Consider the following 115,343-nt stretch of genomic DNA (forward strand, 5'->3'; position numbering starts at 1 on the left):
AAATGGCTCGTTTGGATCTATCCCGGCGGTTGGGGAAGCGGTAATATTCCTCACCGTATTCCCGCAGGCTTCCCTGAGCGTCACATCATCTTTTTCCAACTGCGCCCAAAGTTCCGGCGTTCTGTCCAGGCTCACATAGTGAATTTGAATATCCTGGCGCGTGGTGATGTGCAGCCTTCCGGTAGAATATTCGTCGGAAACGCTGGCAATTCTATGCAGCTGTTCTGAAGTTACCTTACCAAACGGCAGTTTTATACGAACCATTTGCACGCCCGCCTGTCTCTGGCCGTAAACGCCACGGGCAAGACGCAGACTCCTGAATTTCTCCTCATCGGCTTTCCCTTCACGGAACAACCTGATCTTCTTTTCCAAATCTATGATGTCTTTCTCAACAACAGGATTCTCGATTTCGGTTCTAAAACTTTGCATGATTCTTATTTTTTAATTCTTAAACTGAAATTTTTTCCTTTAAAACCTTATGGGTTTTAGGCTTCAGATAATGTTTCTTTTGCTATGCTCTTCCTGAAATTAAACGGATTGGCATTAATAAAAAAGGCCCTTTTAATGACCACACTTAAAGAACCTTTTATTGTTTTTATTACAAAAAATTCTTTAAGTAATGGTTATTAGCCACATACCCCTGCACATTATGGAACTAATTTTCATTAATGCTTTCCTTTTTTAGTATTCTAAGATTACTGGATAAAACCTACTCCAGCAGTGGTATTGGTTTGAGTATCTACCAGAATAAATCTTCCATTTGCTTTATTTTCTTCAAAATTATCGGCAAAAATGGGTTTGCTTAATTTAATGGAAACCTGTCCTATTTCATTTAATTCCAGCGAAGAGGCCCGGCTTACTCCCCCAAAATTTGTAGAGACCTGCCCCTGAATTTCATCTATTTTAACCAAAATCCCATTAGTATTATGCTGAAGTACATACTTTGTACCCGGCACCAGTGCTTTCCCGTCCATCCAACATACCGTGGCATCCAGTTTTTTTACCTGCCTTGGCACCTCATGAGATCTCACAAGGGTATTCCCGCGGGCAACATTAATATCATCCTCCAGGGTAATAGTAACCGAACTTCCCGCAGGAGCTTCTTCATATTTTTTATCAAAGAAATAAATCTCCTTAATTCTTGAGGTGGTAAGCGATGGCAGCACGGTAATTTCTTCTCCCACTTTTAAACTATTTCCGGTTACTTTACCCGCATACCCCCTAAAATCGTGATGTTCATCGGTCTTTGGACGAATTACCGTTTGCACGGCAAACCTTGCCTGCGCTTCTTCCTGAAAATCTTCAGCTTTAATATTTTCCAGATGTTCCAGCACGGTGTCCCCCTTGTACCAGGACATTGCCGTAGACTTTTCAGCTATATTCTCTCCCCATAAGGCACTAACGGGAATAAAGGTAAGTTTCTGCTCTTTATAATCACTTTTTTCCTGAAGCTCCCTGAAATCGGCAACAATCTCATTAAAAACCTCTTCAGAATAATTCACCAGGTCCATTTTATTTACAGCCACCACCACTTCTTTTACACGAAGCAGGTTATTGATAAAAAAGTGGCGGTAAGTTTGCTCAATTACCCCTTTTCTGGCGTCAATTAAAATAATGGAAGCCTGGGAAGTGGAAGCTCCGGTCACCATATTGCGGGTGTACTCCACATGCCCAGGAGTATCGGCAATAATGTAGCTTTTCTTTTTGGTGGAAAAATAGATATGTGCAACATCTATGGTGATTCCCTGTTCCCGTTCTGCCACCAAACCATCTGTAGCCAATGAAAAGTCAAGATAGTCAAGACCTTTTTTGCGGCTACTCTTTTCTATCGCTTCAATTTTATCTGAAGTAAGGGACTGGGTATCGTAAAGCAACCTTCCAATAAGGGTACTTTTACCGTCGTCTACACTTCCTGCGGTTGCTATTTTTAATACTTCCATAACCTCTCCCGCTGCTCTCTCCGAAATAGAGCGAGCCTTTTGGTTTTTATGATTAGTTGATAATTTCATTTTAAAATGTCTATCGTTTATACAAGGTAGAGAAACTTCTCTTTGGGGATTTTAGAAGTAACCCTGTTGCTTTCTGGTTTCCATTGCCGCTTCAGAACGTTTATCGTCTATTCTTGCACCACGTTCAGAGATGGAAGATTCTCTAATCTCTGCAATAATTTTTGGAATAGTGTCTGCTTTAGATTCCACTGCCGCGGTACAGGTAATATCTCCCACCGTTCTAAAACGTACGCTGCGGGTTTCAGTAACTTCATGATCTTCTTTATAAACAAATTCTGAAGCCGTCCAAATTAAGCCGTCACGTTCAAAAATTTCACGTTCATGTGAAAAATAGATGGAAGGTATCTCGATGTTCTCCTTATCTATATAATTCCACACGTCCAGCTCTGTCCAGTTAGAGATTGGGAACACCCTTACGTTTTGCCCAATATCAATCCTTCCGTTTAGCATATCAAAAACTTCAGGGCGCTGATTTTTTTCATCCCACTCCCCAAAATCATTCCTTACTGAAAAAATGCGCTCTTTAGCCCTTGCTTTTTCTTCATCTCTCCTGGCGCCACCAATACAGGCGTCAAACTTAAATTCTTCGATGGCGTCCAGAAGCGTATTGGTCTGTAGGGAATTCCTACTGGAATATTTACCGGTTTCCTCAATGGCTTTCCCATTATCTATATCATCCTGAACATGGCGCACAATTAATTGAAGTCCCAGCTCTTTTACCAGCCTGTCCCTAAATTCAATGGTCTCAGGGAAATTATGGCCGGTATCTATATGAAGCAGCGGAAAAGGAATTTTTGCAGGATAAAATGCCTTTTGAGCCAGCCTCACCAGCGTTATAGAATCTTTTCCTCCGGAAAAGAGCAACACCGGGTTTTCAAACTGGGCTGCCACCTCTCTAAAAATATAAACAGCTTCGCTTTCTAAAGTATTTTGATTTAAAATTGAACTCATTATTTTTCTTTTTAAGCGTGCAATCCACACTCTCTGTTGGCTAAAACTTTTGTAGGATCAAAATATTTAAATTCATTTGGCAAACCATTTTCTTCCAGGTACACGTCCAGCTTTTCATCACTCCAATGGTAAAAAGGACTCACTTTTAAAATTCCGTCCTTACTGTAACTAAGAATATCTATGCTGTCCCTGAAGGAGGTTTGTCCTTTTCTGAGATTAGTAAACCATACATCGGGTTTTTGTTGTTTCATTGCCCTTTGGAAAGGTTCCAGCTTCACCTGCCTTGTAAATTCTTCGTGCTGTGGGCTATCCACTTGTGGTATTCCTCCAAAAAGAGCATCGCGGTAAGCTGCGGTTTGTTTAGGAGTATAAAGCTTTACATTAAGCTCCAGAATATCTATCACTTGTTTCGCATGCCTGTAAGTTTGCGGAGTATTATAGCCGGTATCACACCAAATCACTTTTATAGCCGGATCTATTTTAACGCAGGCATGCAGGATAGCTGCTTCATAAGGCCTGAAATTGGTAGTCACCACAGGCTTTTCAGCATTGGAAATTATCCATTGTACAATCTCAGCAGGAGTAATTCCCTTTAACTGATGATTTAAAATCTGTAATTCTTTTTCGCTATACCTTTTCATAATTATTCCTTTCCAAAGTTTATCATATTCCAAAGCCGTTCGTGCCCAAAATAAAGTATCATTTTTGTCACCAGTTCTACTGAACCTATTGCCAGCGCCGTTTCTATTTGCCCGGTAAGGATCCAGGAAATAGCCACCGTATCCATTGTTCCCACTATTCTCCAGCTTATAGTTTTCGCGATACTTCTAAGCGGTTTTTCTGAAGTCTTATCTACTTTGTACGTCTTCTTCTCTTTAGACTTATTCAGGAACATAATTATTTTTATTCTTATTCTATATTAACCTATAGAACTACTAGGTTATAAGACAAATGTAATCTTCATTTTTATTTACTCCAATTATTAGGAGCCTAATTTGCTGCTTTTAACATTATTTTTCCTGCTGCGCCTATTTTACAGCAATATCTGCCAGGGTATTTTCTCCTAATACTTTTAAAGTACTGTCTCTTACCTGGATCATAAGGGCGTGTACAGAGCAGGTTTCCTCACTCACACAATCCCTGCACTTCTCATAATAATTTAAACTCACGCAGGGAACCATAGCTATGGGGCCTTCTAAAATGCGAATTACAGCCGTCATTTTTATTTCTTCCGGCTCTTTAATAAGATAATAACCACCACCCTTGCCTTTTTTTGAGCCCAGAAACCCAGATTTCCTTAACTCCAGCAGAATACTTTCAAGGAACTTCTGAGAAATATTTTGGGTCCTGGAAATCTCTGCGGTTTGTACCGGCTTACCTTCCGGTTGTTTTGCGATAAAGGAGAGCGCTTTTATCCCGTATTTTGTCTTTTTTGAAAGCATAACGCGAAGATAACTAAAATTAAAAAGTTGGTGGTTTGGAGTTCGGAGTTCAGATTTTTTTTAACCTCCTCTTAGCTCATTAACTTTTTTACCTCCAGTATAGCTTCATCTTCACATTCTAAATTCGTACTTCTAAATTCTTCCTGCAAAACCCGCAGATTTATGCAGCATTTATTTCCTCTTTAGCTCATTAACTTTTTTACTTTTAAACTTTCACTTCAAAAAACTACCCCGGCCTACGGCAACCTCCTTAAAAAATGAGAGCATTTATTCCTCAAGAAATCTTTACCACTCCTAACTACGAACTACGAACTACGAACTACAGACTATCGACTACAAATTATAAAGCGCCTGCTTCAGATCCTTAATAACATCATCTACATGTTCCAGGCCTACTGAAATTCTTACCAAACCTTCTGAAATTCCCGCTGCTTCTAATTCTTCCGGAGATAATTTGCTATGCGTGGTAGACGCCGGATGGGTAACAATAGTCCGGGTATCGCCCAGATTTGCTGATCTAGTACACAACTTAAGATTGTCAATAAACTTTCTTCCGGCATCCAGCCCGCCTTTGATCTGGAAAGCAACTATATTTCCGCCTAACTTCATCTGTTTTTTAGCGACTTCATATTGGGGGTGAGATTTTAGAAACGGGTATTTTACAACTGCTGCCTGCGGAACATCTTGCAGGAATTCAGCCACTTTTAATGCATTTTCTGAATGTTTTTCTAACCTTACCGGGAGGGTTTCCAGGCTTTTGGAAAGCACCCAGGCATTAAAAGGCGAGAGTGCCGGGCCGGTATTCCTGCTAAAAAGGTAAATTTCGCGCACCAGATCTTCCTTTCCAACCGTAACTCCGCCAAGTACCCTGCCCTGCCCGTCAATTAATTTGGTAGCCGAATGAATTACCAGATCGGCTCCATATTTTATGGGATTCTGAATATAAGGTGTGGCAAAGCAATTATCGATAATCAGGATCAGGTCATGCTTTTTGGCAATTTCACCTAAATATTCCAAATCCAGAATATCCACTCCGGGATTTGTGGGCGACTCGGCAAATAATATTTTAGTTTCCGGTTTAATTAAACTTTCAATTGTTTCGGGCTCATTTACATTGAAGTAGCTATGCGAAATATTCCATTTTGGGAAATATTTTGTGAATAAGCCGTGGGTAGAACCAAAAACAGATCTTGCAGAAACAATATGATCTCCACTATTCAGCAATGTGGCGAGTGTTGAAAATACCGCGGCCATGCCGGTTGCAAAAGCATAACCAGCCTCTGCTCCTTCCATTTTCGTGATTTTCTCTACAAATTCTGAAGTATTGGGATTGGTAAAACGGCTGTAAATATTGCGTTCCTTTTCTTCCGCAAAACTGGCCCTCATATCTTCAGAATCTTCAAAAACATAACTTGAAGTGAGATATAAAGGCGTGGAGTGCTCCTGAAATTGGGTTCTTTCCGTTTGAGTTCTTACGGCTATTGTTTCAAAGTTTTCCATTAAGCTATTTTTTCTGATAATTTTAAAATATCCCCAAATACACCTCTTGCGGTTACGGCAGCACCGGCACCGGCACCCTGGATTATAATGGGCCGGTCGCCATATGATTCAGTATAAATCTCAAAAATCGAATCGGCTCCCTTTACCTGACCAAGACTGCTATCTGCAGGAACAGAGACCAAACTTACTTCCAGTTCGCCTTTGTCCTGTTGCAAATCTCCGGAAAGGTCTCCAATAAATCGCAAAACATGATTGGGTTCTTGTTGATTTTTTATTTTTTGGTAGGTTTCATCCAGCTTTTCCAGATTGGCAATAAAATCATTTGCATCTCCACCCCTTAAATCTTCCGGCACAAGATTTTTAATTTTTACATCTTCAAATTCATTCTGCAAATCCAGCTCTCGCGCCAAAATTAGCAGTTTTCGGCCAACATCATTACCATTTAAATCTTCCCGGGGATCAGGTTCTGTAAAACCCTTATCAATAGCATCTTTTACCACACTGCTGAACGGCCGGTCTTCCGAAGAAAATGTATTGAAAAGATAACTTAAAGTACCCGAAAAAACGCCCCGTATTCGTGTGATATTTTCTCCTGAAAGATGTAAAATTCTAATGGTGTCTATTAGCGGAAGGCCCGCACCTACATTAGTTTCATACAAATAACGTTTTTGGTTTTTTTCCAGATCTTCCCGCAAATTATTATAAAACTGAATGTCCAGTGTATTCGCAATTTTATTGGAAGAAATCAAATCGAAGCCACTTTTAACCAGTTTTGGATATTGCTGAACAAAATCTTCGCTGGCCGTATTATCAATGGCAATCAGGTTTTCTAAATGATGCAACCTTGCAAAGTCTATAATTTCTGAAACCGAAGATTCCTTTTCTGAAACCAGAAGTTTTTCTTTCCAGTCTTCAGAAATTCCTTCGGAATCCAGCAAGAGCTTCCTGGAATTGGCCACCGCAAAAACGTTCAGTTTAATTTTCTTGCGTTCTTCAATGGAAGCAGCCGAATGCAGAATTTGGTTAATTAAGGTTCCGCCTACATTACCGTGGCCAAAAATGGCGATATTTATCTTTTTATAAACCTCGAAAATTTCCCCGTGAATTACATTTAAAGCCTTATGCAGATGGTGTTTTTTAACCACCAGGCTTACATTTTTTCCGGTTACGGTATTGTTGAAAAGCAAGGGGACGATCTGGTTCCTGATGAGCGCGTTATAAGGTTTATGAAAGGTACTTAGGTCCTGGCCCACAATCGAAATTACCGAAACGTCATCTACCACCGAAATTTTATTGACATCTTTCGAGTAAAAATCGCTTTCAAACTCCCTTTCAAGCGCCCGGACCGCACGGTGTGCATTTTGCGCATCTACTACCAAACCGATACCTCTTTCTGAAGAACCCTGAGAAATAATGCTTACGCTTATACTATTATCTCCAAGAGCGCGAAAAATTCGTGCGTCAATACCCGATTTCCCTAAAAGTCCGCGGCCTTCCAGATTCAATAGCGACGTATGTTCGAGAACCGACAAAGATTTGATTCCTTCTTTTGTAGGTTTCGCAGTAATCAAAGTTCCCTGGTTATCGTTATTGAAGGTGTTTAAAATCCGTAGCGGAATGTTTTTTTCAATAAGCGGAATAATGGTTTTGGCATGCAAAATTGTTGCACCAAAATTGGCCAGCTCGTTCGCTTCGTTATAGGAAAGTTCCTCAATACGCTGTGCGTTTTTAACCAGATCTGGATTAGCGGTAAAAATCCCATCTACGTGGGTATAATTCTGCAATTCTTCGGCATCCAGATAATTGGCAATAAGCGCTGCGGAATAATTACTTCCATTTCTACCCAGCGTCGTAGTTTCTCCATTTTCGGTTGAACCGATATAACCGGTAATAATATTGACGGTTTGACCGTTGTGGAGTTCAAAATGTTTCAGAAAATATTCTTTTGAAATCGCTTCCAGCGGCTGCGCATTTCCAAACTTATCATCGGTCTTTAAAAGCTCACGGGAATCGGTAAAATTCGCCAGGTGCCCTCGTTGCTTCAATACTTCAGTTATAAACTTTGCCGATAAAATTTCTCCCTGCGCAAGCAGCTGGTCCTTGACCTTTAAGCTGTAATCGCCCAGCAACCGCACTCCTTCCAGGATGTTTTCAATATTTTTAAATTCTTCTGAAAAATCCAAAGCTTTATATCCGCCTGCCTGATATTTCCTGAACTTTTCAAAAGCTTCGGAATAATCCTGATTGGAAGCGGCCATCTCCAGCAGGTCTTCCAGCTGATCTGTAGTTTTTCCCCTTGCGGAAACCACTACTCCAATGCGCTCCTTTTTTTCAATTTTATCCTCTATAATATCAAGAACAGCGTTGATCCCGTTCCCGTTGGACAAAGATTTGCCGCCAAATTTTACAATTTTAAGCTTGCTTCCCTGCTGAAATATCCCCGAAATGATCTGCTCCACCTGCTTTGCTTCAATTAAGAAAGCATCATGGCCATGAACCGAATGAATTTCGCTGTAAGTAACTTTATTGCTACTTTGCGCCAGCTGGCGATGGGTTTCCCGGTTTTCTTCCGCAGTAAAAAAAAGATCGGAATCTACACCAATAATGCAGATATTCGCATGAATTTGTTCCAGGATTTTATCCAGCTCCGGCCTGCCGCGCGAAACATCAATGGTTTTTAACAGCTGATTCATCAGTTTATATGCTCCAATCTGGAAACGTTCCTGAAGTTTATTCCCATGATGCAACAACCAGCTTTCTACATTAAAAACCTGCAATTCTTCGTTGGTGCTTCGCTTGAACCGTGATTTAAAGGACTCCGGCGTGCGGTAACACAACATCGCGTGCATCCTGGCATCGTGTACCGGATTTTTAGAATTATTAAGGAACAGTTCCTGCACCTGGCAATTGGCAATCAGCCAGTCGGTAGACTTCCAGTCGGTCGCAATAGGAATTAAATTCTCGGTAATTGCAGGATTAATTGCAGCCATTTCCCAGGCGATACCACCTCCAAGGGAACCTCCAATAAGCGCGAACAATTTTTCGATTTTTAATTCTTGCAGGCCAATTAGAAAAATACCCGCGACATCCCGGGCAACAAAATCTTTATAATTTTCTATAATAAAGCCATCATAGCCATTCCCGGGAATATTGAAAGCCAGGATGGTGTACTTGTTCGTATCGATGCATTTTTCTTCTCCCACGATTTCCTTCCACCAACCGTCATCTCCCGCAACATTCGAATTTCCGGTGAGGGCATGGTTAATCATCACCACCGGCGCCGAAAGCAATGGCCTACCAAAAACTTCATAGGAAAGTTGAATGTCCTGAACCTTACCTGCTGAGGTTTTGAAGTTATTTATGCGAATTTCTTCAAGCATATTTTTCGTTTTTGAGGAAGGTAAACGGGAAAAGATTTGACCTTGGTTTCTTTTCCCAAACCTTCCAACCAACAAATTAAACCAAATTCTTCTTTTCTATTTTAGCAAAAGCCTCTTTTAGATCGGCTTTTAAATCTTCAATATCTTCCAGGCCTACGGAGAGCCTGATCAAATCCTGGGTTACCCCTGCAGAAGCCTGCTGCTGTTCATCCAGCTGCTGGTGGGTGGTACTTGCGGGATGGATAATAAGAGATTTGGTATCGCCAATATTGGCAAGCAAAGAGAAAATTTTTGTTTCATCTGCCACCACACGGGCGGCTTCATAACCTCCCTCTACTCCAAAAGTAACAATCCCGCTCTGGCCTTCAGGAAGATATTTTTTAGCCAGCTTATTGTATTTATTATCTACAAGCCCAGGGTAGTTTACCCAGGTTACTCTCTGCTGTTCCTTTAACCACTTTGCCAGCTCCAGCGCATTCTCGCTATGCTGCTTTATTCTTACTTTTAATGTTTCCAGGCCCTGTAGGATTTGAAATGCATTAAACGGACTAAGTGCTGCCCCATGGTCCCTAAGACCTTCTACTCTTAGTTTTGCAATAAAAGCGGCTTCTTTTAGGGCTTCGTGATAGACTAAGCCGTGATAGCCGGGCGAAGGTTCAGTAAATTCCGGAAATTTCCCATTAGCCCAGTTAAATTTTCCGGCGTCTATTACCACTCCTCCAAGGGATGTCCCGTTGCCATTAATGTACTTGGTAAGGGAATGAATTACGATGTCTGCCCCATATTTTATCGGGTTCAATAAATAAGGCGTGGCTACTGTGTTATCAACTATAAAAGGAACTTTATGCGCTTTAGCTTCCGCAGATATGGCTTCAAGATCCAATACATCCAGTTTTGGATTCCCCAGGGACTCTACAAAAAATGCCCGGGTATTTTCCTTTGCAGCTTTTTTAAAGTTTACAGGCTTACCGGGGTCTACAAAAGTGGTGGTGATGCCCAGTCTTGGCAAGGTTACACTTAAAAGGTTGTACGTCCCTCCATACAAGCTGTTGGAAGCCACAATATGGTCTCCTGTTTTGAGCAAGGTTAACAGGGTAGTATTAATAGCTGCAGTTCCTGAAGCCGTTACCACTGCTGCGATACCTCCTTCCAAAGCTGCTAAACGCTTTTCCAGGATATCGTTAGTAGGGTTATTGAGGCGGGTATAGATAAAGCCTGGTTCTGCCAGTGAAAACAAATCGGCAGCATGTTGGGAATCTTTAAACACGTAAGAAGTGGTTTGGTAAATTGGAATTGCTCTTGTTCCTCCATTGGCGGCTACATCGTGCCCCGCATGTAAAGCGTTAGTTGAAAATTTTGGTGTGCTCATGATATAAATTTTTAATGTTTTCGTTTTTATTGCTTCTGTATTCTCGTTGCGGAAAAGGATAGGTTTCCCACATAAAAAAGTCCCCGTGGTTAGCTATTACCAGGGGGACTCTTGAATTGAACTATATAAACTAATTTATATCCTCGAGTTTTGGCAATAGCTTTTCATGCGACGCATACACATCTCCATCATCATGCTGCACATTATCTTATTTATTGCCTTATCCATTATTTACTGTTATTTATTAAAATATGCTATTTATGCTCTATACTTCCAGGGGCGATTCTATTTAATTTCTTGCTGTTTACAAAAGAAAAAGTTCTTAACAAAAAAGCCGCTGCGGTTGGCAGCGGCTTTTACATTTTTATATGGTGAATTATGCAAAAGGATGCGCTGCGGAAGTTCCCCTCATCATGCACATCATCATATTGCAAATAAATTGTTCCATTTTTTGTGTTGTCTACGGCAAAGATAAACACAGAAAAACTTAATATGCAAATTAAATTTGCTTTTTTTAATTCCTTTAAATTTGGATTAAGTTTTTTGTTCCCTTAGTAAAATATCCGGTGTTGCATTTTAATCAACCTAGTCCTGGACCAACTTCTATTTTTAAAATGGTAATTTAATTCCTCATTTATTTCAGAATTATTTATAGCAGGAATAAAAATTAGCTTTTATAGATTTTTAAGGAGGATTGCAACTGGAACATATTAATTAGCCAGGTAGTAATTAAAAAAACTGCTAACTTCCTTTTGTAGAAATCTAAGTAAATCTGAAATAACTCGTCTTTTTGAGACTGGTTTGCGAAACAGATAATTTGCTCAGGTTTTATAAGCCAGGTTCTTACCTTTTCATTCCCCCCGCACCACAATTCCCATAGGCCTGTGAGCTCTGGAATTTACTGCGGTTAGGCATTTAAGACAAGTACTAAAATACTGCTAATATATTATTAAAAAAAAACAGGACACTTTTATCGTCTCTATCTTTGCGGTGCAATCATATTTTAAATTCAAAATATATTATTATGAAAAAATTATTATCACTGGTTTTCCTATTAAGCTTTGGTTTTGCCCAGGCGCAGTTACAGGAAGGTAATTTTATGTTGGGTGCAGATTCCGGGAGTGGTTTAGCCACCACCACCAGCCAGGGCTTGTTTGGCCTTAACTTTGGATTGAATGATGGAGCCGGCTTTAATGTAGGGCTTAGTCCTAAACTGGGATACTTCATTAGTGATGGATTTGCTATTGGAGGTTTAGTGAACCTTGGATATACCAAATCTGCTGAAAACAATGGGGTTTCCACAAAAACTACCGTATATGGAGTACAGGCATTTTCCAGATATTATATCACCTCTGAAGAAATTGGAGTAAACCTGCTTAATGAAGGTAGGTTCTTTCTGGAGGCAAATGCGGGTATCGCAGGCGTAAATGTTAAGGATGGCCCAACCACCAATGGTTTTGCTTTTGGAGTTGGACCCGGTTATTCTTATTTTCTGAACAACCATATTGCTCTTGAAACATCCTTGAAGTACAACGGACTAGTAGGTGGCGGAAATACTACTTACCAGAATCAGCTTGGGCTAAATTTTGGTATCCAGGTATTCCTGCCTTCCTCTGAGGCAAAGAACAGGGTTGAAAATATAGAAGATCAAATGTAAAGTTTACTTTGAAAAATTTTAAACAGGTTTTAGAATTTTCAAGAGTTAGGGGCTTTTTCGGTTTATTTCCGGGAAAGCCTTTTTTTTGCGCTAAGGATTGAGCGGTTGTTTGAGCTCTTTTAAACTTTTTGGCTTTAAAAAGCGAGCCGCGAAAGCCTGGCCCATGCCGGCCTGCCCTTGCAGGCAGGCTTTTAGGCGATGGGCAGCGCCCAATAAATTAAAATCCCGTTAAAGCGATTTTGAATCTAAACAATTTTTATACATTTGTATGCGATATAATTTCAGGGAAAGATTTGACTGATTGCAACCCTAATACCGGCTTAAATTTCCGGTTGAAAATGCTAAAGCAGTAATGCACTCCTGTAGCCTTTGCACGTCACTTCCGCCCCTGTTTATTCTAAACTAAAAAAGAAAACATGGCGTATTTATTTACTTCAGAAAGTGTTTCTGAAGGTCATCCGGACAAAATTGCAGACCAAATTAGTGATACTCTTTTAGACAATTTTCTTGCTTTTGATGAAAACTCCAAGGTTGCCTGTGAAACTCTGGTAACTACAGGACAGGTGGTTCTGGCAGGAGAAGTGCGCAGCGATACGTACCTTGATGTTCAAAATATTGCCAGGGAAGTGATTAATGACATTGGCTATACCAAGGGCGCTTATAAATTTAGCGGTGATTCCTGTGGGGTTATTTCTTTAATACACGAACAGTCTCAGGACATCTACCAGGGGGTGGACCGTGGGAAAAAAGAGGAACAGGGTGCCGGAGACCAGGGAATGATGTTTGGTTACGCCACCAATGAAACCGAAAATTATATGCCCCTGGCGCTGGATATTTCTCACCGCATCTTAATTGAACTTGCCAAATTGCGAAGAGAAGGAAAAGATATTAAATACCTGCGGCCCGATTCCAAGAGCCAGGTAACTATTGAATACAGCGACGATAATGTGCCGCAAAAAATTGTGGCTATCGTGGTTTCTACCCAGCATGACGATTTTGATGAGAACGATGAAGAAATGCTGAAGAAGATAAAAAAAGATATTATTGAGATCCTTATCCCCAGGGTAAAGGAACAGTTACCGGAATATGTTCAGAAATTGTTTACTGAAAATATCAAATACCACATTAATCCCACCGGGAAATTTGTAATTGGCGGGCCTCATGGAGACGCAGGCCTAACCGGAAGAAAAATTATTGTGGATACATACGGTGGGAAGGGCGCCCACGGCGGGGGAGCATTTTCAGGTAAAGATCCAAGCAAGGTAGACCGTTCTGCAGCTTATGCTTCCAGGCATATTGCGAAAAACCTTGTAGCCGCCGGGCTGGCCGATGAAATCCTGGTGCAGGTTTCTTATGCGATTGGAGTGGTGGAACCTACTTCAATTTTTGTAGACACCTATGGAAAATCCAATGTAGATATGACCAATGGAGAAATTGCGAAAAAAGTAGGAGAAATTTTTGACATGCGCCCTTCAGCAATAGAAGAACGTTTGAACCTTAGAAATCCTATTTACAGGGAAACCGCTGCTTATGGCCATATGGGGAAAGAACCACGTAAAATTACCAAGGTTTTCAGAAGCCCGTATTCCGGGGAAGTGAAAAAAGAAGTAGAACTTTTTACCTGGGAAAAACTGGATTATGTAAATAAAGTAAAAGAAGCTTTTGGGTTATAATCGAGCTTTTATAATAAAGCTATAGAAGGCCTTTCTGTTAGTCACAGAAAGGCTTTTTTTTGTGATATAAAAAGAGAGCTGCAAAAATAGTACTCTCGTATAGTAAGAAAAAGATAATTTTTATTTTTTAGAATTTTAACGTTTATTTGGTTCTACTTTAACATCTTCTATGTCACTTAAAAAACTCCTGCTAAGTATTATTCTTAGCTTGTATGCGAGCGTTATTGCTGCACAAACTCCAAAAATCTTTCAGGATGATAAACCGGAATGGGTTATTCCAATAAGCCCAAAAAAGGAGTATAAAGAAAACCGGGCAGCTGCTGGCAGTTCCGTTTATCTTCTGCTGGACAGGCAGGACAATCTTTCTTCAGAAGAAACCTTTGTACACCGCGCCTATAAAATCCTGAAGAGCCAGGGGATACAGGAAATGAGTGATTTTTCTGTTGACTTTGACCCGGAATACCAGCGACTTACCTTTCATGACCTCACTATTTACCGCAATGGAAAAAAGCTTTCCAAACTTACCCTGGACAACATTCAGGTTGTACAGCGGGAGACAAATATGGAACGGCACCTTTATGACGGGAGCCTGACGGCAATTGTTAATTTAAGTGATATAAGGCTGAACGATGTGGTAGAACTCTCCTATACTATCACGGGTTTTAATCCTGTGCATAAAGGTAAATATCAAGGGGAATTTTATCTGGAACAACCAGTACCGGTAGTTGAAATATACAACAGCGTTAGACTTGTGCGGGAGCAGTTCATCAATTACCAGGTGAATAATACCAAAATAGAACCAGAAATAATTGAGGAGGAAAAATTTAAAACCTATGCCTTTCATATTAAAGAGCCGGAAACCACGATTATTGAAAACAACACTCCTGCATGGTATGACTCTGCTGCCTTTGTGGAATTTAGCCAGTTTAAAGATTGGGAAGAAGTGGCTAACGAATATCAAAAATATTACCGTACCACTCCGGCAGAACAGGCAGAGCTTAAAAAACTAACAAAACTAATAAGCGCAAAAGGTGACGATACCACTTCTATTATTAGGTTTGTACAGGATGAAATTCGTTACCTGGGGTTTGAAAATGGGATGAATTCTCATAAACCCAGTGCTCCCACCCAGGTTTTTGAACGTAGGTATGGCGATTGCAAAGACAAATCTTTTCTTCTAAGTGAGCTTTTACAGAGCAATGGGATAAAGGCATATCCTGTATTAGTCAATTCTTATAAGGGTAAAAATTTAAATCAAACCCTCGCTTCTCCAGGAGCATTTGACCATTGTATCGTACAGCTAAAAACCGAAGAGGGCATAAGATATATAGACCCCACCATTAGTGGACAGGGTGGAGACGCTTCCTCAACTTTTTTTCCTGCTTACGGATATGGCCTTGTTCTTAAAGAAGGAGAAAAAAAACTTACTAAATTGCCATCGCCAAAGGTTTCACCTGTAAATATTACGGAAACTTTTATTTTGGATGATGTGGGAGAAGGTGCCTTTCTTGAAGTTGAAACCGAGTATTTGGGGAGCCAGGCAGATTTAAGAAGGCAGGAGTTTGAAGAAAGCACTCTTGCTCAAATCCAGCAAAATTATTCTAACTACTACAGCCTGGTTTATCCAGATATTGTGGCGGATAAAGAAATAAGGTATGAAGATTTCCGCAACCGTGAAAACAAATTTCTGGTAAAGGAGCGCTACAGGATAGATAGTTTATGGAATCCTTCCCCTGAAGATCCTACTACCATTTATGCCGAATTTTATTCCCTTGCCCTGGAGCCATATCTTTTCCCGGCTCAGGCCGCACAGCGAAAAACGCCTTATTATATCGATCCGCAATCTGATATTACTCACCACATGATCGTTTTTGTTCCTGAAAAATGGATGGTGCCACAAGATCATGTAAATGTAAAAAACAATGCCTTTGAATACGATTATAAGGTTTCTTATAGCAACGCGAGACTGGATATTATACATCATTACAAAAACCTGAAAGATCATGTTTTGGCGGAAGAATTCCCGAGTTATCTTGCAGATCATAAAACTGCGCAGCAGAATATAAGCTATTATCTTACCTACAACAAGAATCTGGCAGGGGCTGCAGCAGAGACTTCAAATTTCAGATGGATTTCTCTTATTATTGCTCTACTAGTAATGGGGATCTCTGCCCTGATCTGTTTTAAAATTCATCAAAATTATGATCCCCCAACCTCGATACAACCAAAATTCCAGAGAAATTCAATTGGAGGCTGGCTGGTTTTAATTGCCATTGGCTTAACCGTAACTCCACTAATCCTCCTAATACAGATCTTTTTCACAGAAGATTTTATGAGTCCTCAATTATGGGATCTTTTGTTCTCCGGCGGTAAATATTTTCAAATTGGCGTCTTAATGCTTTTTGAACTGGTTTATAATTGCGCGTTACTGGTATTTTCCATTCTTGTGGCCGTAGTATTTTATCAAAAAAGAACCATTGCTCCCAGGCTTATTATCATTTACTATGCAGTAACTTTAGTAATAACCGCTCTAGATACCTTTGGGGCATATTCCCTCACACAGGTCTATACTGAATATGAAAAGAATAAATTATACAAAGAGTTACTAAGAACGGTTTTTAGATGTATCGTTTGGATTCCCTATTTTATCTATTCCAAACGTGTGGAAGAGACATTTGTAAACACAAAAAATCCCTCTCCAGAAGAAGAAGGATTAGCTGATGATGGCTCCCTGAATTTCGGGTAGAAAACAAAAGCCTAACACCTTTACCAAAGAAATAATTTATCTTAATTTTTGAGCTTCCTGATTATATCGTGGGCCTTCCTCCTGTTATCTGTATAGTAGAGCCCGTCATATAACTGGAATCTTCTGAAGCCAGCAAAACATAACTTGCAGCAAGCTCTGCCGGCTGCCCCGCCCTTTTCATAGGAGTATCTTTTCCAAAACTCTTTACTTCTTCCATAGGCATGGTGGAAGGAATAAGCGGTGTCCAGATTGGCCCGGGCGCCACGCAATTTACCCGAATTCCTTTATCTGCCAGCAATTGCCCTAAGTTTGCAGTTAAATTTTGAATGGCTCCCTTTGTAGCCGCATACGCCAATAAAGTTGGTTTGGGCTTATAGGCATTAATAGAGGTGGTATTGACAATGTTGCTGCCAGGCTTCATATACGGTTCAGCTGCCTTGCAAAGGTAGAACATAGAATATATATTTGTTTTAAAGGTATAATCCCACTCTTCTGCTGAAACGTCCTGCAGCGATTCCCTCGCCATCTGGAAAGCGGCATTATTTACCAGGATATCTATTTGCCCGAATTCTTTTACGGCGCGTTCCACTATTTTTTTGCAGTGCGCTTCCTCTCCAACATCCCCGGCCATGAGCACAGCTTTTTTACCGGCTTCTTCCACATATTTTGCGGTTTCCTTTGCATCTTCGGTCTCTTCAAGATAAGAGATTAGAACATTGGCGCCTTCCCTGGCATACGCAATGGCCACCGCGCGCCCTATTCCACTGTCCGCTCCCGTAATAATTGCGTTTTTGCCTTCCAGCTTTCCGGAACCTTTATAAGTTTTTTCTCCGTGATCTACCTTTGGATGCATCTCACCTTCTTTTCCCGGCACCTCCTGCTTTTCCTTTGGGTATGGTGGCTTGGGGTATTTTTCCTGTGGATCTTTCATAGTAATAAATGTTTTGTTATTAAGGCTGTGGTCCTGGGGAAAGTGAACACCTTCACCTACTAGTGATTTTATAACAAATTTAGCCATCTGCCAGGATGACCTTAAAATCTCTCCGCTAAAAATTTATTAAAATTACTGTTTCAACTAATTTAAAATAAAGGAATACACCAACATAAAAATTAAATCTTTACTTACTTTTCATAAAAAAAAGTATTTTAGGCCACTGATACCGCACTTCATCTTTTAGTGCAATACCTATTTTTAAATTATGAAATCATCCTATTTATGTGTCGTTGCTGTAATTTTCAGCCTTTTCTTAAATTCATGTTCAAAAGAAGATGAAGTAGGAGATCCGGAAGTTCTCATGCCCGGTGTATGGAAACCTATTGAAAAACAGTATCTTGATGATGCCGGAAAAATTATACGTAGTGTAACCGATGATGAAAGTGAATGCCTTCGCAGAAGCAAATGGGAATTTGCGTATGATCTTTTCCAACTGGAAATTTATGAAGAAACTGAAGAAGGCCACTGCTATCGCAACATCCACAAACAAGGCGGGCAATGGCACAAAGGGGAAGACAGTTATTACTTATTTTATTCCGGTGGATTAATGTTTGTGGAAGCTTTCGAGATCCTGCATTTGAGGAAGAACAAGATGACGCTGAAGCTTATGGGCGGCATTTCAAGAAACGACCATCCTGTAATCATATCCTTTGAAAAAATAAGTGACGAAGCAGAAGTATTTATTAATTATTAAAGCACTTCTCCTAGCAGGATTGCTAATACTTTAATTTCCAATAATTAATTTTGCACTAAAAGTTTCGAGCAGACCTTCTGGTTGCTACAGCCGGGGCAAAACAGCCTTTCTCGTTTCGATTACAATCTGGATTTTAGCATTTATGAATCTTCTATAGATTAAGCCTAAAAATTTAAGTATCCCTTAAAAAGCCGCTGCGAGTAATCTGCCTAAAACTCCTATTATTTCCTTTGAACTTTTTCCCGGGTTAAAAGCTTTTTTACCTAAGCAAAACATGCAATTCTTTTTTGACTTTTTCTTCGGAAAGCTTTAACAACTCGCAAGGCTTTAAATGGGTATTTTTAAAAATAACCAATAATTATAGTATGTCATTCTTCGGAAAGGTGCGAGACACCATTAACCTCTTAAAATCGGTCGATCTGGACCAGTTAGCAAAAGTAAATGAACAAATAGACCTTTCTGAAGCAATGAAAACCCTGGGCACTTTAGATGAGCGCCAACTGCAGGGATTGATGAAAATGTTAAAAACAAAGCGCACAAAAAAGCAGCATGAACTCCCTCCTGTAGACGGCGATTTTTACAATCTGGACCAACGTTTAACTCCTGAACAAAAAGAACTGCAGCTTAAAGTGCGGGATTTCATGGAAAAGGAAGTGCGCCCCATTGCCAATGATTACTGGAACCGGGCGAAATTCCCCATGGAAATTATAGAAAAATTTCGGGAGCTCAATATCACCGGGGTACCTTATGAAGGTTATGGCTGCCCAAATTTGCCTTTTTTAATGGAAGGGATTATTGCGCAGGAAATCGCGCGGGTAGATGTTTCCATTTCTACCTTTTTTGGGGTCCACAGCGGCCTTGCCATGGGATCTATTTATTTATGTGGAAGCGAGGAGCAAAAGCAGGAATGGCTCCCAAAAATGCAAAAACTGGAGAAAATAGGGGCGTTTGGCTTAACTGAACCTAATGTGGGCTCGGGAGTTGCCGGCGGTTTAGAAACCACCTGCACATTTGATGGTGAGAACTGGATTTTAAACGGACAGAAAAAATGGATTGGAAATGCCACATTTGCAGATGTGATTATCATTTGGGCGCGGGATCTGGAAAGCAATCAGGTAAAAGGCTTTCTGGTAAAAAAGGAAAACCCCGGCTTTAAAGCGGAAAAAATGGAAGATAAAATGGCACTGCGAATTGTACAAAATGCCCTTATCACCCTAACCGATTGTAAAGTTCCTGAAAGCGACAGGCTGCAAAATGCCAATTCTTTTAAAGACACGGCAAATGTTTTAAGGATGACCCGTGCCGGAGTGGCCTGGCAAGCTGTAGGCTGCGCCCGCGGAGCTTATGAAAGTGCTTTAAAATATACCAAAGAAAGGGAGCAGTTTGGAAGGCCAATTGCTTCTTATCAACTGGTGCAAAATCACCTGGTAGAAATGCTTTCCAACCTTACGGCTATGCAAACCCTGGTTTTTAGGCTTTCAGAAATGCAGGACCAGGATATGTTAACCGATGAGCATGCCTCTCTTGCCAAAGTGTATTGCAGTATGCGTACCAGGGATGTGGTAAGCCGCGCAAGGGAAGTAATGGGCGGCAACGGCATCCTGCTGGAGCATGATGTGGCACGCTTTGTGGCCGATGCCGAAGCTATTTACAGCTATGAAGGAACTAAAGAAATAAACTCATTAATTGTAGGCAGGGCTATTACCGGCTTTAGCGCATTTGTGAGCTAATAGTAATTTTAAAAAAAAAGAAAATGTCATTATTAATTGTTTGTCCCGGCAAAGAACCGCAACCATGGGTAGAAGCTTTAAAAGAAAAAAAGCCAGGACTAAATATTTTTGTTTATCCTGAAGACCATAATAAAGAAGAAGTGGAATTTGCGCTGGTTTGGAACCACCCCCGCGGTTTGTTCAAAAATTACCCAAACCTTAAGGTTGTGGCCTCTATGGGTGCAGGGGTAGACCATATCACCAGCGATAAAGAACTGCCGGAACATATCACAATCACTAAAGTAGTAGATGACCAGCTTACTAAAGATATGGGGGATTTTGTGCTTAGCCTGGTGATGAACCACACCAGAAAGCTTACAGTTTACCAGGCCCAGAAAAAGGATAAAAGCTGGGATCGCACACCATACCAAAGGCCGCATAATGTTACCGTGGGGATTATGGGCGTGGGAGTACTAGGATCGGCCGTGGGAGAAAAACTTTCCGGCAACGGATTTAATGTGCTGGGTTGGGCCAAAAGCGAAAAAGATAAAAAAGACATGAACACCTATTGTGGTGAAGATGGACTGGAAGAGTTTCTTTCGAAATCTAATATTTTGATTTGCCTGCTCCCTTTAACTCCAAAAACCGAAAATATCCTGAATGGCGATTTGTTTGAAAAGCTGCCCAAAGGCGCCTACGTTATTAATGTTGCGCGTGGGGAACATCTTGTGGAGCACGATTTACTGGAAATGATTGGCAGCAGGCATTTATCCGGGGCGGCCCTGGATGTCTTTAGGGAAGAACCCCTTCCGGAGAGACATCCGTTTTGGGAAAATCCAGAAATACTCATCACTCCACACACTGCGAGTGTGACCAGTGCAATTTCTGTAGTTCCTCAAATTATTGAAAATTATGAGCATATGAAAGAGGAGCGATTATTGAAGAACGTGGTGCAAAGGGAAAAAGGTTATTAGTGAATTAAAACTTCAGCAAATGCTTGGGATTAAAAACATAATGGTGGCGGTGGACTTTAATGAAAGCGTGGGAGAACTGCTAAGCTATGCTGAAAGCCTTGCTGAAAAATATCAAGCCAAAATCTGGCTTATCCATGTCGCAGAGCCCGACCCGGATTTTGTTGGCTATGAACCAGGTCCTCAATATATAAGGGATTTTAAAGCGGAAGAATTCAAGGACGAGCACCGCAGCCTGCAGGCGTTGCGGGATGCTTTCCTTAACAAGGAAATAGCATCTGAAGCCCTGCTCATCCAGGGTTCTACCGTAGAATCGGTTTTAAAGGAAGCTGAAAAATTGAATTCTGATCTTATGATTGTGGGTACCCATAAGCATAGCTTTTTACATAATCTTCTATCTGAAAGCATTTCTCTAAAACTGCTGAAAAATGCCAAAATTCCCATTCTTGCTATTCCTATAGAGGAAGAAGATCAAGCTTAATAAATTTAAGGCCTTCTAGATTTATTACCCTTTGGAAGGCCTCTTTTCTTATTTTCTAAATTCTCATTTTTCGCTTCCTCTAATTATACTCGTGAAAAACTTCCTCGCTGAAAAAGTCTTTCTCATTGCACCGAAAAGCCTAATTTTAGAACAAATTTTAACTATGCATTCAAAACAGGAGCTCGAAGAAGTCCACAAAAGGATACTTCCCTACATTCATATCACACCGGTTCTTCAATCTGGGTTGCTAAACAAAATTTCCGGCGCAGATCTTTATTTTAAATGTGAAAACTTTCAACGGATGGGCGCTTTTAAAATGCGGGGCGCTACCAACGCAATTCTTCAGCTTTCAAAGGAACAACAGCAAAAAGGAGTGGTTACCCATTCTTCCGGTAATTTTGCCCAGGCTCTGTCTTTGGCGGCAAAAAGCCTTGGGGTCCCGGCATATATCGTCATGCCATCTACTGCCCCACAGGTAAAGAAAGATGCCGTAAAAACTTATGGCGGTAAAATAACGGAATGTGCGCCCAATCTTAAAGATCGGGAAGAAACTGCCGAAAAAATCATGAGGGAAACCGGTGCGGCATTTCTGCATCCTTCAAATAATACGAATGTGATTTTGGGGCAGGGCACTGCTGCTATGGAATTGCTTAAAGAGCATCAAGACCTGGATTTTATGGTGACTCCTGTTGGAGGTGGCGGCCTGGTTGCCGGTACTGCCCTTGCGGCCCATTTCTTCGGAAATAATTGCCAAACCATAGGAGCAGAACCTTTTGAAGTTGATGATGCCTATCGTTCTTTAAAAAGCGGAAAAATTGAAACCAATAAAACCACCGATACCATTGGCGATGGCTTAAAAACCCAGCTGGGCGATAAGAACTTTCCCATTATTCAAAAATATGTTTCCGAAATTATAAGGGTGGAAGAAGCAGAAATTATTGAAGCTCTAAAATTGATATGGGAAAGGATGAAAATTGTTATAGAACCCTCCAGCGCCACCGCCCTTGCTGCCGTGCTGCGGGAAAATGAAAAATTCAGGAATAAGAAAATTGGAATAATAATTTCAGGCGGGAATGTGGATTTAAGCAACTTGCCTTTTTAGCTTATTTTCAGTACACTTATGGTTACCAGCATTTGGCCAACATGCCGCTGACTATGTTCTGCGGCATGAAAATAAAGTCCTATTACGGAAGAAGGCAACTTTTTTCTGCCCACCGTTCTTTTCTCTGTTAAAATTGTTTCCGAAGTATTTTTAAAAATTTCTAAAGCTTCAGCTACTTTTTGCTGAAAAGCGGCCACAAGTTTTTCTATACCAATTTTTTCTGAAGCTGAACCTTCCTGCCTTAAATATTCAAACTGAAGATCACTTAAGCCTTTTCCTTCAGCATAAGTGAGCATCCTGTCTAACACTCCGGTTATATGCTGAAGATGGAAACCCACCGAAGCTCTTCCCGCAGGTTTTGCCCACAGCAACTCTTCCGGAAAATCTTCAGTGTACCTGCTAACCTCTTCCGCAGATTGTAGCAAAGCATGGGCGGCAGGCTGTAGTAAATCAGGCACTTCCGGGATTTTTCCTCTTAGCCATACTTCAGGTTTGTTGGAGATGCTCATTAAAATTCCAGTTTGAAAGTAATTTTTATTTAATTGCAATTATATGCGGGCAGAAGCCTAAAGCTTTACAATTTTCATTGTTGATTCTGCAGGATGGTGGAATGGAGCATTTGCAGCTTCCAGCCATCTGGAGTACGTATGGCGGTTGCGCTTTCCAGCCAGTTCATTTCGTTCCTGGTTTCATTATCTATTTTAAAAACAGCATTATTATGATAGGCTGCCCAGGCCATCTTACCCACGATTTTAATTTCAATAAAATCGAAGGAATTTATCCTCTCTGGCAGCGGCCCCTGTTTCCTGGCATTGCTAATGTAATCCTTAATATCGTCTATATCCCAAATTTCCCCGTTTTCCAGAAGTAGAAAATCGTTAGTGTAATATTTTGCCAGTTTTTCGCTATTCATTTTAGATAAAATATCATCAAAAGAATTGACAATTAGATTCTTTATCTGCTTTTTATCTTCTTCTACGGAATTTTGTGCTGCTGCCGGGATAATTAAGAACAGTAGCATTGAAATTTGTAAAATTATCTTCATCTGTAGCTTTTATTGGAAGGTATAAAAAGAATGTAAATTCAGGCTGCTCCAGAGCCTACTTTTTTTAACTTTAAGATTGAAAAACTGAACAATTTCGATCCTAAAAATTAAATTATGCACATTAACCTTTCTCATAAAAAAGCCCTTGTAGGCGGAAGCAGTGCCGGTATTGGCAAAGCCATTGCCCGGCAACTTGCCGAAAGCGGCGCCAGTGTAACACTTATGTCCCACAGCGAAGAGAAATTAAAGTCCATCGTTGATGAGCTTCCCAAAGACCAGGAGCAGAACCACCAGATTCTGGTGGTCAATTTTAATGATTTTGAGGATTATAAGCAGCGAATTAAACCGTATTTTGAGACAAATACCGTAGATATCCTGGTTAATAATACCCAGGGACCTCCTGCGGGAACTGCTCTGGAGAAAGGCATAGAGGATTATCAGCAGGCATTTGATCTGCTATTTAAAGTAAATGTTTATACTACTGAACTGGCTTTAAAGCACATGCGGAAACAGCGCTGGGGGCGCGTAATAAATGTTGCCTCCGTCTCGGTTAAAGAGCCAAAGCCAGAGCTGGTGCTGTCCAACACCCTGCGGGCAGCTTTGGTAACCTGGGCCAAAAGCCTTTCCAGAGAAGTAGGCCCAGACCAGATAACCGTAAACAGTATTCTCACCGGGTACTTTGATACACAGCGACTTGTGAACCTGAACAGTAAAAAAGCCAAAGAACGCCATGTTGACCAGGCTGAAGTTCTTAAAGAAATGGAAGCTACAATACCTGTGCGCCGCATAGGAGATCCCAAAGAATATGGTTATCTGGTAAGTTTTTTAGCTTCAGATAAGGCTGCATACATCAGCGGGACACAAATTCCGATAGATGGCGGGGATTTAAGAGGGATGTAAACTTATATGTGGCAAAATAAAAGTGGGCAAAAAAACACTAACCTCAACCCAAGTTTTGAACCGACTCTTTAAAAATTCCGGATAGCCAGGCCGGCTTGCTTTCCTCAAAAGCTGTCATTTTATTTAGAAGAAGTCAATGTAGCTGTGGTCCTGCCCAGATCCTGTTGGTTCTTTGAATAGGAGAAAACTGTAAATAACAAACCGCTTTAAATTCCGAATAAAAACCTGCCTTTATTTTATATATCTTTAGTTTCCTTAAAAAAAGTTTTATGGAAATAATTATAGTAATCGGCTTGTTGATTGCCGCCATAATTCTTTTTGCGACAGAAAAGTTTTCTGTTGATGTGGTTACCATTGGCCTTCTGGTAATTTTAAGCCTTACGGGCATCCTCACCCCGGCTGAAGCTTTTGAAGGCTTCAGCAGCGATTTTATGATTATCCTGGCTTCGGTATTTGTAATTTCCGGGGCATTATCTGAAACCGGATTACTGGATAAACTTGGCGCCACCCTGGTAAAACGCACCAAAAGCAACACCCTTTTTATCGCTTATACCATGTTTATTACCGGCTCCTTTTCAGCTTTTATGAATAACACCACGGTTACCGCGCTGGTTACCGGCCCTGTGGTGGGTATTTGCAGGAAACTAAATATAAGCCCCTCAAAAGTGCTTATTCCGGTAGCTTATTCTTCCATACTTGGCGGCACCTGTACGCTTATTGGCACGTCTACCAATGTTGCAGTTAGCGGCTATATTGCCAGCGTGGGGATGGAAGCCCTTCATTTTTTTGAAATCTTCGGAATAGGTCTCATCCTTTGCATTACCGGGATTGTTTTTATCCTGCTTTTCTGGAAAAAAATCCTCCCGGATCATAAAGAAGGAAGCTTTGCTGAAGAATATAAGATCAAGGAGTATCTTTCAGAAATCGTAATAAGGGAAAATTCAGACCTTATTGGGGAACTTGCATTCCAGTCTGAACTGGCAAAATGGGAGGTAAGAATAATAAAGATCATTAGGGGCAAAGATGAATTGATCCCGAACCGCTTTACACGGCTGGAATTAAATGATATTTTGCTTGTGGAATGTAAAATGGAAGATCTTATAAAAGTAAAGGAAGCCGTGGGGCTTGAGGTACTGGCCGATACCATTGCCAGTACCGAAATCCAGAGCGATAAGGTAAGGCTTATGGAGGTACTGGTGACGCCGGGCTCGATCCTGGCCGATAGATCACTGAAAGAAATAAGGTTCAGGCAAAATTACGACCTGGTTGTTCTTGGGATTCATCGTTTTGGAAGCACTATTTCTCAAAAGATTGGCAGCTTAAAATTCAGGATTGGAGATGTGCTGCTGGTACAGGGAACTGAAGAATCTATAGAAGCCATGAAGCACTCCGTGGAATTTTCTGTAATGGGAGATTTTAAGGTAAATATGTTTAAGGAGCGAAAAGGCATATTTTCTGCCCTGGCTTTTATAATTGCCATAATTGTCGCGTCCTTTCAGCTGGTGCCATTATCTATTGCTTTTCTAACGGCGGCACTGCTCACTGTTGTTGTTGGCGCTATAAGTGTGGAGCGCGCTTATGAAATTATGAACTGGAAATTACTTATCCTCATTGGCGGGATGAGCGCCTTTGGGACTGCCATGCATAATTCTGGGGCTTCAGAATTTCTTGCCGTAAACATTATAGCCCTGCTGGGAGATTTTGGGGTGCGGTACGTACTGGCGGGATTTGTAATCCTGGTCATCCTGCTTACCCAACCTATGTCTAACGCCGCTGCTGCCCTGGTGGTGCTGCCGGTTGCCATAGAAGCCGCCCAGATCCTGAATGCCGAACCCCGAACTTTCGCAATTGCCATTATGCTGGGCGCATCGGTCTCTTTAATCACTCCCTTTGAGCCTTCCTGCATCCTCGTGTATGGTCCCGGCAGGTATAAATTTATAGATTTTATAAAAGCCGGAGTTCCCCTTACCATTATTTTACTTATTATCATCCTTATACTGGTGCCCGTGTTCTGGCCCTTGTAATATTATCTCCTGAAGAAATAAGATCATTGAAAGAACTTGGGCTCCTTCTGGTAAACTTATTTTTTCTAATTATCTTTCTTTCAGGTTCAAATCAGGACGAATAACAAAGCTTCTGTTCATTTTCAACTGATGAAAATTCTATTTATCATTGCAGTATGAGAAAAGTAAGGCTACACAACCCCTTTAAAACCAGAATAATTGATGAAAAACTGCTGAGGGAACACCTCGCGCTGGAACGCACTAAGCTGGCAAATGAACGTACTGCTTTATCTTATATAAGGGCTTCGCTTTATTTGCTGATTGGAGGCCTGGCGCTTTTGCAAATTAAGGAATACGAGCATGTAAAATGGCTGGGGTACCTCTCGCTATTTATTTGTGTAATTTTTATTACGGTGGGAATTGCCCGTTACATTGCGCTGGAAAGAAAACTTAATAAACTCCTGAAACCTCAAAAGAGAGAAAAAGAGGAACCAACAAATGGGCATCCCGACAAATAAATGTTCCAGGCTTTCACTCATTATTTTCTTCATTTTATCGCTGTAGGAGCCATTGCCTGGTTTTATGACAGACAAAACTGGAAGCGAAACTGGCTCATTTTGATATCGACAATGCTGGTAGACCTGGACCATATTTTTGCCAGTCCCGTTTTTGACCCTCATCGCTGCGGAATAGGTTATCACCCATTACACTCGGTACCCGCGATCATTATTTATTTTTTTGGCTCAATTTTTACAAAAAACCACCTGCTAAAATTGATTTTTATAGGGTTGCTGTTTCACATGCTTACAGATTTTATAGACTGCCTCTGGACCTTCTCCAAATGCGGGGAATGTTCTTATTCTTCTGAAGTTTTTAAATGGAAGCCATTCTTTTTTTAATATCACTTTCATTTTTACCACCTCACTTTCGGTGTCAATGATCTTCTGAAGATTTATAATTTTGACATTCACCAGAAACAGGGATGTTCATACAGCATAAGGGCATTAACCAATCTCGTTTTAAGGCCCCGCTTCAACAAGCTGGTTCAGGATAGCGGTTATTTGCTGAATTTCTTCAGAGTCGGAAGGCAGCTCATGGCGCTCTGCTAAAAAGGAAGGATCATTATAAGAGGCCTGTACCACACCGCCTGAATCCTCCCAAACCAGTATTTTTTGAGGTAAATCCAGAGCCAAAGTTTGGGAATTCCGCATAAGAGGCGTACTTAGCTGCGGCATTCCAAAAATTATGAGTCGTGTTGGCCTTAAAAATGCCTTGGAATTCTCTTCCGGCGAATACTCCTGAAAATCTATTTCAGCTAAAATAGTGAGATTGTCCCGGGCGCTGATTCTACTTTTTATACCGTTATAGGTTTCTTCAATAGAAAGTGTACTTTCTTTGGTAATAATTCCCTCTCCCGGTGCTACCAGAAGGTCTGCCGCAGTCCTAACCTCGGCCATCGTAGAAGCATTGGCGAGGTTCCTGAGTAATACGGCCGAGTTCTGAAGGTGGTTTGCCTGTTCCAGGTTGTACCTTGAGGAAATATAGGCTATAGAATTATATACCGAGAAAACTTCAGAATTCTCATTCTGATAAAACATCATTTTTTGAGGCAAATCGAGCCCCGCCAGCTGATTTTCCATTAAAAGAGGAACCATCATCCCCGGACTTCCGAAGAATACGGTCCTGGTGGGATTGAGCACTCGTCCCAGGGCGATAGCATTGGCAGAGTGGTTCACTTCAAGAAAAACCTGCAGGCTGTCTTCCTCGTTTACGGCAGCCATAAATCCCGAGAGCGTATTGTCAAAATCTACATTACTCGCAGAATATCTGGCACTGGTAACTTTTACAATTTCCGAAGAAAAGAGCACATCGCCGGGATCATCGCTGCTACAGGAAACGGTGAAAAGCAGGAGTAAGAGAATAAATAACTTCTTCATTAAAAGACAATTTAACGGGTAATTTACTTTTTATCCGGCAAGCCATAAAATCTTTAAGAAACTTTTACGCAGCCGGTATTTGTAAAAATTTCAGCAAAACATTTAAGAGATTGTGTGCAGCAGGAAAACCACTATTTTATTTGAAACTATTATCTTTGCCCAGCTGCTCTAGCAGCGGCATCAACAAACCACCCTAAATTTTTACTTTATGCACGTAGCCATCGCCGGGAATATTGGAGCTGGAAAAACCACCCTTACTAAATTACTAGCCAAACATTATAAATGGGAACCACAATTTGAAGATGTTCTGGAAAACCCGTACCTGGAGGATTTTTATAATAAAATGGAACGATGGTCTTTTAATCTTCAAATTTACTTTTTAAACAGCAGGTTCAGGCAGATTCTTCAAATAAGGGAAAGTGGCAAAGACATTATCCAGGACCGCACTATTTACGAAGACGCCTATATTTTTGCCCCCAATCTGCATGCTATGGGATTAATGCCCAACCGGGATTTTGAAAATTACAAATCCCTTTTTGACCTTATGGAAAGCGTGGTGCAGGGGCCGGACCTTCTTATTTACCTGAGAAGCAGTATTCCTAACCTGGTTGCACAAATCCAGAAGCGTGGCAGGGATTATGAAAATTCTATTTCCATAGATTACCTGAGCAGGTTGAATGAAAGATATGAGGCCTGGGTGCATGATTATAATAAGAGCAATTTGTTGATAATTGACGTTGATAATATTAACTTCGTAGAAAATCCTGAAGATCTGGGAGATATTATCAATAGGATTGATGGAGAATTACACGGATTATTCTAAAAATTTGCTGTTATGGAATCTACAAAATTAAAAAGGCCAAAACATAAAGGCTCGCCAAAATTGTTTGATAACCCCATTCTTGAAAAATTAACGCATACCCATATTTCGCTTCCGCTTATCATTTTTTCGGTAATTGCTGCCGCGCTTATCTACTACGGAATTATTGAAAAGGGTTTTGAAGCTCCAATGATGGTGCTTCTCTTTGTCGCAGGATTGTTCTTTTTCACTTTTGTGGAATACATTATGCACCGGTATTTGTACCACATCCCGGCTACCAGCGAGCGAAAAAAGAAAATTTCTTACACGATGCATGGCGTGCATCACGATTATCCCAAAGATAAATCCCGGCTGGCAATGCCACCGCTGTTAAGCCTTATTATTGCCACTGTACTTTTTATTATCTACCGGGCAGTCCTGGGAGATTATGTATTCGGGTTCCTGGCGGGATTTCTAATTGGCTACGCTGCCTATCTCGCGGTCCACTATTCGGTGCATGCCTTTAAAGTGCCTAACAATTTCCTGAAGACTTTATGGCATCATCACAGCATTCATCATTATCGCGAACCAGACCGCGCTTTTGGAGTTTCTTCAGCCCTGTGGGATCATATTTTCAGAACAATGCCAAGAAAATCACCAATGGCTAAAAGAGCATCTGTGGGAACAAGTATAGATGATTAGCAAGAAGGACTATAAAAAAATTGAAAATTCAGCCCTGAAGTACTGCTTCAGGGCTGTTTTTATTCTGAAAGCTGCTCATTTACAGCTATGACCTTTTCAAGGTATTGTTGTACTTCTTCAGAGAGGCCTTCTTCAGGTTCATCAAATAACCAGTTATAAGATTTGCCATTTTTCTCTACGTGAAGGAAATAATCAAAATCGGCTACAATTTGTTTGCCCATCTCCTCATCAGTCATCATAATCAGCTCTTGTGGAACGTCTAAAAGACCTTGGGCCAGCCCATATTTTTCTGAAGCCATTCCCACCATGGTAAACGCTGTTTCTTCCCAATTTCCATATTATGTATCGCTATCGGCATCTTTGTAAAGGCCTTCGTCATTAAGAAGGAAAAGGTTCCTGCAATCCCCGCCGCACATACCGTAAACTTCCCCAAAAATTACAGCATCAGTGCTTTCGCTTTTAATATTATCATCATCCTTATTGCATGAAATAAATACGGGAAAGACCAAAATTAGAACGAGTTTCTTCATAATACGAGATTTACACCTTTCTTTAAAGATGTTCCAAGGCGCAAAAGGTTGCGTTTAAAATCCGGCTTATTGAATAAATCCGTTTTCCCGCGCATGCTGTATAGCTTCTTCTGAAGAATCTGCAAGCAAAACAGGAGTCGAATCAAAATTATCGATTACACTCCTCACTCTTTCCATACTGCCTTTATGCGTAACGCTGCGCAAATAAATTGCCAGGATCCTGTCTGAATACTGCGCGGCAATATCTGTATAAATAGAAGCATCATGCTCGCCACTGTCACCTATCAGGATAAATTTAAGGTCCGGATAAGCCTTAAGGATATTGATGATTTCTTTTTGTTTATGAGGCTTTTCAGGTTTAGTAGCGGCATCAAAAGGGGTGCGGAAATCCCTGAGCAATATGGCCCCTTTTGGAAAATTATTATGATCGAGAAAAAGCTTAAGATATTCATATAGATTCCATGGACTATTGCTTAGATAAAACATGGGGTTCCTGTTCTTCCCGCTTATACCGGCCTGCAGCTTTTTGTAAAAATTAGGTGCACCTTTTAACGGAATTCTCTTGTAGGCATTGGTGAGCAATGAATTTTTCAGGAGCCGCCATTTTAAAAAAGAAGTCACGCCGGTATGTAAAATAGTATCATCAATATCGCTTATCACCCCAAATTCGGCATCTACGGGAGGAACAAGAAATTCTCCCTGAAAATGGCTTTCCAAAAGCGCTGTTCCCGGATCCAGTTTTTCTTTAAAATGCAATTTGTAGGGAATCCATCCTTCGTTGGAAGCATGCTCGGCTATATTGTTTTCAAGGGTTTTATCAAATAAAAAATAACCTTCTGAATTGGTTTTTGCCGTTAAATTTACTTTTCCCGGTAAAACCAATTCCACTTCAACATCGGGAATTTCAAAACTGTCAAATTGTTTCCAGGTATTTTTTATTGTCCTGAAGATAGATTGGTCCTGTACAATATTTAGCGGTTCATTGTCCAGCGCTCTTCCTTTTACATATAATCTTGAATAGGTGCCGTAACTGCGGTAAGGAACCAGCAAAATCTGGTCATAATTACTGTACCTACCCACCAGTTTTTTTAAACGTTTCAGCATTAAATTTTCTTCTTTTTTAACTATTAAGCCGCTCCAGCACCTCTCCCATATCTATTCCCTTACCCAGGACCCCTTTAAACAAATCTCCCTCTTTTTCTATCCTTTCCGGCATATTTTTAATATTAAAATCAGAGAGTTTTAATCCTTTTTTCACCTCTTCCCACTTAAGGGGCGCAGAGACCGTAGCTCCTTTTTTTGGCCGCACGCAATAAGGCGCAGCTAAAGTTTGTCCTCTCCGGTTCTGAAGAAAATCCAGGTAAATTTTGCCTTTCCTGCTTTTTACGGCGCGCTCCATACTGGTTAATTTGCCAGTTTTCTCCTGAACAAAATAACAAAGTAATTTGGTAAAATCCCTGGCTTCCTCATAAGTATATTCTGCACCCAGGGGAATATAAACATGTATTCCACTGGAGCCGGAAGTTTTACAGAAACCTTCAATTTTTGCTTTATCCAGGACCTCCTTAACTGCCTGGGCAACTTCAATCACTTCTTCAAAAGTGTTTTTATCTGTAGGGTCAATATCAATTACCGTATAATCGGGATTTTCCAGACAGCCAATTCTGGAATTCCACGGGTTGATTTCTATACATCCCAGATTTGCCATGTACAGCAAGGTAGCTTCATTCTGGCACAGCATGTATTCTATATCGCGATTATTATGTTTGGAGAAGATTTTCACCGTTTCCACCCAGTCTTCCAGCAGGCCTTCATTGTCTTTTTGATAAAATCCGGTCTGGTTTATCCCGTTGGGGTGCCGGTGCAAATTTTGCGGCCGGTCTTTTAAATATGGCATCATATATTCTGAAACCTGCAAATAGTAATCTATAAGATCATATTTTCTATAGCCACTCTCCGGCCAGTAAACTTTTTCAAGGTTGGTAAAACTTACCGGAATCCCTCCAATTTCCAGCTGGTTGGATCCTATTTCGGTTTCAGGGGCTTCTTCGGGATTTGTAGTTTTTTTCTCTTTATGTATTTCTGTTATATTTTTGTCCTGCCGCAATCCTTTAAAGGATGGATGCCTCATATTGCCGCTCTTGGTCCATTCAGAAAATTTTATTTCGCATATAAGTTCCGGCCTTACCCAAACCGGTTTCCTGCCTTTGAGATTTATCTTTTTTTCAAACGGGTTTTCTTCAGTTTCCAGGGCTTTCAGCTGCTCCAGCAACTCTTTTTGTTCCGCGTGGGAAAAACCGGTGCCGCAATTCCCTATATATTTTAATTTATTATTTTCCAGCAGGCCCAGGATCAACGACCTGAAAACCGAACTGTCTTTATCAGATTCGGTATAACCGCAAATAATGGCTTCCTGACTTTCCATTGCCTTTATTTTCAGCCAGTGTTCCGTACGGTAGCCCGGGGTGTAAGTGGAGTCTGCTTTTTTCGCAATTACGCCTTCCATACCCGCGTCTATGGCTTTTTTATAAAAGGCACTTCCCATCCCCTCCACATGGTCGCAGTACAGGCTTATATTTGTTTCTTCCAGCACATCGGGAATAAGGCTTTTCCGTTCTAAAAGCGGCAGCTCTAACATGCTGTGGCCATTAAGATACAGCATATCGAAAACATAAAAACGCAAAGCACCTTTTGTAGTGGAATCGTAATTTTGCAACTCCTGAAATACCGGCATCCCGTTTTTATCCAATACCACCACCTCTCCATCCAAAATTACATCCTGCTGAACTTGCTCCAGGTCTTTCACGAGGTTGGGAAATTTTGAATTATAGGAAATCCCGTTACGGGAATGGATTTTCACATTGCCATTATCAATATTGGCAATTAAACGGTAACCGTCCCATTTAAGCTCGTAAATCCATTCGGGATCATTAAAAATTTCTTTTGTTGATGTGGCCAGCATTGGCCTTACGGGATCTTCAGGATTAAGTTTTCTTACTTTTGGCTTCTTTTTTTCTTCGGAAGGGGCATAAGCCTCTGCATCATAATTAAGATCTGTAGAAAATTCATCTTTCTTTTTAATGAGCAGCCATTGATTGTCTTTTCCCCCACGGGTATGCACCAGCGCAAATTCCCCTTTTATACGCTTTCCTGAAAAACTTATTTTAAGGTTGCCTTTCTTAAGCTGCTCCACCAGGTCTTTGTCCCCGGAAGCCTCTGCAGAATGGTATTCGCCTTCATCCCAGATGGTCATTTCGCCAGCGCCGTAATTGCCTTTGGGAATGGTTCCGTGGAAATTGAGATATTTAATAGGGTGGTCTTCTGTTTGAATGGCCAGGCGTTTATCTGAAGGATTCATGGAAGGGCCTTTGGGAACCGCCCAGCTTTTAAGCACTCCTTCCATTTCCAGCCGTAAATCGTAATGCAGCCGCGTGGCTTTATGTCTCTGGATTACAAAGCGGCCCTGGTTCTCATTGCTTATATCACCTCCCGGCTCGGGGGTTTTGGAAAAGTCCCTTTTTTTTATGTAATCTTCAAGACTCATAGTTTATGATGCCTTGCCTTTTTTCTTTTTTTCTAAACTTGCTTTTAACTGGGACATCAAATCCTTGGCAGGAGTTGGTTTGCTTTCAAAGTCTTCAGGCTGCACCGTTTTCCCCGCAGATTTAGATTCAATAATCTTTATAAGCTGGTCATTATAGACATCCTTGAATTTTTCGAAACTGAATTCGCTTGTGTATTGTTCTATAAGCGAAATAGCCATATCTACTTCTTTTTTCTTCACCTTGGTATCTGGCAATTTTAAATCTGAAGGATCCCGAATTTCATCTGCAAACCGAATAACGTGTAAAACCAGCGCATCTTTGTAAACGCCAACCAGGCTAAGATGTTCCTTCTGCCGCATCACAAAAGTTGCCACTCCAAGTTTTTCAGTTTTCTTTAGCGCATCCCGAAGAAGGTTATAAGATTTCCCGCCTTCCTTTTGTGGTTCAAGAAAATAAGGTTTCTTAAAAAGAACATCGGCTACTTCTTCCTCATCAATAAATTCTTCAATATCTATAGTCCTGCTCTTCTTGAGATTGGCACTTTCAAAATCCTCTTTTTCCAGCACTACATAACCTTCATCTTTCTTAAAGCCTTTTACAATGTCCTTCCACTGCACTTCCTTTCCTGTAGATTCATTTACCCGTTTATACCTTATGCGGGAATGGTCATGCCTGTCCAGCATGTCCAGGTCCAGTTTACGTTCCTCTGAACCGGAATATAATTTTACCGGAATAGAAACCAGTCCAAAGCTAATAGAGCCGTTCCAAATAGATCTCATCTGCCCCTAGTGATTACGCAATGCGTTAATAAGTTCCTTTTTACTCATTTCGCTCCTGCCTTCTATTCCCACCTTTTTGGCTTCTTCGTAAAGGTCTTCTTTGGTCCTTTCTTCATATTTATCTGCCTTCCCTCCTTTTTTGCCGGAATTGGGATCGTTAGCAATACGGGCGGCTTTACTTTTACTCATGCCCTTGTCACGCAATTCCTCGTATTGCTTATCATTTTTGATTTGTGGTCCATGATCTTTAGCCATAACAGAAAAATTTAATAATTGGATTCTCTCTTAAAGCTACAATAATTGAAGAATTTTTATAAGTTATCGCTGTTGATTAACGCTGATTTAACTTTAACATCAGCACTTTCCCATCCCAGCGCCCGCCACCTATTAAAAATGCTCAAATAAAGAAGCCTTTCCCATTCCATCGAAAATTTGAAACAGCAAAGGCTTTAGTGAGCTTAGGCTTTAAATTTTACTTTTCTTCGGTAGCGCCTTCCCTGGAATGTTTTACATCCAGATTTACCTTTTTATCGCGCATTTCATCAGGCACCTGTTTCCCCATCGCCCCTTTGGAAATGGTAATTCCACCATCTACCGAGTAAATAGAACCGGTAACAAAAGAAGCTTCATCTGAGGCAAGGAAGCAATATACATTTGCGATTTCCTCCACCGTGCCGCGGCGGCCCATTGGAGTGGCATTCACCATCATTTCTTCCATCTGCTCATCCATTGGCCCCTGTTCTTTATGCGTCCAGGCCGTATCTACAGCCCCGGGCGCAACCACATTGGCCCTTACGCCATTTTTAGCCTGTTCCCCGGCAATTCCTTTTATAAAAGAATGTATAAAACCTTTTGTACCGCCATAAACAGCCACCTGTGGAATCCCCAGCAAACCGGCTTCAGAACCTGCGGCCACTATACAACCTTTAGTTTTCTGCAGTTCCGGCAAGGCGTGCTTGGTGAACAGGAAAGTGGTACGAATATTATTCTTTATAAGGTTATCAAAAGCATCCACAGAGAACTCATCTGCCGTATTGGTTTCAGGGAAAACTCCCGCATTATCGATAAGAATATCAAGTTTCTGCCATTTATTAATAGCTGTTTTAATAGCTTCTTTTATGTTTTCTTCCGAAGAGATATCTTTTGAAAAGCCAATGGCTTCACCTTTTCCTGAATTGATCTCTTCTACAACTTTATCTACAGGATTATCAGGCAACCCAATTAGCATGACCTTTGCGCCTTCAATGCTGAATTTTTTTGCAATTGCTTCCCCAATTCCTGTTGCACCGCCGGTAATAATGGCGGTTTTTCCTTCTAATCTTCCCATAACTTTTTTTTGTTTATCACTATTTTGAAGTATTAATGTACAATTTACCAATGGGAATTCAGGCAGGCATTACCGGGATTATAATAAGTTTAGCAAGTTATTAGTCAGGATTTAACCTTTTAAATTTTCCGAAGAAGAGGGATTAAAAATGCCAGTTTTCGGGCCACAGGAAAATGGTAATCATGCCTATTGCTATGGAAAGTCCAAAAGTAAGAGCCAGCCACTTTACAATTTTACCCGTTCCTATTACCATAGCCATTATTCCCTTAAATAAAAGATTGGCCAGAGAAGCCAGCAAGATAAGTTTCCAGCCAAGACTGGTGGAAACCCCTCCTCCTTTTATCATATTAGACATAGAAAGTGTTATGGCATCAACATCTGTAAGCCCGCTAATAATTGCCACAATGTAAAGGCCCTCGTTGCCAAACTGTTCTTTTGCAAATGCCACCAGCAACAAAATAACTCCGTATAAAAGGCCAAAAATAAGGGCTGCCTTAAACTGGGCAGGGTTTTCGGGTTCAGGAAGTTCGCCGGCATCCTTATCCTTTTTTACGGTATAAAAAGCCAGGCACAAATAAGACACATCACCACAAAATTAAAAGCTATAGGCATGGCCAGCATGGGCAATTGAGCCGGCGCCACTACAGAAATTTCTATTAAAACCCTGGCCAGGGCAATTGCCGAAGCAGTGGTGATGACAAAAACCGCAATTCTGGCAATATCAGGCGCCTGTTTTTGTTTCCGTGCGAAACTAACCGTTGTAGCGGTACTGCTAATGAGCCCGCCAAGAATTCCGTTAGAAATCACCCCGGAATCCTTTCCTACAAATTTATAGATGAAGTATCCCACCACACTAAGGCCCACGATAAAAACAACCATAAGCCAGATGTTATGAGGATTCAGCACATCATACGGGCCGTAGGTCTGGTCTGGCAGAATGGGCAAAATAATAAGGAAAATTCCTGCTAAAGTCATAATCGCAGAAACATCAGAATCTTTTAATTTTTCAATAAAATCATGAAGATGGGATTTGGCGTACAGCAGCATGGTTAGCAGACCTCCCGCCACCACTCCAATTATCCGGTTTCCCAGGACAAGGTAGGCCCCAATGGCAAACATGAGCAGAATAGCAACTTCGGTAGTTTTTCCCGGATCTCTTTTATCTTCTTTGCTTCTCCCGCCGGTGTACACCAAAGCCGCGAGATAAAGGCCCAGGGCCGGAAGAATGAATTCATTTTGCATGTCCCGGGTCAAAAAGCCGGCCACAGCACCAAGAATAGAAATTATTGTAAAGGTACGTACCCCTGCGATTGCCTGATTTGAATGTTCCCGCTGTAAACCTACCAACATCCCCAAACCCAGGGCTATTCCCAAAGTAGTTAAATCTTCATAATTCATATAACCTCTTAAAAAAAGCAATCATTAAAAGTTAGAAAATTGTTTTAAAAGGAAATTAATATTTACCACAAGTAATTTTCAGTAGAAAATTCTGAAATTCTAAAGGGCTTTTATACTATTGCTTGATATAATTTTTTAATTATCAATTGTCCATTTCCAGTTGATTATTACGGCTGCTGTTTTCCACCTGATGCACACCAACCTGTTCCTCATGAACCTCTTCAGCATCTGTGGTATGGCCTCCAAGAATTGGCGCCAGCACCAGGCCAATAAGGCAGGTTAGCTTTATAAGAATATTCATGGAAGGGCCGGAAGTGTCTTTAAAAGGATCTCCCACGGTATCGCCGGTAACTGCTGCTTTATGGGCATCAGAACCTTTGTAGGTCATCTCCCCGTTAATCATCACTCCCGCTTCAAAAGATTTCTTGGCATTATCCCACGCGCCACCGGCATTATTCTGAAAAATAGCCCACAAAACACCGCTCACGGTAACTCCTGCCATATAGCCTCCAAGCATTTCAGCAATCAGCTGGTTATCGTAGCCAAAAAGCATGGGCAAAAGGGCGATTACAATAGGAAAACCAATGGTTAGAACTCCGGGTAAAAGCATTTCCCTTAGAGCGGCGTTGGTAGAGATTTCCACGCACTTATCATACTGTGGTTTAGCTGTTCCTTCAAGGATACCAGGAATTTCTTTAAACTGCCTGCGCACCTCGTTTACCATTTGCATTGCGGCCTTTCCAACAGAATTGATGGCAAGGGCTGAAAATACTACGGGAACCATGCCACCAACAAACAGCATCGCCAGGACAGGAGCCTTAAAAATATTAATCCCGTCTATACCGGTAAAAGTAACATAGGCGGCAAAAAGCGCCAGGGAGGTAAGTGCAGCTGAAGCAATTGCAAAACCTTTCCCGGTAGCCGCCGTGGTATTTCCCACGGAATCCAGGATATCTGTACGCTCCCTTACCTCTGCAGGCAGCTCGCTCATTTCGGCAATTCCCCCGGCATTATCTGAAATTGGACCAAAGGCATCAATGGCCAGTTGCATGGCAGTGGTAGCCATCATTGCTGAAGCCGCTAAAGCCACCCCGTAAAAACCTGCAAAAGCATAGGATGCCCAGATGGCGATCGCAAAAAGCAAAACTGAAGAAAATGTTGAAATCATACCGGTAGATAGCCCGGCAATAATATTAGTTGCCGCTCCTGTACTGGAATTCTGAACAATAGAAAGCACAGGTTTTTTGCCAAGTCCCGTATAATATTCGGTTACGGCAGAGATAATTCCGCCCACTCCAATTCCTACGAGGGTAGCATAGAATACTCGAATAGAAGAAATATTTACATACTCAAACCCATCCCGGCCTCCTATAAAAAAGCCCATTTTCATGGTATTTTCCGGTAACATCCAGCGCACCAGGAAGAAACAGGTTATAGCAACCAAAGCTATAGAAACCCAATTACCAATATTTAAGGCTTTTTGCACTTCATTCTCCCTGGCATTATTATCTTTTATCTTAACCAGCAACGTCCCGATGATGGAAATAATAATTCCGGCACCAGCGATGGCCACAGGTAAAAGAATAGGGCCTATTCCGCCGAAACCTTCCGCAACAATATTCCCGCCCATATCTTCTATAATATAATTGCCAAGGACCATAGCGGCCAACACAGTAGCAACATAGCTTCCGAATAAATCGGCGCCCATTCCTGCCACATCTCCTACATTATCGCCCACGTTATCTGCAATAGTAGCAGGGTTACGCGGATCATCTTCAGGAATCCCGGCTTCAACCTTCCCTACCAGGTCTGCTCCCACATCGGCAGCCTTGGTATAAATTCCGCCCCCAACCCGGGCAAAAAGCGCTATGGACTCTGCTCCAAGAGAAAAGCCGGCGAGGGTTTCCAACACTACGGTCATATCTAATGTATTGGTCCACTCCCCATCCATAAAATAATAGAAGAAAAATATAAAAAACAGGCTCAGGCCCAATACTGCAAGGCCAGCTACACCCAGCCCCATTACCGTGCCGCCTCCAAAGGATATGTTTAAGGCTTTTGGTAAGCTACTCCTTGCCGCCTGGGTAGTGCGTACGTTGGTTTGTGTGGCGATCCTCATTCCCATATTCCCGGCCAAAGCCGAAAAAAAAGCTCCAAAAATAAAAGAAACAATAATAAGCCAGTGGGTGGTAGGGACTATAAAAGCTATTAAAGCTAAAGCCAGGCTGGCCCCAATTACAAAGAAGCCAAGCAGTTTATATTCAGCTTTTAGAAAGGCGAGTGCTCCTTCATAGATATGGGAGGAAATATCTTTCATCTTCCCGTCCCCGGAGTCCTGTTTCATTACCCAGGACCTTTTGAACCACATATAAAGCAGTCCAAGCACCGCCATCACAGCGGGCATGTAAATCATTATTGATTCCATAGATTGTTAGTTGCAAATTAATTACAGCTAATGTAGTAAATCAATAATAATTAAAAAAGCAATAACTTTTTAAGGTTATTGCTTTTAAATTGTTAATAATGAATGGTGATTTTTGCGATTATATCCCAAACCTGCTTTTATCACCATCATAATTCTCAAAACGTTCCACACATTGCCTGATGATCTCACGTGCTTCTGTAGCGTCCCCAAAATCACCGGTATCTACTTTTTTCTTTTCAAGATCCTTATAAACTTTAAAGAAATGTTCTATTTCTTTCAACATATGGCCATTCAGCTCCTTCAGGTCATTTAATCGGTTCCAGATAGGATCGGACACCGGCACGCAAATAATCTTTTCATCAGGCCCTTTTTCATCTGCCATGTGAAAAACCCCTATAGGCTTTACCTCCATAACGATTCCCGGGAAAGTAGGCTCAGAAACCAGCACCAGCACATCTAGCGGATCACTGTCCTGTGCAAGGGTATTTGGTATAAATCCGTAATCTGCGGGGTACATCATGGAAGAAAAGATCATACGGTCATAGCGTACCTTCTTCAGGTTAAAATCATATTCATATTTGTTCCGACTCCCCTTAGGGATTTCTATTAGTACGTCAAAAGTTTCAGACATTTTAAATTGTTTTTCTATTTTTAAGGGCAACAAATATAAGTAATTCCGTTTTTAAATACTGTTATTAAATGTGTAAACCCATAGAAGCTGCAAGAGCAAAACAGCTGGCCTCCAGATTCTGAAAACTTTATTCCCACGAAAGCGGCTCTTCAGAAAAATTAAGGAATGATGGAATTTAGCAAATATGAGAGTCTATATGTTAGTTTTAACCCGCACCCGGGCAAAAAAAAACTTCACCGACTAAGATGAAGTTTTTAAATTAAAAAGTTATGTGCTTATTTATATAACACCTTTTTTACTGCTTTAATCACATCTTCACTACCCGGCAGCCATTCCTGAAGCAGTACGGGCGAATAAGGTGCAGGAGTATCTGCGGTGTTTATTTTAACAACAGGGGCATCAAGATAATCAAAAGCCTGCTCCTGTACCTGGTAAGCAATTTCAGTAGAAATATTGCCAAATGGCCAGGATTCCTCAAGTATTACCAAACGGTTTGTTTTCTTAACAGATTCAATAATAGTTGCATGATCCATAGGACGAATTGTTCTAAGATCAATAATCTCACAGGAAATATCGTCTTTTTCTAATTCTTCAGCGGCTTTGTAAGCCTCTTTTATAATCTTTCCGAAGGAAACAATGGTAACATCTGTACCTTCCCGCTTAATATCGGCTTTGCCAATTTCAATTACATATTCCTCTTCAGGCACTTCTCCCTTGTCCCCGTACATCTGTTCGCTTTCCATGAAGATAACAGGATCGTCATCACGAATAGCCGATTTAAGCAATCCTTTGGCATCGTAAGGATTAGAAGGAACAATCACCTTTAAGCCTGGGCAGTTGGCATACCAGCTTTCAAAAGCCTGGGAGTGCGTTGCACCTAACTGTCCGGCAGATCCTGTAGGCCCGCGGAAAACAATTGGAATATTGAACTGCCCGCCACTCATCTGGCGCATCTTGGCCGCGTTATTAATAATCTGGTCAATTCCAACCAGTGAGAAGTTAAAGGTCATGAATTCAATAATCGGGCGGTTACCGTTCATTGCGCTTCCCACTCCAATTCCGGAGAAACCAAGCTCAGAAATAGGGGTATCAATGATTCTTTCTGGACCAAATTCATCCAGCATGCCTTTAGAGGCTTTGTAGGCGCCATTATACTCGGCCACCTCTTCCCCCATAAGATAAATAGAGTCGTCTTTGCGCATCTCTTCGCTCATTGCCTGCTGAACGGCTTCCCTAAATTGAATTGTCTTCATTATAGTGTATTATAATTATTTTAAAATCTTGCGAGAACAAAAATAGTAATTCAATAAAGTTTTCACCACAAACACCAGACAAAAATTTAGCAGATTTCAAAAGAGAATCAGGAAAACCTATAAAAAACTGATATTGCCCGAATAAAATGGTTCCCACGACAATACTTTCAACAAAACTTCAAGGCATTTCACCACGTGAGATTTAACAAATTTTATTATGCATGCATAGTATTTTCGATTTAATTTATGTACCTTCGTGACTGAACGATTTACTATAAAACGACCTTATATATGAAAATTTTAGTATGTATTAGCCACGTACCTGATACTACCTCAAAAATTAATTTTACGGAAGGAGATACCAAATTTGACACCAGCGGAGTGCAGTTTGTAATTAATCCCAATGACGAATTTGGGCTCACCCGTGCCATGTGGTTCAAAGAAAAACAGGGTGCAACAGTAGATGTAATAAACGTTGGCGGCGCAGAAACCGAACCTACCCTTAGAAAAGCCCTGGCCATTGGAGCTGATAGCGCGATTCGCGTAGATACTGCTCCTACAGACAGCTTCCAGGTTGCCAAAGAACTGGCAAACGTTGCCAAAGACGGCAATTACGACCTAATTATCGCCGGCCGTGAATCTATAGATTATAATGGAGGAATGGTGCCGGGGATGCTTGCCACCTTATTAGGGGCAAATTTTGTTACCAACTGTATTGGTTTGGAAATAGAGGGAGACAAAGCAACGGCAATTCGTGAAATAGACGGCGGGAAAGAAACCCTTACCGCCGCCCTTCCCCTTGTAATTGGAGGGCAAAAAGGCCTTGTGGAAGAAAGCGACCTAAAAATCCCGAATATGAGAGGAATAATGCAGGCACGTAAGAAACCTTTGAATGTGGTTGAAGCAACCCAGCCAGAAAAAAGAACTGAAGCGGTGAAGTATGAAAAACCGGCTCCAAAAGGAGCAGTGAAACTCATTGATCCTGAAAATCTTGACGAGCTTATTGATCTGCTTCATAATGAAGCCAAAGCCCTATAAATTTCAGGATAAATAAAATTATTAACTGTTTTTCGCCTTTGCGGAAAAATCAAAATATAAAAGAATGTCAGTTTTAGTATATATAGAATCCGAAGAAGGAAAATTTAAGAAAGCTTCTTTTGAAGTGGCCTCCTATGCCAAAGAAGTTGCCGATATGATGGGCACCTCCGTCACCGGAATTACCTTCAACGCTCCTGAAGCTTCAGCATTAGGAACTTACGGAGTGGAAAAAGTGCTGAATATTAAAAATGAAAAATTAAATAAATTTAACGCTGAAGCTTATGCCGATGCCATAAAGCAGGCTGCGGAACAAGAGAGCAGTAAGGTTATTGTGCTTTCCCAAAGTGCCAACAGCCGTTATCTCGCTCCAATTTTAGCCGTACAATTAGAAGCCGGTTATGCCTCCAACGTGGTTGCCCTACCGGAAAGTACCGAGCCTTTTACAGTAAAACGAAACGCATTTACCATGAAGGCCTTCAATTTTACTAAAATTAGCACAGATGTGAAGATAATAGGTCTGGCAAAAAACGCTTTTGGAGTTAAAGAACACCAGGCTGAAACTACAGCTGAAGAATTCAGCCCAAACCTTTCTCATGAAGATTTTTCGGTAAATGTAGAATCTGTAGACAAAGCCACAAACAAAGTTACCATTGCCGATGCTGAAATTGTGGTTTCCGGAGGCCGTGGTTTAAAAGGCCCTGAAAATTGGGAAATGATAGAGGAAATGGCAGATATTCTGGGCGCAGCAACTGCCTGCTCCAAGCCTGTGAGTGATATGGGCTGGAGGCCGCACAGCGAACATGTGGGCCAAACAGGAAAACCCGTTGCCTCTAATCTTTACATTGCCGTGGGAATTTCTGGCGCAATCCAGCACCTTGCGGGAATTAATGCCGCCAAAACCAAAGTAGTTATTAACAATGATCCCGAAGCACCTTTTTTTAAAGCTGCAGATTACGGGATTGTGGGAGACGCCTTCGAGATCGTTCCCAGGCTCAATGAAAAATTGAGGGAATTTAAAGCTAAAAACGCATAATTTTCATAACTTGTGCCCCATTAAAAGGGCTGTCTAATGTCCTTATTTAGACAGCCTTTTTCAATTTTTGGAATATGAGTTTAGTGCGCCTTAACATTAAAGGAATTTCTTACAGTCAAACCCAGAATGGAGCCTACGCCCTTATATTGAGCGAGGTAAACGGGGAAAGAAAACTTCCTATTGTTATTGGGGCTTTTGAGGCACAATCTATTGCCATAGCCCTTGAAAAAGAAATAAAACCTCCCAGACCCCTTACCCATGACCTGTTCAGGAATTTTGCCGACAGGTTTCATATTGTAGTAAAACAGGTAATTATTCATAAACTGGTAGACGGTGTTTTTTACTCCAGCCTTATCTGTGAACGGGATAAAATTGAAGAAATTATTGACGCCAGAACCAGTGATGCCATTGCCCTTGCATTAAGATTTGATGCTCCTATTTTTACCTATAAAAATATTCTGGACAAGGCCGGTATTTTCCTTAAAGGAGAAGAACCGCAGGAAAAAGCAACCTCAACCAGGGAAGAGGAAGAAATTATTGCTGAAGAATTATTGTCAGACGATATAGAGATAAAATCTGATGACACCAATTACAAAAAACTCTCTTTATCTGAACTCAAGGATTTATTATCCCAGGCCGTACATAATGAAGATTATGAAAAAGCGGCGCGCATCAGGGATGAGATTTCAAAAAGAAAATAACCCGATGCAATATGCCTGTTTAGTAATAGCCCCACAAAAAGCTTCAAAAGTGTGGCCCGCAAATTTCCCTTTTTAGATGAATAAAATTTGGTACTGTCTGTTTTTAGTTGTTTTCGGATTTAGCACCGCTTCCTCACAAAGCATCTCCAAAAACTGGCAATTTCAACCTGCAGATGCAGATTCCCTCACCTCTGCCAACACTCCTTTTACTTCTGAAGCTGTTTTAAACCTTTCAGAAGGGCGCTTCAGTATAACCCGTGAAAATTCTGATTCTTCAGATACTCTAGCGGAGGGAGACTATATCTACCAGAACAACAACCTGGTCTTATTTTACGGCAAACCCAAAGATACTATCCGGCACTTCAGGGTTTCAGGCCTCACCGAATCCAAATTCAGCCTTACTGAAGGGGAGCAATTATATACCTTTTCAGAATCTTCAGAAACTATAAAAGAAGCAGTGCCGGCAGCAATTGCCAAAGAAATGATCCCCAGTGAAGGCATTTCTATTCATAGCGTGGCCCGGGGGGCACTGGGGATGCTGGTGCTGCTGCTTATCGCTTTTCTATTCAGCAGCAATCGCAAAGCCATTAACTGGCGAACAATATTAATTGGCCTTGGTGCGCAGCTTTTACTGGCTATAGGGGTTTTAAAAATCACTTTTATACAGAAAATATTCGAATTTGTAGGAAGCATTTTTGTGTTGATACTGGACTTCACTGCCGCCGGAAGTGAGTTTCTTTTGGGCGGAATGATGGATGTGGAAAGTTTCGGGTTTATTTTCCTCTTCCAGGTGCTTCCCACCATCATCTTCTTCTCGGCCCTCACTTCGGTGCTTTTTTACCTGGGAATTATTCAGATTGTGGTGCGTGGAATGGCCTGGGTTTTAACCAAGCTTATGGGAATTTCCGGAGCGGAAAGCCTTAATGTGGCCGGAAATATTTTCCTGGGACAAACCGAAGCTCCGCTTATGATTAAAGCTTACCTGGAAAGAATGACCAGGTCTGAAATTTTACTGGTGATGATTGGCGGGATGGCTACTGTGGCAGGTGGCGTTCTTGCGGCATATATTGGTTTTCTTGGCGGTGATGACCCGGCCCTGAGATTACAGTTTGCCAAGCACCTGCTTGCCGCTTCTGTAATGGCCGCTCCGGGAGCCATAGTGGTTTCTAAAATTTTATATCCACAACAGGAGCCCATAGATACCACTGTTGATGTTTCTTCTGAAAAAATAGGCTCCAATATACTGGATGCCATTGCCAATGGTACTACCGAAGGTTTAAAACTTGCCGCAAATGTTGCGGCCATGCTACTGGTTTTTATCGCCTTTATTGCCATGATTAATTATGTATTGGGACGTGTGGGAGGATGGACGCACCTTAATATGCTCATGGCAGAATACACTCCCTACTCAAACTTTTCAATAGAATCTGTTCTCGGGCTAATTTTTGCCCCGCTTATGTGGATTATTGGGGTTGCCAAAGAAGACATGATGCTTATGGGCCAATTACTTGGAATAAAGATCGCAGCAAGTGAATTTGTAGGCTATGTACAACTGGCCGATCTTAAAAATCCGGCCAATGCACTAAGCCTGACTTACGAAAAATCTGTAATTATGGCAACATACATGCTCTGCGGATTTGCCAATTTTGCCTCTATAGGAATCCAGATTGGAGGGATTGGCTCCCTTGCACCGGGACAACGTAAAAATCTTTCTGAATTTGGAATGAAAGCACTTATTGGCGGCACCCTGGCGTCGCTGCTTTCAGCAACTATAGCCGGAATGATATTAGGCTAAAAGGCTTATTCGCTTATTACGGCATTAATAATGCTGATTAGAATAATTTTCCAGCTGTTATCTTTTTAACTTGTCTGCACTTAAACACGCACTCTCTAAAGCCCTTATTCTTTATTGAATATAATTGTAACACTAATTTTTTGTTGCAGGCTAATCGATTGGCTTTAAGCCAGCATAAAAGTTACTATGGAAACATTCATGATTATTATAGGAATTTTGCTACTCGTGGTGGTATGTATTGACATTATTAAAACAGTAATTTTTATTGATGGGGGAGGAACTTTTTCTAAAATACTGGCTGCACGTATCTGGCAAATCTTCTATTTGATTGGCGGTAGAAAAGGAAGTTCAAAAGTACTAACTTATGCCGGAGGTACTATTTTAATAGTTCTGGTGCTTTCCTGGATTCTTATAATCTGGACGGGGTACAGTCTTATATTTTTGTCAGTTCACGATTCGGTAGTAGATGCAACAACTGGTACTCCTGCTTCTACGGTGGGAAATATTTATTATGTTGGTTACACCTTAACTTCCCTGGGTAATGGTGACCTTAAATCCGGATCAGATTTTTGGCGGATTATTTCTAATATCATGGGTGTCAGCAGCATGTTTTTTGTCACTTTAGGTATTTCATATCTTTTACCTGTGCTACAGGCCGTTATTGCAAAACGTACTCTCGCTGTTTACATCGCAAAACTGGGAAAAACTCCTGTGGAAATAATTCGGAATGGCTGGAATGGAAAGGATTTCAGTGCACTTTATGAAAGATTTGGAACTTTGGAAACCATGCTTATACAACATACAGAACGACACCTGGCTTATCCTGTCCTGCATTATTTTCATTCCAATATTCAGGAATATTCTGCTCCGCTTCAACTGGCCGCTCTAGATGAAGCTATTACTATCCAGGAAATCTATAAATTGGATAAAACCGATAATGCCTATCACTGGAAGGTTCTAAAGGGCACTTTAGACAATTATATCTCCAGGCTTGATGGAACCTTTACCGGGACTCCAGACGAAGCACCATCTTTCCCGTATGACAATATTATTGAGACTATTACCTCCATTTCCGAAGAAGAAAAGAATGAGAAGCTACGGGAACTAAAGAAGCGTCGTTGCAAACTGCTGGGGTTAATAAATAAAGATGGCTGGGACTGGAATGATTTAATTGAAGAAAGTATACCAAAAGAAAGTAATTAGATTTGGCTCAACCTGAAACATTTCAGGCTATTGGTGGGGAGTAAATTTAAAAGGAATAAAAGGTAAATTATGAGCAGCACTAACCAAACCAACCGGGGGCACAATGCAGAAGCTCCAAAAGAAATTCCGTCTAAAGGATGGAAGGATATAGGGAAACGGGTAGTTTCTCAAATTTCAGCAGATCATGTCCAGGTAGTCTCGGCAGGAGTGGCCTTTTATTTTTTCCTGGCCCTGTTCCCTACTATCATAGCGGCCATTACTATCTACAGCCTGATAATTGAACCCGCACAAATCCAGGAACAACTTTCTGCACTTAGTAAAATGCTACCAGCACAGGCTTATAACATTATCGAAAGTATTATTGATCCTGTTTTGGCAAAATCTGATCAAACCCTTGGGTGGGGCCTGTTTTTTAGCATCCTGGTGACCCTGTGGAGCGCAAACAAGGGAACATCTGCATTGTTTGAAGGAATTAATATTGCTTATGATGAAGAGGACCAAAGAGGTTTTATTAAAAAAACTGCAATTACCCTTCTCTTTACGCTCGGTATGGTTGTTCTCGGGCTTTTAAGCCTGTTAATAGTAATATTTTTTCCAGTTATAGTAGAAGATCTTGGCTTATCTCCTCTACTCGCTACTGTTTTAATGTGGGGAAGATGGCTCTTCCTGGCCTTTGGACTCGTGTTTGCCCTAGGCATCACCTATAAAATTGCGCCGCACCGCGATAACCCCAGGTTTAAATGGGTAAGCTGGGGAGCAGTAATTGCGTGTTTATTATGGATCGTTGGATCAGTATTATTTTCCTGGTATGTGAATAATTTTGGAAGTTACGGAGATGTATATGGAAGTTTTGCCGCAGTTGTTATCCTCCTGATGTGGCTGTTCTTAACTTCATTTATAGTACTGCTTGGAGCTGAAATTAATTCAGAAATGGAACATCAAACCAAAAAAGACACTACCATAGGCGAGAGAGAACCAATGGGGGAAAGAGGAGCTTACCATGCCGACAGGGTAGCCGGAGAAGACATAGACTAAAGCTGAATATTTTTTAGACTGTTGATTGTAGTTAAATAGAAGTCCAAATTGAAACTCTATTACACTTCTATACCTAAAACGCACAATTCATAACCAGCCCATTATGAACAACACAGAACGGCAATCTTTTTTCGAACTCCCAACTTTAAACCTCGTACTTCACTTTCACCATTAAAAAAACGGCCTGAAATATAACCTTCAGACCGTTTTTTACTTCTGTTAATTGTTAAATATTAGCTCAAGAAATTGTAGACAGAAGACTTCCGCCAATTGCTGCCCCGGCAGAAATTATAGCGCTGGCAACTAGCCACCATGCAGCTATTGCAGCGGTTTTCCTGGTATGTTCTGCCTGTATTACCGCTTTACGCTCCATCATTTTTATTCTTCCTCTTGCAGTCTCTTCAATTTCATCAATTTTAGATAATACTTCTCCGCGAGCGCCTTCAATTTGGTCTACTACTTTATCTATATCCTTACGATCTATATTGGTATTGCCTGTCACCAGGGTGATTAGCTTTTCCCTGTCCATATTCTTTAGCTTTCCTTTTACAGTTTCAAGGCTTTCCCCGTGGCTATCCATTTTTCGCTGAACAATTTTCTTTAATTGAGAAAAATCAAGATTAGAAGTACTACCAGAGCCGCCGCTTAACCCGGAAAGAGCAGCCTCGATCTTTGCAACTATACCGCCATCTGCATCTCCTGTGGTATTACCATTAAGCTCAAGACTAATTTTTCTGATGGTTTTTTCAGCCTTATCAGCGTACTGCTCAGCCTGCATTCTGCTAAGTGATGTATTTTTATTCAGGAAAGCAATAATAGAGTCACGGTCAATTTCTTCAATCCTGCTTCCCAGCTTACCGGCTTCTACTTTTGGGTTTTTAATAATATCCTTCACTTTCTTTTCCAGCTCTTCCGAGCTCATCTCGTTAGAACTATCCTGGGAAAGTAATTGCTTAATCTTATTTACGTATCCCTGGACTTCTTCTTCTTCAGCCGGAGTAAACCTTGCAATTATTTTTTCAGCTTTTTCCTCTTTGGTATCACCTTCCCCATAAGCTTCCTTGAATTCCTTTTGCAGCTTTTGAAGTTGTTCCTTTTTACTTTTATCCTCTTCAGATCCACCAGAACTTTGTTCAATAGCTTTATTCAACACCCGCTGAACGGCCATCCACTTCCCGGGACTACTGCTACTACCGGAATCTTGTTGTTTATTTGATTTCTCTACAGACCCGTCTATAATTTGTTGAATATCATTTTTCACCTTTTCATAATCAGGTGTTTTTTGGTCAAATTTATTAAAAAACTCATCTATGGATTCATCCAGCATTCCTGAATCAAAATTATTCTGGAACTCCTTTCTCACTTTGTCTATCGTATTCTCTGCAACATGTTCAATTTGTTTTTCTTTGGAAGGCGTAAACATGTTTTTTACCGCATCTCCTGAAGCTCTCAAACCTGCAGTAGCTGTATTAATAAGCCCTCCAACCAATGTATTTACCACTCTGCTCTCAAGGTAAAAAAGTATAATAAAAAAGGTAGCCCAAATTACAAGTCCCAAAGTAATACTAATTATAGGGTTGGTAATAAGGCTAAGATTAATAGCCAAAGCGGTAGCTCCAAATAAAGAAAGTGCTACGGTTATAGTGCTCCAAACCCCGAAACCTGTACTTACCATTGCTCCGGTGGAAGAATTACTGTTTTGCTGATCATTATCATGATCTTCATCTTTAAAATCATGTTTCCCGCTGGTATGGTTTTTACTATGAACATAGGATTTCTTCACATCTCCTATAGCACTAATTCCTGTTGCCACAGAAAGGATAGTAAGTATAAACTGAAATCCCAGAGCAAGGAGCACCCCAGCTATCACTGCTATAAAAAATTGTGGGGTCACAATGGTATCTGTTAAAGCCACAGGCTCTGTAACCTGAGCATGAGCAGCCGTCATAAAGAGGCTAATAATTATGGTTAAAGATAATTTTTTCATCATTTTTTTGTTTGGTTTTAAACGCAATTTGTAAAAAATATTACACTGTAGACCTTAAATAACAGTTATTTAACCTGCATTTAAAATAAGTAACGGTTAATGTTAAATATTTCAAATCCCAGGAACAGTTCTTCAAAATTTCACCTGCTTTTATAATTTCCGTAATTTTAGCCTCTAGAATAAGCTTCTATGAAACAATATCACGATTTACTAAAGCATGTCTTAGAAAACGGAACAGAGAAAGGAGACCGTACCGGCACAGGAACAAAAAGCGTTTTTGGCTACCAGATGCGGTTCGACCTGAATGAGGGTTTTCCCATGGTTACTACCAAAAAACTGCACTTAAAGTCTATTATTTACGAATTGCTCTGGTTTCTAAAGGGCGATACCAATGTAAAATACCTGCAGGAAAACGGGGTGAGGATCTGGAATGAGTGGGCCGATGAAAATGGAGATTTAGGCCCGGTTTACGGCCACCAGTGGCGCAACTGGAACAGTGAAGAGATTGACCAGATTAGCGAGATTATAGAAACACTAAAGAAAAACCCAAATAGCAGGAGAATGCTGGTTTCAGCCTGGAATCCTTCGGTTTTGCCAGATACTTCAAAGTCTTTTGCTGAAAATGTAAAAAACGGAAAGGCAGCTTTGCCTCCCTGCCACGCATTCTTTCAGTTTTATGTTGCTGAAGGAAAACTATCCTGCCAGCTTTATCAAAGAAGTGCCGATATTTTTCTTGGCGTGCCTTTTAACATTGCATCTTATGCCCTGCTCACCATGATGATGGCGCAGGTTTGCGAGTTACAGCCGGGGGATTTTATCCATACCTTTGGAGATGCCCACATCTACAGCAACCATATGGAGCAGGTAAAACTTCAGCTTTCCAGGGAACCGCGAAATTTGCCGAAAATGAAGCTGAATCCTGAGATCAAAGATATTTTTGAATTTAAATTTGAAGACTTTATCTTAGAGGATTATAACCCGCACCCGCCTATTAAAGGCAAAGTTGCGGTATAACTCTTTTATAATTTAAAATTTTAACTTATCATGAAAAATTTATTGGTAATCGCTTTTATGTTTATTGGAGGACTCTGTATGGCCCAGGATCAAACCTCGCCGGTATGGCCGGGATGTGAAGGCAGCGATAATGTCAAAAAATGTTTTAACCAAAAATTCTCTCAGTTTGTACGATCTAATTATGAGTATCCTAAAAATGACAAAGGAGAATATGTGCGCGGAAAAGTAACTGTATCTTTCACCGTAAATAAAGAAGGAGAAGTTGTTATAAATTCGGTGGAAGGACCTAAACCTGAAGTAAACCAGGCAGCAAGGGAAATGCTTGAAAAAATGCCAAAAATGGAACCAGGCACTCTTGGCGGCGAGGTAGATGACAGGAAGTTCACCAATACCTTCAAGTTCTAAGAAATTACAGCCCAATCCCTTAACCTACCTATATTATGAAAAAGCTATTTATAATTTTCCTGCTGTTCTCTGTCTCGTTAACTTTCGCCCAACAAGGCGTTAAAGTTAGCGGCAACAAAGTGACCGTAAAAGAATCTGCTCCTGTTTGGCCGGGCTGTGAAAGTAGTGAAGACACTAAAGCGTGCTTTAACACAAAACTAATGCAGCATATTAAAGAAAACTATAAATATCCCAGAAATAACGAGGGAGATTTTATAAGAGGAAAGGCTATTATTAAACTGGAAATTAACGAATCCGGCGAGGCAGTAATAAAATCGGTTGAAGGTGAAAACCCGCAAGTGAATCAGGCAGCGGAAGCTATGATCAAAAAAATCCCAAAAATGAAACCTGGGACAAGAGGCGGAAAACCTACATCCATTAATTATACTATTCCCCTCACCCTTTAAGGCGTACTTTAACTTTGCCTTAACTAGCGTTCATTTTTGGCATTGGTAAAAAAGTGTAAATTTGAGTGGCACCCTTTAAAGTGTCACTCTTTTTTATGCTTTCACAACAAGAACTTACATCACTTTTCAAAGAAACAAGAGCCAGGTCTGAGCTCATTTGTTCTTTTCTGGAAACGGAAGATTATGTAGTACAACCCGTAGCGGATGTATCTCCCCCAAAATGGCATCTGGGACATACCACCTGGTTTTTTGAAGAATTTGTGCTTAAGGAATATGCAGCAGATTACCAGCTTTTTGATCAGCATTCGGCCTACGTTTTTAACAGCTACTACGAAAGCGTGGGAGAAAAAGTTATCCGGACAGATCGTGGCAATCTTTCCCGCCCCACCGTGGCGTGGGTTTATGAGTATAGAAATTATGTGACCAAAGCCATGGCGGAGCTTCTGGAACACCAGAAAATTTCAGAAGAACTATGCGGCATCATTGAAATTGGCTGCCATCATGAAAAGCAACACCAGGAATTATTGCTCACAGATATTAAATATATCCTGGGAAATAATCCGCTTTTCCCGGTTTATAACAAGCAGTTTGAAGAAAATCCCATTCAGGATTTCGAAAGGGAATGGCTAAAAACAGAAGAAGGAATTTATGAAATAGGACATAACTCTGATGATTTTTGTTATGACAATGAGTTAGGCGTACATAAGGTTTATCTCAACAAGTTTGAAATTTCCAATAAACTGGTAACCAATAAAGAGTATATTGAATTTATTGAAGACGGCGGCTATAAGGACGTGCTGCTGTGGCATGCTGAAGGATGGGACTGGAAAAATACAAACAAAATTACTTCCCCTTCCTACTGGCACAAAATTAACGGGGACTGGCACCAATATACCTTAGGCGGAATGATTACATTAATTCCCGACGCGCCTGTTAGCCATATTTCCTATTTTGAAGCCTTCGCTTACGCCAAGTGGAAAGGCATGCGTTTGCCTACTGAAGCCGAATGGGAAGTTGCCCAAGGCAATTTTAAATGGGGCAGCCGTTGGGAATGGACTGAAAGCGCTTACTCTCCTTATCCCGGTTTTAAAACTGCAGAAGGCGCTTTGGGAGAATACAACGGAAAATTCATGGTGAGCCAGAAAGTACTCCGCGGAGGCTCTGTTGCCACTTCCCAAAAGCATACCCGCCCAACTTACAGAAATTTCTTCCACCCACAGTTAAGATGGCAGTTTACCGGCCTAAGACTGGCCAGATAACTAATTTATGAAGTCCACACCAATGACCGCATTCGACACTGCGTTTGCAGAAGACACCTATAAAGGTTTAACGAACTTCCCAAAATATCTTCTTTCAAAATACATCTATAATGAAAAAGGAGATAAGCTTTTCCAGAAGATCATGGCAATGCCGGAATATTATCTTACCAACTGCGAAAAAGGAATTTTTGAAGAACATACTGCGGCTATTGCCGATTCTTTCAACAGTCCTGATGGTTTTGACATTATTGAACTTGGTGCCGGGGACGGCAAAAAAACCAAAATACTTCTACGCCATTTAGCCGAAAAAAAATACAATTTCACTTACCAGCCTGTGGATATAAGCCAGCATGTACTGAATGAACTTGAGCAAAGCCTTGCAACAGAAATACCTGAAGTAAACGTAAAAACACAACAGGGAACCTATTTTAAAACCCTGGAGCGGCTGGCAGACTATAATACGCGGAAGAAAATTATCATGGTGCTTGGTTCTAACATTGGAAACCTCCTTCATAAAGACGCGATAAATTTTTTGAAGAATATCCAAAATTCCATGAGTACAGAGGATATGCTTTTTATGGGTTTTGACCAGAAAAAACATCCGCAGAAAATTATTGATGCCTATAACGATCCTGCCGGCATTACAGAAGCTTTCAATAAGAACCTGCTGGAAAGAATTAATACTGAGCTGGATGCAAACTTCAACCTTGATTCTTTCTTACACTGGGAAACTTACGATCCTGAGAGCGGAACAGCAAAAAGCTTTTTGGTGAGCAGGGATCAACAGGAAGTTTTAATTGCAAAACTAGGCCTAAGGGTGAAATTTGAAGCCTGGGAAACGATACATACCGAAATATCACAAAAATATGATGATGCTGTGGTGGCATGGCTTGCCTCAGAAGCAGGCCTGGATATAGAAACTTCCTTTAGCGACAGGGATAATTGTTATAAGAATTACGTTTTTAGAAAGAGAGCTTCTGCCAATTCTTAAATAAGGCTCTTCAATAACGCAACCATTCACGCGTTCCTCATCTAAATAGTAGTAACAACTTAAATATAACATTATAGATGAAGAAATTACTTTTATCAATTGGCTGTATTTTACTTTTTTCAGCATGTGATAGTAAGAGTAACTGCGAGGGCTATGCCTGCTTTACACCTCCCGAAGCATTTGAATTTGAATTTATAGATGCCATTTCCGGCGAAAACCTGTTTACTAACGGTACATTTCAGGAAGAAGACATTGCTATCACTAACCAGTATGATAATTTAAATGTTGAAGTAGATTTCATTTCAGAAAATGAGTATAATATTCTTCAGATTGGCAGCATAGGATGGGAAACCGAAAACGCCGATTATTTAATTGAAATAGGAGAAGAAGTTTCTTTTCACCTGCTTGTGGATGCCGATAGAGTAACTGAAGATTGCTGTTCTTTTACAAGAATTAACAGTGTGGAAATAGAAGGTGCTGAGTATGAACGGCAGGAGGAAACCGGCATCTATCAAATCCTGGTGGACTAAATTTTCTTCTTCTCCCGGTATTCATTACCTTGAAAAACATCAGAAGAAAATTTATGAAAGCCATTTGGAACAACACAATAATCGCGGAAAGTGACGAAACAAAAACTGTAGAAAATAATCACTACTTCCCCGCGGAATCTGTAAAACGGGAGTATCTGCAAAAAAGTAACAGCCATACCCGTTGCCCCTGGAAAGGCAAAGCTTCATATTACCATATAAAGGCAAAAGGAGATGTTATTAAAGATGCCGCCTGGTATTACCCACAGGCAAGCCATGCCGCCAGGCCTATCGAGAATTATGTGGCCTTTTGGAAAGGAGTAGAAGTTACCGGATAGTTTAAAAACCACATCCGGCAACTTCCTTAATTTAAAAAATCTCTCGAAGATTACAGTTCTAAAACTGAATTTTCTGCGGCTGCATATTCATTCCAGTTAAAACGATCTGCCTCTTCTTCATTTTTCCATTCGCCGTCTATGCAGTACTTGAATTCATAAGATTTATCTGTAGGCAGCTTTAATTGCCCTTTAAAACTTCCGTTTTTAAGCTTTTTTAATTCCATTTTCTCCCAATCATTAAAATCACCGGCAACGGCTGCGGAAGAAGCTTCTTTAGCGGGAATGTTAAAAGTCACTTTACACTCCGGCTTAGACTTTAGATATTGTTTTGTAATAGACATAGGTGTTTATTTAAATATATTTAGAACGATGTAAAAATAACAATTGAACTGATTCAAACCACCATAAATCAGTCTACTAGATCATTTTTATGGAATTATTAATATAGGAAATGAAATTTTAGGAAATGAAAAATACAGCCTACAAGCCTTTTACAGATTAATAAATCCCAGCTTAAATTTTATGTTTTATAGCTTCTGTAAGTTCGTTAATTTCCTCTATGGTATTAAAATAATGGAAACTTACCCGAATGCCTTCTCCTCTCTGGGAAGTAATAATATCCCTGCTCCGGAGATAATGAAATAACTCCTCCTCTCCTTTTAGGTTAAATATGGAAGAATGTTCCTTTCTGTCCAACACATATTTTTCCAGCAGATCCATTTCAGCAAACTTTTGCCGTGCATATTCCTTTAGTTTATGGATTTGTGTCTCAATTTTATCCATTCCTGTTTTATCAAGCAACTTCAGGGCCACTGCCAGGCTGCCGTAATTAAGGGTATCCTGGTGGCCGGGTTCAAACTTGCCAAGAAAATTTCCTTCATGGGCTTTGTATTTCCCCTGCAGGGAACCAAAACCAAGATGTTTGGGTTCAATTTTCCCTTCCACATTTTCATTAAACAATATAAACCCGTTGCCATAGCCGGCATTCAGCCACTTATAAGTGCTGCTAATCACCACATCTATGCCGGAGGAATCAAAATCGAAAACTTCTGTTCCTAAATACTGCGTCCCATCGGCAACAAAAAGGATATCGGGAAATTCTTTCTTCAGCTCTTTTAGAAAATCAATACTCAGTTTGACCCCGTTTATATACTGCACAATGCTAAAAGCGAAAAAATCGGGCCTATTTTCAGTTAATGCCTGCCGGATATTGTCTTCAAGATGTTCATCTATAGCAGCATAAGAAATATCAAAATTCCTTGATTTTACCGGCCAGTTAATAGAGGGATAATCCCCCTTTAGCAATAAAGCCTTTTTAGGTTTTTCAAAACCCTCCAGGAGCGTGTTAAAACCATAAGAAAAATTGGGTACCAAAGCCACGCGGTGGGCCGCGCAGTTAAAAAACCTGCCCACGGTTTCCCTTACCTCGGTTAACAGCTCTCCCTGCCACTCTTTTAATATACTTGCTGAAATTAGAAAATCCAGGTCATGGTCCTGGCGAAACTCAAAAACTTTTTCAGGTAAAAAGCCTGATGCTGCGGTATTCAAATAGGTATATCTTTTTAAAACAGGGAAGCCTTTTCGTAAATTATTCATAGGTGCAAGGGAATTCTTTTTTAAAAACTGTAAATTTGATTTACACTAAAGTACTCCTAATTATGTTTTCCAGAAAGAAAAACGAGTCCAAACTAGATGCCGAAAACAGGGAACTCTACGAGTATGCCCGTAAACGAACCCTTCAGAAGAAAAGGCTTTTTCAACATTTTGTAGTCTTTCTTATTGGGGCCGTTTTTTTAATTATTCTAAATGTAATTATTGGCTATCAGGAAGATTTTAAGCCGCTTGGTTATAATTGGTTTGTATGGGCCGTGTTGGTATGGGCGCTTATCTTCCTTATTCATTTTTTTAATGTTTTTGTAGTACACACCTTTATGGGAAAAGAATGGCAGGACCGCCAAATGGAACTTTTGGTGCAGAAGCAAAAGGAGAAGATTGCTAAAATGCAAACCAGGGTAGATGCAGATTATCCCCTTCCAAAAAAGGAAAATTCTCATCCGGAGAAAACCAATCCTGAAACTCCTCGCAAACCTTACAATACCTGATTTATGCTTACAGTAATTGCTGCTGCTGCAGAAAATAACGCCCTGGGAAAAGACAATGACCTGGTATGGCACCTGCCCGATGATTTCAAGCGATTTAAAAAGCTTACTTCCGGGCACCACATTATAATGGGCCGCAAAACTTTTGAATCCTTTCCCGATCTTCTTCCACACCGCACCCATATTATAATTACCCGAAAAAAGGATTATAAACCAAAAGGCACAATAGTGGTAAATTCCCTTGAAAATGCCCTGGAAAAAGTAAAAAATGATGAGCAGCCATTTATTATTGGAGGTGGAGAAATTTATAAAATGGCTATTGATAAGGCAGAAAAGATAGAACTTACCCGCGTTCATGGCACTTTTGATGCCGATACGTTTTTCCCGGAAATAAATCTGGAGGAATGGAAAATTACTTCGGAAGAGTTTCATGAAAAGGATGAAAAGCATGAATATCCCTTCACTTACATAACCTATGAGCGGAAATAAATTTTCAGATGTTATAAAGGCTGCGGGAGAAGAGCATGGATTTTCCGTAAAAAATACAAAACCGCTCTCCGGCGGGGACATTAATGATGTTTTTGTGATTGAGACCGGTTCTTCAGAAAAACTGGTGATCAAAATTAATGATGCCGCAAAATACCCGGGAATGTTCCAGGCAGAAAAAGCAGGCCTGGATGCGCTAAGAAAGCCAGAAATTATTAATGTTCCCGAAACATTGCATGTGGGTGGGACGAAGGAATATTCTTATCTTGTTCTGAAATTTCTTGAAAGCGGAAGCAAGGCTTCAGGTTACTGGAAAATCTTCGGAAAGCAAATGGCAGCCTTGCACAAAGTATCTGCTGAAAAATTCGGGTTTGAAATAGATAATTTTATTGGCAGCCTTCCGCAGTATAATTCCGAAGAAAATTCAGCAGCCGATTTTTATATAAACCAGCGACTGGAACCACAGTTTAAAATGGCTTCAGAAAATGGCTACAGCCTTGGCAATACCGATAGTTTTTTAAAAAATTGTGCTGCTATTATTCCTAATGAAGCTCCCTCCCTGGTTCACGGTGATATTTGGAATGGAAATTACATGACCGGCGCAGATGGCATGCCTGTTCTTATTGATCCTGCAGTAGCTTTTGCTCCTCGCGAAATGGACCTGGCCATGATGAAACTTTTCGGTGGATTTGATGCCAGCCTATTCCAAAGCTATCAGGAGCATTTTCCCCTAGAGGATGGTTTTGAGGAGCGCGTAGCTTTGTGGCAACTTTATTATTTGCTGGTTCATTTAAACATTTTTGGATCTGGTTATAAAGCTTCCGTAGAAAACATTTTGCGCCGTTATCGCTAATTTTGCAGTTCTTAACACTGATGTTTTAACTTTTAGGACTTTATTAGCTCAAAACCAACGCTTCGCTTCTTATCTTCATTAGCTCACAATAAAAAATTGAAAATGAGCACAAAAAACCTGAATCATAAGGAAGCGAAAGAAAAATTAACCTCTCTGGTAGATGACATTAAAACCGGATTTTTAGTGACTGCTTTGGGAAAAAAGCCAGTTAGTGCGATTCCCATGTCTACCAAAAAGGTAGATGATGAGGGCAATATCTGGTTTTTGAGCAGCATGGCCAGTGATCATAATGCTGATATTGCCAAAGATGATGAAGTGCAGCTTTTGTATAGTGATACTTCAGATATGGAATTTATAAGCATCTTTGGTAAAGCTTCTATAATTACAGATAAAGAGATCCTGGAAGATTTCTACTCCAAAGTAGATGATGCGTGGTTTTCCGGTTCAGATGATCCTAATCTTTCCGCATTAAAAGTGCGTCCACAGGAAGCTTATTATTGGGACACCAAGCAAAATAAATATATAACTCTTTTTAAGATGGGGCTCGCTGCATTAGGCGGGGATCAGAAAGATATTGGAGAAAAAGGAAAATTAGACATATAAAAGCTGTATTTGTCAGGAAAAGGCCTCGTATCATTTATGATTTTTATGAGGTCTTTTTTTTTATGTCTATTTTAGCCTCATAAAATTTATTAGCAATGAATGCATATATTTTTCCAGGCCAGGGCGCACAATTTTCAGGGATGGGTAAAGATCTTTATGAAAATTCTGCCGGGGCCAAAAAACTTTTTGATGAGGCCAACGATATCCTTGGTTTTTCCATAACCAATGTGATGTTTGAAGGATCTGCAGAAGACCTGAAACAAACAAAAGTCACCCAGCCTGCCGTTTTTTTACATTCAGTTATTTTAAGCCAGGTATTAGGTGACCAATTTAAGCCTGATATGGTGGCAGGACATTCTTTGGGCGAGTTTTCTGCCCTTGTGGCCAATAAGGTTTTAAGTTTTGAAGAGGGACTACAGCTGGTTTACAAAAGGGCGATGGCCATGCAACAGGCATGTGAGAATAAACCTTCTACTATGGCCGCCGTGTTAGGCCTGGAAGACGAAATGGTTGAAGCTGTATGCGCCGATGTAGACGGTGTGGTGGTAGCCGCCAATTATAACTGTCCCGGCCAATTGGTTATTTCAGGCGAAGTGGAAGCGGTGGAAAAAGCCTGCGAAGCTTTAAAAGAAAAAGGAGCACGCCGTGCAATGTTGCTGCCAGTTGGAGGGGCATTTCACTCCCCGCTAATGGAACCGGCCAGGCAGGAACTGGCAGATGCGATTGAAAAAGTGAATTTTGCCAAACCTATCTGCCCGGTTTATCAGAATGTGAGCACTTTTGCGGTAACCGATCCTTCTGAAATCAAAAAGAACCTTGTTTTTCAGCTAACCGCACCGGTAAAATGGACACAATCTGTCCAGAATATGATTAAAGACGGAGCCAAAAGTTTCACTGAAGTTGGCCCAGGAAAAGTACTGCAGGGGCTCGTAAAAAAAATAGACCGCAGTGCTGAAGTAAATTCAGCAGAGCTCTAAAACAAAAAGCCCCGGCCTTTCAGCCGGGGCTTTTTCAAATATATTATTCTTCTATTTATTCATAAAGTCAGTAATTGTGCCGGCGATATAATTAATCTGCTCATCATCCAGTTCGGTATGCATCGGCAAAGAGATTACCTCTTTCACAAGATTATTGGTCACAGTGAAATCGGCTTCTTTGTATCGCTCGTCTGCGTATGCCTTTTGAAGGTGTAGCGGAATTGGATAATAGATCCCGAAAGGAATATTTTTCTCCTGAAGGTGTTTCGCCAGCTCATCCCTTTTTCCGTTGGTTATCTTTAACGTATACTGATGGAAAACGTGCGTATCCTGTTCTCCCTGCCTTTTAGGAATTTCTATATTTGGCTGGCCTTGAAAAGCCTCATCATATTTATCTGCAGCTTCCTGCCGGGATTTGTTGTAATTGTTCAGCCGGGGAAGTTTTGCTCGTAACACCGCGGCCTGCAAACTGTCCAAGCGGGAATTCACCCCCACCACATCATGGTGATAACGTTCATACATCCCATGGTTTACAATCCCACGAATAGTGTGAGCCAGTTCGTCATTATTGGTATAAATTGCTCCCCCGTCTCCATAACACCCAAGGTTTTTAGACGGAAAAAAAGAAGTCGCTGCGACATCTCCCATTGTTCCTGTTTTATAGACTTTTCCGCCCTTTGAATGGTAATTTCCTCCAATGGCCTGGGCATTATCCTCTATAACATAAAGGTTATGCTCCCTGGCTATTTCCATTATAGCGTCCATATTTGCCGCCTGCCCAAAGAGGTGCACCGGCACAATGGCTTTTGTTTCTGGGGTAATGGCATTTTTAATAGCCTGAGGGTCGATATTAAAACTATCTGGCTCCACATCTACCAATACCGGGGTAAGCTGCAATAAAGCAATTACCTCTACCGTGGCGGCAAAGGTGAAATCGGCAGTAATCACCTCGTCACCGGGTTGCAAGCCTAATCCCATCATAGCAATCTGCAGGGCATCAGTTCCATTCGCGCAGGGAATTACATGTTTTACGCCAAGATAAGCTTCCAGTTCCTTTTGAAAATTATGAACTTCAGGCCCGTTTATAAAAGCCGTAGTATCCAGAATTTCTTCAAAAGAACCATTAATTTCTTCCTTGATATCTTCATATTGACCTTTAAGATCAACCATTTGTATCTTTTTCATATTTATCCTTTGTAGGACGCCAAAAGTACAAAATATCGCCCCTACAGCCAATGCAATTTTAAGGAAAGGCCTATTTTAGCAGCTTAAAAAACATTATAGTTTGCAGTTTCTTTACAATCTCTTTATCAGTTTTGCCGAAATCCTCTTACCGGTTTTAGCTGCTTTTAGCCCTAAAATAAAGCTGGGCCTGGATGGCAGGAAAGCAGTTGCCGGAACGTTAAAGGCAGAAATTGGTAAAAATGATAAGGTAATCTGGTTTCACGCCGCTTCCCTGGGAGAGTTTGAACAGGCCTTACCGGTGATGGAAATGATAAAAGAACAGCTCCCAAATGCTAAAATTCTGGTAAGCTTTTTCTCCCCTTCAGGATATGAAAACAAGAAAAATCATCCCCTGGCAGAAGTAATCACCTACCTGCCGCTGGATACCAGTAAAAACGTACGGGAATTTTTGGACCTTGCTCATCCGGAAATGGTCTTTTTTGTAAAGTATGAAATCTGGCCAAATTTTTTGAGGGAGCTAAAAGCACGTAAAATTCGCAGCTTTCTTCTTTCAGGAGCTTTCAGGGAGAACCAGATTTACTTCAAAAGCTACGGAAGCTGGATGCGAAAATCCCTTGAGGCTTTTGAACATTTCTTCCTTCAGAATAAAAAGTCACAGGAACTGCTAAAATCCCAGGGATTCAATAACACCAGCATTACCGGCGATACACGGTTTGACAGGGTATCCAGACAAATTGAATACAACAACAAGCTTGATTTTGTTGAAAATTTCCTCCAGGGAGATTTATGCCTGGTTGCCGGCAGTACCTGGCCGGAGGACGAAGATTATCTTCTTCCTTATATAAATAAAGCCCCAAAAAATGTAAAGGTAATTATTGCCCCTCATGAAATTAAAGAAGAAAAAATTAATGCACTTCAGCAAAAAATAGAGAAAAATACGGTGAGGTACAGCCAAAGACAGGCAAATGTAGAGCAATTCCAGGTATTAATAGTGGATACCATTGGTTTACTAGGCAAAATTTATAGCTATGCAAATGTAGCTTATGTAGGCGGAGCCGCGGGTACTTCAGGGCTACATAACATTTTGGAACCTGCCACCTTTGGGGTTCCTATAGTTATTGGGCCTAACTTTTCAAAATTTCCTGAAGCTAAGGACCTGCAGCAACTTGCGGGATTATTTTCTGTAGCTTCTGCAAAAGAAGCCTCTTTTATGCTGAAACGTTTAATGACCGATGAAAACTTCAGAAAAAAAACCGGAATGGTTGCCGGCCACTATGTGAATTCTAATACAGGAGCAACCAAAAAGGTCCAGTCTTATCTCTTTTAATGATGAACCCGCAAGGTATCAGACATTATTCATTAATTAAAATTTTAAGTTTTTTTATGAAAAGTTTAGCAATACCTTTTATCAATTGGAATTAATCATAGTTATTTTTGTTAATTAGCAATCATAAAAACAACTTATTATGAAACGACCCATTTTATTACTTGCTTTTATTTTCACCTTTGCGACCACTTTTACTTCGTGCCGTGATGTAGAGAATGAAAGTACGGACGACACCGAAATGGAAGCTGATGATATGAATGAAGACATGATGGAAGATGATGATCTTGATGATGTAGATGATGATCTTGAAAATGCCGCGGAAGAAACCGGCGATGCGATTGAGAATGCTGCGGAAGAAACCGGGGACGCTATAGATAATGCCGGGAATGAAGTAGAAGACGAAATTAATAATACCGATGATTATTAGATTATAATCAATAAATAAACAGAAAACCAAAATGAAAAAACTAATGCTGATTCTGGCGTTGGTTTGTTATACTACTGTTTTCACTTCCTGCAGGGAAGAAAAATCAGGAATAGAACAGGCCGCCGATGATGTTGAAGACGCTGCAGAAGATATAGCGGACTAAACATTATAGCCTAAAAAAAGCCCTCAGGATGAGGGTTTTTTTATTTTTTGTTTGGTGGATAACCATCAAGCGCTTTCTGTATAATTTTACTGAACAAAGCCTGACGTTCCTCCGGGCTTGAGTTGGGATCAAATTTAGTATCTACAATCGCCTGCCAGATGAGGCTGTCTTTTTCTTTATCTATAAAATCTATAGTCATTCTCAGGAAATTTTCAGGGCCGCCAATTGGAATTCCGCCAGAGACCCCTACCCCCATATTGCCACCACCGCCTCCAATCCCAAGGCCCACAGTATTGTTGCTTTCCTGCTGAAATTTTTCAGTATATACATTTACAAATATTCCGGGATCTTCTGCAGTAGCGAAGCCTTTTTGCTGCATTGCATTATCTATTGCCCTTACAATTCTTTGTTCGTCCAGCTGGCTTAATCCTGAATGGAACTCAGGAAAAAGAGCATACGTGGAATAATGGTCAAAATTGGCATTCTGGTCGTAATCATAAGCAATTTTAGGAGTATTACAAGCCGCAAAAAGCAGGCATAAAAAAAGAAGTTTTACAATTTTCATATTAGTAGAGGTATTAGAAGCTTCCGCTTCCTGTTTAATATCTGCCATCCAGATTTCTACTAAAAATAAGCAAAAACTATCCCAGAAAAGAAAAATTCGTAATATTAAGCAGGCTTCTTATTCAACATTTCCCAAAGCCTGTCTTTTAATTCAGTTAAACCCTGCTGGGCCACTGAGGAGATAAAAACATAATCTGCTTTAAGGTTTTTATCAAGTTCCGCTTTTAATTCGGCTTTAAGCTCGGCATCCAGCATATCACTTTTAGATATGGCAATTAACCTGTCTTTATCCAGCATTTCAGGATTATACCTGCGCAGCTCGTCCACCAGAATTTCATATTGTTTTTTTATATCAGGCGCGTCTGCAGGAATAAGGAAAAGTAAGGTGGAATTTCTTTCAATATGCCGCAGGAAGCGATAACCAAGGCCTTTGCCTTCTGCAGCCCCTTCAATAATTCCGGGAATATCGGCCACCACAAAAGTCTTAAATTCCCGATATTGTACAATCCCAAGATTAGGTTTCAAAGTAGTAAATTCATAATCGGCAATTTTGGGTTTTGCCGCAGTAATAACAGAAAGCAGTGTGGATTTTCCGGCATTTGGAAAACCTACCAGGCCAACATCTGCCAGGACCTTTAGTTCCAGCGTAATATCTACCTCCTGCCCATCTATACCAGGTTGGGAATAACGCGGGGTCTGGTTGGTGGAGCTTTTAAAATGCCAGTTTCCGAGTCCGCCCATTCCTCCTTCAGCAACAACATATTCCTTTCCGTCTTCAGTAATTTCATGAACAACCTCCTGGGTATCGGTATCTCGAATTACCGTTCCCAAAGGCACGTCTATATACTCATCTCCCCCGTCTGCACCAGAGCTACGTTGTTTCCCTCCATTTCCACCATGTTCTGCCCTAACATGTCTTTTAAATTTTAAATGGAAAAGGGTCCATAGATTCTTATTACCACGAATTATTACATGGCCTCCCCTTCCGCCGTCACCACCATCGGGACCTCCTTTGGCTATATACTTTTCCCGGTGCAAATGGGAAGAACCGCTACCGCCGTTACCGGAACTAACGTGAATTTTCACATAATCAACAAAATTTCCTTCAGTCATATTCGTATATTCTCCTTTAGGGAAGTTTAGGTTTTGCAGGCATAAATAATAAAATTTAGCTCCTGCCTAAATAAGTGTATCTATTACTTTGCTCAGTCTTTCGGTAATATCTTTAACAGAGCCTACCCCGTCTACGCCATAATATTTATCCTGTTTTTGATAATATTGTTTAAGAATGGCGGTTTCTTCATAATAGACCTTTATTCTTCTGCGTACCACGGTTTCATCTGCATCATCAGGCCTTCCTGAAGTTTTTCCACGTTCAAGCAGGCGCTGCACCAAAACCTCATCTTCAACTTCAAGTGCAATCATGGCATCAACCTCTTCATTCATAGAAGCCAGTAATTCAGCTAAAGCATCGGCCTGGGCCACCGTTCTTGGAAAGCCGTCAAAGATAAAACCCCTGGCGCCTTTATGCTCCTCAACATTGGCACGCAACATATTGATAGTCACCTCATCAGGCACCAGCTGCCCCCGGTCTATAAAAGATTTCGCACTTAAACCTAGCTCTGTCTGATTTTTAATATTGTGCCTAAATACATCTCCGGTAGAGATATGCACCAGTTGATATTTTTCTTTTAACACAGAAGCCTGCGTTCCTTTACCGGCTCCGGGAGGGCCAAAAAGCACCAGATTTGTCATTTTTTATTCTTTGCGTTTATATACTTGTGTAAGATTTCTACCTAATCCGTCATAATCAAGGCCGTACCCCACAATAAATTTATTGGGAATCTCAAGCCCTTTAAACTTAATCTCAAAAGCCTTTTTATAAGCTTCAGGCTTAAAAAAAAGAGTGGCCACCTGATACTCTTCCACACCTTCCAATTCCAGAATACGGTTAATTTCTTCCAGGGTATTTCCCGTATCTACAATATCTTCGAGAATAACCACATTTCTGCCTTTTAGTTGCTGGTTAAGGCCCACCAGCGTTTTCACCACCCCTGTTGTAGAGGTGCCTTCGTAAGAACCCAGCTTCACGAAACTTACTTCACAATCTCCTTTAAACCTTTTAATCACTTCTGAAGCGAACATAAAGGCGCCGTTTAAAACTCCCAGAAAAACGGGGTTCTTGCCATGGTACTCCTCATTCAGTTGATCTGCCACTTTGGTAATGGCATTCTCTATTTCTGCTTCGGAAATAAAAGGTTCAAATTGTAAATCGTGAAGTTGGATCAAAACATCAAAAATTTTAAAGAGGCAAAGATAAGGATTCTCAATTACTCACCCTATCAGATTTCTACAGAATAAGTGGCGGTTTCCACCTTAAAAAATTATTTTTGCTTAAACCTGAAATGTATATGCTCAATTATTTTTCTTCAGATTTCAAATTAGGCATTCTTGGCGGCGGACAGCTGGGAAAAATGATGCTTTACGAAACCCGTAAACTGGACATCCAAACTCATGTTATAGACCCTAATCCAGAAGTGCCCTGCAGGATTGCCTGTAATTATTTTGAGCAGGGCGATCTGATGGATTATGAAACCGTTCTCAATTTTGGGAGAAAAGTAGATGTACTCACTTTTGAGATTGAAAGCGTAAATGTAGAAGCACTCAAAAAGCTTGAAGAAGAGGGCATAAAAACTTATCCTTCAGCAGCTACGCTGGAAAAAATCCAGAATAAAGGAGTTCAGAAGAATTTTTATGTGGAAAATCAAATTCCTACTGCCGGTTTTAAGATTTTCAGCAGTAAAAAAGAACTTTTACAGGCTATTGATGAAGAACAGGCAAGCTTCCCCTTTGTCTGGAAAAGCACTACAGGCGGTTACGATGGCAAGGGCGTGGCCGTGATAAAATCTCCATCAGACCTGGAAAAAATTGAAGACGCCGAATGTATTGCGGAAGAAATGATCCCTTTCAAAAATGAACTGGCTGTTATTGTAGCGCGCAATCCTTCAGGCGAGGTTAAAACTTATCCTGTGGTTGAAATGGAATTTCATCCTACCGCGAACCAGGTGGAATATGTGATTTGTCCCGCCAGGATAGATTCCGCAGTAGCTAAAAAAGCACGAAACCTGGCTACAAAAGTTTCCGAAGCCTTTGAACATGTAGGGCTACTGGCGGTTGAAATGTTCCAGACCAGGGAAGATGAAATTATGGTAAATGAGGTGGCGCCAAGACCCCATAACAGCGGGCATTATAGTATTGAAGCCAGTTACACCAACCAGTTTGAACAACATATAAGGGCGATCCTGGACCTTCCACTGGGCAATACCAATAGTAAGCTTGGCGGAATTATGGTGAACCTTGTAGGAGATGAAAATCATGAAGGGGAAGTAGTTTACGAAAATATTGAAAAAATTATGGCTATGGAGGGCGTCACTCCTCATATCTATGGAAAAAAAATAACTAGGCCCTTCCGGAAAATGGGGCATGTAACCATTGTAAATGAGCAAATTTCGCAGGCCCGAAAAACGGCAGAAGAAGTAAAAAATTCTATAAAAGTCATTTCAAAATAAAAAGAAGCCCCACGGCGACCTCAACAGAAGATAAAATTATGGGAAAAGTAGCAGTAATTATGGGCAGTACCAGTGATTTACCGGTAATGCAGGAGGCAATAGATATTCTTCAAGGTTTTGATATTGAAGTGGAAGTGGATATTGTTTCGGCCCACCGAACCCCAGAAAAATTATTCGAATACGGCAAAAATGCTCATACCAGAGGTATTCAGGTGGTTATTGCCGGCGCAGGTGGCGCAGCGCACTTACCAGGGATGATTGCGTCCCTCTCCCCTCTTCCTGTTATTGGAGTGCCCGTAAAATCAAGAAATTCCATAGATGGATGGGATTCCGTTTTGTCTATTTTACAGATGCCAGGCGGAGTACCCGTAGCTACCGTAGCACTGGACGGCGCCAAAAATGCCGGAATCCTTGCCGCGCAAATTATTGGTTGCTCAGATAAATGTGTGCTGGATAAAATAATAGTGTATAAGGAAGGGCTTAAAGAAAAAGTAATAGAAGGTTCTAAAAAGGTACAAAAATAAACAAGCCGCATTAAATGCGGCTTGCGGAGTAGTTAACTTCCTTTTCAATTTGTAAATCCTATTTATTAACCATTCTAAATATATTAATCCACAACTTTAAAGTAACTACACATTTAATTTTTTTACTCAAGCCGTAAAGATAGTTAAAAATATCCCAAAAACTATCTTTTGCATTATAATAAAAATCAATAACATTAATAAATAAATTTATGGTATCTACCAATAACCCCCTTTTAGAACCTTTTAATGAAGCTCCTTTTTCAAAAATTGAGACCAGGCATTACAAACCGGCCATTCTTGAGGCTATAAAAACTGCTCGGGAAGAAATAGATGCCATCGCTAATGCAGAGGAGGCACCAGGCTTTGAAAACACTGTGGCCGCCCTGGATTTTGCAGGCAAGCAGCTAGACCGGGTCACCAGTGTTTTTTTCAATATAAATTCGGCCGAAACCAATAAGGAGATTCAGCAAATCGCCCAGGAAGTTTCTCCTCTGCTAACAGAATTTAAGAACGACACCATTCTTAACAAAGCTTTATTTAAAAGAGTGAAAAAAGTTTTCGAGGAGCAGGAAAATCTTGATTTAAGTGTTGAAGAAAAAACCTTACTTGACAAAAAATACAAAGCCTTTTCCCGAAATGGTGCCAATTTGCCTGAAGAAAAACAACAGGAATTAAGGGAAATTGATAAGCAATTGTCTTCTTTAAGCCTGAAGTTTGGTGAAAATGTCCTGGAGGAAACGAATAAATTCGAACTCCATATCACCAACGAAGAAGATTTAAAAGGCCTTCCTGAAAGTTTTAAAGAAGAAGCAAAGGCTACAGCAGAAGGCAAAGGAAAAGAGGGCTGGATGTTTACGCTGCAATACCCCAGCTACATCCCATTTATGAAATATGCTGAAAACCGGGAGTTGCGCAAAAAGATGGCCCTTGCTTTTGGAGCCAAAGGTTTTCATGGAGATGAACTGGACAACCAGGAAAATGTGCTGAAAATTGCCAAATTAAGGCACCAGAGGGCAAATCTTCTGGGATTTAAAACACATGCCCATTTTGTACTGGAGCAGCGAATGGCCGAAACGCCTGAAAAAGTAAATGAGTTTCTAAATGAACTGCTGGAAAAGGCAAAACCGGCGGCAGAAAAAGAATTTGCCGAACTGGAGCATTTTGCAAAGAATATGGATCATATAGACAGGCTCGAGAAATGGGATGCCGCTTATTATGGAGAAAAATTGAAACAGGAATTATTTAACCTAAATGACGAAAAGCTGAAACCTTACTTTAAGCTTGAAAATGTTATTGAAGGCGTTTTTCTTGTGGCCAATAAACTTTACGGCTTGAAATTCAATGAAGTTTTTGATGTAGATAAATATCATCCCGATGTAAAAACTTACCAGGTGACCGATGAATTCAATAAAAAAGTAGCCCTTTTTTATGCAGATTTCCATCCGCGGGAAGGAAAGCGCAATGGCGCCTGGATGACGATATATAAACAACAGTACATCCAAAATGGCAAAAATGAACGCCCTCACATTTCCATAGTATGCAATTTTACCAAACCTTCCAAAACAGAACCTTCATTACTAACTTTTAACGAGGTGACCACTCTTTTTCATGAATTTGGGCACGCCCTTCACGGGATGCTGGCCAACACCACCTACCCCAGCCTCTCCGGGGCGAATGTGTACTGGGATTTTGTGGAACTGCCCAGCCAGGTGCTGGAAAACTGGTGCTATGAAAAGGAAGCTTTGCAATTATTTGCAAAACACTACAAGACCGGCGAAGCCATTCCTATGGAATTAATTGAGAAAATAAAAGAATCGGCTAATTTTCATGAAGGAATGGCCACCTTAAGGCAATTGAGCTTTGGAATGCTGGATTTAAGCTGGCATGGGATAGACCCCTCCGGCATTACAGATGTGAAATCCCATGAAGATGAGGCCTTTGCGCCAACAAAGCTTTATCCCGAGGTGCCGGAAAATTGTATGAGCACTTCCTTTTCTCATATTTTCCAGGGTGGATACTCTGCAGGATATTATTCCTATAAATGGGCAGAAGTATTGGACGCAGATACTTTTGAATATTTCCAGGAGCAGGGCATCTTCAGTAGGGAAGTTGCCAGTAAATTCAGGGAAAATATACTTTCCCGGGGAGGCACAGAGCATCCTATGGTACTCTATAAAAGATTCCGCGGAAAAGAACCTCAACCCGACGCACTTTTAAAAAGGGCAGGATTACTTCCGAAGTAAAAAAAAAAATTTCCCGGCTAAATTTTCATTTAACTGAATTTTAGCCGGTTTTTCCTCTTAATCTTATCATTTTTATAACTGATTTGATGCTATCTTTTTCTATTTTTGGATGAAGACATTCAGTTTGAAAAACATGCCAGCGCACAGTCTCGATCCAACAAAGTGGGTGGATAAATATTCCGATTATCTATTTAATTACACGATTGTTCGGGTGAACGATCGCGAAATTGCCAATGATCTTATTTCAGAAACTTTCCTTGCCGGCCTTAAATCCAAGAAAAATTTCAAAGGTCAGGCGAGTGAACGCACCTGGCTTATTTCCATTCTAAAAAGGAAAATCATAGATCATTACCGCCGCATTAATTCTAAAAAAGGAAAGGCTGAAGTACACATTAATTATTCTGATGATTATAGCGATGGCGAATGGCTGGAGGAACAGGTGGCAGATGCCTCAGACCGTAATGCGGAAGATGAAATGGAGAACACAGAACTGGGACTGGCCATCCTGGAGTGCCTGGACCAGCTTAATGAAAAGCAGGCGGCAATATTTAAAATGAAAACAATTGATGGTGCAGATACTGAAGTGATTTGTAATGAGTTTAACATCACCCCGTCTAACCTGTGGGTAATTATACATAGAGCACGGGTAGCTTTGGCTGCATGCCTTGAAAAAAACTGGTTTTAATGATGTTTAGAGATTTCTTTTTTCTTATTGATTGCTCGAAAGCTGAAAATTGTTGCGATAAGGCGCAATACAGGGAACTTAGCCGCGCAAATAAAATAAAATTACTCATGCACCTGGCCATTTGCCGTCGTTGTAAAGAGTATACTGCCCGTAATTCCCGACTTACCAGCCTCATCAAAAAATCTGGAGTAAAGACTTGTACTAAGGTTGATAAGGAAACCTGGAAAAAAAGAATTAGAGAAGAACTTGCTAAAACAGATTCCTGAGCAACAGGCTTATGAGCAGCCACATTATGGGAATGGCCTCTACCCAAAAGGAAGCAAAATAGGGGGATTGTTCTTTTCTGGTCCTGTAAAGAAACATTCCTGAAATTAACACTGTAAACAAGAGTGGTAAAAAAAAGATTACTTTGAAATCTGGCCTAAGGAACTCCAAAAGTAAGATGAGCAGCAACAAAACATAGCCAAGATTTTTCGTCCTGCCGGTACCTATACGCTGTGGGATAGTTCCCAACTGCAATTTATCGAACTTAAGGTCCCTTATTTCAAATGGAAACATTAGTACCAGCACCAGCAAAAAACGCTGTAAAAATTCTGAGAAAACAATCATGCTATCCATAGCCCCTAAAGGAAAAAGCGGCAGCAAAACGGTGGTTCCCGCCCAAACCAGCGCTATTACAAAAATTTTGGTTCCATTTATACTCCTAAGGTTTGCTTTCCCTTTCCAGAAAGGCACAGCGTAAAGTAGAGTAAAACAACCCAGAATAGCAGAAAGTACAATCACCTCCCGGGGCTGTTGAAAAAGGAAATATGCTGCGGCCAGAAAACAACATAAAGAGAAAAACTGGATAAATCGTAAATTACGGGTAAGGCTAAGATGATGCAATTTGGCAAGCCCTGCATATTTTACAAAATTGTAACCGGTAATACTCCCAAATAAGACAAAAAGCAGCAATTCCCAATGAGGCAAGTGCTGGAACCTGATGCAGGTAACCAGGCTAAAAGAAGCCACAGCCAAAGCAACATGCAGGCTGCTGTTTATGTAAAGATCCAGTATCTTTCTCAACAATTAGTTTTTTGTAAAGGTACGAAGTTAAGAACTCTGCAGGGAAAGCTTTAGCCTATGAACAAAGACAACATTCCAGGAAAGCTCCGGATAATTCCTACATTTTCGAAGATTTCTTCTTAAATACCTACTTAATCTGGTAATATAAAGACTTTTCCCGGCGATACATCTATTTTACCATAAAACACAAAACCGCTTTCCCCATTTGGTACGTATATATTATAAATATGTATTTATTTAACCATTCTAGTGCTAAATACTTTCTCCCCCGGGAAAGTATTTTTTTTAAATCCTGTGGAATCTCCCTATAGTCCTACCGCATTTAATTTCTTTAAAAACTTAACAACTGCTCAGCTTTAAATCCCTCATTTTTACATATAAAATATGTAATTTCGCAGCTCAAAACACAATAGCTATTTAATGAAGACAGATTCTTTTGCACTGCGCCATATTGGCCCCAGGGAAAGCGAACTAAAAGAAATGTTGCAAACCATAGGGGTGGATTCTCTTGAACAATTGATCTACGAAACTATCCCGGATGATATTCGTTTAAAATCTCCCCTTAACCTTCCGTTAGCATTGAGTGAAAATCAATATGCTGAACATATTGGAAAACTCTCTGCCAAAAACAAAGTGTTTAAAAGTTATATTGGCCTGGGCTACCACCAGTCTATTATGCCGGCGGTTATTCAGCGTAATATTTTGGAAAATCCAGGCTGGTATACGGCTTACACGCCATATCAGGCTGAAATTGCGCAGGGACGTCTTGAGGCTCTGCTAAATTTTCAAACCATGGTGAGTGACCTCACCGGTATGGAAATAGCCAACGCCTCCCTTTTAGATGAGTCTACCGCGGCCGCAGAAGCAATGGCCTTATTATATTCTGTTAGGGACAGAAAGCAAAAGAAAGAGAATGTCAATAAATTTTTTGTTTCTGAAGAAAGCCTGCCTCAGACCATTTCCCTTTTGAATACGAGGGCAGATTTCCTGGGCATAGAACTGATAATTGGGGATCATAAAAACTTTGATTTTTCTTCAGAATTTTTTGGTGTTCTTTTACAATATCCGGGAAAATTGGGAGAAGTACACCAGTACTCTTCTTTTGTTTCAAACTGCAAGGAAGCAGAAATAAAAGTTGGCGTAGCAGCAGATATTCTTAGCCTTGTAAAACTTCAGGCTCCGGGAGAGCTAGGAGTAGATGTTGTGGTGGGTACCACGCAGCGCTTTGGAATCCCCCTGGGTTATGGCGGACCGCATGCTGCTTATTTTGCCACCAAAGAAGAGTATAAAAGAAATTTACCCGGTAGAATTATTGGCGTTACCAAAGATCTGGATGGTAATAATGCCCTGAGGATGGCATTGCAAACCCGGGAGCAACATATTAAAAGGGACAAAGCCACCTCCAATATTTGTACTGCGCAGGTTTTACTTGCAGTAATGGCCGGGATGTATGCTGTTTATCATGGCCCGGAAGGATTAAAATATATTGCCGATACCGTACATTATTCTGCCACCACCTTATCTGCTGAACTGGTAAAATTAGGTTTTGAACAGGTAAATGCAGTGTATTTTGATACCATACAGGTAAAGGCTAAAGCTGAAGCCATAAAAAAAACAGCCGAAGAAAATGAAATCAATTTCTTTTATCCGGATGGAGATACTGTTTCCATTGCTATAAATGAAGCGACTTCTCTTGAGGATTTGAATAGCATTATTGCAGTCTTTGCCAAAGTGGCCGGTAAAGAAGCTAAACCCCTGGAGCAACTGCTTCAAAATTCTGTTATTCCGGAAGAATTACAGCGAAAAAAAGAATTCCTTAGCCACGAGGTTTTTAATTCTTACCGCTCAGAAACAGAGTTGATGCGTTACATTAAAAAGCTGGAACGCAAAGATCTTTCCTTAAATCATTCCATGATTCCTCTGGGAAGCTGTACCATGAAGTTAAACGCAGCATCAGAAATGCTTCCCCTCAGCAATCCGCAATGGGGAAATATTCATCCTTTTGCCCCTGTGGAACAGGCAGAAGGCTACCAGGTTGTACTTAAAAGGCTGGAAGAATACCTAACTGAAATTACGGGATTCTCTGCAACATCGCTTCAGCCAAATTCCGGTGCACAGGGAGAATATGCCGGCTTAATGGTAATAAGGGCATATCAAAAATCCATTGGACAGGGTCATCGTAATATTTGCCTTATTCCATCCTCGGCACACGGGACCAATCCTGCTTCTGCAGTAATGGCAGGAATGGAGGTAATTGTTACCAAAGCCACTGAAAATGGGAATATTGATGTAGAAGATTTACGGGAAAAAGCGGTAAAATATAAAGATCAACTGGCAGCTTTAATGGTCACCTATCCCTCCACGCATGGAGTATTTGAATCTGCAATAAAAGAAATCACCAATATTATTCATGAAAATGGCGGCCAGGTATATATGGATGGGGCAAATATGAATGCGCAGGTTGGCCTTACCAATCCCGGAGCCATAGGTGCCGATGTTTGCCATTTAAATTTGCACAAAACTTTTTCCATACCCCATGGCGGTGGCGGTCCCGGAGTTGGCCCAATTTGCGTTGCCGAACAGTTAAAACCGTTTTTACCAGGTAACCCGGTAATTAAAACCGGGGGCCGGGAAGCTATTGGCGCTATTTCTTCGGCACCCTGGGGTTCTGCTTTGGTGTGCCTTATCTCTTATGGCTACATAAGAATGCTTGGAACAAAGGGAATTAAAAATGCCACAGAGTATGCTATTTTAAATGCCAATTATCTAAAAGAGCGCTTAAATGGCCATTATAAGACCCTTTATTCTGGAGAAAGAGGAAGGGCCGCTCACGAAATGATTGTGGACTGCCGTCCTTTTAAGGCTAACGGAATTGAGGTGACAGACATTGCCAAGAGATTAATAGATTACGGGTTCCATGCTCCTACTGTTTCTTTTCCGGTAGCAGGAACAGTAATGATAGAACCTACTGAAAGTGAGAGTAAGGCCGAATTGGATCGTTTTTGTGATGCTTTAATCTCTATCAGGAAAGAAATTGAAGAAATTTCTGCCGACGATGAGAACAATGTATTAAAAAATGCACCCCATACGCTACAAATGCTTACTTCAGATGAATGGGTGCTCCCTTATACGCGTGAAAAAGCTGCGTATCCACTGGAATATGTAAGAGATAATAAATTCTGGCCCTGTGTAAGGCGGGTTGATGAAGCCTTTGGAGACAGGAATTTAATGTGCACCTGCCCTCCTACAGAAGAGTATGCCGAGGCCTAAAACAAGAGGAGCTAAAGGCTCCTCTTTTAATTTTAGTCCCTGTTAGGCGTCGTAATTTCCAGCTATGCCGTAACAAAATTTACTAATATTTCGTTAAATTAGACAAATAACAAGTTTCGAATAAATGAGTATCAAAATAACCGGCACAGGAAGCTACATCCCGGGTGTTATCACCAAGAATGCTGATTTTCAACAGCATGAATTCTATAATACAGACGGCTCTACATTCCCGGCTGATATTAAAACCACTATTCAGAAATTTAGAGCCATTACAGGAATTGAAGAAAGAAGGTATCTGGACGATAACATGAATACCTCTGAGATGGCTGTTATTGCAGCCCAAAAGGCCATTGAATCTTCTGGTACAGATCCTGAAACCCTGGATTACATAATTGTGGCGCACAATTACGGCGATGTAAAATTTAACTGCCACCAGAGCGATACCGTACCCAGTATGGCTACGAGGGTGAAATACCAATTGAGGATTAAAAATCCCTCTTGTGTGGGTTACGATGTACTTTTTGGTTGCCCGGGATGGATTGAAGGCATAATACAGGCACAGGCATTCATAAAAGCCGGAATGGCAAAGAAGTGCCTGGTAATAGGGGCTGAAGCCCTTTCCCGTGTAGTGGACAAACATGACCGGGATTCTATGATTTTTTCAGACGGAGCGGGAGCGGCTGTGCTGGAGCAATCTGGAGAAAAAGGAGGTATTCTGGCACATGAAAGCGCAACTTATGCTTATGAGGAGGCGAATTACATCTATTTTGGAAAGTCTAATAATGCCAACACTTCAGGAGAGCTTCGCTATATCAAAATGAACGGCCGGAAAATCTATGAATTTGCATTGGTAAATGTCCCAAAAGCTATGAAATCCTGCCTGGAAAAAAGCGGAAAAACCATAAAGGATCTTAAAAAGATATTTATTCACCAGGCCAATGAAAAAATGGATGATGCCATTATAAAACGCTTCTACAAACTCCACAATATGGAGGTTCCGGAATACGTGACTCCCATGACCATTCAGGAATTAGGAAATAGCAGTGTGGCGACGGTGCCTACCCTTCTGGACCTTGTAATTCATGGCGAAATTGAGAACCAGGAATTAAAGGAAGGGGACCTTATGATTTTTGCCAGTGTTGGCGCAGGCATGAATATAAACGCCATAGTTTACCAGTATTAGCATGTACGAAAATACTTTTCCTAATAAAAGATACCGGGAAACCATCCTTTTTTTAGAAAAACATATTGCTTCTCCGGCAGAGCTTCTGGATTTAGGGGTAGAAAACCCTTTTTCTGAAATGATGCGGAAGCATGGATATAAAGTTACCAACACTTCAGGAGAAGATCTGGATCTTAACACTGCCGCCGTTCTTAAGGAAGGATATGAAGCTGTTACCGCTTTCGAAATATTTGAGCACCTTGTGGCTCCTTTTAACGTACTTAAGGATATAAAAGCAAAAAAGCTTATTGCCACCATTCCGCTTAAGCTATGGTTTTCCCCTGCTTACCGCAGCAAAACAGATAAATGGGACCGGCACTATCATGAATTTGAAGACTGGCAGTTTAACTGGTTACTGGAAAAGGCGGGATGGAAAATAAGGGACACTGCAAAATGGACCAATCCTGTAAATAAAATTGGGGTGCGCCCCTTACTTAGAAGGATCACACCCCGCTATTATGCTGTTTATGCAGAAAGATAAAATTAGATACTCTAACACAAGCCTGCGCTAATATCTAATCTGCAAGGATTTTTGGAATTAACTTCATCAAATTTCATCATAGGGATTACCCCCGTTTTCATTTGCTTCCATTTTTGAAAGCGCCCACCGGCTAAAGAAGCCCGTATTCCCAGGCTCAAACTTTTTGTAAAAGAATAATCGTAGCCAAACTCTACAGCTCCGCTAATTGCACTTCCGGTTATTTTAACTTTGAATTTTATATATGAACTTTCGCCGGCCTGGATTGGCACAGGATAAGCAGCTCTTATTCCTGCAAGGCGACTGAAGATTGCTTAAAATTTTAAATCGGCTTCAAAACTTGAGGTGCCACCGCTAAATTGTAAATTAGCCTTACAAACTGCATCCTGTGAGAATTTATATTATTATCCCGGCGCATAATGAAGCTCAATTTATTGGCCAAACGTTGCAATCCCTAATTCAGCAGACGAAATTACCGGACAAAATAATGGTGGCAGATGATCATTCTACTGATGATACATCCAAAATTGTACAGTCCTTTATGGCTGGAAATCCTTATATTGAATTGGTGCGGAATATATCTGAAGGCACCCATCTTCCCGGCAGCAAGGTGATAAATGCCTTTTACAGGGCTTATGACAAGATTGATGAGCAGTATGATATTATCTGTAAATTTGATGCAGACCTGCTTTTCCCGTCTAATTATCTTGAGAAAATGGAATCTCACTTCCTCTCTTCAGATAAAACCGGTATCTGCGGCGGATTTTGCTCAGTCTACGAAAAAGGTAACTGGATCATCGAAAATCTAACCGGAAAAGATCATGTACGAGGTGCTTTAAAGGCATATAGAAAAGAATGTTTTCTTGAAATTGGCAAATTAAAGCCCGCTATGGGTTGGGATACGGTGGATGAATTACTTGCGCAATATCATGGGTGGCAAATAAAAACAGATCCAGGGCTGCTGGTAAAACACTTAAAGCCTACAGGAATAAACTACAACCAAAGCTCTAAATACAAGCAGGGAGAAGCATTTTACCGCCTGCATTATGGCTTTATATTAACTGGTATTGCTTCAGCTAAACTAGCTTATAAAAAGAAAGAGGCAGCCTTTCTTGTTAACAGCCTTCGTGGCTATTACAAAGCGAAAAATGAAAAGCAGCCTTTTCTCGTTTCCGAAGAAGAAGGCCGCTTTATTAGGCATTTGCGGTGGAAAAATATCCGGAAAAAATTATTCAGCTAATTCCTGATCCAGCATAATATACAGCGGCTGCCCTGTAGAGGAATTTGGAAAAGAAATTCCCAGCAGGGCTGCAACAGTAGGCGCAATATCAATAATCTCTGAACGTTTTACAGTGCTTCCATGGGCAATTCCATTACCATAAAATATAAGAGGTACATGAGTATCGTAAGAAAATCCGGTACCATGAGTAGAACCGGTTTTTGAATAGGAGATCACTGCGGGATCAAGAACATAAATCACGTCACCGCTGCGCTTTTGGTTGAAACCATTTTGAATATCGGCTGCCAGCCCTTTGGTAAAGCTTCCCTGTTGCATCTGGGTACGGGTAAATACTTTATCAATCTGTTTGAGTTGCAAAATCTCATGGGCCAGTTTTAGTTCAAGTTCTTCTGCCGCTATTTGCGCTTTTTCCAGGGCCTCATAATTAAAAAATACCTGGTTATTCGAAATATTTTCAATGAGATCTGCCCTGCCGAATTCTTTTTCTACAAATTCCTCTACAGTTTGCTCAAAGGAGCGGCTGTTAAAATAGCCGCCGGGAGCATTTACTGATTCCAGGTAAGCGGGAACATCTACCCCGCCATGGTCTGCTGTTAAGAAGATCGTATAACTTCCTTTACCAATATTCTGGTCCAGATAATCCAGCAGCTTTTCTAAAGTTTTATCAAGCCTTAAATAGGTATCCTCCAGCTCCTTGGAATTTACGCCAAAATTATGGCCAACATAATCTGTACTTGAAAAGCTTAGCGTAAGAAAATCTGTATCTTCATCCTTCCCAAGCTCCTCTCCTTCTATTGCTGCAAGGGCAAAATCCAGGGTAAGGTCATTACCGTATGGTACAGCTTTTAAAATATCAAAACCACCGTTTTCATCCTTAAGTTCTGCCAGGTTATAGGGAAAAGAAGCCGTTTTTTTTCCGGTAAAACCTCCTTCAAAATTATTGAGGTCCACACCACTTTCAGAATATGTTGTAATAGGATAAAGAGTATTCCAATCCTTAAGGTAAAAATCTGCTTTGCCAGATTTATTAAAATTCTTCACCCACTGCGGAAGCTCTTTTGTATAATAAGAGCTGGTAATCCAATGACCTTCTTTACCTCCATTAAACCAGTAAGCCGCATTGGCAGTATGGCCGGCTGGCAAAATGGAAGCCCGGTCTTTTAAAGCCACTCCTATTGTCTTGCCTCTAAACTCCGTATGCAGGCGATTCTCATCGGCAACTGTGGTGGCATTAAGCCGGTGCGGCGACATTTGTCCTGCAGAAGAGCTGGTGCCAACGGAGGTAGTACTGCTATCTTCCACACAATAAACCATTTTGCCCTCAAACTTGTTGTACCAGTTATTTCCTATAATTCCGTGGTTCATAGGGCTAGTGCCGGTAAAAACTGAAGCATGTCCCGGGCCGGTATAGGTAGGCATATAATTAAAGTGATTGTTCCTGAAATTATAGCCTCCATTAATCATTTTTTTAAAACCTCCATTCCCGTACCTATCCCAAAAACGGGTAAGGTAATCGTACCGCATCTGGTCTACTACAATGCCCACAACTAATTTTGATTTATTATTGTTGGTTTCCTGAGCAGTAACGGGAACTAGAAAATATAATGTAAAGAGCAAAAAAATTATACGTTTCATATCAAAATTTTAGAGTCACAAAATTAAGGATTACAGGGGGTAAAAACTTTAATTCTACGTTAATAACTTTAGTGGTGGTTTTTTGTATTTTAGCCTTACAAAAATTGTTGAATGAGTTATCTGCATTCCATTGGCGAATATATATTAATGATTAAAGGGGTGTTTGGCAGAATGACCAAGCGCTCTGTTTTAAAAGAACTTATTTTTAAAGAAATTAATGAACTGGTAATAGGTTCTTTGGGCATTGTAGCCTTTCTCTCTTTCTTTATTGGTGGAGTTGTGGCATTGCAGACTGCATTAAACCTTAACAATCCGCTAATCCCGAAATCTCTTGTAGCTTTTGCGGCAAGACAATCTATTATCCTGGAATTTTCCCCTACCTTTATTTCTATTATTATGGCAGGAAAAGTGGGATCTTTTATCACTTCCAGTATAGGATCTATGAGGGTAACCGAGCAAATAGATGCTTTAGAGGTGATGGGAGTAAACTCACTGAATTATTTGGTTTTTCCAAAGATCATCGCAATGTTAACTTATCCGTTTGTTATTGCTATATCAATGTTTTTAGGAATTGTGGGTGCTTATTCTGCAGCAGTTTTTGGAGGATTTTTAAGTCCTGAAGCATTTGTAAGCGGGCTTCAGGAAGATTTTATAGGGTATCAGGTATTCTATGCCTTCTTTAAAACGTTTCTTTTTGCCATGATCCTGGCCACCATCCCAGCCTATCACGGATATTACATGACCGGTGGATCTCTGGAAGTAGGAAAAGCGAGTACCACTTCTTTTGTGTGGACCAGCGTGGTAATTATTGTGACCAATTATATAGTAACCCAGTTATTACTTAGCTAAAATGATAGAAGTTAAAGATCTACATAAAAGTTTTGGAGAGCAGGATGTTTTAAAAGGAATAGACTTTGTTTTTGAAACCGGTAAGACCAATCTTATTATTGGCCAGTCCGGATCAGGTAAAAGTGTTCTTTTAAAATCCATGCTTGGTATTTTTACTCCGGAAAAAGGAAAAATAGAATATGACGGGAAGGCTTATTCAGATTTTAGCCCGGAACAAAAAAGGGAACTGCGAAAAGAAATGGGTATGCTCTTCCAGGGTGGAGCTTTGTTTGATTCTATGACGGTAGAAGATAATGTAATGTTCCCGCTTAGAATGTTCAGGAAAGGCAGGAAAAAAAATCACCTGGACCGTGTATATGAAGTACTGGAACGGGTAAAACTTGGTGAGGAACACCGCAAAAAATTTCCGGCAGAAATTAGTGGAGGAATGCAGAAAAGGGTGGCCATAGCAAGAGCCATTGTGAACAAACCAAAATACTTGTTTTGTGATGAACCTAACTCTGGCCTTGATCCTAAGACTGCTACCATTATAGACAACCTCATCCATGAACTTACCGTAGAGTATGATATTACCACTGTGGTTATCACGCACGACATGAACTCGGTACTGGAAATTGGAGAAAATATCGCTTTTTTAAAAGACGGGGTCTTGGCGTGGAAAGGAGACAAAAGCCAGATCTTTAAAACCGATGATGAAACAGTAACCGATTTCGTTTATTCTTCTGATTTATTTAAAAAAGTAAGGCAGGCACAGCTGCAGGGCCTATAGTTAGTTCATCTGCCTGTTGAGAAGGAATCTTCAAAATAGTTTTTTAATTTTAACTTCTTCCTGCTTATTTATCTTCAGCAAACCAAAAGAAATCTTTGCCTGGCCTTCAGCTCCCGTTAACCAATTTTGTCCCCAAATTTTTCAATTGCCTTATCCCTGATCTCTTTTATGTTTTGCTCATTTTTTTTGGGCATCACCAGCAAAACCAACTCATTTTCCAGTACAATATAATCTTTAAGGCCTTCAATTATAACCACTTTGTTTTTTTCAGTCCTTATAATATTTCCTTTGGCTTCAAAAGAAAGGAAGCGGCTGTTAATAAGGGTATTGTCATTTTCATCCTGGGGCAATTGTTCCTGCAGCGACCCCCAGGTACCCAGATCATTCCATTTAAAAGAGGCGGGGATCATATACACATTCTCAGCCTTTTCAATAATACCGTAATCAATAGAAATTTTATGGGCCAGATGAAAATTCTCATCAAGAAATTGCTGTTCCCCGCGGGTATTCCAGACGGCATCCCCTTTCTCAAAAAGGCGGTACATCTCGGGTAATAATTTTCTAAAATTATTTAGAATGGCCTTTGCATTCCAGATAAAAATTCCCGCGTTCCAGGCATAATTCCCTTCACTTAAAAATGCTGAGGCTTTTTTAAAATCCGGCTTTTCTGTAAAGGCCTGCACCTGCATTATTCTTTTTTCTTTAGAATTATCATATTTTATATAGCCATAACCCGTATTTGGAAAGGTGGGCGTAATACCCAGCGTGATTAATTTATCCTCACGGCCGGCCTCTTCAAAAGCAAATTCCAGGTCTTTTCCAAACCGCTCCTCTCCCTGTATCCAATGATCACTGGGCGCTACCATCATTACCGCATCTTTATTTTTGTGATTTATTTTTAAAGCTGCCAGTAAAATACTGGGGGCAGTATTTCGCATCACAGGTTCCAGAACAATTTGCTCCTGTTTCACACCGGGAAGTTGCTCTTTAACAATATCATTGTATTTCTTATTGGTAAGGATGTAAATATTTTCCTGTGGAATAATTTTAGAAAGTCGTCTAAAGGTACTTTGAATCAAGGTTTCCCCGGCCCCCAGAACATCCTGAAACTGTTTAGGGATGCTTGCAGTGCTTACAGGCCAAAACCTGGAACCTACTCCTCCTGCCATTAAAATTGCATAATAATTATTGTTCATTTTTTCCAATTTTAATTTTTTAAAAGTTCCACCTCTGCATTAGGCTGAAACAAATATATCTTTCCGGTGGCCATTTCCAAACATTCATAGCGTTTAATGCGTTTTTCCCCTCTTCTGAAAATCTTCCCGTTATATATTCTGAAAACTGCTCCAAAGGGCACTTCAAAAATATAACTTTTATCATTCTGGGCGTCAAAACTTTTCAGGGCTACCGAAAGGCGTGCATCTGTATCACTACTGGCTTTTGGATTCCTAAAATGTGCGGCAATAAGCGGCAGCAGTTTCTGCGGAAAAATTTCCGGCCTTATAAAAGGCAACATCAAATTGCGAAAAGTGAGTTTCCATTCGTCCCCGTGAGGTTTTATATTTCTCCCGAAGCGCTCAAATGCCAATAAATGGGCAATTTCATGCACAAGGGTTATCAGGAACCTGTATTTATTAAGATTAGCATTTACCGTTATTTGCTGTGCCCCATTAGGCATGCGCCGGTAATCTCCATGCCTGGTCCTTCTTTCATTTACAATTTTAAGATGGACATTATTGTTTTTTATAAGCATAAAAACGGGCTCCATGGCGTGACTGGGGAGATATTTTTCGAGGATATGCTTCATTAATTTTTTATGGCGTGCTGTTAGAAACCTGCAAAAGTTTCCCGTTGTAATATTTATTTCCTGTTAAACTGAAATCTGCGATATAAGCGGCCATCTCCTGTGCGGAAAGGGGTGCTTTATAGCCTGGAAAGGCCTCTTCCAGCATCTCGGTTTGAACTGCACCCAACGCCAAGACATTAAAAGAAGGTCCGGTCTCTTTATACTCCTCTGCTAACAATTCGGTTAAAGTAATAATAGCCGCCTTACTGGAACTATAAGCAGCTAAACCGGCAAATTTAACACTACCCTGGACCGCACCCATAGTACTAATATTTACCACATGAGCATTTTTGCCCATAAAGGGCAAGATCTTTTGTGTAAGCCCAACCACTCCCATCACATTGGTATTGTAAACCGACTTAAAATCTTCTGCCGTAAGATCTGTAAAGGGCTTGTTTACAAGTTTTCCGGCATTGTTAATTAAAATATCCACCGCACCCCATTCTGAAGAAACAAAAGCAGCCACCTTCTTAAGCTCGCTCTCTTTACAAATATCACAGGAAAGTGCTGTTACATTTTCTAAATTTTGCCTTTTTACAGGTTCATCATTCCTGGAAAGGGCCAGCACCTGGTGCCCAGCGTTCGCGAAAATTGAAACCAGTTCATAACCTATACCCCTGCTGGTTCCGGTAATAACAATGTTTTTCATAGAAAAAAATTTAGGCAAAGAAAAGCTCCTTGCATAAAGCTTGAAGATCTTATCGCCCTTAATTGTTCATTTTAATTTCTTTTTCGGAAGTATTCGCCATTTTTGAAATCGCCGGCAAAATAGCTTCAATCAAATTTGCCATATGCTCAAAATTCATTTTTTCAGCTTCATCGCTAACATGATGATAGAATTCATAATTGGTAAAATCAAAGGTGCTTATAGTTTGGGCAGGAACTCCAAATTGCTCAAAAAACGGATAATTGTCACTTCTCTTAAAAAGATTATATTCCTGAGCCTGGGGTAGAAATCCCAGAACCGTTTTACCGGCGTATTCATTGAATTTTTCAGCGAAATTAGAATTTTCAAATCCGGTGAGGTAAGCCATGTATTCTTTGTCTTTCATAGGCACACCTATCATTTCCAGGTTTACCACCGCATATAAATCAAGGTTTTCCTGCTTTAGCACTTCAGCTAAATGCGCCGATCCTGTAAGGCCCAATTCTTCTCCTGAAAATAAGGCGAAAATGATGCTTCTATCATTATTGTCTATTTTCGCAAACTTTTCAGCCAATTCCATAACCGCCACAGTTCCGGCGGCATTATCATTAGCACCATTTGCTATAGAATCCCCTTCCACCGCCTCCTGTATCCCAATATGGTCGTAATGGGCACTTACAATGATAAATTCATCCTTCAGCTTTGGATTATTTCCTTCTAAAACGCCTACCACATTAAAAGCCTTTTTTCCCTGAATTTCAAAAGCATCCCTATAGGTTTCAAAATAAGGTTCTATATGGTTCTTACTGAAGAAATCTTCTATAAAAGTCGCAGCTTTCTCAATCCCTTCTCCCCCAGTAGCCCGGCCTTCAAGTTCATCTGAGGCCAAAAAATTAAGGTTTTCTCTTAAATCTTGCGGAGCTACTTCTATAGAATTAGGCGTGGTTTGTTCACCTTCCGCAGAAGTAACCGTTGCAGAAGATTTATCCTGAGCGGAATTACATGAGGCCGTAAAAATGAGGAGTACACCTGCCGCAAGACTTAAAAAAGGAATTTTCATTTTTGTATGCATTAAAGAAAGAGAATAGAGTTATTACTTATGATAAGCATTAAAGATAAAAAAATCCCACGCTATAGTGGGATTTTCATGTTATTTATTGGTAAAACCAGCTCTCTATGCAAGCATAGTCACCGGATTTTCCATATACGTTTTAAGGGTTTGCAGGAATGCAGCTCCCGTTGCACCATCCACCGTCCTGTGGTCACAGGCAAGGGTAAGCTTCATGGTATGCCCCACTACAATTTCACCATTTTTAACCACTGGTTTCTCCACTATTGCTCCTACAGAAAGTATAGCGGAATTAGGCTGGTTAATAATACTGGTAAATTCAACAATCCCAAACATTCCAAGGTTGGAAACCGTAAAAGTACTGCCTTCCATTTCCTTTGGTTGTAATTTCTTATTCTTGGCTTTACCTGCAAGATCTTTTACATTTCCACCAATTTGCGTCATAGACATCTGGTCTGCAAATTTCAATACAGGAACCACTAGACCTTCTTCCACTGCAACAGCTACACCCATGTGGATGTGCTTGGCCATCTTCATAGAATCGTCTGTCCATTGGCTGTTTACCTGCGGATGCTTTCTAAGTGCCATCGCACTGGCCTTGATCACCATATCATTAAAGGAAACCTTTACGTCTGGCAGTTCGTTAATTTGTTTGCGAGAAGCCATGGCATTATCCATATCCACCTCGATAGTAAGGTAATAATGCGGCGCTTTAAATTTGGATTCCGCCAGCCTTTTGGCGATCGTTTTACGCATTTGAGAATTTTTGATTTCTTCAAAGCTTTCTTCCCCTGCAGGAACATAAGGCTGTACAGATGCACGTTTTTCTTCGCTACCTGCAGTTTGCGTTTGGGTTGCAGGTTTTTCTGAAGGTTTATAAGACTCGATATCCTTTTTAACAATACGCCCATTTTCACCTGAGCCTTCTACACTGTTAAGATCTATGCCTTTATCTTCAGCCATTTTTTTAGCTAAAGGAGAAGCAAAGATGCGACTCTTATCCTTGGCTTCAGAAGTAGTGGCACTTTTTTCTTCGGTTGCGGCAATTTCTTTTTGCTGTTCTTCAGCCTTGTCCTCTTTCTGTTCTTTTTTAGCAGAAGATTTTTTGGCAGAACCCTCTGCGCTGATACCGGAAACATCTGTTCCCGCAGGGCCAATAATTGCCAGTAAACTATCCACTTTAGCAGTTTCGCCTTCCTGGATCCCAATTTTAAGAAGCGTTCCTTCATAGAAAGATTCAAACTCCATAGTAGCTTTATCGGTCTCAATTTCAGCAAGAATATCTCCTTCTTGAACCTTATCACCTTCCTGTTTTATCCAGGCAGCCACAGTACCTTCTTCCATAGTATCACTAAGGCGCGGCATAGTAATAATCTCTACTCCTTCCGGAATCTCACCATCTCCTGTAGTTTCATCTTCTGAACTGTCTTCCTCTTCAGATTTCTCCTGAGAATCTTCAGGGGAATCCTCCTCTTTTTTATCTGAAGAAGAATCTCCTCCTTCTATTATAGAAGAAATATCCTCTCCTTCCTCACCAATTATAGCCAGCAGCGTATCAACAGGCGCAGTTTCTCCTTCTTCAATACCTATATGAAGCAGGGTTCCTTCGTAGAAGGATTCAAACTCCATAGTCGCCTTATCGGTTTCTATCTCGGCAAGAATGTCTCCTTCTTCAACCTTATCACCTTTTTTCTTTAACCACTTTGCCACAACACCTTCTTCCATGGTGTCGCTAAGGCGTGGCATATTAATTACTTCAGCCATAATTTAGTCTACTTTATGTGATAAAAACGGGTAATCTTTTTGTTCATAAACCACGTCGTACATTACATTTTTCTCAGGGAAGTCAGATTCTTCAGCGAATTTCTCACACTCTGATACCTTATCTTTCACGCGTTGATCTATTTCTTTAATTTCCTTATCAGAAGCGTATTTCTTCTCCTTAATAATATCTCTCACCTTTGTAATAGGGTCTAGTTTCTGGTATTCAGCAACCTCATCCTTGGTACGGTATTTTTGGGCATCACTCATGGAGTGACCGCGGTATCTGTATGTTTTTAATTCCAGAAAAGTTGGCCCTTCTCCCTTCCTTGCACGGGAAATAGCTTCATCCAAAGCTTCGGCAACCTTAACAGGATCCATGGCATCTACCGGCCCACATGGCATTTCATAACCATTCCCTAGCTTCCATATATCGGTACCTTTTGAAGTACGTGCCACAGAAGTTCCCATAGCATATCCGTTATTTTCCACACAAAATACCACAGGAAGATCCATCTTCACGGCCATATTAAGGGTTTCATGAAGAGAACCCTGCCGGGTGGCCCCATCTCCCATAAAACAAAGCGTCACTGCATCTCTTTTAAAATATTTATCTGCAAAAGCCAGTCCCGCGCCGAGAGGAATTTGCCCTCCTACAATACCATGACCTCCATAGAAACGATGCTCTTTAGAGAAAATATGCATAGAACCCCCGAGCCCCTGTGAAGTTCCGGTTCCTTTTCCATATAGCTCTGCCATCACCCTTTTTGGATCCACACCCATTCCTATAGGCTGAACGTGGTTCCTGTAAGCGGTAATCATCCGGTCTTTTTCAGTATCCATAGCATGAAGCGCTCCGGCCAGTATGGCCTCCTGCCCGTTGTAAAGGTGTAGGAAACCCCTAACCTTCTGCTGAATATAAACCTGCGCAAGCTTGTCTTCGAATTTGCGCCAAAACAACATATCCTCGTACCACTTTAAATAGGTGGCTTTTGTGATTTTCTTCATATCAAAGTTTAAATTTTAAGCCGGACAGATGGGTTTTGTCAAGCGGATAACAAAAATACTATTTTCAGTAAGAATGAAAAACAGTTTTAAAGCAAAAATGCGAAAACATTACAGATAGCTGCTATCAAAAATAAAGGGGAGTAAATCCTGTACAGATTTAGCCCGCGCCACTTTACCGGTTTCTCCCATAAAATAAAGCGCTATGGGAGCATCCTGTTTAACTTCATATTCTACCATTGCCTGCCTGCAGGCACCACAAGGGGGAACAGGAGTTTCCATGGAATGCTGTAGAGATTTAGCTGAAATGGCTACTTTTTCTAGTTTTACCCCTGGATGTTTTGCTCCCGCGAAATAAAAAGCAGTGCGTTCTGCACAAAGCCCGGAAGGATAAGAAGCGTTTTCCTGATTGCTACCTATAACCGTTTGCCCGTTTTCAAGAAGGATGGCTGCCCCAACATTAAATTTTGAATATGGCGCATAGGCCGTATCACGCGCTATAAATGCTTCTTTCATTAAATCCTGAACATCTTCAGGCAATTCTTCAAGAGAATCATAAACTTCCAGGCTGGAAGTAAAAGTAAATGATTTCATAAATATGTATTGGAAATGCAAGGTAACCAGAACAAAAAAAGTAGCAAATGTAAAGAGATAGTTTTAGCGTTTAAAGACTTAATTATAGAACTCTTCTCCAAAATTAAAGGTCAGGCCAAACCGTAAGGTTCCTTCCAGCGGACTGGGAACATTAGAAGTTGAAAATAAATAGGAGATATCAATATTTACAATTTCATACCGGAAACCGGCTCCAATAGAAAGGAATTTCCTGGAGCCCTTATTTTCATTTTCATTAAAATACCCGGCTCTTAGGGCAAAGACATCCTGATACATATATTCGGCTCCCAATGCCCAGGTAACCTCCCTGAGTTCTTCGCCAAAACCATCCGGGGCATCACCAAAAGATTTAAAGATTCCTTCAATAGCACCAATATCGTCATACGTCTCCCTATCTTCGCTGTTTATATCGCCATCTCCATTAAAATCCTGCGGGGTTGGCACCAGCAACTTGTTAAATTCAACATAAGTGCCTATACGGTTATCAGGATCCAGGATAAAATCAAAACCAGCTCCCGCTTTAAAGTTCGTTGGAATAAAATCTTCCTGCCCGGCATCGTCATATTTCAATTTTGGCCCAATATTGGAGATATTGGCTCCAAGCCTCCATCTTCCAGTAAAACTATCGGTGTAAAACTCCTCACTCTGGTAGTACGCCGCCACATCTACGCCAAAACTACCAGCAGGCCCCCAATCCTCTTCATCCTGCAGCCCAAGATCTGAATGCAGATACCTTCCGGCTACAGCCATGGAAACTGTTTCACTTAGCTTGAGGGAATAAGAAAGGTCAAAAGTGAATTCCTGAGGATTTACTGGCAAAGGATCTTGTTCAAAGGTATTCCTGGTCTCTATTGCCCCATAACTAAAATAACGAAAACTGGAAGCGAAAGCGCTCCTGTCATTTAATTTGTAATAATAGTTTAGGCTTCCTAAAAAAATATCGTTCACAATATTACTTAAATAGGGGGTATAAGCAAAACCAACTCCCTGCTGGCGCTCTGCAAAAGCATATTTAGCAGGATTCCACTGTTGGGAATAAACATCCATAGAAGTAGCCACTCCCATATCTCCCATACCCGCTGCACGGGCATCTGCCGCTACCTTTAAAATCGGAACAGCAGTGGTAATAACCCTATTCTGCTCTTCCTGAGCAAAAGACGAGAATCCTGAAAGCAGTCCTACTCCCAGTAAAACAATTCTTATTTTTTTCATCCTGAACGTTATCTGTAACAAATATATATTTTAATTCTTGTTAAGAAAGCTCCTCCCCTTCAAAAATTATTATTACAGCTACCGGGGGAGAAGATTAAAAATGGTTTCACCCGGGAATCTATTCCCGCAGTGAGCGCTGAGTTCATCTTATATTAACTGTAAATAAAAAAAATTATTGCTTATACTTCAATTTCAGTTCATGGATTTTGGCATTAATTCTGTAGGCTATAACAAAAAAAACGTAATTTTGCGCCTTTACAAGGTATGGTGCCCGGTGCTGTTTTAAGCATTTTTAGCTTGATGAAAAAACGGGTAATCCTTTAGTACATCAGGCAGTTAAAGAGTTTTGTATACTTTTTTAATTACATAAAATAAACTTGTACATTTAGCGTTAATTACTATATTGCAAAGCCTAAAATTCTATCAAAAAGGACGATGAATATGAGAACTGATATTGCTATAAGAGCACTTTTCACAATTGCCTTTGGCGTTGGCCTGATAAGCTGTAACAATTCCAGAGATTACAAAAATACTTCCCGTGCCACCGGTTGGGACATCAATTCAGATGAAGGTGGATTCCAGTATAATAGCGACTTTAAAGAACAGGAAACCATGCCTGGCCTTGTTTTTATTGAAGGTGGAACCTTTACTATGGGGAGGGTTCAGGATGATCCTATGCACGACTGGAACAACACTCCTACCCAGCAACATGTACAGTCCTTTTATATGGACGAAACAGAGGTCACCAATAAGATGTACCTGGAATACCTGGACTGGATCAAGAGAGTTTACCCTCCAAGCCAGGAAAACTACAGTAATATCTATAAAGGCGCTTTACCAGACACTTTAGTATGGAGAAACCGCCTTGGCTTTAATGAAACCATGGTGAACAATTATTTGCGACACCCCGCATACGCCGAATATCCCGTAGTTGGGGTTAGCTGGATTCAGGCAGTGGAATTCAGTAAATGGAGAACCAATATGGTTACTGAACTTAAATTGGAGGAAGAAGGGATAATTGCAGAAGGGGCAAGATATAATGTTGAACCGGGAAAACCTTTTAATTCCGAAGCTTATATCTATGACCCTTCAGGTGCCTACGGCGGAAATACCGAATTGAGCCAGGGAGAAGAAATTCAGGACAGGCTTGAAAATACTAATGAAGAAGGTAATCCTGTGAAAAAAGTTTATCCGGGAAGAGAAAGCGGCCTTGTTTCTCCTGAATATCGTCTTCCTACCGAAGCGGAATGGGAATATGCCGCTCTGGCCCTTGTTGGAATAAGAAATTACAATGTTTACCGCGGTAGAAAAAAATATCCATGGGATGGGCAATATACCAGGTCTGGTGATGTAAAAAGACAAGGAGATCAATTAGCCAACTTTAAACAAAGCGCAGGAGATTATGGCGGTATTGCCGGATGGAGCGATGATGGAGCAGATATTACTGCGGAAGTAAAATCCTACGAACCAAATGATTTTGGCCTTTATGATATGGCAGGAAACGTTGCAGAATGGGTCCTGGATGTTTACCGCCCTATAGTAGATGATGAATTTAACGATTTTAACTATTACAGGGGAAATGTATATACCAAAAATGCCATTAATGAAGACGGAAGTGTAAAAATTCTCGGGGCAGACGAAGTGCAGTATGACACCCTTAGCAACGGCAAACTGGTAGCCAGAAATCTTCCCGGGGAAATAGCGCAGACGCCTGTTACCAAAGAAGACACCTACATGAGAACCAATTATACTGAAAGTGACCAGAGAGACTTCAGGGATGGAGATAAAAGCTCTTCAAGGTATTACCAACCCTTCCAGGATGCAACAGACCCTTCCAAGAGAATGTATAATTCCCCAACGTATGACAATTTAAAGTACAGTGACAGTACAGGAACAATAGCCGAGAGAGGTTATGATTCTGCTGAAAGAACAACTTTAATAAGCGATGAAGTTAGGGTTTACAAAGGAGGCTCCTGGAGAGACAGAGCTTACTGGTTAGATCCCGCACAAAGAAGGTATTTTCCACAGGATATGGCTACAGACTATATAGGTTTCAGAAATGCCATGTCTAGAGTGGGTTCTAAATCTAAAGAAGGAAATAAGACAGCGAGAAATTAACAATTTTGGTTAAATATGTTTAAAAGCCCTATTTTTTAGGGCTTTTTTTATAGCTTTATTTTATGAATGTAGCACAATTACACCAACGATTCCTGTTAAGCTCGGGAGCTTTTACAGACACCAGAAATATTAAGGAGAACGGAATTTATTTCGCGCTTAGAGGCATAAACTTTAACGGCAACGCGTATGCGCGGGAAGCGGTTGAAAACGGGGCAAAAATGGCCGTGGTAGATGAAGAAAATTACGCCACAGATCCTGAGAAGATCATTCTTGTAAAAGATGTTCTTAAAACCCTGCAGGAATTGGCGGCCTTCCATCGTAAATTTCTAAAGCTTCCTATTATTGCCATTACAGGTAGTAACGGCAAAACCACCACCAAGGAACTTACCCATAAAGTGCTTTCAAAAAAGTACAGGACCGTAGCCACCAGGGGGAATCTTAACAATCACATTGGTGTTCCTCTTACGCTTCTCTCTATGGACGAAGAGACGGAAATTGGAATAGTAGAAATGGGAGCAAATCATTTTAAAGAAATCGCCACATTGTGTAAAATTGCCATGCCCGATTATGGTTACATTACTAACTTCGGAAAAGCCCATCTGGAAGGTTTTGGCAATCTTGAGGGAGTAATTCAAGCAAAGAGCGAACTTTACACCCATCTTAAAAAGAACAAAAGGCTGATATTTTTAAATGCAGATGATCCAGTGCAGCGGGAACATTTTAATTATGACCACATTTTTACTTTTGGTACCGCTGAAGACGCAAAGGTGCAGTTTCGCTACTCCGGAAACCAGTCCTATGCCAGTGTAAAATTTAACGATACAGACTTCAATAGTAAAATAACCGGGAAACATAATGCCCTGAATATTGCCGCGGCCATTTGCATGGGATTATATTTTAAAGTTCCATTTCAGCAAATAAAAGAAGCCATTGAGGAGTATACACCTGAAAACAATCGCTCACAGATCACTAAAAAAGGCAGTAATACCATATTCATGGATGCCTATAACGCAAATCCCACCAGTATGCATGCTGCTATAACCAACTTCCAGGAGCTGGAAACCAGGGAGCCTAAAATTGTTATTCTGGGAGATATGCTGGAGGTAGGAGCTTCCGCAGAAACAGAGCACCAGGTAATAGTTAATTTACTGGAAAATGATGACTTTACAGAATGCTATTTGGTAGGAGAACATTTTAACCAGACTCAAACCAATAAAAACACTATTATCAAATTTAAAAGTGTGGAAAAACTGAAGGAACACCTCCAGGAAACAAAGTTTGAAAATTGCCACATTTTATTAAAAGGCTCAAGAGGCCTTGCCCTGGAAAGATTGCTTGAAGCCATTTGAAAAAAAGCAGCTAATTACAGAGATTCTTTATAGTAGCAAAATAATTAGCGGCCTCTTTTTTCCGGAACGTAACGATCTAGTTCCTGTTGCCATAAGGCTGAATTTATAACTGCTAATATGGCACGGTTTAAAGGTTCCCGCAGCGAATCTCCCTGCCTTATCCCGAATGCGTAGTAATGAGGATCAATATTTACAGGCTGCACCTTTAAGGCCAGATCTGGATCATTATTAATGGTGAATCGCATTACAGGAACACTGTTGAGCACGGCATCTGCTTTATGATCCCTCACCGCCTTCATCGCTTCCGGCAGATCTTTAGATTTTTTAAAAGCTACCCTTTCCTGTTGCAGGTAATCTGCAGCAAAAGAACCTTCCACGGCAAGCATATCCATTTCTCTTAAATCCCCCGGGACAGCTATTTTACTGGCAGAATTACCCATAACTGCCGAAACAAGAGATGCAGTTAAAACCGCGGTAACCGCCATGGCCACCAGCATCCAGATAAGTGCCACGGCACGACCCCAAAAAGTTACAGGAGATTTATCTCCGTATCCAATGGTAGTCATAGTGACTCCGGCCCACCAGAAACCAGAGCCAATACCGCGCACTACAGAACGTTCCCCTCCAAAACTTTCCTCGTTGCTGCTGCGTTCTATAAAATAAATAATGCTTCCAACAATAAGCAATAAAATGGAAAGCATTGCGGCAATATACCAAAAGCGCTGGTTGAAAAAAGCTTTAGCTATGGAAGAAAGCGTCATCCCTCGGGAAGATGCAATTCCCATACTGGCTTTATGATAAATATGGCTGAAATCTATTTTTTCCTCGGCAGCCGCGGTAACATCCTCCAACAATACAATATCTGCCTCTTTTTGCAGCAAAGCATTTACTGCAGCCTCCCGGGAAATTTCCTTTAATTCATAATTTACATCCATACGGTCTGCCACCGCTCTCCACAACCTTATGCTAATGCCATCCCAGTTACCCTTATCATCAGCAATCATATAAGGCGGCTGGGAATACACTCCCACCATAAGTTTAATGTTTTGGTTGTTGGAAAGACTGTCAGCCTGGGCAAAAATATTTTTTGAGAACAAACTTACTGGCAGCAGAAAGAGTAAAAAGGCTTTTTTCAGCATCATAACTAATTTAAGATTTAGCTGCTGTCACAGCTAACAGAATTTCAGGATTTTAAATTAAAAAAAATCTGAAACAAAAAGTAGTTGCCATGCCTCTGGTTCAGGAAAAAAGAGAATTTTGAATAAAAAACATTAGACAGAGCATCTGTAAATCAACAAAAATGCATTTCCCATTTATAATCCCAATAAGCATCCTGAGAATTTGAAGGATCATGATTGTTTCCTACGAACAGGCCACCTGATACGTTTGTTTGATAAGACCTTTAATCTGATCTGGGATTTGATGAGAATCTGTGGTTTCCATTTGCTTCAGGTCAAGGCCACTCCCTACAATGTACTGATATTTTCTTTCACTGTTAGCAATTAAAGTAAGCACGGCAACCTTATCTATTCTGGAGATTTTAGTGGCAATTCCATTAGGTAAAACTTCAACATCAATATTAAAATTTTTAATATTTTCTTCAACCTTATCTTTAGAGTGAGTTAGCCAAAGCTCCTTCATAACTTCAGAATCTATTTTAAAATCTACCACCTCACCATTGGTATTTAATTCTATCTTAAGATCTTCCATGAAAACTATATTAAAAATTTTACAGCATTTACGATTTTAAAAGTTCTGGAAAAGCTTTTTGTTTTTTTGCAGCAAATCCAATCGCAAACAAATTGTGAGTGATACTGGATTCGAACCAGTGACCCCTACCCTGTCAAGGTAATGCTCTGAACCAACTGAGCTAATCACTCTTAAGACGGTAAATATAGATAAATATTTGCATTACTTCTAGAGTACAAACCGTAAAGGTAAATGAAGGATCAAAAAAGGAAAAGGGAACGGGGTGAAGGTATTACTATTAAACTTGTTCTGCAGGCCAGGAGATGGGAGCATTGGATGAAGCGGTAGTGGGCAGCCAGTTTTTCAGCCAGCGGCGTTAGCATTGCGCCTTCTTCTGAAATCCTTAATATTAAACTAACCACCTAGCCTAAAGCTTCCTGTAACAGGTAGAGATTTTTATTTTTAGCTGGCTGCAGAATATTTGCTCCATAGCTTGTAAAATACTTATGGGAGGATAAAAGCTGAATACTTTCCCGTAGCCAATCCTTATCGTTGTATCTTTTATTAAGTACTTTTTCCCATTCCTTGCGAAGTGCCTGATTTTTTTGATAAAAATCTGGTGCTGCCAAATGAGCGAGGTCTGCATCACAAATGATCTTTTCCAAATTTCCTTTGGGCAATTGAGGCATTTTTGTAGCCTGTATGCATTGGCTAACCTGTTGTATGTCTTCTAAAGGGAAATTCTGGGCTGCCATAATTTTTTTTGCTTTCTCTTCGCTCTTTCTTTCATGCCCTTTATAGCATTCTGCATAACCCGTATCGTGGAACCAGGCGGCAATTTTTAATAAGTCCTGAGCATGTTCTGAAACGTCTTCATATATAGAAATTAAACAGGTGAATTTTACAACCTCCAAAGTATGTTGAAGGTTATGAAAGGGGAATTTACCGCACCTGCTGTTCACCAGGATTGCATAACAGTATTCTTTTATCTCCGGAATTAGATTGTCCATTATTACCTATGTTTTTTCTTTTTCCTATCATATATAATATAGATAATTAGGAGTACAAGACTTACAGCAGATATCCATATAAGGCCAGATTTAAGGCGCTGAAAGTTACCTCCTAAATAAGCAATTGCACCGGTTAGTGGAATTATTCCCGCCAAAGTAGCCGCGATAAATTTCCAGTAGCCCATCCTTAATAAACCTGCTACAAAGCTTGTGGCATCATTGGACAAAACAGGAGAAACACGGGCAATTATCACGGCCCAGAAGCCATAATCTTCCACATAAGCTTCAATTTTTGTTCTGTTCTATACCCTATTAATTTATTTACAGTTAATGGACCAAGATAGGCCCCAATAGCATAGCCTATGGAAGAGGCTATCCCAACTCCTCCAACAGAGAGAATACTTCCCCAATAGGGGCCGTAGGCCAGGATACAAACAATCATTACAAGTGCACTGGGAATAACAAATAAAAACATTTGAACCAACATCAAGACGATAATAAGGAATGGTCCCCAGAAACCAAACTGACCCACCCAGTGCGAAACCCTCTCTTTATCATCGCTCGTTAAAATCTGGTATGCGTTATTAATAAAATCTTGGAAATTTGGTAATGCAAAGTAACAGCCTACCAGCACAACGAGAAGTCCCACCGAAATTATTAGTGGTAGCCTGCTCTGCTTTTGTTGTTGATTCAGGTCTTTGGCTGAATCTTTTCTTTTTTTATCCTGGGACATATTTGTGTAGGTTTTATTAAGCTATCTTAGAAATTCTCGGACCTCCTTTTACGGATTAAAATAGCTGGTAAATCTAAAGACAGTCTAAAGCCTAATCCAAATATGCTGAAAAATAATCCAGGCACCTGTAAGAATGATTTTAAACAGCTGAAGAGCAATATCTATTTTTTTATAGCTGAAAGCAAAACAGGTAATACCAACAGCAGAAGGGGAAGTGCAAAAATCATCCCCCCAATTACAGCAATTGCCAAAGGCTGGTGCAGCTGCGCTCCTGCTCCAAATCCCAGAGCAAGCGGGGCAAGCGCCATAATTGCGGCAAAAGCTGTCATTAATTTTGGCCTCAACCGGGCAGCAATGGCGTACTCTATTTTTTCCCTGTGACTTTTTTCTTCTTTTACTTCCTGGTATTGACGATAGGTGAAAATTGAATTTTCCCCTATAATCCCCACAATCATAATTATTCCTGTATAACTTCCAACATTTAAAGGTGTTCCGGTAACATAAAGGCTTAAAAGGCAGCCAGCAACCCCCATAATCGCAATGGACACCATAGAAAATGCCACCCTTATACTCTTGAACAGAAATAGCATAACCAGGAACACGAGAAGAATGGCAGAAATTAAAATTAACAGTAATTCATGAAAAGCCTGTTGCTGCTCTTTATAAGAACCCGCATAAACTACATGGTACCCAGATGGCAGGCTTATATTTTTGGAAATCATCTTTTGGATATCGCCTAAAGTAGAGCCAAGATCCCGGTTATCCAGCCGGGCAGTGATTACTCCCATAGATTTTAAATTTTCCCGGTTAATCTGTGCAACACCTTTTTGAATTTTAACCTCAGCAAGGTTACTAATGGAGGTTACAGAACCATTGGGTAACATTACCTGAAAATTCTTTAAATCATGAATAGTATTATGGTAGGTGTTGGGATACATCATCCTAATATTGAGAACCTGTTCATTATCCATTACCGTGCTTACTACCAAGCCTCCAATTCTTGTTTCCAACTGCAGCTGAAGCTCTGAAGCTGACAGTGCGAACCTTGCGAGCTGATCTTTTTTTGGCTCAACAGATATGGCCGGACCTGAAACAACAATCCCGTTATTTACATCTGCAGTTCCTTTTACTCCTTCAACCTGCTCAGCAATTTCTTTAGAAAGTTCCTGTAGTTTATCCACATTATCCCCAAAAACTTTAATTTCAACCGGCTGAGCAGAACTCATAAGATCACCCAGCATATCCCCTATCACCTGCCCAAAATCTACATCAAGCTGCGGCAGCACAGCTTCTATTTTTTGTCTTATCTCATCTGCCACTTCCATAGTAGATTTATCACGTGTATCCTTTAACTTTATAAGATAGTCTCCGCTATTAGGCTCAGTGATAAAAAAACCCAATTCTGTACCCAACCGTCCCGAATAGGCTTCTACTTCAGGTTGTTGCATCAGAATTTTATTTACAACTTCTAACATGCGGGCAGTTTCTGTAAGAGTGGTACCTCCGGGACTGCGATAATCCATTACAAGACTCCCTTCGTCCATTTCGGGTAAGAATCCAGATGGAAGCCTGGAAGGAATTATAATAATGATGCCAATGCAAAAAACGGCGAAGAGAATTGCTATAGCCGGTGCACCAAGTACTTTATGAATCCACCTGGTATTGGTTTCATACTTATGCTTGGGCGGCTTTCCTCTTGAAAAAGCCACTGCCAAAACCGGAACAATTAACCAGGTCACAAAAAATGAGGCGGCCAAAGCAATGATCATGCTGTAGGCCATAACCTTAAAATAGGCACCCGCAACTCCAGTCATTAAAATAAAAGGAATAAAAATCACTATTGTACTAAGGGATGATCCAACCATTGCGGGGAACAGATGGCGAACAGCCTGCCGGGAGGACCATTGCATAGATTTGCCCTGCTGTTCTTCCCTGATTTTATGTATTTGTTCAATTACAATTACCACATCATCTATCATTAAACCTATAGCCGCGGCAATTGCCCCAAGGGTCATAATATTGAAAGTATATCCTATGGCATCCATTACCATTAGACTTAGGGCGAGACTTACCGGGATGCTTATCACTATCACCAAACTGGAAGAAAAAGAACGTAAAAATATTATCACTACAAGAATTGCAAGAACAAGGCCTATCCACAGCACGTCCTTAATACTTTTAATGCTGGAATTCACAAAATCTGCCTGCTTGTAAAAAGGTACCAGTTTTACATTTTTAGGCAGAAACTTCGCTACTTCCCGTATCTTTTCTTCAATATTATTGTTAACCTCAATAAGGTTGGCATCGGGTTGTTTAATTACTGCGAGTAGAGGTACATTTTTACCGTTTGCCAACACTTTTACATATTCCTTTGCCTCATTAACTTTAATTTCGGCAATATCCTGTAGCTTAATCATCCGGCCGGGAGTGGTTTTTACTACAATATCTCTTAAATCATCCAGATTTTCTACTGCATTGTTGGTAAGGCTTAGATACATCCTGTTGTAATCTGTAAGATATCCGTTGGATTGAAGAATATTGGAACGATCTACCGCATCCTTTACCGTTTTTAGGGTTATTCCCAGGTTTTGTATGACTTCAGGCTTTAATACAATTTCAAACTCTTTATCTTTTCCTCCTATCACCACAATATCAGAAACACCACTGGTAGACAGTAAAAAAGGTTTGATCTGGTATTTGGCAATTTTCTTCAGTTCTGCCTGGGACAGGCTTCCGTCATCTTCCACAGAGTATCCCATTACGGGAAGAATGGAAGGATTGATTTTTTCTACCGTAAATGTTGTATTGGGCAGGATCTCATCTTTAGATTTCTGGATATAAGATTCTATCTGGGCTTTGGCGGTGTTCATATCCATATCCCAATCTAAGAATACCGAAATTTCGCAACTACCACGTGAGGTTGTACTTCTTATATAGCTTAAACCTTCAGTGCGCCTTATGATATTTTCCAGGGGAATGGTGACGGTAGTCATCATTTTATCTACCGGTTGCTGTCCCGCATCAGCAATTACTTTTATTTTTGGAAAAGTAATATTTGGGAACAATCCGGTTTGCATTTGCCTGTAGCTAAAAATACCGCCTGCCAGCAACAATACTCCCAGAACCAGTATTGGATATTTATATTGTGAATGAAACTTTCTCATTTATCTATAATCCTAACGCGGGTAGAATCCTGCATTTGATATCCTCCTTCAGTAATTACACGATCATTAACCTGAAGCTCCCCGGAAGCTACCTGTATTAAAGAATCATTTTCTAAAAGAGGGGTAACCCTCTTCTTTATAGCCAGAGAATCATTCACCATTTTTAATACCCAAAAACGGGTAAGCAATTCATTGGTTTGCAAGGCCTCTTTTGGTATCACTAAAGCGTTTTGCGCATGTTTAGAAATTATATGTACCTGTACATTAAGATTTTGAGGCAGGCTCCTGTTATTTAAATTTACCAGAAAATGCTGCGCCTGGCCTATAGAATCGGTACTGGTAAGCCTGCTGCTAATACTCGCATTTATAACCGGAAGACCCTGAACAAAAATTTCACAGGGCATGCCTAGCACAATTTTCTGAGCATATTCATATGGAATGCTTACCAAAACCTCCAGCGTGCTGGGCCTGGAAATGGTGGCCAGTACTTCTCCTTCTGAAACATAATCATCAGCAATAACATTTAAACTGGTTATGATCCCGGTGGTATTACTGTTTATATATAACGGGCTTGTAAATTGAGCCAGGCTGCTGTCAATACTAACCGCATCCTTAAGCGCGTCCTGTTCTTTTGTACGAATAGATGCAAATGCCTGCCCTTTTTCAATTATATCCCCCCGCCCATAAGGCATCCAGGAAACATAACCGGTAACATTTGCCTTAATATCTTCCTGCTTCTCATATTTAGTCACTCCGTTAAAAGTGATGTATTCACTCATATCCCTTCGCGCTACCGCCACCGCTTTTACCTGCACGGGAGGAATAGCTTCCTCAAATCCGGTTGATTTTTTTTTACAAGAGAAAAGGGCCGTACACACAAGCAAGATGATACACCTGTTAACGTTTTTATTTTTCATCATTTACCAGTTTGTGGCGTTATATTCATTCTCAAGGAGCCAAAGATTAATTTTCATCTGCAGCCTGGTTTCCAAATTCATTTTATAATCATCAACTACCTTTAGATAATCTATAACAGATACCTGTCCCTGCACCATTTTACCTTTATAGATTTCCAGGATTTGCTGCTGTTTTCTCAATTGAGCCTCCATGAGATCCATTGCGGTTTTAACAGATGCCATTTGTTCTTCCAGGCCATGCAGGGTGTTCTGGATTTTTATACTGTTATTTTCTTTCTGGTATTGCAAATTATCCAGCTTCATCTTGTTTTGCAGTTGTTTTATTTTTCTCTGGCCGCCATCATAAATTGGAACACTTAGTTTTAATCCTACGCTAAATCCGAAATTATAAGGAATGCTCTCCACTTCTACCGCATTAAGCCCTGTACTGCCATAAGCAATTAATTGAGGCTTATATTTATCCTCAAAAACCCGCTGCTCCGCAATTAACTGGAGACTATCATTTTTATATTTTCTTTGGTAGGCATAAGAGGTATCAGGAGAAACGGTACTGGTAGGTTTTACAAAATCGGGAATCTGGCTTTTGCTAAAATTAAGCTGATTTTTTCCATAGTTCACCACTTCAGCGGGAGTAGGAATACCATCCGCAGGAGCCGGTATACCTGATGCTATTATAAGTTCAGGTTCTAAAAGTTTTGCCGGCCTTTCTGCATTTATTCCAACAAAATTATAAAGGGATAGCAAGTTGGCATTTAAACTGTTTTCTGTTTGCTGAAGCTCAAGCTTCCTGCTCTGGATTTCCAGCTGAAGCAACAGGTAATCACTCTGCATCAAAATTCCCTTTTTCACCAGAAGCGCCACAACTTTTAACCTATTTTCCAGTCCTGCAATCATGTCTCTGGTGAGCTCTTCTTTTACCTGTAGATGATAAACACTGATGTAAGCATCGGTGACATTCTTTTGTAACTGGTGTTGAATTTCTCCTTTAGACAGTAGTAAAGATTTATTATTCAACTTGTTCTGAAACAGTAGGTTTTGCATTTTCGCCCGGTTAAAAATTTCCCGGGTAATATTTAATTGCGCCGAGTAGAGTGCACCGTTACTTACAGGTTCAGCATAACCATATGCTTTTGGAGAAGGGTTGGTAGAAATATCTATAAACTTTCCATAGTTATCAAAATATGGTGCTACCATAAGATCTGAGGTCACCTCTACCTGAAAATTATTTTGTGCAGTTAACAGTTTATTATCATAGCGCCCCAGCTCCTGTAGATTTCTGTTTTGCAACAAAGCAGGGTTATGTTTCTGCGCAGCATCCAGGAAGTAATTAATAGAATTGTTTTGGCAGAAACATTTTTGGCAGGAGGAGAGTAATAGAAAAAAGATTACTAATAATTTCACCAGTATATTTTAATTCAAAGCTAGTGCGCTATTCTAACGTATTTCTAAAGAGAAGAAAGACTTGGCGACTTCAGCTAAATGAGGTAAAACAAAAAAATCTTACAAGGCGTGATGCAGTCCCTGGCCATTATGAGAATAGCTCCCAATAGGCTTCAGTAAGACTATTAAATAATCTTTTAAATTTAAATAGCAGGAACAGTTATCTTTTAGGAGAGAAATTTATTTGAAAAACATGCTGTCCCCTGTGGTGCTTCGCATTTTTTTCAGTCTTAAAAATATAGGCAGGCACAAAATCATAATAATCACAAATCTTTTTAACTATAGAAAGTCCCAGCCCTGTGGAATCTTTACGTTTGCTTTCCTTATAATAACGTTCAAAAACCTGGTCCGGATGATCCAGAGCTTCCTTTCCGGAATTAATTACCTTTACTTTAAAATCCTTAAGGATTACTAAAACAGGGTCCTCTTTGGTATTGTGTTTTACCGCATTGGACAATAAATTGGTACAAAGTACCATTGCCAGGGACCTGTCCATTTCTACATAAATTTCATCCTCAGATTTTAGCTGAATTTCTACGTTAGAGAGTTCTTTAAAATTTTCAATTATCACTTTAAAGACTTCCGCGATCGATATCCTTTCATTAGCGGTGAACTGATTATTATCTATCCTGGCCAACAGGATCAACTTTTTATTAAGCTGCTTTAACCTGGCAATATCTGCTTGTAAAGATGAAAATTCATGAAACTGCGACTCGCTTATGTTTAAATCATTGATAAGCGTATCAATCTTAGCCTGCATTATGGCTAACGGAGTCTGCATTTCATGGGAAACATCTTCGGTAAATTGTTTTAGGTTTAGATAATCTGCCTGAATTTTGGTGGTAAGGAGTTCTAATTCTCTGTTAAGTTCATGAAACTCTAGAATTTCTGAATTTTCTAATTGTAACGATTTACCGGATTTAAGCGAAAATTTCTTAAGCCTTTCAAGATTCAGAAAAAATGGCCTCCAAAGCTTTTTGTTTCGGGATTTATTCAGATAAAATAACAATACAAATGCAAGCAAAATGATGCTTAAAAAAGTGAGTACTATGGCAGAGAGGATATCTTCAGACTCTATAATCATAGCCCTTACGGTAATTTTGTATAAGGTCCCGTTTATTCTTCTTGTACCGGAAAGTTGTCTAAAAAGTTCAATCTCATCTTGTGAGGGATCATAAATAAGAGTATCCTTTAACTTTTCTCCCTCTTCCCTTTCTACTTCTTTTACCTGCAAAATTGATTCAAAATCTACAAAATGACCTTCTTTTGCCAGGATTCTTTCAATACGCGCCTTGTTAGAATACAATTCTTCTTTTATCTCGTTTTCCAGCAAGGTTTTGGTATAGAAATACAGGAGAATACCAGAAAGCAACAATAGTACCACACTGGTACTCAGGAAGGTCATGGAAGCCTTTGTTAAGAGCGGTTTTTTCTTGGAATTATTAATGATGTTAACAAGATATAAATTTATAACCGCTGCCATACGCGGTTTGAATATATTTAGCTCCTTCTTTGGTTAGCTTTTTCCTCAGGTTATTAATATGTACATAGATAAAATCAAAATTATCCAGGAGATCACTGTCATCTCCCCACAAATGTTCCGCAATAATTGCTTTAGAAAGCACCCTTCCCTGGTTGGTAATAAAGAACAGTAAAAGATCATACTCCTTACGGGTAAGAGCGATTGGCTTGTCATTAACAAAGGCACTGCGTGCCTTGGTATCCAGGCATATTTCATTAAAGACAATGGCATCTGTCCCTCCAAATTTTCCCCGGCGCAATACTGCTTTAATCCGGGAATTTAATTCTGCAAGATAAAATGGTTTGGTGATGTAATCATCTGCACCCAGGTCTAGTCCCTCAAGCTTATTACCCAATGAACTGTTGGCCGAGATAATAATAACCCCGCATTTCTTATTTTCCTTTTTTAGTTTCTTAAGCAGGTCCAGCCCGTTCCCTGTAACAAGATTGATATCCAGGATAACTATATCATATTCATACAGATCAAGTTTTTGGCAAGCTTCTAAATAATCTGATGCGGTCTCACAAATATTAGCATCGCGGCTTAAGTACTTTGCTATGGATTTTTGTAAATCTTTCTCGTCTTCAACAATAAGATATTTCATTTTACGCCACAGGATTAATCAGGTAAATGTAGTTTTATATTCTAAAGAGAAACTAAAGCGCATAAAAATTCCTTCCAAAAAAATTAGTGCTTAGAACCTGACTTCCCATAAAGCCCGCTTCAAGCCATAGGCACTAGCCGGGCCCTGTGCGTAGAAACAATCGGGCTGTCAACTTAGTCATCTAAGTTCCTGGCTGCTTTTTCTACGGCAGCAATGGTTTTATCCAAATCTTCGTAAGACAAAGCTTCGGTTATAAACCAGGTTTCAAATGCACTCGGAGCAATATAAACCCCATGCTCCAGCAAGCCGTGGAAAAATTTCTTAAACTTTCCATTAGAAGCCGCATGCGCCGCGGAAGCAAAATCCTCCACAGGTTCTTCAGCAAAATGTACCGAAATCATGGACCCTATCCTATTTATGGTGTGCTTTACCTGGTTTTCCTTCAGCACCTTTTCCATTCCCAGGTGCAAATACTCGGTTTTCTTATCTATAGATGTATAAATCTCCGGCCGCTCATTCAACTCCTGCAGCATAGCCAAACCGGCTGCCATTGCCAGCGGATTTCCACTTAAAGTACCAGCCTGGTATACAGGACCAACCGGCGCTAAATGATCCATAATTTCATTTCTTGAAGCAAAAGCGCCCACAGGCAGCCCGCCACCAATAACTTTACCAAAACACACAATATCGGCATTCACACCCAGCCGTTGCTGTACCCCACCCTGTGCCAGCCTGAAGCCGGTCATTACCTCATCAAATATCAACAAAATATCATGGGCATCGCATAATTCACGCAATCCCTGCAAAAATCCTTCTTTTGGAGGAATACAGCCCATATTGCCTGGAACCGGTTCTATAATAAGACAGGCTATTTCACCTTTATTGCTTTCCATAAGCTGTTGTACACTAGCCAGGTCATTGTACTTTGCCAGCAAGGTATCTTTGGCGGTTCCCTGGGTTACGCCGGGACTGTTGGGGGTGCCAAAGGTAACGGCCCCACTACCCGCCTGGATTAGAAAACTATCGCTGTGGCCATGGTAACAACCGGCAAATTTTATAATTTTCTCTTTTCCTTTAAAGCCCCTGGCAAGTCGCACTGCACTCATACAGGCCTCGGTGCCGGAATTCACCATCCTTATCTTATCTATATTGGGAACCATCTTTACCGCCAGCTCAGCGATTTTAGTTTCCAGTGCTGTAGGTGTTCCAAAAGAGGTGCCTTTTCTGGCCCTTTCCACCAAAGCCTCTATCACCGGCGGGTGGGCATGGCCTAAAATAAGCGGACCCCAGGAATTGATGTAATCTATTAGCTTGTTCCCGTCTTCATCAAAAATATAGGCCCCTTTGGCTTCTTTAATAAAAACAGGATCACCGCCCACTGCTTTAAAAGCGCGTACAGGAGAGTTAACTCCGCCGGGAATTACTTTTTGAGCTGAAGCGAACAATTCGCTGCTTCTTTTATAAATCATAAATATTGGTTTCTTTAATTAATGTATAACAACTGCCCAATGGAAATAGTGGTTCCATCAAGGTTATTGGAACGCTGAATTTCAGCCACCGTGGTATTATATTTTTTTGCGATGGAATATAAAGTATCTCCCTTCTGCACCACGTAGGTGGCTGTGGAAGTATTGATTCCTTCAGCAACATCTGCGTAATTTCGGGAAGGGCGGCCCAGTACTTCTTCATCAAATTTGTGCAACTGGTATTTTTCAATCAGGTCAATCAGTTTATCGGGATACCTGCGGTCTGTGGCGTAACCTGCTTTTTTTAAGCCTTTCGCCCAGCCTTTATAATCATCGGCATCCAGGGAAAATAATTCCGCATAGCGCCCTCTTTCCGCTAAAAAAAGCGAGTGGTCACGGTAAGAATATTTAGGGTCTTTATATTTCCTGAAACACTCCTGCCGGCGATCGTCATCATGGTACACCTTCGCACCTTTCCAGTCATGGCATTTAATCCCGAAGTGATTATTAGCATTCCGGGAAAGCTGTCCCCTGCCAGCGCCAGATTCCAGGATGCCCTGGGCAAGAGTTATACTCGCCGGGATTTTATATAGTTTCATCTCTTCCATCGCAATTGGAGCAAATAACTGTATATAATGCTCCACACTTACCGCATAAGTTATGGGTCCACTTCTTTCCCTCACATTATTTTCAACGCTGGCGGGCGCTTCCCTGTTGGAATTTCCCCGGGCTGCTTTCTTTTTACTTCCGCAGGAAAACAGCAAAAAACTCATCACTAATAGTAAAACCAGCTTTTTTATTTTCATATCAAACATCGATTAAGGGCAGATTTTTATTTTTCAGGCGCCTGTTCATACCGGGAATTCCCTGCAATCCCCCGGTATGTACCGCAAGTATTTGCGAATTCGTCGGGAAAGCCCCGTTTTTGATCATTGCAAAAATACCAAAAATCAATTTGCCGGTGTAAACCGGGTCCAGCAGAATATCATATTCGGCTTTAAAATGATTGATAAAGTGTATCAATTCGGCATTCACCTTAGCATAACCACCAAAATGGTAGTTAGTTATAATTTTCCAATTCTCTTTGTTCACATTCTTTTTTACTTCGGAAGCAAGAAATTCTCCTTTTAATGCTGAAAAGCCCAACACCTGCTGATGGTTTACAGAGGAATTAATAATGCCCGCCACCGTGCCACCCGTTCCAACTGAAGTGCATATATAATCAAAATTTTTATCTGCCGGGGTTAAAATCTCGCCGCAGCCTTTTATGGCTAAGGCGTTGGCACCTCCCTCCGGCAGGAGGTAAAAATCTCCAGATCCCGCTCTTAAGTCTTGAATAAAACCAGGATTTTCTTTTAATTTATAGTCTTCACGGGAAATGAATTTCAATTCCATTCCGCAGGAATTGGCAAAATTGAGCGTAGGGTTAAATTTTAAAGTTTTTGGAAGATTGATCCCAAGCTCTTCGCCCCTTATAATTCCTATGGTTTTTAGTTTAGCAATTTTTCCCGCAGCCGCGGTGGCGGCGATATGATTGGAAAATGCCCCTCCAAAAGTAAGGATTGCCTGTTTTTTCTGCTTTTTGGCTTCAGCTATATTGTACTTTAGTTTTCTGAATTTATTTCCCGAAACTTCCGGATGGAGCAAATCTTCCCGTTTCAGGTAAAGAGAAACGCCATTATCAAAAGTTTTTATAAACTGGTTTGGAACCGCGTCCATTTCAGCATTAATAAAGTTGGCCATAATGCAAAGATTAAAAAGCCGCTTTTCACTACAATGAATTACCGGAGATATTTTAGAAAAGACCAGGTTTTTCTTCGGCTTAAATAATCAAAATCCTTTTCCCGGCGATAAGCTTCCCTTTCAAAACAAATATTCCTGTACGCCTTATAAGAATTACGATACCTAAGGTAACGCCATAGGAACTCCAGCACATACCACAGATAGAAAGGAAGAATTAGCAGTTCCAGCTGTTGCCGTAAATGAATCTTCTCATGGTTTAGAAAAACATCATCATTTTTAAACCTGGCATATTTAACAATTATAAATGGATATAAGCTAAGCCCTTTAAATCCTTTTGCAAGCAAATATTTGTTCACCACCACAATCATACTTTCAAGATAAGAATTGTAATTTTGTAGTATGAATTTTTCACGGAAAAAAATACCTTTGGAAGGAGGAGATTACTATATTACCCCTGAAGGTTATAAATGTTTTACAGAGCAGTATCATTTAAAAAGAGGTTATTGCTGCGAAAGTGGTTGCCGCCATTGCCCTTATGGTTATAATAAAAAAACCAACCTGCAGTAATAAATAAAGTTATAAATTGGGCAATAATCTCATTGTTTTCAAGAATGGGAAAAAGGAGAAGCACAGAAAGGAGGATGTATTCGGCATGATTATTGATTTTTATTTTCTCTGAAGAGCGGCGTAATTAAATGGTAAGGTGCAGGTTTTACATGCTATATCATAGAAATTTATAGCTACTGAAAAAACTGAGATCATCCTGGTTTTAAGCCTTAGCATCTCCATCTGTTTAACACCCCCGCTTCTGAAGAATTAAGATTATCCAGCTTAACTTAAGCATTAAGGCCCTAATGGGCAATTAACCACAGGCCCTGCTAACCGTAAGAGACAAGAAAGGTTACAAAGGCCACTAAATTCTTAGAATATGAAAATATTAAAGTTTACACCACTGCTGTTGCTTGCCACAGTATTGTTTACTTCCTGTAGCACAGTGCAGGTAGCTTCCGATTATGATCGCGAAGCCAATTTTGGTTCTTATAATACCTATGCTTTTTTTAAGCCGGGGATTGATAAGGCAGAAATTTCAGATCTGGACAAAAAGCGCATTTTAAGGGCTATTGAACAGGAGATGAATGAGAAAGGCTTTACCAAATCTGAAAATCCCGATCTTCTGGTAAGCATCTTTACCAAAACAAATGAGAATATTAATATTTACCAGAACAATATGCCCGGCTGGGGTTATGGATGGGGATGGAGCCCGTGGTACTGGGGATCTGGCTACAATACGGTAAACCGTACCAGTGAAGGCACCTTATATATAGACCTGATTGATGCCAATGAGAAAGAACTGGTCTGGCAGGGAATGGGTACTGCTGCCCTGGCTGAAAAAGTGGACAGAAAGCAGGAAAGGATCAATGAAATCGTTGGTAAAATCCTGGTAAAATATCCTCCCGGATTAAACAATTAAAATGAATACAGCCCCTTTAACGGGGCTTTTTTTATTTTCAGGCTTGTCTGAAAATCTTCCATGTGAAACACAAATTCCTTACCTTTAGATTAAACCACAACCACACAAATTATGCTTGACCAAATTCCATCTAACGAAATCCTGGAGCGGCTGCCGGCACATCTTCAGCAATATATAAAACCCCAGAACTACGATCAATATACTGCTATTAACCAGGCGGTGTGGCGTTACGTGATGCGTAAAAATGTGGAATACTTAAGCCGGGTGGCGCATTCCTCCTACCTGGAAGGTTTAAAGAAAACCGGTATTTCCATAGATCATATTCCCAACATGTATGGGATGAACCGCATTTTAAAAGAAATTGGCTGGGCTGCGGTTGCCGTAGACGGTTTTATTCCGCCGGCTGCTTTTATGGAGTTTCAGGCTTTTAATGTACTGGTAATAGCCAGTGATATCCGCCAGCTGGAACATATAGAATACACCCCTGCCCCGGATATTATTCATGAAGGTGCCGGCCACGCCCCCATTATCGCTAATCCTGAATATGCCGAATATTTGCGTAGGTTTGGTGAAATTGGCTGTAAAGCCATTTCCAGTTCCAGGGATTATGAAATGTATGAAGCCATACGCCTGCTAAGTATTTTAAAAGAGGCTGAAGACACCCCTGAAGAAGAAATTAGGGCTGCTGAAGAAAAAGTGGATTTTCTCCAGAACAACATGGGTAAAGCAAGTGAAATGGCCCAGATAAGAAATTTACATTGGTGGACGGTAGAGTATGGTTTAATAGGAACGTTGGAAAATCCTCAAATCTATGGTGCCGGCCTGCTCTCTTCTATTGGGGAAAGCACCTGGTGCATGACTCATAAAGTGAAAAAACTGCCTTACACTATTGAAGCGGTAAAGCAGGATTTCGATATCACAAAACCGCAACCCCAGTTATATGTTACGCCAGATTTTGCACATTTGAGCCTGGTACTTGAGGAATTTGCCAATTCCATGGCATTGCGAAAAGGGGGACTGGAAGGTATTCAAAAATTAATAGACTCAAAAAATATTGGCACTGTAGAACTAAGCACCGGTTTACAGATTTCAGGAGATTTTAAGGAAGTGATTTCTCATGAAAACAATCCTGTATACCTTAAAACCACTGGAGCAACAGCACTTTCTTATCGTGAAAAAGAGCTGGTGGGGCATGGTACCGCTAATCATCCCGATGGTTTTGGTTCCCCCGTTGGCAAATTAAAAGGAATCAACCTGGCTATTGAAGATATGAGCCCGAGGGACCTTAGGGCTTATGATATTTATGAAGGCGAGAGCGTGAGACTGGAGTTTGAAGGCGGAGTGGTGGTGAAGGGAGAAATTATCACCGGTACCGGAAATTTGCAGGGAAAAATCATACTTATCAGCTTTAAGAACTGTACGGTTATGTACGGTGAAAAAATACTGTTTAAACCGGAATGGGGAAAATTTGATATGGCCGTTGGCAAGGAAGTGGTTTCTGCCTTTGCAGGGCCTGCCGACAATCATTCTTTTAACCTGGTTACCCACAAAACTTCTTCTTCTACCATAAAAAATAAACAGAGCCCGGAGCGCAAGGAACTGGAGAGTTTATATGAAGCGGTAAGGAATCTCCGGGAAGGCAAAACCACTAAATTCTCGCTGCAGGCAGCCTTTGATATCTTAAAGAATTACCATCCAAAAGACTGGCTGCTTTCCGTGGAGATTTATGAACTGGCAGCTTACAAAGATCCCGCACTTGCAAAAGAAGTTCTTGAACATCTGGAAAATTTAAAAGCAAAGAAGCCCAAATTTGCCCATTTAATTGAAGACGGAATTAGCCTTACAGATTCCCAACTGGTAAGTTGACTTACATCTTAAGATTTTCCAGTTCTTCTGAAGTCTTTATAGGATTCTCATTATAGGTTAAGGTCCACCCCATAGAACTGGTAAGAATATAAATCTTTTGAAGTTCGCTTACCAGCCGGTTTTGAGCATTGGATTTTAAATTTGATCTTTCCACTTTCCGGCGGATGGATTTATTGATCTGCTCCTTTATTTTATTATAATCTGAAGCATCAAACTGGTTAAGGTAATCCTGTGTGACATCATAATATTGAATATCCGGATTAATATTTATTTCCTCCTCCGGGATCTTAAGGATGTTCACTGTTTTTTCCTCTTCATTCACCTCTACTTCCAGCTTACTCAGGTCGTAAGCTACGGTCACTTCAGCATTAACGACAATTAGTGCTTTTTTTCGGGCAGAAAATATGTCTAAATAGAACTTTTTAGAATCTTTGTAAGAATATACTTGCGAAAAACTACCTTCAGTAACCACAAGTTTGCCAACATTTCGTATTTGTTCCTGGATTAAAGAAGTATTTTCCTGTAATTTTTCCTGCTCTTTTTTTTGGTTCTGATAATAATTGTAGCCAAAGAAAACCAGCAACATCACTAAGATAACCAACAGGATTTTTTTCATTTTTTGAAATTTCGGGCAAAATACAAATAATATTCTTACGTCTAAAAACGTTCTATAAGACTTCTGAATACAGGCTTTAAGGAAGAATTGCCAACTTCTGAAAATACTAATGGACGGCCCCACCCGTCCATTAGTTTTTAAAATTCTAAAATCTACCCCAACAAATTTTAGATTACAAATTTTAAATGCTTTAGCGGGAAAGGATGCGCATCCTTTTCTATTTCACCTCCACATTTAATATCTGTAATGTAAAAATACAAATTATTTAAAACCCGAAATAAATTTGACAATTATTTTCAGTCCGGCGCATGTAATCGTCTTCTTACATTTATTCAAAATTTGATATGAGAATACCGGGACTTAAGATTATTAATATTTGCCTGTAGTTGTTTTTGAAATTTTTGATGTCCCTTTGATTTTGGGTTAAAAGATCTATGAGAAAGTCCTTTCTGAATTTTTTCAACATCCTTTATAGTTCCTTCGGCTTCTGCAGCAATCCAAACATCTTTAAACCGACTCCAAATGTAATCGATGGCAGTATTATTGGGGTGCAGCATATCTTCAGCATAAAACCTGTAGTCCCTTAATTCATCCATCATAATCTCATAACTGGGAAAATAAGAAAGTATTTTAGCCCATTCTTCATTTTGGGAAAATTCTGCAAGGCACTGCTGTACGGCCGCCAAAAGATTGGCCTTGCTCCATTGGTTTTCTACAAATCCGTCTTTTAAATGACGTACCGGCGAAATATTGAAAATTATGCAGGTATTTGGATTTAGCAGGTGAACGGAAGATAAAATCTGCAAAAGGCTTTGGCGGATCTCATCCACCATCATTAGTTGTTTTTCAAATTCCTGCTGTGGCACTTTATGGCAATTAGCAACGGTTTTATCCAGGTCTTTATGTTGGTACCCCCAGGCTGTCCCCAGGGTAATTACCACATGAGTTGCCGATTTCAAAAACTTTGCAGAGTTTCGTGATTCGGAATTCAGGCTCCTGAGCAGGTTCTTTTTATTGCTGTTGCTTAAATTGGAATGGGCTTCAAAACAATGCCAGCGTTCATTGTGCCTGAAAACATCTTCATCTTTATATTTATACCCCGAGACCAGCCGGTCCAGAAAATTTGCTATAGCCGCAGGATGAAAAAACACTCCAAAGGGGTTCCTCAGGTTCTGAAACTTATAATAATCCAGTTTATCGCCAATATTATCCACAAAGCAGGAACCCAGCATAAAAATTTTAGAGTGATAATCTATTTTTGGCTGCTGTTCTTTTAGTGGTATTATCGTTCTGAATTCCATGGTTTTTCTTTGCTTTATGCCATATATAATTGGCTTTAGGCGTTAGGCTGTAAACCTTTCACTCTTCATTTTTAAACTTCGTACTTCGTACCTCTAAATTCTTACTTCATATTTTATTCTTCATCTCTTCATTCTTTCACTTAACAAAATTTTTCGCTGCCTGTATGGCTTCATTTAAACCGTCAGGATTTTTACCGCCCGCAGTGGCGAAAAATGGCTGGCCGCCGCCACCACCCTGGATATATTTGCCGAGTTCCCGCACAATATTTCCGGCATTCAAATTTTTCTCGGCTACCAGGTTTTTGGAAATATAACAGGAAAGTAAGGCTTTACCGTTTTGCTCGGTTCCAAAGACAAGGAAGAGATTTTCCACTTCGTTATCCAGCTGGAAGGCGAGATTTTTTATTCCTCCTGCATCCAGGTCTACAATCTTTGCAAGGAAATTGATCCCATTAATTTCTTCGATTTCATCTTTAAGATCAGATTTCAAGAATTTGGCTTTATCTTTTAAAAGACTTTCCACCTGTTTCTTTAATTCTGAATTTTCCTCCTGAAGGCTGCTAATGGATTTCACAGGATCTTTTGCATTCTTCAGAAGTGATTTTACCTCTTCCATGGTTTTATCCTGTTCAGCAAAATAATCTTTCACAGCATCTCCCGTAATCGCTTCAATTCTTCGAATTCCTGAAGCTACCGCACTTTCCGCAACAATTTTAAAATACCAGATATCTGAAGTTTTTTGTACATGGGTTCCCCCGCAGAGCTCCATAGAATCCCCAAATTTTATCGCCCTTACATTATCTCCATATTTCTCTCCAAACAGGGCAATAGCACCCCGGTCCAAAGCTTCCTGATAGGTAAAGTTACGCTGCTCAAAAAGCTCAAGGTTTTCCCTGATGCGGGCATTTACAAAAGCTTCCACTTCTTCCAGTTCTTCTTTTGAAACTTTGCTGAAGTGCGAAAAATCGAACCTCAGATACCCGCTTTGCACCATAGATCCCTTTTGCTCCACATGTTTTCCAAGAATACTTCTAAGCGCCTGATGCAACAAATGCGTTGCCGTATGATTGGCAGCAGTCCTTGCTCTCTGGCCTGCATCTACCACCGCTGTAAAACTGCCTTCAGGATCTTCAGGCAGTGATTTTGCAAAGTGGATGATCTGATTGTTTTCTTTCTTAGTATCGGTGATATACGTCACATTCCCATTCGCAGCTTCCAGATATCCTTTATCTCCTACCTGGCCACCACCTTCAGGATAAAACGGGGTTTTGGTAAGGACTATTTGAAATAATTCTCCCTGCTTTTTGGTTTCCACCTTACGATATTTGGCAATTTTCACTTCGGCTTCCAAATGATCATATCCCACAAAAGCTTCACTTTCTACTGGATTAAGTTCTATCCAATCCCCTGCAGTGATTTGTGTTGCAGCACGGGACCGGTCCTTCTGTTTTTTAAGTTCGGCTTCAAATTCTTTCTCGTCCAGATTATATCCACGCTCTCTTAGAATAAGTGCGGTAAGATCAATAGGAAAACCATAAGTATCATATAGTTCAAAAGCTTTTTTTCCTGAAATCTCCTTTCCTTCAGCATCCTCAATTATATTCTCAAGCAAAATCAATCCCTGGTCTAAAGTGCGAAGAAAAGAATGCTCCTCCTCCTTGATTACATTTTCGCAGAGTTGCTTTTGAGATTTTAACTCAGGAAAGGCACCGCCCATTTGTCGGCTTAAAGTTTCCACGAGCTTATAGATAAAAGGCTCTTTGGTATCCAGAAATGTAAAGCCGTACCGGATGGCCCTTCTTAAAATCCTTCTTATTACATAGCCGGCACCGGTATTGCTGGGCAGCTGGCCATCGGCAATAGAAAAAGCAACCGCACGAACGTGGTCTGCAATTACTCTTACGGCCACATCACCTTCAGCGGAAGTACCATATTTAGTATTGGTAACCGCTTCAATTTCATGAATAAGCGGAGTAAAAACATCGGTTTCATAATTAGATTGCTTTCCCTGTAAAACCATACAAAGGCGCTCAAAGCCCATCCCGGTGTCAATATGCTTCGCCGGCAATTCTTCCAGCGAACCATCAGCTTTGCGATTATATTGCATAAAAACCAGGTTCCAGATTTCCACCACCTGCGGGTGATCTGCATTTACCAGTTCCCGCCCCGGTTTTTTAGCTTTTTCTTCTTCAGAACGGATATCTATATGGATTTCGGAACACGGCC

Annotated in this window: 111 protein-coding genes and 1 tRNA gene (2 of these 112 cut by a window edge); 51 read left to right on the plus strand and 61 right to left on the minus strand. The window is 40.5% G+C overall.

Translation table 11 applies throughout. From position 1 onward, the window contains the following. The 9 genes from AB8M93_RS00285 to AB8M93_RS00325 all read right to left on the minus strand — a co-directional run. Nucleotides 1-429: the beginning of a HEPN domain-containing protein gene (locus AB8M93_RS00285; RefSeq protein WP_373055515.1), read on the minus strand. The gene continues 1,665 nt to the left of window position 1, outside the view; the window shows 429 of its 2,094 coding nt (coding positions 1-429); the start codon lies at nucleotides 427-429; its stop codon lies off the left edge, out of view. A 266-nt stretch (nucleotides 430-695) separates the two neighbouring features. Further along, complete coding sequence (locus AB8M93_RS00290) at nucleotides 696-1,940, minus strand: sulfate adenylyltransferase subunit 1 (RefSeq protein ID WP_373055897.1); 1,245 nt, start codon at nucleotides 1,938-1,940, stop codon at nucleotides 696-698. 120 nt (nucleotides 1,941-2,060) lie between these two features. Beyond that, a complete protein-coding gene (gene cysD / locus AB8M93_RS00295; RefSeq protein ID WP_373055516.1) occupies nucleotides 2,061-2,960 on the minus strand; it encodes a sulfate adenylyltransferase subunit CysD in 900 nt (299 codons plus the stop codon). Nucleotides 2,961-2,971: 11 nt separating this feature from the next. Beyond that, a complete protein-coding gene (locus AB8M93_RS00300) occupies nucleotides 2,972-3,601 on the minus strand; it encodes a phosphoadenosine phosphosulfate reductase domain-containing protein (protein ID WP_373055517.1) in 630 nt (209 codons plus the stop codon). 2 nt (nucleotides 3,602-3,603) lie between these two features. Beyond that, a complete protein-coding gene (locus AB8M93_RS00305; RefSeq protein WP_373055518.1) occupies nucleotides 3,604-3,855 on the minus strand; it encodes a DUF2061 domain-containing protein in 252 nt (83 codons plus the stop codon). Nucleotides 3,856-3,988: 133 nt separating this feature from the next. Then, nucleotides 3,989-4,402 carry an RrF2 family transcriptional regulator gene (locus tag AB8M93_RS00310; protein WP_373055519.1) on the minus strand — a complete coding sequence of 138 codons (414 nt, stop codon included), beginning with the start codon at nucleotides 4,400-4,402 and terminating at the stop codon, nucleotides 3,989-3,991. Nucleotides 4,403-4,735: 333 nt separating this feature from the next. Continuing rightward, the gene (locus tag AB8M93_RS00315) at nucleotides 4,736-5,902 is read right to left on the minus strand and encodes a trans-sulfuration enzyme family protein (RefSeq protein WP_373055520.1); all 1,167 of its coding nucleotides are present in this window, start codon (nucleotides 5,900-5,902) and stop codon (nucleotides 4,736-4,738) included. After that, nucleotides 5,902-9,282 carry a bifunctional aspartate kinase/homoserine dehydrogenase I gene (gene thrA, locus AB8M93_RS00320; protein WP_373055521.1) on the minus strand — a complete coding sequence of 1,127 codons (3,381 nt, stop codon included), beginning with the start codon at nucleotides 9,280-9,282 and terminating at the stop codon, nucleotides 5,902-5,904. Before thrA ends, AB8M93_RS00315 begins: the two co-directional genes overlap by 1 nt. A 76-nt stretch (nucleotides 9,283-9,358) precedes the next feature. Continuing rightward, complete coding sequence (locus AB8M93_RS00325) at nucleotides 9,359-10,651, minus strand: O-acetylhomoserine aminocarboxypropyltransferase/cysteine synthase family protein (protein ID WP_373055522.1); 1,293 nt, start codon at nucleotides 10,649-10,651, stop codon at nucleotides 9,359-9,361. Between the two features lie 1,024 nt (nucleotides 10,652-11,675). Here AB8M93_RS00325 and AB8M93_RS00330 point away from each other — a divergent pair. The 3 genes from AB8M93_RS00330 to AB8M93_RS00340 all read left to right on the plus strand — a co-directional run bounded on the left by AB8M93_RS00330 (nucleotide 11,676) and on the right by AB8M93_RS00340 (nucleotide 16,727). Further along, nucleotides 11,676-12,308: a hypothetical protein gene (locus AB8M93_RS00330; RefSeq protein ID WP_373055524.1), complete on the plus strand. Its 633-nt coding sequence runs from the start codon at nucleotides 11,676-11,678 to the stop codon at nucleotides 12,306-12,308. Nucleotides 12,309-12,724: 416 nt separating this feature from the next. Beyond that, nucleotides 12,725-13,981 carry a methionine adenosyltransferase gene (gene metK / locus AB8M93_RS00335; RefSeq protein ID WP_373055525.1) on the plus strand — a complete coding sequence of 419 codons (1,257 nt, stop codon included), beginning with the start codon at nucleotides 12,725-12,727 and terminating at the stop codon, nucleotides 13,979-13,981. A 169-nt stretch (nucleotides 13,982-14,150) separates the two neighbouring features. After that, nucleotides 14,151-16,727 (plus strand): DUF3857 domain-containing protein, encoded by a 2,577-nt coding sequence (locus AB8M93_RS00340; RefSeq protein ID WP_373055527.1) that lies wholly within the window; start codon nucleotides 14,151-14,153, stop codon nucleotides 16,725-16,727. Between the two features lie 61 nt (nucleotides 16,728-16,788). On the opposite strand, the gene AB8M93_RS00345 is transcribed toward AB8M93_RS00340, so the two are convergent. Further along, nucleotides 16,789-17,658: an SDR family oxidoreductase gene (locus tag AB8M93_RS00345; RefSeq protein ID WP_373055528.1), complete on the minus strand. Its 870-nt coding sequence runs from the start codon at nucleotides 17,656-17,658 to the stop codon at nucleotides 16,789-16,791. Nucleotides 17,659-17,926: 268 nt separating this feature from the next. Between AB8M93_RS00345 and AB8M93_RS00350 the strand changes: the two genes are divergently transcribed. From AB8M93_RS00350 to AB8M93_RS00370, 5 genes are all read left to right on the plus strand, one after another. After that, nucleotides 17,927-18,415: a hypothetical protein gene (locus AB8M93_RS00350; protein ID WP_373055530.1), complete on the plus strand. Its 489-nt coding sequence runs from the start codon at nucleotides 17,927-17,929 to the stop codon at nucleotides 18,413-18,415. A gap of 365 nt (nucleotides 18,416-18,780) precedes the next feature. Continuing rightward, a complete protein-coding gene (locus AB8M93_RS00355; protein WP_373055531.1) occupies nucleotides 18,781-20,145 on the plus strand; it encodes an acyl-CoA dehydrogenase family protein in 1,365 nt (454 codons plus the stop codon). 23 nt (nucleotides 20,146-20,168) lie between these two features. Further along, nucleotides 20,169-21,098: a 2-hydroxyacid dehydrogenase gene (locus tag AB8M93_RS00360; protein ID WP_373055532.1), complete on the plus strand. Its 930-nt coding sequence runs from the start codon at nucleotides 20,169-20,171 to the stop codon at nucleotides 21,096-21,098. A gap of 19 nt (nucleotides 21,099-21,117) precedes the next feature. Beyond that, the gene (locus AB8M93_RS00365; RefSeq protein WP_373055534.1) at nucleotides 21,118-21,576 is read left to right on the plus strand and encodes a universal stress protein; all 459 of its coding nucleotides are present in this window, start codon (nucleotides 21,118-21,120) and stop codon (nucleotides 21,574-21,576) included. A gap of 163 nt (nucleotides 21,577-21,739) precedes the next feature. Beyond that, a complete protein-coding gene (locus tag AB8M93_RS00370) occupies nucleotides 21,740-22,678 on the plus strand; it encodes a pyridoxal-phosphate dependent enzyme (RefSeq protein ID WP_373055535.1) in 939 nt (312 codons plus the stop codon). On the opposite strand, the gene AB8M93_RS00375 is transcribed toward AB8M93_RS00370, so the two are convergent. Both AB8M93_RS00375 and AB8M93_RS00380 read right to left on the minus strand, forming a co-directional pair. Next, nucleotides 22,675-23,187: a DinB family protein gene (locus AB8M93_RS00375; RefSeq protein WP_373055537.1), complete on the minus strand. Its 513-nt coding sequence runs from the start codon at nucleotides 23,185-23,187 to the stop codon at nucleotides 22,675-22,677. The two genes, AB8M93_RS00370 and AB8M93_RS00375, sit on opposite strands and share 4 nt — an antisense overlap. A 74-nt stretch (nucleotides 23,188-23,261) precedes the next feature. Beyond that, nucleotides 23,262-23,723 (minus strand): DUF4440 domain-containing protein, encoded by a 462-nt coding sequence (locus tag AB8M93_RS00380; RefSeq protein WP_373055539.1) that lies wholly within the window; start codon nucleotides 23,721-23,723, stop codon nucleotides 23,262-23,264. Between the two features lie 114 nt (nucleotides 23,724-23,837). Here AB8M93_RS00380 and AB8M93_RS00385 point away from each other — a divergent pair, with 114 nt between their 5' ends. From AB8M93_RS00385 to AB8M93_RS00400, 4 genes are all read left to right on the plus strand, one after another. Then, complete coding sequence (locus tag AB8M93_RS00385) at nucleotides 23,838-24,623, plus strand: SDR family oxidoreductase (protein ID WP_373055540.1); 786 nt, start codon at nucleotides 23,838-23,840, stop codon at nucleotides 24,621-24,623. Nucleotides 24,624-24,892: 269 nt separating this feature from the next. Further along, nucleotides 24,893-26,647, plus strand: coding sequence for an SLC13 family permease (locus AB8M93_RS00390; protein WP_373055542.1), 1,755 nt, complete (start codon nucleotides 24,893-24,895; stop codon nucleotides 26,645-26,647). Nucleotides 26,648-26,802: 155 nt separating this feature from the next. Continuing rightward, a complete protein-coding gene (locus AB8M93_RS00395; protein WP_373055544.1) occupies nucleotides 26,803-27,144 on the plus strand; it encodes a DUF202 domain-containing protein in 342 nt (113 codons plus the stop codon). Continuing rightward, on the plus strand, nucleotides 27,145-27,525 hold the full coding sequence (locus tag AB8M93_RS00400; protein WP_373055545.1) for a DUF6122 family protein: 381 nt from the start codon (nucleotides 27,145-27,147) through the stop codon (nucleotides 27,523-27,525). Between the two features lie 120 nt (nucleotides 27,526-27,645). Here AB8M93_RS00400 and AB8M93_RS00405 read toward each other — a convergent pair whose 3' ends face one another. Continuing rightward, nucleotides 27,646-28,563, minus strand: coding sequence for a DUF302 domain-containing protein (locus AB8M93_RS00405; RefSeq protein ID WP_373055547.1), 918 nt, complete (start codon nucleotides 28,561-28,563; stop codon nucleotides 27,646-27,648). 208 nt (nucleotides 28,564-28,771) lie between these two features. Between AB8M93_RS00405 and AB8M93_RS00410 the strand changes: the two genes are divergently transcribed. Together AB8M93_RS00410 and AB8M93_RS00415 are read left to right on the plus strand one after the other, a co-directional pair. Beyond that, a complete protein-coding gene (locus AB8M93_RS00410) occupies nucleotides 28,772-29,386 on the plus strand; it encodes a deoxynucleoside kinase (RefSeq protein WP_373055549.1) in 615 nt (204 codons plus the stop codon). A gap of 12 nt (nucleotides 29,387-29,398) precedes the next feature. Further along, nucleotides 29,399-30,064 (plus strand): sterol desaturase family protein, encoded by a 666-nt coding sequence (locus AB8M93_RS00415; RefSeq protein ID WP_373055550.1) that lies wholly within the window; start codon nucleotides 29,399-29,401, stop codon nucleotides 30,062-30,064. Between the two features lie 59 nt (nucleotides 30,065-30,123). Here the strand turns inward: AB8M93_RS00415 and AB8M93_RS00420 are convergent, their stop codons facing one another. The 12 genes from AB8M93_RS00420 to AB8M93_RS00475 form a co-directional block, all read right to left on the minus strand. Next, nucleotides 30,124-30,363, minus strand: coding sequence for a hypothetical protein (locus AB8M93_RS00420; protein ID WP_373055552.1), 240 nt, complete (start codon nucleotides 30,361-30,363; stop codon nucleotides 30,124-30,126). A gap of 39 nt (nucleotides 30,364-30,402) precedes the next feature. Further along, nucleotides 30,403-30,594, minus strand: a complete 192-nt coding sequence (locus tag AB8M93_RS00425) for a hypothetical protein (protein WP_373055553.1) — start codon at nucleotides 30,592-30,594, stop codon at nucleotides 30,403-30,405. Between the two features lie 66 nt (nucleotides 30,595-30,660). Next, on the minus strand, nucleotides 30,661-31,698 hold the full coding sequence (locus AB8M93_RS00430; RefSeq protein ID WP_373055555.1) for an App1 family protein phosphatidate phosphatase: 1,038 nt from the start codon (nucleotides 31,696-31,698) through the stop codon (nucleotides 30,661-30,663). A gap of 16 nt (nucleotides 31,699-31,714) precedes the next feature. Continuing rightward, nucleotides 31,715-34,138, minus strand: a complete 2,424-nt coding sequence (ligD, locus tag AB8M93_RS00435) for a DNA ligase D (protein WP_373055557.1) — start codon at nucleotides 34,136-34,138, stop codon at nucleotides 31,715-31,717. A gap of 3 nt (nucleotides 34,139-34,141) precedes the next feature. Beyond that, complete coding sequence (gene ku, locus AB8M93_RS00440; protein ID WP_373055559.1) at nucleotides 34,142-34,918, minus strand: non-homologous end joining protein Ku; 777 nt, start codon at nucleotides 34,916-34,918, stop codon at nucleotides 34,142-34,144. Between the two features lie 6 nt (nucleotides 34,919-34,924). After that, nucleotides 34,925-35,173 carry a DUF7218 family protein gene (locus AB8M93_RS00445; RefSeq protein ID WP_373055560.1) on the minus strand — a complete coding sequence of 83 codons (249 nt, stop codon included), beginning with the start codon at nucleotides 35,171-35,173 and terminating at the stop codon, nucleotides 34,925-34,927. Between the two features lie 217 nt (nucleotides 35,174-35,390). Beyond that, on the minus strand, nucleotides 35,391-36,245 hold the full coding sequence (locus AB8M93_RS00450; protein ID WP_373055561.1) for an SDR family NAD(P)-dependent oxidoreductase: 855 nt from the start codon (nucleotides 36,243-36,245) through the stop codon (nucleotides 35,391-35,393). Nucleotides 36,246-36,387: 142 nt separating this feature from the next. After that, on the minus strand, nucleotides 36,388-36,828 hold the full coding sequence (locus tag AB8M93_RS00455; protein WP_373055562.1) for a DUF4010 domain-containing protein: 441 nt from the start codon (nucleotides 36,826-36,828) through the stop codon (nucleotides 36,388-36,390). Continuing rightward, nucleotides 36,795-37,643 (minus strand): MgtC/SapB family protein, encoded by an 849-nt coding sequence (locus AB8M93_RS00460; RefSeq protein ID WP_373055563.1) that lies wholly within the window; start codon nucleotides 37,641-37,643, stop codon nucleotides 36,795-36,797. The genes AB8M93_RS00455 and AB8M93_RS00460 overlap by 34 nt, the downstream gene beginning before the upstream one ends. A 142-nt stretch (nucleotides 37,644-37,785) precedes the next feature. Next, nucleotides 37,786-40,068, minus strand: coding sequence for a sodium-translocating pyrophosphatase (locus tag AB8M93_RS00465; protein WP_373055565.1), 2,283 nt, complete (start codon nucleotides 40,066-40,068; stop codon nucleotides 37,786-37,788). A gap of 118 nt (nucleotides 40,069-40,186) precedes the next feature. Further along, the gene (locus tag AB8M93_RS00470) at nucleotides 40,187-40,699 is read right to left on the minus strand and encodes an inorganic diphosphatase (RefSeq protein WP_373055566.1); all 513 of its coding nucleotides are present in this window, start codon (nucleotides 40,697-40,699) and stop codon (nucleotides 40,187-40,189) included. Nucleotides 40,700-40,974: 275 nt separating this feature from the next. Further along, nucleotides 40,975-41,952: a pyruvate dehydrogenase complex E1 component subunit beta gene (locus AB8M93_RS00475; protein WP_373055567.1), complete on the minus strand. Its 978-nt coding sequence runs from the start codon at nucleotides 41,950-41,952 to the stop codon at nucleotides 40,975-40,977. A gap of 291 nt (nucleotides 41,953-42,243) precedes the next feature. On the opposite strand from AB8M93_RS00475, the gene AB8M93_RS00480 reads away from it, so the two are divergent. The 6 genes from AB8M93_RS00480 to AB8M93_RS00505 all read left to right on the plus strand — a co-directional run bounded on the left by AB8M93_RS00480 (nucleotide 42,244) and on the right by AB8M93_RS00505 (nucleotide 48,757). Beyond that, on the plus strand, nucleotides 42,244-42,990 hold the full coding sequence (locus AB8M93_RS00480) for an electron transfer flavoprotein subunit beta/FixA family protein (protein WP_373055568.1): 747 nt from the start codon (nucleotides 42,244-42,246) through the stop codon (nucleotides 42,988-42,990). Between the two features lie 64 nt (nucleotides 42,991-43,054). Further along, the gene (locus AB8M93_RS00485) at nucleotides 43,055-44,023 is read left to right on the plus strand and encodes an electron transfer flavoprotein subunit alpha/FixB family protein (RefSeq protein ID WP_373055569.1); all 969 of its coding nucleotides are present in this window, start codon (nucleotides 43,055-43,057) and stop codon (nucleotides 44,021-44,023) included. 74 nt (nucleotides 44,024-44,097) lie between these two features. Further along, nucleotides 44,098-44,724, plus strand: coding sequence for a bifunctional nuclease family protein (locus AB8M93_RS00490; RefSeq protein ID WP_373055570.1), 627 nt, complete (start codon nucleotides 44,098-44,100; stop codon nucleotides 44,722-44,724). Between the two features lie 76 nt (nucleotides 44,725-44,800). Further along, a complete protein-coding gene (locus AB8M93_RS00495; protein ID WP_373055571.1) occupies nucleotides 44,801-46,519 on the plus strand; it encodes a NupC/NupG family nucleoside CNT transporter in 1,719 nt (572 codons plus the stop codon). Between the two features lie 186 nt (nucleotides 46,520-46,705). Next, nucleotides 46,706-47,722 (plus strand): hypothetical protein, encoded by a 1,017-nt coding sequence (locus AB8M93_RS00500; protein WP_373055573.1) that lies wholly within the window; start codon nucleotides 46,706-46,708, stop codon nucleotides 47,720-47,722. Between the two features lie 69 nt (nucleotides 47,723-47,791). After that, entirely contained in the window at nucleotides 47,792-48,757 is a 966-nt protein-coding gene (locus tag AB8M93_RS00505; protein WP_373055574.1) for a YihY/virulence factor BrkB family protein, read from the plus strand. 238 nt (nucleotides 48,758-48,995) lie between these two features. On the opposite strand, the gene AB8M93_RS00510 is transcribed toward AB8M93_RS00505, so the two are convergent. Next, nucleotides 48,996-50,747, minus strand: coding sequence for an MATE family efflux transporter (locus AB8M93_RS00510; RefSeq protein WP_373055575.1), 1,752 nt, complete (start codon nucleotides 50,745-50,747; stop codon nucleotides 48,996-48,998). A 186-nt stretch (nucleotides 50,748-50,933) separates the two neighbouring features. Here AB8M93_RS00510 and AB8M93_RS00515 point away from each other — a divergent pair, with 186 nt between their 5' ends. From AB8M93_RS00515 to AB8M93_RS00545, 7 genes are all read left to right on the plus strand, one after another. Beyond that, the gene (locus AB8M93_RS00515; RefSeq protein WP_373055577.1) at nucleotides 50,934-51,758 is read left to right on the plus strand and encodes a thymidylate synthase; all 825 of its coding nucleotides are present in this window, start codon (nucleotides 50,934-50,936) and stop codon (nucleotides 51,756-51,758) included. Nucleotides 51,759-51,788: 30 nt separating this feature from the next. Continuing rightward, the gene (locus AB8M93_RS00520) at nucleotides 51,789-52,163 is read left to right on the plus strand and encodes a TonB family protein (RefSeq protein WP_373055578.1); all 375 of its coding nucleotides are present in this window, start codon (nucleotides 51,789-51,791) and stop codon (nucleotides 52,161-52,163) included. Between the two features lie 35 nt (nucleotides 52,164-52,198). Beyond that, nucleotides 52,199-52,609 carry an energy transducer TonB gene (locus AB8M93_RS00525; RefSeq protein WP_373055579.1) on the plus strand — a complete coding sequence of 137 codons (411 nt, stop codon included), beginning with the start codon at nucleotides 52,199-52,201 and terminating at the stop codon, nucleotides 52,607-52,609. 95 nt (nucleotides 52,610-52,704) lie between these two features. After that, entirely contained in the window at nucleotides 52,705-53,868 is a 1,164-nt protein-coding gene (egtB, locus tag AB8M93_RS00530; protein ID WP_373055580.1) for an ergothioneine biosynthesis protein EgtB, read from the plus strand. Between the two features lie 7 nt (nucleotides 53,869-53,875). Next, a complete protein-coding gene (locus tag AB8M93_RS00535; protein WP_373055581.1) occupies nucleotides 53,876-54,859 on the plus strand; it encodes an L-histidine N(alpha)-methyltransferase in 984 nt (327 codons plus the stop codon). 77 nt (nucleotides 54,860-54,936) lie between these two features. Then, nucleotides 54,937-55,389: a hypothetical protein gene (locus AB8M93_RS00540; RefSeq protein ID WP_373055582.1), complete on the plus strand. Its 453-nt coding sequence runs from the start codon at nucleotides 54,937-54,939 to the stop codon at nucleotides 55,387-55,389. Between the two features lie 53 nt (nucleotides 55,390-55,442). Then, the gene (locus tag AB8M93_RS00545; RefSeq protein WP_373055583.1) at nucleotides 55,443-55,724 is read left to right on the plus strand and encodes a DUF427 domain-containing protein; all 282 of its coding nucleotides are present in this window, start codon (nucleotides 55,443-55,445) and stop codon (nucleotides 55,722-55,724) included. A gap of 50 nt (nucleotides 55,725-55,774) precedes the next feature. Here AB8M93_RS00545 and AB8M93_RS00550 read toward each other — a convergent pair whose 3' ends face one another. Both AB8M93_RS00550 and AB8M93_RS00555 read right to left on the minus strand, forming a co-directional pair. After that, entirely contained in the window at nucleotides 55,775-56,065 is a 291-nt protein-coding gene (locus AB8M93_RS00550; protein ID WP_373055584.1) for an isoamylase early set domain-containing protein, read from the minus strand. Nucleotides 56,066-56,237: 172 nt separating this feature from the next. Continuing rightward, nucleotides 56,238-57,320, minus strand: a complete 1,083-nt coding sequence (locus tag AB8M93_RS00555) for an aminotransferase class V-fold PLP-dependent enzyme (RefSeq protein ID WP_373055586.1) — start codon at nucleotides 57,318-57,320, stop codon at nucleotides 56,238-56,240. A 35-nt stretch (nucleotides 57,321-57,355) separates the two neighbouring features. On the opposite strand from AB8M93_RS00555, the gene AB8M93_RS00560 reads away from it, so the two are divergent. The 5 genes from AB8M93_RS00560 to fabD all read left to right on the plus strand — a co-directional run bounded on the left by AB8M93_RS00560 (nucleotide 57,356) and on the right by fabD (nucleotide 60,742). Further along, nucleotides 57,356-57,826: a 2TM domain-containing protein gene (locus AB8M93_RS00560; protein WP_373055587.1), complete on the plus strand. Its 471-nt coding sequence runs from the start codon at nucleotides 57,356-57,358 to the stop codon at nucleotides 57,824-57,826. Between the two features lie 3 nt (nucleotides 57,827-57,829). Further along, nucleotides 57,830-58,312 (plus strand): dihydrofolate reductase, encoded by a 483-nt coding sequence (locus AB8M93_RS00565; RefSeq protein ID WP_373055589.1) that lies wholly within the window; start codon nucleotides 57,830-57,832, stop codon nucleotides 58,310-58,312. After that, nucleotides 58,299-59,162, plus strand: coding sequence for a fructosamine kinase family protein (locus AB8M93_RS00570; RefSeq protein ID WP_373055590.1), 864 nt, complete (start codon nucleotides 58,299-58,301; stop codon nucleotides 59,160-59,162). Before AB8M93_RS00565 ends, AB8M93_RS00570 begins: the two co-directional genes overlap by 14 nt. A gap of 102 nt (nucleotides 59,163-59,264) precedes the next feature. Further along, on the plus strand, nucleotides 59,265-59,765 hold the full coding sequence (locus AB8M93_RS00575; protein WP_373055592.1) for a pyridoxamine 5'-phosphate oxidase family protein: 501 nt from the start codon (nucleotides 59,265-59,267) through the stop codon (nucleotides 59,763-59,765). Nucleotides 59,766-59,860: 95 nt separating this feature from the next. Then, nucleotides 59,861-60,742 carry an ACP S-malonyltransferase gene (gene fabD, locus AB8M93_RS00580; RefSeq protein ID WP_373055593.1) on the plus strand — a complete coding sequence of 294 codons (882 nt, stop codon included), beginning with the start codon at nucleotides 59,861-59,863 and terminating at the stop codon, nucleotides 60,740-60,742. Between the two features lie 51 nt (nucleotides 60,743-60,793). Here fabD and AB8M93_RS00585 read toward each other — a convergent pair whose 3' ends face one another. Next, on the minus strand, nucleotides 60,794-61,927 hold the full coding sequence (locus AB8M93_RS00585) for a DegT/DnrJ/EryC1/StrS family aminotransferase (protein WP_373055594.1): 1,134 nt from the start codon (nucleotides 61,925-61,927) through the stop codon (nucleotides 60,794-60,796). Between the two features lie 100 nt (nucleotides 61,928-62,027). On the opposite strand from AB8M93_RS00585, the gene AB8M93_RS00590 reads away from it, so the two are divergent. The 3 genes from AB8M93_RS00590 to AB8M93_RS00600 all read left to right on the plus strand — a co-directional run bounded on the left by AB8M93_RS00590 (nucleotide 62,028) and on the right by AB8M93_RS00600 (nucleotide 63,844). Next, a complete protein-coding gene (locus AB8M93_RS00590) occupies nucleotides 62,028-63,254 on the plus strand; it encodes a 3-deoxy-D-manno-octulosonic acid transferase (RefSeq protein ID WP_373055595.1) in 1,227 nt (408 codons plus the stop codon). A 139-nt stretch (nucleotides 63,255-63,393) separates the two neighbouring features. After that, nucleotides 63,394-63,681: a hypothetical protein gene (locus AB8M93_RS00595; protein WP_373055596.1), complete on the plus strand. Its 288-nt coding sequence runs from the start codon at nucleotides 63,394-63,396 to the stop codon at nucleotides 63,679-63,681. Between the two features lie 31 nt (nucleotides 63,682-63,712). After that, entirely contained in the window at nucleotides 63,713-63,844 is a 132-nt protein-coding gene (locus AB8M93_RS00600; RefSeq protein WP_311533152.1) for a hypothetical protein, read from the plus strand. Nucleotides 63,845-63,884: 40 nt separating this feature from the next. Here AB8M93_RS00600 and AB8M93_RS00605 read toward each other — a convergent pair whose 3' ends face one another. The 4 genes from AB8M93_RS00605 to hpt form a co-directional block, all read right to left on the minus strand. Next, nucleotides 63,885-64,457: a DUF4136 domain-containing protein gene (locus AB8M93_RS00605; RefSeq protein WP_373055597.1), complete on the minus strand. Its 573-nt coding sequence runs from the start codon at nucleotides 64,455-64,457 to the stop codon at nucleotides 63,885-63,887. A gap of 56 nt (nucleotides 64,458-64,513) precedes the next feature. Then, nucleotides 64,514-65,521 (minus strand): GTPase ObgE, encoded by a 1,008-nt coding sequence (gene obgE / locus AB8M93_RS00610; protein ID WP_373055599.1) that lies wholly within the window; start codon nucleotides 65,519-65,521, stop codon nucleotides 64,514-64,516. Between the two features lie 66 nt (nucleotides 65,522-65,587). Then, a complete protein-coding gene (locus AB8M93_RS00615; protein ID WP_373055601.1) occupies nucleotides 65,588-66,163 on the minus strand; it encodes an adenylate kinase in 576 nt (191 codons plus the stop codon). Nucleotides 66,164-66,166: 3 nt separating this feature from the next. After that, nucleotides 66,167-66,697, minus strand: coding sequence for a hypoxanthine phosphoribosyltransferase (gene hpt, locus AB8M93_RS00620; RefSeq protein WP_373055602.1), 531 nt, complete (start codon nucleotides 66,695-66,697; stop codon nucleotides 66,167-66,169). Nucleotides 66,698-66,819: 122 nt separating this feature from the next. Between hpt and AB8M93_RS00625 the strand changes: the two genes are divergently transcribed. The 5 genes from AB8M93_RS00625 (at nucleotide 66,820) to AB8M93_RS00645 (ending at nucleotide 71,695) form a co-directional block, all read left to right on the plus strand. Further along, complete coding sequence (locus AB8M93_RS00625; RefSeq protein WP_373055898.1) at nucleotides 66,820-67,977, plus strand: 5-(carboxyamino)imidazole ribonucleotide synthase; 1,158 nt, start codon at nucleotides 66,820-66,822, stop codon at nucleotides 67,975-67,977. 38 nt (nucleotides 67,978-68,015) lie between these two features. After that, entirely contained in the window at nucleotides 68,016-68,501 is a 486-nt protein-coding gene (gene purE / locus AB8M93_RS00630; RefSeq protein ID WP_373055603.1) for a 5-(carboxyamino)imidazole ribonucleotide mutase, read from the plus strand. Between the two features lie 209 nt (nucleotides 68,502-68,710). Beyond that, nucleotides 68,711-70,744 (plus strand): M3 family metallopeptidase, encoded by a 2,034-nt coding sequence (locus AB8M93_RS00635; RefSeq protein ID WP_373055604.1) that lies wholly within the window; start codon nucleotides 68,711-68,713, stop codon nucleotides 70,742-70,744. Nucleotides 70,745-70,877: 133 nt separating this feature from the next. Further along, entirely contained in the window at nucleotides 70,878-71,429 is a 552-nt protein-coding gene (locus tag AB8M93_RS00640) for a sigma-70 family RNA polymerase sigma factor (RefSeq protein ID WP_373055605.1), read from the plus strand. Beyond that, the gene (locus tag AB8M93_RS00645) at nucleotides 71,429-71,695 is read left to right on the plus strand and encodes a hypothetical protein (RefSeq protein ID WP_373055606.1); all 267 of its coding nucleotides are present in this window, start codon (nucleotides 71,429-71,431) and stop codon (nucleotides 71,693-71,695) included. Before AB8M93_RS00640 ends, AB8M93_RS00645 begins: the two co-directional genes overlap by 1 nt. On the opposite strand, the gene AB8M93_RS00650 is transcribed toward AB8M93_RS00645, so the two are convergent. Next, nucleotides 71,679-72,494: a UbiA prenyltransferase family protein gene (locus tag AB8M93_RS00650; RefSeq protein ID WP_373055607.1), complete on the minus strand. Its 816-nt coding sequence runs from the start codon at nucleotides 72,492-72,494 to the stop codon at nucleotides 71,679-71,681. The genes AB8M93_RS00645 and AB8M93_RS00650 overlap by 17 nt on opposite strands. 420 nt (nucleotides 72,495-72,914) lie before the next feature. Between AB8M93_RS00650 and gcvP the strand changes: the two genes are divergently transcribed. The 4 genes from gcvP to AB8M93_RS00670 all read left to right on the plus strand — a co-directional run bounded on the left by gcvP (nucleotide 72,915) and on the right by AB8M93_RS00670 (nucleotide 78,704). Further along, the gene (gene gcvP / locus AB8M93_RS00655) at nucleotides 72,915-75,764 is read left to right on the plus strand and encodes an aminomethyl-transferring glycine dehydrogenase (protein ID WP_373055608.1); all 2,850 of its coding nucleotides are present in this window, start codon (nucleotides 72,915-72,917) and stop codon (nucleotides 75,762-75,764) included. A 124-nt stretch (nucleotides 75,765-75,888) separates the two neighbouring features. Continuing rightward, on the plus strand, nucleotides 75,889-76,947 hold the full coding sequence (locus AB8M93_RS00660; RefSeq protein WP_373055610.1) for a 3-oxoacyl-ACP synthase III family protein: 1,059 nt from the start codon (nucleotides 75,889-75,891) through the stop codon (nucleotides 76,945-76,947). Between the two features lies 1 nt (nucleotide 76,948). After that, entirely contained in the window at nucleotides 76,949-77,467 is a 519-nt protein-coding gene (locus AB8M93_RS00665) for a class I SAM-dependent methyltransferase (protein ID WP_373055612.1), read from the plus strand. Between the two features lie 385 nt (nucleotides 77,468-77,852). Next, nucleotides 77,853-78,704 (plus strand): glycosyltransferase family 2 protein, encoded by an 852-nt coding sequence (locus AB8M93_RS00670; RefSeq protein ID WP_373055614.1) that lies wholly within the window; start codon nucleotides 77,853-77,855, stop codon nucleotides 78,702-78,704. Here AB8M93_RS00670 and pafA read toward each other — a convergent pair. Beyond that, a complete protein-coding gene (gene pafA, locus AB8M93_RS00675) occupies nucleotides 78,693-80,339 on the minus strand; it encodes an alkaline phosphatase PafA (protein ID WP_373055615.1) in 1,647 nt (548 codons plus the stop codon). The two genes, AB8M93_RS00670 and pafA, sit on opposite strands and share 12 nt — an antisense overlap. Nucleotides 80,340-80,450: 111 nt before the next feature. Here pafA and AB8M93_RS00680 point away from each other — a divergent pair, with 111 nt between their 5' ends. Beyond that, on the plus strand, nucleotides 80,451-81,188 hold the full coding sequence (locus AB8M93_RS00680) for an MlaE family ABC transporter permease (RefSeq protein WP_373055617.1): 738 nt from the start codon (nucleotides 80,451-80,453) through the stop codon (nucleotides 81,186-81,188). A gap of 1 nt (nucleotide 81,189) precedes the next feature. Next, the gene (locus AB8M93_RS00685) at nucleotides 81,190-81,957 is read left to right on the plus strand and encodes an ABC transporter ATP-binding protein (RefSeq protein WP_373055618.1); all 768 of its coding nucleotides are present in this window, start codon (nucleotides 81,190-81,192) and stop codon (nucleotides 81,955-81,957) included. A gap of 116 nt (nucleotides 81,958-82,073) precedes the next feature. On the opposite strand, the gene AB8M93_RS00690 is transcribed toward AB8M93_RS00685, so the two are convergent. The 8 genes from AB8M93_RS00690 to porV form a co-directional block, all read right to left on the minus strand. Beyond that, on the minus strand, nucleotides 82,074-83,153 hold the full coding sequence (locus tag AB8M93_RS00690; protein ID WP_373055620.1) for a mannose-1-phosphate guanylyltransferase: 1,080 nt from the start codon (nucleotides 83,151-83,153) through the stop codon (nucleotides 82,074-82,076). An 11-nt stretch (nucleotides 83,154-83,164) separates the two neighbouring features. Further along, complete coding sequence (locus AB8M93_RS00695) at nucleotides 83,165-83,764, minus strand: SprT-like domain-containing protein (RefSeq protein WP_373055622.1); 600 nt, start codon at nucleotides 83,762-83,764, stop codon at nucleotides 83,165-83,167. Nucleotides 83,765-83,771: 7 nt separating this feature from the next. Beyond that, complete coding sequence (locus AB8M93_RS00700; RefSeq protein ID WP_373055624.1) at nucleotides 83,772-84,452, minus strand: SDR family NAD(P)-dependent oxidoreductase; 681 nt, start codon at nucleotides 84,450-84,452, stop codon at nucleotides 83,772-83,774. Between the two features lie 58 nt (nucleotides 84,453-84,510). Beyond that, a complete protein-coding gene (locus AB8M93_RS00705) occupies nucleotides 84,511-85,509 on the minus strand; it encodes a M28 family metallopeptidase (RefSeq protein ID WP_373055626.1) in 999 nt (332 codons plus the stop codon). 114 nt (nucleotides 85,510-85,623) lie between these two features. Continuing rightward, the gene (locus tag AB8M93_RS00710) at nucleotides 85,624-87,282 is read right to left on the minus strand and encodes a pyruvate dehydrogenase complex dihydrolipoamide acetyltransferase (protein WP_373055627.1); all 1,659 of its coding nucleotides are present in this window, start codon (nucleotides 87,280-87,282) and stop codon (nucleotides 85,624-85,626) included. Between the two features lie 3 nt (nucleotides 87,283-87,285). Then, complete coding sequence (pdhA, locus tag AB8M93_RS00715; RefSeq protein ID WP_373055629.1) at nucleotides 87,286-88,287, minus strand: pyruvate dehydrogenase (acetyl-transferring) E1 component subunit alpha; 1,002 nt, start codon at nucleotides 88,285-88,287, stop codon at nucleotides 87,286-87,288. Between the two features lie 108 nt (nucleotides 88,288-88,395). Then, on the minus strand, nucleotides 88,396-88,878 hold the full coding sequence (gene cdd / locus AB8M93_RS00720; RefSeq protein WP_373055631.1) for a cytidine deaminase: 483 nt from the start codon (nucleotides 88,876-88,878) through the stop codon (nucleotides 88,396-88,398). Nucleotides 88,879-88,956: 78 nt separating this feature from the next. Continuing rightward, a complete protein-coding gene (gene porV / locus AB8M93_RS00725; RefSeq protein WP_373055633.1) occupies nucleotides 88,957-90,108 on the minus strand; it encodes a type IX secretion system outer membrane channel protein PorV in 1,152 nt (383 codons plus the stop codon). 435 nt (nucleotides 90,109-90,543) lie between these two features. Here porV and gldJ point away from each other — a divergent pair, with 435 nt between their 5' ends. Together gldJ and AB8M93_RS00735 are read left to right on the plus strand one after the other, a co-directional pair. Further along, nucleotides 90,544-92,226, plus strand: a complete 1,683-nt coding sequence (gene gldJ / locus AB8M93_RS00730) for a gliding motility lipoprotein GldJ (RefSeq protein ID WP_373055634.1) — start codon at nucleotides 90,544-90,546, stop codon at nucleotides 92,224-92,226. A gap of 62 nt (nucleotides 92,227-92,288) precedes the next feature. Further along, nucleotides 92,289-93,575, plus strand: coding sequence for a UDP-N-acetylmuramoyl-tripeptide--D-alanyl-D-alanine ligase (locus tag AB8M93_RS00735; protein WP_373055635.1), 1,287 nt, complete (start codon nucleotides 92,289-92,291; stop codon nucleotides 93,573-93,575). A gap of 44 nt (nucleotides 93,576-93,619) precedes the next feature. On the opposite strand, the gene AB8M93_RS00740 is transcribed toward AB8M93_RS00735, so the two are convergent. The 15 genes from AB8M93_RS00740 to AB8M93_RS00810 form a co-directional block, all read right to left on the minus strand. Beyond that, a complete protein-coding gene (locus AB8M93_RS00740; RefSeq protein ID WP_373055636.1) occupies nucleotides 93,620-94,717 on the minus strand; it encodes a transporter substrate-binding domain-containing protein in 1,098 nt (365 codons plus the stop codon). Nucleotides 94,718-94,937: 220 nt separating this feature from the next. Next, entirely contained in the window at nucleotides 94,938-95,285 is a 348-nt protein-coding gene (locus AB8M93_RS00745) for a hypothetical protein (protein WP_373055637.1), read from the minus strand. 95 nt (nucleotides 95,286-95,380) lie between these two features. Beyond that, nucleotides 95,381-95,455, minus strand: a tRNA-Val gene (locus tag AB8M93_RS00750). A 231-nt stretch (nucleotides 95,456-95,686) separates the two neighbouring features. After that, nucleotides 95,687-96,274 (minus strand): HD domain-containing protein, encoded by a 588-nt coding sequence (locus AB8M93_RS00755; protein WP_373055638.1) that lies wholly within the window; start codon nucleotides 96,272-96,274, stop codon nucleotides 95,687-95,689. 2 nt (nucleotides 96,275-96,276) lie between these two features. Further along, nucleotides 96,277-96,552 carry a TVP38/TMEM64 family protein gene (locus AB8M93_RS00760; RefSeq protein ID WP_373055639.1) on the minus strand — a complete coding sequence of 92 codons (276 nt, stop codon included), beginning with the start codon at nucleotides 96,550-96,552 and terminating at the stop codon, nucleotides 96,277-96,279. After that, a complete protein-coding gene (locus tag AB8M93_RS00765; protein WP_373055640.1) occupies nucleotides 96,525-97,007 on the minus strand; it encodes a TVP38/TMEM64 family protein in 483 nt (160 codons plus the stop codon). The genes AB8M93_RS00760 and AB8M93_RS00765 overlap by 28 nt, the downstream gene beginning before the upstream one ends. Nucleotides 97,008-97,168: 161 nt before the next feature. Further along, nucleotides 97,169-100,171, minus strand: coding sequence for an efflux RND transporter permease subunit (locus tag AB8M93_RS00770; RefSeq protein WP_373055641.1), 3,003 nt, complete (start codon nucleotides 100,169-100,171; stop codon nucleotides 97,169-97,171). Next, nucleotides 100,168-101,091: an efflux RND transporter periplasmic adaptor subunit gene (locus AB8M93_RS00775; RefSeq protein ID WP_373055642.1), complete on the minus strand. Its 924-nt coding sequence runs from the start codon at nucleotides 101,089-101,091 to the stop codon at nucleotides 100,168-100,170. Before AB8M93_RS00775 ends, AB8M93_RS00770 begins: the two co-directional genes overlap by 4 nt. Then, a complete protein-coding gene (locus tag AB8M93_RS00780) occupies nucleotides 101,092-102,489 on the minus strand; it encodes a TolC family protein (protein ID WP_373055643.1) in 1,398 nt (465 codons plus the stop codon). Between the two features lie 199 nt (nucleotides 102,490-102,688). Then, nucleotides 102,689-104,011 carry a sensor histidine kinase gene (locus tag AB8M93_RS00785; protein WP_373055644.1) on the minus strand — a complete coding sequence of 441 codons (1,323 nt, stop codon included), beginning with the start codon at nucleotides 104,009-104,011 and terminating at the stop codon, nucleotides 102,689-102,691. Next, the gene (locus AB8M93_RS00790; protein ID WP_373055645.1) at nucleotides 103,980-104,654 is read right to left on the minus strand and encodes a response regulator transcription factor; all 675 of its coding nucleotides are present in this window, start codon (nucleotides 104,652-104,654) and stop codon (nucleotides 103,980-103,982) included. Before AB8M93_RS00790 ends, AB8M93_RS00785 begins: the two co-directional genes overlap by 32 nt. Nucleotides 104,655-104,827: 173 nt before the next feature. Next, nucleotides 104,828-106,123 (minus strand): glutamate-1-semialdehyde 2,1-aminomutase, encoded by a 1,296-nt coding sequence (gene hemL, locus AB8M93_RS00795; protein ID WP_373055647.1) that lies wholly within the window; start codon nucleotides 106,121-106,123, stop codon nucleotides 104,828-104,830. Between the two features lie 14 nt (nucleotides 106,124-106,137). Then, nucleotides 106,138-106,926, minus strand: a complete 789-nt coding sequence (locus tag AB8M93_RS00800; protein ID WP_373055649.1) for a glucosaminidase domain-containing protein — start codon at nucleotides 106,924-106,926, stop codon at nucleotides 106,138-106,140. Between the two features lies 1 nt (nucleotide 106,927). Then, nucleotides 106,928-107,863 carry a 1-aminocyclopropane-1-carboxylate deaminase/D-cysteine desulfhydrase gene (locus AB8M93_RS00805; RefSeq protein ID WP_373055651.1) on the minus strand — a complete coding sequence of 312 codons (936 nt, stop codon included), beginning with the start codon at nucleotides 107,861-107,863 and terminating at the stop codon, nucleotides 106,928-106,930. A 38-nt stretch (nucleotides 107,864-107,901) separates the two neighbouring features. Next, nucleotides 107,902-108,219: a hypothetical protein gene (locus AB8M93_RS00810; protein ID WP_373055652.1), complete on the minus strand. Its 318-nt coding sequence runs from the start codon at nucleotides 108,217-108,219 to the stop codon at nucleotides 107,902-107,904. A gap of 43 nt (nucleotides 108,220-108,262) precedes the next feature. Here AB8M93_RS00810 and AB8M93_RS00815 point away from each other — a divergent pair, with 43 nt between their 5' ends. From AB8M93_RS00815 to AB8M93_RS00825, 3 genes are all read left to right on the plus strand, one after another. Further along, nucleotides 108,263-108,430, plus strand: a complete 168-nt coding sequence (locus AB8M93_RS00815) for a C1orf53 family protein (protein WP_373055654.1) — start codon at nucleotides 108,263-108,265, stop codon at nucleotides 108,428-108,430. A 361-nt stretch (nucleotides 108,431-108,791) separates the two neighbouring features. Next, entirely contained in the window at nucleotides 108,792-109,334 is a 543-nt protein-coding gene (locus tag AB8M93_RS00820) for a DUF4136 domain-containing protein (RefSeq protein WP_373055656.1), read from the plus strand. A 111-nt stretch (nucleotides 109,335-109,445) separates the two neighbouring features. Then, nucleotides 109,446-111,200 (plus strand): aromatic amino acid hydroxylase, encoded by a 1,755-nt coding sequence (locus AB8M93_RS00825; protein WP_373055658.1) that lies wholly within the window; start codon nucleotides 109,446-109,448, stop codon nucleotides 111,198-111,200. Nucleotide 111,201: 1 nt separating this feature from the next. Here the strand turns inward: AB8M93_RS00825 and AB8M93_RS00830 are convergent, their stop codons facing one another. The 3 genes from AB8M93_RS00830 to alaS form a co-directional block, all read right to left on the minus strand. After that, the gene (locus AB8M93_RS00830; protein ID WP_373055660.1) at nucleotides 111,202-111,816 is read right to left on the minus strand and encodes a DUF4230 domain-containing protein; all 615 of its coding nucleotides are present in this window, start codon (nucleotides 111,814-111,816) and stop codon (nucleotides 111,202-111,204) included. A gap of 332 nt (nucleotides 111,817-112,148) precedes the next feature. Next, the gene (locus tag AB8M93_RS00835; protein WP_373055661.1) at nucleotides 112,149-113,117 is read right to left on the minus strand and encodes a GSCFA domain-containing protein; all 969 of its coding nucleotides are present in this window, start codon (nucleotides 113,115-113,117) and stop codon (nucleotides 112,149-112,151) included. Between the two features lie 136 nt (nucleotides 113,118-113,253). Beyond that, nucleotides 113,254-115,343, minus strand: the 3' portion of a protein-coding gene (gene alaS, locus AB8M93_RS00840; protein ID WP_373055663.1) for an alanine--tRNA ligase. 547 nt of this gene lie beyond the right edge of the window; the window shows 2,090 of its 2,637 coding nt (coding positions 548-2,637); its start codon lies beyond the right edge, outside the window; it ends in the stop codon at nucleotides 113,254-113,256.

Source organism: Autumnicola aciditolerans (assembly GCF_041679265.1).
GTDB lineage: Bacteria > Bacteroidota > Bacteroidia > Flavobacteriales > Flavobacteriaceae > Autumnicola.

What these genes read in the sequence shown, in the direction of transcription:
- AB8M93_RS00775 (WP_373055642.1), bottom strand. Translation starts at nt 101,091, where the DNA reads ATGATGAAAAATAAAAACGTTAACAGGTGTATCATCTTGCTTGTGTGT.
- AB8M93_RS00420 (WP_373055552.1), bottom strand. Translation starts at nt 30,363, where the DNA reads ATGGCTTCAGAAAAATATGGGCTGGCCCAAGGTCTTTTAGACGTTCCA.
- AB8M93_RS00825 (WP_373055658.1), top strand. Translation starts at nt 109,446, where the DNA reads ATGCTTGACCAAATTCCATCTAACGAAATCCTGGAGCGGCTGCCGGCA.
- AB8M93_RS00465 (WP_373055565.1), bottom strand. Translation starts at nt 40,068, where the DNA reads ATGGAATCAATAATGATTTACATGCCCGCTGTGATGGCGGTGCTTGGA.
- AB8M93_RS00615 (WP_373055601.1), bottom strand. Translation starts at nt 66,163, where the DNA reads ATGACAAATCTGGTGCTTTTTGGCCCTCCCGGAGCCGGTAAAGGAACG.
- AB8M93_RS00310 (WP_373055519.1), bottom strand. Translation starts at nt 4,402, where the DNA reads ATGCTTTCAAAAAAGACAAAATACGGGATAAAAGCGCTCTCCTTTATC.
- porV (WP_373055633.1), bottom strand. Translation starts at nt 90,108, where the DNA reads ATGAAAAAAATAAGAATTGTTTTACTGGGAGTAGGACTGCTTTCAGGA.
- AB8M93_RS00625 (WP_373055898.1), top strand. Translation starts at nt 66,820, where the DNA reads ATGCTCAATTATTTTTCTTCAGATTTCAAATTAGGCATTCTTGGCGGC.
- AB8M93_RS00830 (WP_373055660.1), bottom strand. Translation starts at nt 111,816, where the DNA reads ATGAAAAAAATCCTGTTGGTTATCTTAGTGATGTTGCTGGTTTTCTTT.
- AB8M93_RS00395 (WP_373055544.1), top strand. Translation starts at nt 26,803, where the DNA reads ATGAGAAAAGTAAGGCTACACAACCCCTTTAAAACCAGAATAATTGAT.
- AB8M93_RS00490 (WP_373055570.1), top strand. Translation starts at nt 44,098, where the DNA reads ATGAGTTTAGTGCGCCTTAACATTAAAGGAATTTCTTACAGTCAAACC.
- AB8M93_RS00785 (WP_373055644.1), bottom strand. Translation starts at nt 104,011, where the DNA reads ATGGCAGCGGTTATAAATTTATATCTTGTTAACATCATTAATAATTCC.
- AB8M93_RS00315 (WP_373055520.1), bottom strand. Translation starts at nt 5,902, where the DNA reads ATGGAAAACTTTGAAACAATAGCCGTAAGAACTCAAACGGAAAGAACC.
- fabD (WP_373055593.1), top strand. Translation starts at nt 59,861, where the DNA reads ATGAATGCATATATTTTTCCAGGCCAGGGCGCACAATTTTCAGGGATG.
- AB8M93_RS00470 (WP_373055566.1), bottom strand. Translation starts at nt 40,699, where the DNA reads ATGTCTGAAACTTTTGACGTACTAATAGAAATCCCTAAGGGGAGTCGG.
- AB8M93_RS00565 (WP_373055589.1), top strand. Translation starts at nt 57,830, where the DNA reads ATGCTTACAGTAATTGCTGCTGCTGCAGAAAATAACGCCCTGGGAAAA.
- AB8M93_RS00300 (WP_373055517.1), bottom strand. Translation starts at nt 3,601, where the DNA reads ATGAAAAGGTATAGCGAAAAAGAATTACAGATTTTAAATCATCAGTTA.
- AB8M93_RS00305 (WP_373055518.1), bottom strand. Translation starts at nt 3,855, where the DNA reads ATGTTCCTGAATAAGTCTAAAGAGAAGAAGACGTACAAAGTAGATAAG.
- gcvP (WP_373055608.1), top strand. Translation starts at nt 72,915, where the DNA reads ATGAAGACAGATTCTTTTGCACTGCGCCATATTGGCCCCAGGGAAAGC.
- AB8M93_RS00600 (WP_311533152.1), top strand. Translation starts at nt 63,713, where the DNA reads ATGAAAAAACTAATGCTGATTCTGGCGTTGGTTTGTTATACTACTGTT.
- AB8M93_RS00370 (WP_373055535.1), top strand. Translation starts at nt 21,740, where the DNA reads ATGCATTCAAAACAGGAGCTCGAAGAAGTCCACAAAAGGATACTTCCC.
- AB8M93_RS00450 (WP_373055561.1), bottom strand. Translation starts at nt 36,245, where the DNA reads ATGGGAAGATTAGAAGGAAAAACCGCCATTATTACCGGCGGTGCAACA.
- AB8M93_RS00735 (WP_373055635.1), top strand. Translation starts at nt 92,289, where the DNA reads ATGAATGTAGCACAATTACACCAACGATTCCTGTTAAGCTCGGGAGCT.
- AB8M93_RS00520 (WP_373055578.1), top strand. Translation starts at nt 51,789, where the DNA reads ATGAAAAATTTATTGGTAATCGCTTTTATGTTTATTGGAGGACTCTGT.
- AB8M93_RS00695 (WP_373055622.1), bottom strand. Translation starts at nt 83,764, where the DNA reads ATGAAGCATATCCTCGAAAAATATCTCCCCAGTCACGCCATGGAGCCC.
- AB8M93_RS00835 (WP_373055661.1), bottom strand. Translation starts at nt 113,117, where the DNA reads ATGGAATTCAGAACGATAATACCACTAAAAGAACAGCAGCCAAAAATA.
- AB8M93_RS00340 (WP_373055527.1), top strand. Translation starts at nt 14,151, where the DNA reads ATGTCACTTAAAAAACTCCTGCTAAGTATTATTCTTAGCTTGTATGCG.
- AB8M93_RS00385 (WP_373055540.1), top strand. Translation starts at nt 23,838, where the DNA reads ATGCACATTAACCTTTCTCATAAAAAAGCCCTTGTAGGCGGAAGCAGT.
- AB8M93_RS00325 (WP_373055522.1), bottom strand. Translation starts at nt 10,651, where the DNA reads ATGAGCACACCAAAATTTTCAACTAACGCTTTACATGCGGGGCACGAT.
- AB8M93_RS00425 (WP_373055553.1), bottom strand. Translation starts at nt 30,594, where the DNA reads ATGAAGAAACTCGTTCTAATTTTGGTCTTTCCCGTATTTATTTCATGC.
- AB8M93_RS00290 (WP_373055897.1), bottom strand. Translation starts at nt 1,940, where the DNA reads ATGGAAGTATTAAAAATAGCAACCGCAGGAAGTGTAGACGACGGTAAA.
- AB8M93_RS00540 (WP_373055582.1), top strand. Translation starts at nt 54,937, where the DNA reads ATGAAGAAATTACTTTTATCAATTGGCTGTATTTTACTTTTTTCAGCA.
- AB8M93_RS00515 (WP_373055577.1), top strand. Translation starts at nt 50,934, where the DNA reads ATGAAACAATATCACGATTTACTAAAGCATGTCTTAGAAAACGGAACA.
- AB8M93_RS00510 (WP_373055575.1), bottom strand. Translation starts at nt 50,747, where the DNA reads ATGATGAAAAAATTATCTTTAACCATAATTATTAGCCTCTTTATGACG.
- AB8M93_RS00740 (WP_373055636.1), bottom strand. Translation starts at nt 94,717, where the DNA reads ATGATGCTGAAAAAAGCCTTTTTACTCTTTCTGCTGCCAGTAAGTTTG.
- AB8M93_RS00555 (WP_373055586.1), bottom strand. Translation starts at nt 57,320, where the DNA reads ATGAATAATTTACGAAAAGGCTTCCCTGTTTTAAAAAGATATACCTAT.
- AB8M93_RS00690 (WP_373055620.1), bottom strand. Translation starts at nt 83,153, where the DNA reads ATGAACAATAATTATTATGCAATTTTAATGGCAGGAGGAGTAGGTTCC.
- AB8M93_RS00360 (WP_373055532.1), top strand. Translation starts at nt 20,169, where the DNA reads ATGTCATTATTAATTGTTTGTCCCGGCAAAGAACCGCAACCATGGGTA.
- AB8M93_RS00770 (WP_373055641.1), bottom strand. Translation starts at nt 100,171, where the DNA reads ATGAGAAAGTTTCATTCACAATATAAATATCCAATACTGGTTCTGGGA.
- AB8M93_RS00480 (WP_373055568.1), top strand. Translation starts at nt 42,244, where the DNA reads ATGAAAATTTTAGTATGTATTAGCCACGTACCTGATACTACCTCAAAA.
- hemL (WP_373055647.1), bottom strand. Translation starts at nt 106,123, where the DNA reads ATGATTTATAAAAGAAGCAGCGAATTGTTCGCTTCAGCTCAAAAAGTA.
- AB8M93_RS00575 (WP_373055592.1), top strand. Translation starts at nt 59,265, where the DNA reads ATGAGCACAAAAAACCTGAATCATAAGGAAGCGAAAGAAAAATTAACC.
- obgE (WP_373055599.1), bottom strand. Translation starts at nt 65,521, where the DNA reads ATGACTGAAGGAAATTTTGTTGATTATGTGAAAATTCACGTTAGTTCC.
- AB8M93_RS00380 (WP_373055539.1), bottom strand. Translation starts at nt 23,723, where the DNA reads ATGAAGATAATTTTACAAATTTCAATGCTACTGTTCTTAATTATCCCG.
- ku (WP_373055559.1), bottom strand. Translation starts at nt 34,918, where the DNA reads ATGAGATCTATTTGGAACGGCTCTATTAGCTTTGGACTGGTTTCTATT.
- AB8M93_RS00585 (WP_373055594.1), bottom strand. Translation starts at nt 61,927, where the DNA reads ATGAAAAAGATACAAATGGTTGATCTTAAAGGTCAATATGAAGATATC.
- AB8M93_RS00640 (WP_373055605.1), top strand. Translation starts at nt 70,878, where the DNA reads ATGCCAGCGCACAGTCTCGATCCAACAAAGTGGGTGGATAAATATTCC.
- AB8M93_RS00605 (WP_373055597.1), bottom strand. Translation starts at nt 64,457, where the DNA reads ATGGCAGATATTAAACAGGAAGCGGAAGCTTCTAATACCTCTACTAAT.
- AB8M93_RS00765 (WP_373055640.1), bottom strand. Translation starts at nt 97,007, where the DNA reads ATGTCCCAGGATAAAAAAAGAAAAGATTCAGCCAAAGACCTGAATCAA.
- AB8M93_RS00700 (WP_373055624.1), bottom strand. Translation starts at nt 84,452, where the DNA reads ATGAAAAACATTGTTATTACCGGAACCAGCAGGGGTATAGGTTATGAA.
- AB8M93_RS00400 (WP_373055545.1), top strand. Translation starts at nt 27,145, where the DNA reads ATGTTCCAGGCTTTCACTCATTATTTTCTTCATTTTATCGCTGTAGGA.
- pdhA (WP_373055629.1), bottom strand. Translation starts at nt 88,287, where the DNA reads ATGAAGAAAATCACAAAAGCCACCTATTTAAAGTGGTACGAGGATATG.
- purE (WP_373055603.1), top strand. Translation starts at nt 68,016, where the DNA reads ATGGGAAAAGTAGCAGTAATTATGGGCAGTACCAGTGATTTACCGGTA.
- AB8M93_RS00790 (WP_373055645.1), bottom strand. Translation starts at nt 104,654, where the DNA reads ATGAAATATCTTATTGTTGAAGACGAGAAAGATTTACAAAAATCCATA.
- AB8M93_RS00415 (WP_373055550.1), top strand. Translation starts at nt 29,399, where the DNA reads ATGGAATCTACAAAATTAAAAAGGCCAAAACATAAAGGCTCGCCAAAA.
- AB8M93_RS00710 (WP_373055627.1), bottom strand. Translation starts at nt 87,282, where the DNA reads ATGGCTGAAGTAATTAATATGCCACGCCTTAGCGACACCATGGAAGAA.
- AB8M93_RS00375 (WP_373055537.1), bottom strand. Translation starts at nt 23,187, where the DNA reads ATGAGCATCTCCAACAAACCTGAAGTATGGCTAAGAGGAAAAATCCCG.
- AB8M93_RS00665 (WP_373055612.1), top strand. Translation starts at nt 76,949, where the DNA reads ATGTACGAAAATACTTTTCCTAATAAAAGATACCGGGAAACCATCCTT.
- AB8M93_RS00430 (WP_373055555.1), bottom strand. Translation starts at nt 31,698, where the DNA reads ATGCTGAAACGTTTAAAAAAACTGGTGGGTAGGTACAGTAATTATGAC.
- AB8M93_RS00505 (WP_373055574.1), top strand. Translation starts at nt 47,792, where the DNA reads ATGAGCAGCACTAACCAAACCAACCGGGGGCACAATGCAGAAGCTCCA.
- AB8M93_RS00475 (WP_373055567.1), bottom strand. Translation starts at nt 41,952, where the DNA reads ATGAAGACAATTCAATTTAGGGAAGCCGTTCAGCAGGCAATGAGCGAA.
- AB8M93_RS00535 (WP_373055581.1), top strand. Translation starts at nt 53,876, where the DNA reads ATGAAGTCCACACCAATGACCGCATTCGACACTGCGTTTGCAGAAGAC.
- AB8M93_RS00445 (WP_373055560.1), bottom strand. Translation starts at nt 35,173, where the DNA reads ATGGCTAAAGATCATGGACCACAAATCAAAAATGATAAGCAATACGAG.
- AB8M93_RS00680 (WP_373055617.1), top strand. Translation starts at nt 80,451, where the DNA reads ATGAGTTATCTGCATTCCATTGGCGAATATATATTAATGATTAAAGGG.
- AB8M93_RS00485 (WP_373055569.1), top strand. Translation starts at nt 43,055, where the DNA reads ATGTCAGTTTTAGTATATATAGAATCCGAAGAAGGAAAATTTAAGAAA.
- AB8M93_RS00545 (WP_373055583.1), top strand. Translation starts at nt 55,443, where the DNA reads ATGAAAGCCATTTGGAACAACACAATAATCGCGGAAAGTGACGAAACA.
- AB8M93_RS00755 (WP_373055638.1), bottom strand. Translation starts at nt 96,274, where the DNA reads ATGGACAATCTAATTCCGGAGATAAAAGAATACTGTTATGCAATCCTG.
- AB8M93_RS00460 (WP_373055563.1), bottom strand. Translation starts at nt 37,643, where the DNA reads ATGAATTATGAAGATTTAACTACTTTGGGAATAGCCCTGGGTTTGGGG.
- AB8M93_RS00330 (WP_373055524.1), top strand. Translation starts at nt 11,676, where the DNA reads ATGAAAAAATTATTATCACTGGTTTTCCTATTAAGCTTTGGTTTTGCC.
- AB8M93_RS00635 (WP_373055604.1), top strand. Translation starts at nt 68,711, where the DNA reads ATGGTATCTACCAATAACCCCCTTTTAGAACCTTTTAATGAAGCTCCT.
- AB8M93_RS00595 (WP_373055596.1), top strand. Translation starts at nt 63,394, where the DNA reads ATGAAACGACCCATTTTATTACTTGCTTTTATTTTCACCTTTGCGACC.
- AB8M93_RS00815 (WP_373055654.1), top strand. Translation starts at nt 108,263, where the DNA reads ATGAATTTTTCACGGAAAAAAATACCTTTGGAAGGAGGAGATTACTAT.
- gldJ (WP_373055634.1), top strand. Translation starts at nt 90,544, where the DNA reads ATGAATATGAGAACTGATATTGCTATAAGAGCACTTTTCACAATTGCC.
- AB8M93_RS00525 (WP_373055579.1), top strand. Translation starts at nt 52,199, where the DNA reads ATGAAAAAGCTATTTATAATTTTCCTGCTGTTCTCTGTCTCGTTAACT.
- cysD (WP_373055516.1), bottom strand. Translation starts at nt 2,960, where the DNA reads ATGAGTTCAATTTTAAATCAAAATACTTTAGAAAGCGAAGCTGTTTAT.
- AB8M93_RS00660 (WP_373055610.1), top strand. Translation starts at nt 75,889, where the DNA reads ATGAGTATCAAAATAACCGGCACAGGAAGCTACATCCCGGGTGTTATC.
- AB8M93_RS00705 (WP_373055626.1), bottom strand. Translation starts at nt 85,509, where the DNA reads ATGAAAATTCCTTTTTTAAGTCTTGCGGCAGGTGTACTCCTCATTTTT.
- AB8M93_RS00800 (WP_373055649.1), bottom strand. Translation starts at nt 106,926, where the DNA reads ATGAAAATAAAAAAGCTGGTTTTACTATTAGTGATGAGTTTTTTGCTG.
- thrA (WP_373055521.1), bottom strand. Translation starts at nt 9,282, where the DNA reads ATGCTTGAAGAAATTCGCATAAATAACTTCAAAACCTCAGCAGGTAAG.
- AB8M93_RS00365 (WP_373055534.1), top strand. Translation starts at nt 21,118, where the DNA reads ATGCTTGGGATTAAAAACATAATGGTGGCGGTGGACTTTAATGAAAGC.
- AB8M93_RS00495 (WP_373055571.1), top strand. Translation starts at nt 44,801, where the DNA reads ATGAATAAAATTTGGTACTGTCTGTTTTTAGTTGTTTTCGGATTTAGC.
- AB8M93_RS00570 (WP_373055590.1), top strand. Translation starts at nt 58,299, where the DNA reads ATGAGCGGAAATAAATTTTCAGATGTTATAAAGGCTGCGGGAGAAGAG.
- AB8M93_RS00685 (WP_373055618.1), top strand. Translation starts at nt 81,190, where the DNA reads ATGATAGAAGTTAAAGATCTACATAAAAGTTTTGGAGAGCAGGATGTT.
- AB8M93_RS00805 (WP_373055651.1), bottom strand. Translation starts at nt 107,863, where the DNA reads ATGGCCAACTTTATTAATGCTGAAATGGACGCGGTTCCAAACCAGTTT.
- cdd (WP_373055631.1), bottom strand. Translation starts at nt 88,878, where the DNA reads ATGAAATCATTTACTTTTACTTCCAGCCTGGAAGTTTATGATTCTCTT.
- egtB (WP_373055580.1), top strand. Translation starts at nt 52,705, where the DNA reads ATGCTTTCACAACAAGAACTTACATCACTTTTCAAAGAAACAAGAGCC.
- metK (WP_373055525.1), top strand. Translation starts at nt 12,725, where the DNA reads ATGGCGTATTTATTTACTTCAGAAAGTGTTTCTGAAGGTCATCCGGAC.
- AB8M93_RS00820 (WP_373055656.1), top strand. Translation starts at nt 108,792, where the DNA reads ATGAAAATATTAAAGTTTACACCACTGCTGTTGCTTGCCACAGTATTG.
- AB8M93_RS00745 (WP_373055637.1), bottom strand. Translation starts at nt 95,285, where the DNA reads ATGGAAGATCTTAAGATAGAATTAAATACCAATGGTGAGGTGGTAGAT.
- AB8M93_RS00390 (WP_373055542.1), top strand. Translation starts at nt 24,893, where the DNA reads ATGGAAATAATTATAGTAATCGGCTTGTTGATTGCCGCCATAATTCTT.
- AB8M93_RS00350 (WP_373055530.1), top strand. Translation starts at nt 17,927, where the DNA reads ATGAAATCATCCTATTTATGTGTCGTTGCTGTAATTTTCAGCCTTTTC.
- AB8M93_RS00550 (WP_373055584.1), bottom strand. Translation starts at nt 56,065, where the DNA reads ATGTCTATTACAAAACAATATCTAAAGTCTAAGCCGGAGTGTAAAGTG.
- ligD (WP_373055557.1), bottom strand. Translation starts at nt 34,138, where the DNA reads ATGAGTCTTGAAGATTACATAAAAAAAAGGGACTTTTCCAAAACCCCC.
- AB8M93_RS00405 (WP_373055547.1), bottom strand. Translation starts at nt 28,563, where the DNA reads ATGAAGAAGTTATTTATTCTCTTACTCCTGCTTTTCACCGTTTCCTGT.
- AB8M93_RS00410 (WP_373055549.1), top strand. Translation starts at nt 28,772, where the DNA reads ATGCACGTAGCCATCGCCGGGAATATTGGAGCTGGAAAAACCACCCTT.
- pafA (WP_373055615.1), bottom strand. Translation starts at nt 80,339, where the DNA reads ATGAAACGTATAATTTTTTTGCTCTTTACATTATATTTTCTAGTTCCC.
- AB8M93_RS00355 (WP_373055531.1), top strand. Translation starts at nt 18,781, where the DNA reads ATGTCATTCTTCGGAAAGGTGCGAGACACCATTAACCTCTTAAAATCG.
- AB8M93_RS00345 (WP_373055528.1), bottom strand. Translation starts at nt 17,658, where the DNA reads ATGAAAGATCCACAGGAAAAATACCCCAAGCCACCATACCCAAAGGAA.
- AB8M93_RS00500 (WP_373055573.1), top strand. Translation starts at nt 46,706, where the DNA reads ATGGAAACATTCATGATTATTATAGGAATTTTGCTACTCGTGGTGGTA.
- AB8M93_RS00645 (WP_373055606.1), top strand. Translation starts at nt 71,429, where the DNA reads ATGATGTTTAGAGATTTCTTTTTTCTTATTGATTGCTCGAAAGCTGAA.